We start from the raw sequence: 85686 nt of genomic DNA on the forward strand, positions 1-85686 counted from the left end.
GCACCGCGCGAGGAACGCACCGCGCGAGGAACGCACCGCGCGAGGAACGCACCGCGCGAGGAACGCACCGCGCGAGGAACGCACCGCGCGAGGAACCTGCCGCGCCGGGGGTGAGGGGTCAGGCGGAGGCTCGGTGGACCAGTTGGGTGTCCAGCAGGATGTGCGAGGCGGGTAGCTCCTCGCCACGGATCCGGGCCACCAGCAGGCGGGCCATCTGCCGGCCCATCTCCTCCACCGGTTGGAACACGGTGGTCAGCGGCGGCTCGGCCTGTCGGGCGATGGTCGCGTCGTCGAAGCCGATCACCGCGACGTCCTCGGGCACACGCCGGCCGGCCTCCCGCAGGGTACGCAGCGCGCCGAACGCCATGAGGTCGGAGGCGACGAAGACCGCGTCCAGGTCCGGGCAGACCTCGAGCAGCCGGCGCATGCCGGCCGCGCCGCTGCCCTCGCTGAAGTCGCCGTACGCGATCAGGTCGGGGTTGACGCTGGCACCGGTGGCCTTGACCGCATCGGTGTAGCCGGCCAGGCGGGCCAGCCCGGCGCCCATGTCCTGGGGGCCGGCGATGGTGGCGACGCGCCGCCGGCCCTGCCCCGTCAGGTACTCCACCGCCTGCCGGGCTCCGCCAACGTTGTCCACGTCGACAAACCAGGCCGGTTGGGCGCCGGGTTGCAGCATGCGGGCGGGCCGACCGCCGAGCACTGCGGGTAGGCCGCGCTCCTCCAGCAGGGTCGGCAGCGGGTCGGAGTCGTGCAACGACAGCAGCAGTACGCCGTCGACGTGCTGGTTGGTGAGGTGGTGCTCGACCCGTTCCCGCTCCACCGGAGACTGGGCCATCGCCAGCCAGAGCTGCATCGGCGTCTCCAGCAGCCCGGAGCTGATGCCTCGTACGATCGCGGCGAAGAACGGCTCGGTGAAGACCCGCTCACCGGATTCGGACACCACGAGCGCCACCGAGTCGGTGCGTTGGGTGACGAGCGCACGGGCGGCCCGGTTCGGCACGTACCCCAGCTCGGCGATGGCCTGTTGGACCGCGGCCCGGGCCTCCGGGCTGACCTGGGGCGAGCCGTTGACCACGCGGGAGACCGTGCCCCGACCGACGCCGGCGCGCGCCGCGACCGCATCGAGGGTCGGGCGCCCGAGCGACCGGGTGCGCTGCGTTGTCATCGTGTGCTCCTCCGACGGCGGGCGGACCCGGCGCCACCTGCGAGAGGTGGACGCCGGGGCCGTCCTGATGGCTGGCCCGAGCCTATTGTGCGGCCAGACCGTTGCGCCGGATCACCGAGGCGTACCACTTGGCGCTGGACTTGGGGGTGCGAACCTGGCTGTCGTAGTCGACGTGGATCATGCCGAACCGCTTGGTGTAACCCCAGGCCCATTCGAAATTATCCATCAACGACCAGGCAAAGTATCCCCGCAGGGGCACTCCCGCGTCGATCGCCTCGTGAGCGGCGCGCAGATGGGCGTCGAAGTAGGCCAGCCGGTCGACGTCGTCGACCTCCCCGTCGACCATCGAGTCGACGAACGCGGAACCGTTCTCGGTGACGTACAGGGGCAGGTCGGTGTACTCGTGCACCCGGCGCAACGTCTCGGTCAGACCGGGGGCGTCGATCTCCCAGCCCATGTCGGTGACCGGGACGCCACGGGTGACGAACCGGACGTCCTCGCTGCCCGGCCAGCACGACGGGGCCGGGTCGGCCTCGACGCCCTCGACCGGCGCGGCGACCACGTGCCGGCTGTAGTAGTTGACCCCGACCAAGTCCAGCGGCGTGGAGATGGTCGCCAGGTCGCCGTCGCGCACGTGCGCGAAGTCGGTCACCGTGCCGAGGTCGGCCACCAGGTCTTCCGGGTACGACCCGCGCAGCAGCGGGTCCAGGAAGAACCGGTTGGCGATGCCGTCGATCCGCCGGGCGGCGTCCCGGTCGGCTGGGGTGTTGCTGGCCGGGTCGACCGGGTAGAGGTTGACGGTGACGCCCACCTCGGCGGTCGGCCGGGAGGCCCGCAGGGCCTGCACGGCCAGGCCGTGACCGAGCATCAGGTGGTGTCCGGCGCGCACCGAGTCCGCTCCGTTGGTGCGGCCGGGGGCGTGCACACCGGAGCCGTAGCCGAGGAACGCGGAGCACCACGGCTCGTTGAGCGTGGTCCAGTAGCGCACCCGGTCGCCGAGCGCGTCGGCCATCAGCGTCGTGTAGTCGGCGAAGCGGGCCGCGGTGTCCCGGGCCGGCCAGCCGCCGGCGTCTTCCAACGGCTGCGGAAGGTCCCAGTGGTAGAGGGTGAGCCACGGCTCGATGCCGTTGGCCAGCAACTCGTCCACCAGTCGCCGGTAGAAGTCCAGGCCCTGCGGGTTCGCCCCGCCGGTGCCGGTGGGCTGCACCCGCGACCAGGAGACCGAGAAACGGTACGACTTCAGGCCCAGCTCGGCCATCAGCGCGACATCGTCGCCGAGACGGTGGTAGTGGTCACAGGCCACGTCCCCGGTGTGCCCGGCGACGACCCGCCCCTCGGTGTGGCTGAAGGTGTCCCAGATCGACGGGGCGCGGCCGTCCTCGGCTGCCGCCCCCTCGATCTGGTACGCCGCCGTCGCGGCCCCCCAGAGGAATCCGGGTGGAAAGGTCAGCCCGGGGCGCTCGTCGAGGACGTCGACGGAGGGTGGGCTGGCGGGGTTGCTCACGACTTGACGGCACCTTCCATGATCCCGCCGATGATCTGGCGGCCGAACACGAGGAAAACGATCACCAGGGGGATGGTGCCGATCGCCGTGGCGGCGAACACCTGGGAGTAGTCGGTGTAGTAGGCGTACGAGAGGAAGGAGAGCGAGACCTGCAGGGTCGGGTTCTCCGGGGTGAGGATGGCGTACGGCCAGATGAACGAGTTCCAGGTCTCCATGAAGGTCAGCAGACCGAGGACACCGGCGGCGGGACGCAGTGCGGGCAGCACGATGCTCCAGTAGATCCGGAACGTGCTCGCCCCGTCGACGCGGCCGGCCTCGATCAGCTCGTCGGAGATGGCCTGGCTGGCGTACTGCCGCATCATGAACACGCCGAAGGCGCTGACCAGGAACGGCACGGTGACCGCGTAGAGGGTGTCGTACCACCCCAGGTCCTGCATCATTCCCCAGAGCGGGATGAGACCCATCTGGGTCGGGATCATCATGGTGACGATGATCGCCAGCAGGAGGGCGTTGCTGCCCCGGAACTTCAGCTTGGCGAAGGCGAACCCGGCCAGCGAACCGGTGAGCACCACCGACAGGGTGACCACCGAGGAGACGATGATCGAGTTCATCATGCCGGTGAGGAAGTTGGCGGCGTCGTTGTCGAGCACCCGCCCGAAGTTGTCACCGAACGCTCCGCCGGGGGTCAACGGCGGCGGAACGTCGTTGATGGAGTCCAGGCTGCGACTGCCGATCACCAGCATGTAGTAGAACGGGTAGATCGACAGCAGCGCCGCCAGGACGAGCGCCACGTAGGTCAACGGACTGGTGCGCCACAGGCGCTGGGAAGCCGAGATCATCGATCTCTCCTCACTTCGCCGAGCGGCGGACGAGTAGGAAGTTGAGCAGCGACACCACGACGATGATCATGAAGATCGCCCAGGCGACAGCGGCTCCGTAGCCGGCGGTGTTCAGGTTCGCGATGCCCATCTCGTACATGTACATGGCAAGCGTCTGGAACTCCCGCTGACTGCCGCCGAGGATGTTGCCGTTGGCGAAGAGCAGGGGCTCGGTGAAGAGCTGCATGCCGCCGATCGTGGACAGGATGACCACGAAGGTGAAGGTGGGCTTGAGCATCGGCAGGGTGATCTGCCAGAACTGCCGCCACGGGCCGGCGCCGTCGATCTCCGCGGCCTCGTAGAGGTCCTTCGGGATCGCCTGCATGCCGGCGAGAAGGATCAGGGTGTTGTAACCGGTCCATCGCCAGTTGACCATCGAGGAGATGGCGAACCAGGAACTCCACCGCTGCCCGTCCCAGTCGACCGGGTCGACACCGACGAGGCCGAGCAGCCAGTTGAACAGGCCGAACTCCCGTTGGAACAGCATTCCGAAGACGATCGCGACAGCGGCCACCGACACCACGTTCGGCATGAAGATGGCCATCCGGAAGAACGTCTTGGCGCGCAGGAAGGTGCGGTTGAGCAGGTTCGCCAGGAAGAGGGCGAGCAACAGCTGCGGGATCGTCGACATGGCGAAGATGCCGAACGTGTTGACCAGCGCGTTCCAGAAGTACTCGTCGGAGAACAGCCGGGTGTAGTTGTCGAAGCCGATGAACGAGTGCTCGCCGATCATGTCCCAGTCGTGCAGCGACATCCAGGCGGTACGCACCATCGGGTACAGCCCGAACGCACCGAAGATCAGGAAGAACGGGGCGATGTAGAGGTACGGCGAGTACTTGACATCGAGGCGGTTGAGTAGCCGTCCCCGGCGCTGCCGGGAAGGGAGATCGGGAGAAGGCGGTGCTGCTGGCGACGGCGGTGCCGTCGTGGCCGACAGGCTCATGCGAATTTCCTTTTCCGGCGGAGGCCCGGGGGCCCTCGCGCAGGGCGCTACGCGGAGGGGACCGGCCGGTGGCGTCCGGGAGGTCCCGAACGCCACCGGCAGAGAATCACTTAGAAGGCGCCCTGAGTCTTGGCATCCTTCGTGAACTGCTCCCAGGCCTTCGCCTTGTCGGCCTGCCCGCTCTCGAACGCCCGCAGCGCCGGCTCCAGCGCGTTCTCCTTGACCGCCTGGTGCTTCGGGCCAAGGTACGTCGGCTGGATCTTGGCGACGCTCTCCCCGAAGATCTTTCCGGTCGGCGCGTTGCTGAAGTACTCGTTGGTGTAGCTGGTGAACGCCTCGTTCTTCAGCGCCTCCAGGTTGGTGGGCAGCGGGCCCTTGGCCTTGAAGGCCTCCACCTGGCTCTTCGCGTTGGTCAGGTACTCGGCGAGCTTCGCCGCCTCCTTCGGGTACTTGCTCTGCGCCGGCACCGCGAGCCACGAGCCGCCCCAGTTACCGCCGCCGCCCGGCACGGACGCGACGTCCCACTTGCCCTTGTTGGCCGCACCGGAGTTCTCCGAGACGATGCCGAGCATCCAGGACGGGCAGAAGGTGGCCGCGAAGGTGCCCTGCTTGAAGCCACCCGACCACTCCGGCGACCAGGTCTGCGCCTTGGCGGAGATGTCCGCCATCGAGGTCGCGGTGTCCCAGGCGTTCTTCACCGCGGGGCTGGTGTCCGCGATGATGTTGTCTTCCTTGTCGTAGAACAGGTCACCGTTGCCCTGGAACATCACGCCGTTGGAGACGGCGGTGATCGAGTCGATGAACGCCTTGCCGCCGCTGCCCTGCTTGTACTTCAGACCGGCGTCGTGGAAGCCCTTCCAGTCCGGCCAGAGCGCCGACACCTGGTCGCGCTCGGTGGGCAGACCGGCAGCCTGGAACAGGTCCTTGCGGTAGCAGACGGCGAGGCTGCCGACGTCGGTCGGGAGGCCGATCAGCCGGCCGTCCTGCGCCTTGCCCAGCTCCCACTTCCAGGGCAGGAACTCCTTGGAGTGGTCGGCCACCAGCGGGGTGAGGTCGGCCCAGTTGCGCGCGTTGGGCTTGAACTCGTTGAGGATGCCCTCTTCCAACGCGGTGACGTCGGCCGCGCCCTTGCCGGTGGCCAGATAGCGGACCAGCTTCGGCCGGTACTCGGCGAGCTGCGCGGTCTTGCGCAGCTCGACCTTGATGCCGGTGTCCTTCTCGTACTGCTTGACGAGATCTTCGTAGCCGAACTCGCCGAACGTGTCGACGACCAGCTTGGCGGGCTTCTCGCCGGCCGCCGGCTTGTCGTCGTCGTTGCCACAGGCTGCGAGACCACTGACTGCGGTGATCGCGGCCAGGGCAGCGGCCGCCAGGCGGGTACGCCGCGTGGTGACACTCATTCGCTGACCCCTCTTTCCGGTGGTGAGGCTGATGGGTGTGGTGGGGGGTGTGCTCATCGCGCCAGCCGGGGTGAGCGAGTGACCCATGCCACCTCCGGGAGCGCTCCCATGAGATTGCCGACAGGTAACGGGAGTGTCAATAGGGCGTTGGGAGCGTTCCCAGATCGTTACCGCTGATCACTCCCGTATCGCCTACCTCACCCACACCCCCGCCGCACCTCGGTGATCAGAAGGTTTCGGGCAGGAATCGTGGCCCAGGTGACGCGAACCTCTTGATCGACAACGCCCTGCCCCGCAGGGGTGGGTGGGTCAGCAGAAGCGGCGGAGGAGGGTGGTCGCGCGCTCGGTGTCGAAGGTCGCCGGGTCGAAGGTGGAGCCCGCCCAGTCGCGCAGCACCGCCTGCCGGGGGCCGACCAGGTCGGTCGGGGTTGACTCGTCGTCCAGGTCCTCCAGGAGCGCCTGGTAGCCCGACGGCCCGCCGATGCCCTCCGGCGGGCAGGCCCGCTCACCGGCCAGGCACAGCGGGTACCGCTCGTCGGGGTCGGCCGTCAGCGCGTCCTCCACGACCAGGTCGTGCTCCCACCAGTCGCCGAAGTCGTACGTGTAGGAGAACCGGCTGCCCTTGCCGAGCACCGCGTCGAGCCGCGCGTCCAGCTCGTCGTGCAGCGCCAACTCCCCGTCCGGGTCGGGTTCGCCGTACTGCATCGCGTCGATCTCGAACGAGTGCAGGTGGCAGTCCCGCCAACCCATCGCGTGCTGCACCACCCGGTGCAGCCGGTCGAGCGTGTAGCCGGCCGGCACGAGGACCCGGCGCCACACCGGCGGCCGGGTCCCGGCGAGGGACATCTTCAGCTGGAAGATCTGACGCGACATGCTGTCCTGTCCTCCCGCGGCTTAGGCTGCGAGCATGATCTGCCGAGCGTGCCGGGCCCGGCGACACGACGACTGCCCGGGCCGGAACTGGTGCGACTGTCAGCACCGTACCGCCGAACCCACCCCTCCGGTCACCGGTCGGGCCGGCGAATGAGCGTCGGAATTCCGATCCGACGGCTCTGGCCCGAGCCGTCGACGCAGCCGCTCGACGACGCGACACTCACCGTCCTCTACGACCGCGCCGACGAGCCCCGGCTGCGGGTGAACTTCGTGGCCAGCCTCGACGGGGCGGTGACAGTGGACGGCTACTCCGCGGGGCTCTCCGGCGAGCCGGACAAGCGGGTGTTCGGCGTGCTGCGGATGGTCTGCGACGCCCTAGTGGTGGCCGCCGGCACGCTCCGGCACGAGGGTTACCGGGCGGTCCGCCTCGACGAGCGCCGCCGCGCCTGGCGCCGGGCCAACGGGCTGGCCGAGTACCCGACGCTCGTTGTCGTCTCCGGTTCGCTCGACCTGGACCCGGCGCAGGCCGCCTTCGCCGACGCACCGACCCGCCCGGTGGTGCTCACCCACGTCGGCGCCGACCCGCCGGCCGGGCTGACCGACGTCGCCGACGTGCTGCGCTTCGGCACCGACCGGGTCGACCTGGCCGCCGGCCTCGCCGAGCTGCACCGACGCGGGCTCACCCAACTGCTCTGCGAGGGCGGCCCGCACCTGCTCGGCGCCCTCACCGCCGCCGACCTGGTGGATGAGTTGTGCCTGACCGTCTCGCCGCTGCTGGCGGGGCCCGGCCCCGGCCGGATCACCGCCGGCGACGCCGCGCCACCCCGGCACCTCGCCCTGCGGCACGTGCTCGCCGCCGAGGACGGTGTCCTCCTGCTCCGCCACGCCCGCCCGTAACCCGCCGTCGCCCGGTCACACACCCACCGTCGTGGGTGTGACGGCGCATGGTGTCGTCCGCCGCGTCGCGTGGCGACCTGTCGTACTCCTCGGGCAGGATGCAGTGCATGCGCGCCGACCGTGATGCCCGACCGACCCGAGTCGCCCGATGACCGACGCCGACGCCGACAGCCCTGGCGAGGCCGTCGGGCGGGTGCTGGGCACCGCCGACGCCACCCCGTTGCAGTTCTGGACGGCCGTGGCGCCCGGCAGCTACCTCCAGCTCGACGACGTGGTGGTCACCCGACGGGAGCTGCCGAACCGGGAGCCGGTGACGATCGCCGGGGTGGTCACCCAGGTCCGCGCCCGGCACGAGGGCGCCCAGTTCGACTCCGACGTGTTCGCCATCGCCGACGGCACACTGCCGGCGCAGGTGCAGGAGGCGGCCGAGGTCACCACCACCCGGGTCGATCCGGAGCTGTACGTGCCGCCGACCCCGGGCGCTGTGGTGCACCGGGCCGAGGGCGACGCCCGGGCGCGCGCGCTGCACTTCGACCGGATGGAGCGGCGCATTCCGATGGGAATGGGTCGGGACGGTGTCCCGGTCTATCTCAACGCCGACTTCCTCGACGGCAGCCGGGGCGCGCACGTCTCCATCTCCGGCATCTCCGGCGTGGCCACCAAGACCAGCTTCGCCACCTTCCTGCTCTACTCGGTGTTCCGTTCCGGGGTGCTGGGTGGCGACGCTGTCAACGCCAAGGCGCTGATCTTCAACGTCAAGGGTGAGGATCTGCTCTTCCTGGACCACCCCAACACCCGCCTCGACGAGCCCACCCGCGCGGCGTACGCGAAGCTCGGGCTGAGCGCCGGCGCCTTCCCCGACGTGCGGGTGTACGCCCCGCCCCGGGCCGGCGACGCGGCCGGCACACCGGATGTGAGCAGCCGGCTGACCGGGGTGGATTCGTTCTACTGGACGCTCAGCGAGTTCTGCACCGACCGGCTGCTGCCGTACGTCTTCGCCGACGCCGACGACGAGCGCCAGCAGTACACGATGGTGGTCCACTCGGTGGCCGCGCACCTGGCCCGCTACGCCCAGCCCGCCGACGGCGGGGTGAGCATCGACGGGGTGCGGCTGGGTTCCTACGGCGATCTGGTCGACCACATCGTCGACCAGCTCAACGACGACGAGACCCGCTCCGACTGGGCGGGCAGCGCGGTGGGGCTGGGCACCGTCAACGCGTTCGCCCGGCGGTTGATCGGCAGCAAGAAGGACCTGGCCCGACTGATCCGCGGTGACCTCGCCACCCGTCGCCCCCACTCGATCAACACGAGCGAGTCGGCCCAGGTCACTGTGGTCGACCTGCACAACCTTCCGGACCGCGCACAACGGTTCGTGGTGGGTGTGACGCTCAAGAGCGAGTTCGAGCGCAAGGAGAAGTCCGGCACCGCCAAGCCCCTGCTCTTCGTCGTCCTGGACGAGCTCAACAAGTACGCCCCCCGGGAGGGCTCCTCGCCGATCAAGGAGGTCCTGCTGGACATCGCCGAGCGGGGCCGCTCGCTCGGGGTGATCCTGATCGGCGCGCAGCAGACGGCGAGCGAGGTGGAGCGGCGGATCGTCACCAACTCGGCGATCCGGGTGGTCGGCCGGCTCGACCCGGCCGAGGCGTCCCGCCCGGAGTACGGCTTCCTGCCGCCCGCGCAGCGCCAGCGGGCGTTGTTGGCCAAGCCGGGCACCATGTTCGTCAACCAGCCGGACATTCCGGTGCCGCTCTGCCTGGAGTTCCCGTTCCCGGCCTGGGCCACCCGGGTTTCCGAGGCGGGCCGGGCCCCGTCCGAGACGCTGCGCTCGATCACCCAGTCCGCCGACCCGTTCGCCGTGGTGGGTTCCGGCGGCGGCACCGACGACGACATCCCGTTCTAGGTAGGGGCCATGAAGATCCTGCACACCTCCGACTGGCACGTCGGGAAGGTGCTCAAGGGGCAGTCCCGGGCCGACGAGCACAAGGCGGTGCTGGCCGGGGTGATCGAGATCGCTCGTGCCGAGCAGCCGGATCTGGTGATCGTCGCCGGTGACCTCTACGACACCGCCGCGCCCAGTTCGGAGGCGACCCGCCTGGTCACCCGGGCGTTGACGGCGCTGCGGCGTACCGGTGCGGACGTGGTGGCGATCGGCGGCAACCACGACAACGGTCCGGCGTTGGACGCGTTGCGCCCGTGGGCCGATGCCGCCGGCATCACGTTGCGCGGTGGGGTGCGGGAAAACCCGGACGAGCATGTCATCGACGGCACCACCGCCGGTGGCGAGCGGTGGCGGCTGGCCGCGTTGCCGTTCCTGTCCCAGCGGTACGCGGTGCGCGCGTTGGAGATGTACGAGCTGACCGCCGCGGAGACCAACCAGACGTACGCCGACCACCTGGGCCGGGTGTTGGGGCGACTGACCGAGGGTTTCTCCGAGCCGGACCGGGTGCACCTGGTCACCGCGCACCTGACGGTGACGGGCGCGTCCACCGGTGGCGGCGAGCGGGAAGCGCACACCGTGTTGGGGTACGCCGTTCCGGCCACTGTCTTCCCTGCCACCGCGCACTACGTGGCGCTCGGTCACCTGCACCGGGCGCAGCGGGTCGAGGGCCCCTGTCCGGTGCGGTACAGCGGCAGTCCGCTCGCTGTGGACTTCGGCGAGCAGGAGAACATCCCCTCGGTGACGATCGTCGAGGTGACGGCGAGCACCGCCGCCCGGGTGCGGGAGGTGCCGGTGACCGCGGCGAGCGCGTTGCGGACGGTGCGGGGCACCCTGGCTCAGCTCGCCGAGATCGAGGCACCGGACGCGTGGTTGCGGGTGTTCGTGCGGGAGCAACCCCGCGCCGGCCTGCGCGAGGAGGTCCAGGAGCTGCTCCCCCGGGCCCTGGAGATCCGGATCGACCCGGAGCTGTTGGCAGCGCCGGGCAGTGGCGCGCGTATCGCGCAGCGGTCGGGGCGTTCGCCCCGGGAGTTGTTCGCCGACTACCTGGGCAGTCGGGGCCACGCCGACGAGGGTGTGCGGGAGCTCTTCGACGAGCTGTTCGAGGAGGTCGATCACTGATGCGTCCGATGCGGTTGGACATGGCCGGGTTCACCGTCTTCCGGGACGAGACCACTGTCGACTTCACCGACGCCGACTTCTTCGCGCTGATCGGCCCGACCGGTTCGGGTAAGTCCACTGTGCTGGATGCCATCTGCTTCGCCCTCTACGGCACTGTGCCCCGCTGGGGTGGCACCCGGGGGTTGGCGAACGCGCTCGCGCCGTCGGCGACGGAGGCGCGGGTGCGGCTGGTCTTCGAGTCGGGCGGTGCCCGGTACGTGGCGACCCGGGTGGTGCGCCGGGACGGCCGGGGCAACGTGAAGACGGCGAACGCCGGGTTGCAGCTGATGCCGGCCGGCTTCGACGTGACCAAACTGGACACCGGGCTGAGCCCGGACGACCTCGGCGAGGTGGTGGCCGGCACCCCCGCCGAGATGGAGCAGGCGGTGCTGGAGGCGGTGGGGCTGCCGTACGAGCAGTTCACCAGCTGTGTGGTGCTGCCGCAGGGGCAGTTCGCCGATTTCCTGCACGCGAAGCCGGCGACGCGGCAGCAGATCCTGGTCAACCTGCTGGGCCTCGGCGTGTACGAGGAGGTGCAGAAGAAGGCGACGGCACGCGCCACGCAGGCGGAGGCCCGGCTGGAGGCGGTCGACCAGGTGCTCGCCGGGTTGACCGGCGTCGACGACGAGGCGTTGGCCGAGGCCGACGCCCGGGTCGACCGGATGGTCGAGTTGGCGGGGGCGGTGGCGGACGCGGTGCCGGAGTTGGCAACGGCCCGGGTCGCCGCACGCGAGGCGGCGGCGGCGCTGACCGCCCTGGACGGTGAGTTGACGGTGCTGACCGGGGTGCGGGCGCCGGGTGGGGTGACCGATGTCGCGCGGGCGGTCGCCGCGGCGCGGGCCGAGGCCGAGGCGGCCGCGACGGGGGTGTCGTTGGCTGAGGAGCGGGAGGAGAAGCTGCGCGGCGAGTTGGCCGCCGCCGGTGACGAGAGCGCGCTGCGACTGCAACTGCGGGCGTACGACGACCGGGATCGGTTGTCCGGTGAGGCCGACACGGTCCGCGCGGTGGTGCGCCTGGCGCACGAGGAGCACGCTACGGCGGTCGCGGCCCTGGCTGATGCGCGCGCGGTCGCCGAGCGGGCCGAGGTCGAGTTGGAGGCGGCCTTCCGGGCACACGAGGACGCGAAGGCCACCGACTTGGCGGTGAGCCTGCGGGTGCACCTGCGGGCCGGCGTGTCGTGCCCGGTGTGCGAGCAGCCGGTGGCCGAGGTGCCGGCGGTGCCGGCCGATTCGGCGGTGGCTGCCGCGACGGCGGCGGGCAAGGCCGCGCGGGCCGCCACCAAGGCCGCGCAGGCGACAGTGCAGCAGCGGGACACGGCCGCGCGGGAGCGGGAGCGGCAGTTGGTGCAGGCACGGGCCCGGCAGGAGCAGGTGGAGGCCCGGCTGGCCGAGCTGGACGGGCAGCTCGCCGGCGCGGCCGAGCCGGCTGCGCTGCGGCGGGAGTTGGCCGAGCATGCCCGGTTGCGGCGCGCGTTGGAAGAGGCGGCGACAGCGGTTCGGGCCGGCCGCGAGACCGCTCGGCAGGGCCGGGCGGCTGTGGACGCCGCCGAGGAGCGGCTGCGGGCGGCGTGGCGGGCCTTCGACACCGCACGGGACGGGTTGGCCCGTTTCGGCCCTCCGGCGGCCGATCGGGACGACGTGGCCGCCGCGTGGGCGGCGTTGGCCGACTGGGCGACGAGCGAGGCGGAGCGCCGCCGCGCCGACCGGGCTGTTCGGGCTGCCGCGGTGGCGGAGGCCGAGTCGGTGGCCGACGGGGTGCAGCGGGCCATCGCCGGCATCTTCGCCGCCGCCGACGTGCCGGTCGGGGACGACCCGGTGCACGCGGCGACGGTGGCGGTGGAGCGGGCGGACGCCGAGCGGCGGCGGCTGCACGAGCGTCGCGAGCAGGCCGGGACGTTGCGCGAGCAGCGGGCCGGGCACGAGCGGGAGGCGCAGGTGGCGCGCGCGCTGGCCGGGCACCTGCGGGCGAACAACTTCGAGCGGTGGTTGCTGGCCGAGGCGTTGGACCTGCTTGTCGACGGTGCGTCGGGGATCCTGCGGGAGTTGTCCTCCGGGCAGTACGAGCTGGTGCACGACAAGGGCGAGTTCGTCGTGGTCGACCACCACGACGCGGGATTGCGTCGGGGCGTGCGCACCCTCTCCGGCGGTGAGACCTTCCAGGCGTCGTTGGCGTTGGCGTTGGCGCTCTCCGAGCAGTTGGCCGGGATGTCCACCACGGCGGCGAGCCTGGAGTCGATCGTCCTGGACGAGGGTTTCGGCACGCTCGACGCCGCCACCCTGGACACGGTGGCGGCGACACTGGAGAACCTGGCGGCCCGGGGCGACCGGATGGTCGGGGTGGTCACCCACGTGTCGGCGTTGGCCGAGCGGATCCCGGTCCGCTTCGAGGTGCGCAAGGATGCCCGGACGGCGCGCGTGGAGCGGACGGGCCGGTGAGCGCGGCGCAGCGGAGTGACGCCGCGTTCTTCGTGGATTCGTGGGACCCGGCGTACGGCGCGTCGTTCGAGGCGTCCGCCGCCGGGCCGGCCGCGCCGAGCAGCGCCCAGGTCGACGCGGACGTGGAGGTGCCCGCCGTGGACTGGCGGGCGATCGGGGTACGCCCGGGGATGCGGGCGCCGGATGTGGTGTTGCTCGTCGACGGGGTTCGCCGCATCGACGCGAGCATCTGGACGGCCGAGAGCGACGGTGGGTCGTTTCCCGGGTTGGCCGCCTCGTACGCGGCCGGTGTGGTCCGGTGCGACCTGGGCCGGGGTGCGGCGCAGTTGGCGGGTACCCGGGTTGCTCGGGGGTTGTTCACGGCGAGCCCGTCGGCGCAGGATGTGGTGGCGGGTGCGATCCGTTACCCGGTGCACCGGGTCGGTGGCACCGGTGAGCTGGCGAAGCTGCCGGCCGCTGTGCAGGGTCCGCTGACCGCGTTGGAGGTGGCGGTGTCCGACGCCGCCCGGGTCGACGGTGACCTGTTGGTGGTGGACGGCCCGTTGCGTAGTCGTCGGCAGTTGCCGCGCACCCTGGGCTACATCAAGACGCAGCACAGTCAGTATCTGGATGCCCGGTTGACAGCGGTGGTGACCGGTATGGCGTCGGGTGAGCGGTCCCCGGTGTTCCGGCTCGGCACTGCCTGGGGTGGTTGGTCGTGGTATTTGCGGCTGCCGGTGGCGGTCGGCGCGCCGTGGGCGGGCGTCGTGCGGGTGGAGTGTTCCGCCGACCTGTCCGTCGAGGCGGCGATCGAGCTGGCCGACCTGTCGTTGGTGACCCTGCCGCGCTTCGCCTCGACCCCGTACAAGGATCCGCGGGCCCCGCAGAATCTGATTCCGATCGCCGGCCTGGAGCGCCGGTTGCGGGCCCTGCTCGGTGATTCCCGGCTGTTGCACCGCGCGTTGACCGCTGCGGCCCGCGCCGCCCGGTGAACGCGGATACTGGTTCCGGTGGGGCGTAAACGGGCGGGTGACCGGGTGGTCGAGCAGGTGGACACCGGGTTGGCGGAGCTGGTGCCGGATCCGGACCGGGCCGGTTCGTGGACGCTGCTGCTGGACGGCGCGCCGCAGTCGCACGTCGACCTGACCGACCCCACGCACCTGGAGTTCGAGTACGTACGCCGGCTGGCCGCCGCCGTGGATCTGATCGCGCCGCCCGGGGAGCCGCTGCGGGTGTTGCATCTGGGTGGCGGTGCGTTGACTCTGCCCCGGTACGTCTCCGCGACCCGGCCCGGGTCCACCCAGCGGGTGTCCGAGGTGGATGGAGCGCTCGTGGAGCTGGTCCGTCGGGCGTTGCCGTGGCCGTCCGACGCCCGGTTGCGGGTGCGGGTGGAGGACGCCCGGGCGGTGCTGGCGTCGACCCGGGAGGCCAGCTACGACGTGGTGGTCGCCGACGTGTTCGCCGGTGCGCGTACCCCGGCTCATCTGACGTCGGTGGAGTACGCGGCGGAGGTGGCCCGGGTGCTCCGCCCCGCCGGGTGGTATCTGGCGAACCTGGCCGACGGGCCGCCCCTGCGGCACGCGCGTGGGCAGGTCGCCACGGTCCGTTCGGTGCTGCCGCAGGCGTGTCTGGTCGGGGACGCGGCGGTGTTGCGGGGGCGCCGGTACGGCAATCTGGTGCTGGTCGCCGGGCGGTCCACGCCGCCGGTGCCGGAGTTGACCCGACGCGCCGCCGGTGACTGGTTCCCCGGTCGGGTGCTGGCCGGTGACGAGTTGGATCGTTTCGCCGGTGGTGCGCCTGTCGTGCGGGATGCCGACGCGACGGGGTCCGATCCGCCGCCGCCGGGGCTGTTCTCGGTACGCCGCTGAGCGGCTGATCAACGTCGGCGCGGAACTTTCTTGGCCGTTTGTTGATCCGTTGGGGCCGGCGCTGCGTACCACCGGGCGGCCCACCCCGTGGGCCGGTGTTGGTCACGGACATCCCGGAGGTCTGCATGCACGCGGTGGCGGCCGGTTGGCATGGCGACGCGGTACGCGTTGACTGGTTGTCGGCGCGACCCTCGTCACGGTCGACCTCGTCTGCCCGGGGGGTCGACGCACGGGCGACGTCTCGCCAGAATGGTCCGGTGACGCCGCGACCGGCGCCCGGGCGCCATCAGGCGACGACAACCGAGGCGAGCCACTCCGACCAGTTGATCCGTCAGCTCTACGCCGAGCACGCCGGCCCGTTGCTGATGTTCGTCATGCGCCTCACCGGGGGGGACCGGCAGCGCGCGGAGGACATCGTCCAGGAGACGCTGCTGCGGGCCTGGCGTAACGCGCACCGCCTGGGCACGCAGGGGCAGGGTTCGTTGCGGCCGTGGTTGGTGACTGTGGCTCGCCGCATCGCCATCGACGAGCATCGGAGCCAGGAGGCCCGGCCGCCGGAGACGTACGACCGGGACCTCACGGCGTTCGCCGAGGCGGACAGCACCGATCGGGTGCTTCGCACCATGACGGTGGCGGACGCCCTGCGTACGCTCAGTCAGTCGCACCGGGAGATTTTGATCTCGACGTACTTCCGGGGGCGGACGGTGCCGGAGGCCGCCGAGGAGTTGGGTCTGCCCCTCGGCACCGCCAAGTCGAGGGTCTACTACGCGCTGCGCGCGCTGCGCACGGCTCTGCAGGAGCGGGGGGTGACAGAATGAGCCGGCCTGACCACATGGATGTCGCGGCGTACGCGCTCGGTGTGCTCGACGAGCAGGACACTGAGCGGTTCGAGGAGCATCTCGCGACCTGTTGGGCGTGCGCTGCCGAGTTGGAGACGATGGTGCCGGTGGTGGGGCTGCTCTCCGACATCGACGGCGAGACGATGATGGCGTTGGAGCAGACGGCGACGGATCCGGCCCTGTTGGATCGGACGATCGGCGCGGTTCGGGCTCATCGGCGTCGTAGCCGGTTTCGTCAGTTGCTCGCGACGGCCGCCGCGGTGGTGGTCTTCGGCGGTCTGACCGGGTACGGCTTCGTCAGTGTGGTCGGCAACGACCAGCCGCCGGGGGTGCTGGCCGAGTCGACGCCGAGCGCGCCGAACGATCCGCCGACGAGCGGGCCGACGGCTGCGCCGAGCGGCCCGGGTGTGGGCGGCACCGAGGAGGAGGGTGACCAGGTCGAGGCGACCGACCCGACCACTGGTGTGCAGACCACGATGTTCCTGGTGACCAAGGACTACGGCACCCGGATCAATTTCAGTCTGCGGAAGTTGCCCGGCCCGCGCGTTTGTCGACTGGTGGTGGTCCGCAAGAACGGCGGCACCGAGGTCGTCTCCTCCTGGTCCGTTCCGGAGAGTGGCTACGGCACGAACACGCGACCGCAGGGTCTGGAGCTGAGTGCGTCGACGTCGGCTCTGCCGGCCGACATCAAGCAGCTCCAGGTGCAGTCGGTGGATGCCAACGGCGTGGCGAGTCCGCTGGTCACCGTACCCATGTAGGCGCGTCTGCCGCATCGGCGCCGGTCATTGTCACAATGACCGGCGCCGATCTGTCGTTGTGGTGGACCTGCCCTCGCGGGGGCGTACGCATGGCGACCGGAAAGGGTTCAATCGGTTCGCGTGAAATTGACCACTGTTACTCCTTCAACCTTGACAGCCCGTTCGCCGTACCTATGGGTGAACTGTCAAGAATGAGGAGGGCACGTGGCACAGATGAAGCGGACCGTCATCGTCGCGAGCGCGATGGTCGCACTAACGGCCTGCGCTCCCGCAGGTTACGACGGGGCGAACTCGAGCGCGGCCGAGCCGGTCGCCGTCGCCGCGGCCGAGCCCACCGCGACGGTTGAGCCTGAGGCCTCGGCATCCGCCGAGGCGCCCGCCGCCGACGCCCCGCCCACTGACGTCGACCTGACGGAGAAGTTGGTCGGTAAGAGTGTCGCCCGGATGGGCAAGGTGGTCACCGACCAGGACGGCTGGATCCTGTACCGCTTCGACAAGGACACCGCCGACCCGCCGTCGTCGAACTGCGTCGACAAGTGCGCCGAGGTGTGGCCTCCGGCGCTCACCGACGGCAACCCGGACCTGACCGGCCTCTCCGACGACAAGGTCGGCAGCGTGACCCGGCAGGACGGCACCCGTCAGCTCACCATCGCCGGCTGGCCGGTCTACCGCTACATCGGCGACAAGAAGCCCGGCCAGTGGAAGGGCCAGGCGGTCGGTGGCACCTGGTTCGTGGTCCAGCCGGACGGCAAGAAGAACCTGAGCTGCCTGCCCAAGGGCACGCCGAAGGCTGTCGCGCCGCCGGCGGACAGCGGTTCGAGCGACGCCGAGGGCTCGGGCTACTCGTACTGAGTCGGATCGCCCAGGAGGGCACGGTGGTCGGTCGTCGTCGGGGAGGGCGCGGCCGACCACCGTCGTGTCCGGGGTGGGTTCCCCGAACAGAGCGGTACGGCGGTCGCCAGCCCCCACGCTGACCTGGCAGAGTGGCGGGGTGACCGAGACCCGACCCGCCGCGACCAGGGTGCTGCACCCACCGGTCGGCTACCGGCTGGCCGCCTCGGTCCGCGCCCTCACCTTCAGCCCGTACGACCCGTGCGCCCGGGTGGCGGCCGGCACCTTCTGGTGGGCCACCCGTACCCCGGACGGGCCGGCGACGCTCGCGCTGCGACCGGCCGGCGGCGAGTTGCTCGCGGAGGGGTACGGGCCGGGCGCCGAGCACGTCCTCGACCGCGCCGACGGGATCGCCGGGCTGCGCGACGACCTCACCGGCTTCACCGAGTTGGCCGCGGCGCACCCGCTCGTCGCCCGGCTGGCCCGGGAGCACCACGGGCTCCGGATGCCCGCCACCGGGCAGGTCTTCCCCCGGCTGCTGCGCGCGGTCTTCGAGCAGAAGGTCACCGGCAAGGAGGCCTACCGGGCGTACGCGGCCATGGTGCGGCACTTCCGGGATCCGGCTCCCGGCCCGCTACAGCCGCTGCTCCTGCCACCCGAGGCCGCCGCGGTGGCCGCCACCCCGTACTGGGTGTTCCACCCGTTCGGGGTGGAACAGCGCCGGGCCGACACGCTGCGTCGCGCCGCCGCGCTGGCCGACCGCCTGGACCGCAGCACCGACTCCACCGACGCCACCCGCCGGCTGACCGCCATCCCCGGCATCGGGCCGTGGACGGCCGCCGAGGTGGTTCGGATCGCGTACGGCGACCCGGACGCGGTGAGCGTGGGCGACTACCACATCCCGAACACGGTGGCCTGGGCGCTCGCCGGCGAACCGAGGGGCGACGACGCCCGGATGGTGGCCCTGCTGGAGCCGTTCCGCGGTCACCGGGGCCGGGTCTGTCTGCTGCTGGAGGCGGCCGGCATCCGGGCACCGAAGTACGGCCCGCGTGCCCCGATCCGCTCGTTCGCCCGGTTCTGAGACGTCCCGGACCCGGCGTTCAGCGGCCGGCGCAGAGCCGACGAAGGGTGCGCCCGAGCCACCAGGCGTACACGTGCTGCACGGCCCGGACCGCCGGCCCTCCGGCCTTGGTGAACCAGCGGTCCGGCAGGCTGAACGCGCGGACCTCGAACCAGACCGCGCCGGTGTCGTCGCGGCCCACCTCGAACGCCTCCTCGCCACGCTCCGGGTGCCCCGGCAGCGTGCCGTAGCCGAACCCGGCGAGCGTTGGCGAGTCCACGCTCCAGACCACCTGGCACGGCCCCCAGAGGCGGGCCGGGCCGACGCCGAGGCCGGCGGTCACCAGCACGCCGGTGGTGGCCCGCGGCGCGTCGGTGCGGATCCGGACACCGGCGGCGCGGTGCAGCCGCCAGCTCAACACCGCGTCGGCGGCCGTCTCGAAGCAGCCGTCGGGCAACGGATACCGGTGGCGCAGGTGGTGGTACCCGCCGGGCAGCGGCCCGTGCCGGGTCGACCCCACCTCCGGGTACGTCAGTTCGGCCACCGTTTCCCCCTCGACCTCCACCGGACACGGCCAGGGTACGGCCGGGGCGGCCGGGCCGCCCATCGATGGCGACGGCACCTGTGATGTGCTGCCCCGATGAGCGTCGAGGCGACCATCGTCCCGGCCGGCGTGGTGGACGCCGGCGAGATCCTCACCGTGCAGCGCGCCGCCTACCTGAGCGAGGCGCAGCACTACTCCGATCCGTTCCTGCCGCCGCTCACCGAGACGTTGGACGAGGTAGCGGCGGTGCTGGCCGGCCCGAGCGTCGTCCTCGTCGCCCGGGTGGGGCACCGGCTGGTCGGCTCGGTGCGGGCCCGGCTGGACGGGGACACCGCGCACGTCGGGCGCCTCGCGGTCGCGCCGGACCACCAGGGGCGGGGCGTCGGGGCACGACTGCTCACCGCCATCGAGCACGCCTGCGCCGACCGGGCGGCCCGATTCACTCTCTTCACCGGCGCGGACAGCGCTGGCAACCTGCGGCTGTACCAGCGGCACGGCTACCGGATCGTGGCGCACCGCCCGGACCCGAACGGCATCTCGTTGGCGGTGTTGGAGAAGCCGGCCGTCAGCCCCGTTCGCAGCGACGCCTGAGCCCGTCGGCCTCCATCCGCACGTAGCGGCGGAACAGCCCGCCGTACAGCCGGCCGATCAGACCGGCCAGCGGACCGGACTGGTCGATGACCAGCTCGACACGGGTACGCCCGTCGGGCAGCGGCAGCAGCCGGTGCTCCCCGGTGGTCCGCACCCCCGGCGCGTCGGAGGCCCAGACGAACTCCCGCCGCTCGGTCAACGCGGTGACCCGCCACACCGCCGGTCGCAGCTTCGGCTGGGTCAGTCGCGCTGTCGCGCCGACGGCGAGCGGCCCCGGCTCCCCCCGCTCGGCCCGGGTCACCGAGTCCGTCCACTCGGGCCAGCGGGGCACGTCGACGAGCACCGCCCAGACCTGTTCGGCGTCCGCGGCGATCTCGGTGTCGGCTTCGAACCGCATGTCGTCCCCTCCCCGGCGGCGTCACTCGGCACCGCCACGGGTGCGGACGAGGCCGTCGGGAGCATTGTGACAGGGGTGCCCGATCCCGTCCGACCCTCCTGAGTGGAGGCCCGCCGATCAGGCGGCCTCGCGCAGGTCGGCCAGAGTCAGCGGGGTACGCCGCCGCAGCAGCTCCTCCAACTCGGGCACCGAGCCGACCTCGCCGAGCACGTTCCGGCCGCCGCCGAACCGCTCCGGGTAGCGGCGGGTCAGCCGGTAGCGGTAGCGGCCCCGGATCAGCTCGACGCTCACCCGCCACCGCCCGCAGCAGTCACAGACCCACTCGGACACCTCGCGAAAGTAGCTCCGAGCTGGGGTTATTCGATTCGCCCGGTGGGGACGGCAGGCGCGTGGGCGGACACGCCACCCCGCCGTCCAGGGTGATCTGCCTCACGACTGTCAGTGCCGTCTGATTGACTGGTCGGCGTGGACCTGCCGATCAACCCACCGGTCGAGCCGATGCTGGCCAAGAGCGTTCCCAAGCTGCCCACCACACCGGGGGTGACCTACGAGCCCAAGTGGGACGGGTTCCGGTGCATCGTGTTCCGCGACGGCGACGAGGTCGAGTTGGCCAGCCGGGGCGGCAAGTCGATGACCCGCTACTTTCCCGAGGTCGTCGAGCAGGCCCGCCGGCAGCTACCGCAGCGCTGCGCTGTCGACGGGGAGTTGATCGTGATTCGGCGCGACGGGCCGAGCGGCCAGCCCCGGCTGGATTTCGAGCTGCTGGCCCAGCGCGTCCACCCGGCCGCGTCCCGGGTGAAGATGCTGGCCGAGACCACCCCGGCCGACTTCGTCGCGTTCGACCTGCTGGCGATCGGCGACGAGACGCTGCTCGACGAGCCCTACCCGCGCCGTCGTGAGCGGCTGGTCGAGGCCCTGGCCGGGGTGCGCCCGCCGGTGCACGTCACCCCTGTCACCACCGATCCGGACACCGCGCGTCGCTGGTTCGACGTCTTCGAGGGCGCCGGGCTGGACGGTCTGATCGTCAAGCCCGCCGACCTGCCGTACGAGCCGGGCAAGCGACTCATGTTCAAGGTCAAGCACGCCCGCACCGCGGACGCGGTGGTGGCTGGCTTCCGCTGGCACAAGTCCGGCCCGGTGGTGGGCTCGATGCTGCTCGGCCTGTACGACGACGCCGGGGTCCTGCACCACGTGGGCGTGAGCGCGTCGTTCAGCATGGCCCGCCGTGCCGAGCTGCTCGACGAGTTGGCGCCCTATCGGGACGTTGCCGGCGAGCACCCGTGGGTGCACGGCGACCACGAGCGTGGCCAACGCATCCCGGGTGGGGTCAGCAGGTGGACCGGCACCAAGAACCTGGAGTGGGAGCCGGTGCGCCCGGAGCTGGTCATCGAGGTGGGCTACGACGCGATGGAGGGCGAACGGTTCCGGCACACCGCCCAGTTCGTTCGGTGGCGCCCGGACCGTGACCCCCGATCGTGCACCTACGACCAGCTTGAGAGGCCGATCCGCTTCGACGTGGACCAGGTGCTGCGCGGCGACCCGGCGGCCACCGTGGACAGAGGCGCGACCGACTCGGCGTAGCCTGGCCGTCGACCTGATTCCGGAGGACCACGTGACCCGCACCGCCGACCAGCCTCGGATGACGACCAGCCGCCGGGTCCGTCGCACTCTGGCCGCCTTCGGCGTCGCCGCGCTGCTCACCGCCGGCTGCACGCTGCCGGCGTTCGCACCGCGTACCGAGGTGGAGGGCGCGGCCGCGCCGACCGGCAGCGCGCCGACCTGGCGGCCCTGCCCGGAGGTTGCGGACCAGTTGGTCGGGCGGAGCGCACCGAACATGCGCTACGAGTGCACCCGGATCGCGGTTCCCCGTGACTGGGGCACCGGCAGCGGGGCGAGCACCGGTCCGGGCGTCGGGCAGACCTTCGAGATCGCCCTGCTGCGCGCCCGGTCGACGAAACAACGCGACCGGGTGGGCTCGTTGGTCATCAACCCGGGCGGGCCGGGCGGTTCCGGCGTCGACACCGCCGTCTACCTGTCCTTCGGCCCTCAGTTCGGTGGGCTGCCCGCCACGATCACCGAACGCTTCGACATCGTCGGCTTCGACCCGCGCGGGGTCTCCCGGTCCAGCCCGGTCAAGTGCATCTCGGACGCCGACCTGGACGCCAGCTTCGGCTTCGACCCGGACCCGTCGAGCCAGGCGGCGTTCGATGGCTTCGTCGGCCTGAGCCAGCGGATCGGGCGCGGCTGCGGCGACCGTTACGGCGACCAGTTGCCGTTGTACGGCACCGAGCAGGCCGCCCGCGACATGGACGCGGTACGCGCCGCCGTGGGCGACGACAAGCTCACCTACCTGGGCTACTCGTACGGCACCCTGCTCGGCGCGACCTACGCCCAGCTCTACCCGCAGCGGGTGCGGGCGTTGGTGCTCGACGGCGCTGTCGACCCGCAGCAGCGGCTGGTGGAGGGCTCGGAGAGCCAGGCCCGCGGCTTCGAACGGGCCTTCACCAACTTCACCCGCTGGTGTACGGCGAACGCCGGCCGCTGCCCGATCGCCCCGGACGCCCGGGCCGCTGTCACCTCCGCCATCGACAAGGCGAAGGTCTCCCCGGTACGCGACCCCGACGGTCGGGAGGCCACCGCCGGCTGGGTGTTCTACGCGGTCATCTCCTCCCTCTACACCGAGTCCGGCTGGCAGGAGCTGGCCCAGGCGATCGACAAGCTGGCCGAGGGCGACCCGAAGGACGTGTTCCGGCTCGCCGACGCGTACGCCGGCCGGGAGGACGACGGGCACTACTCGAACCTGTTCGACGCCAACCTGGCCGTCAACTGCGCCGACGAGACGGAGAAGCCGAGCCGAGCGCAGATCCGGCAGTTGCAGTCCGAGTGGCGCGGGAAATACCCGCTGTTCGGGCCGGCGTTGGCGGTTGGCATGCTGAGCTGCGTCGAGTGGCCGGGCGGGCGTGACCCGTACCCGACCGGCAAGGCGAACGGCGCGCCGCCGATCGTGGTGGTCGGCACCACCGGCGACCCCGCGACGCCATATGAGCAGACCCCACGGCTCGCGTCGATGCTGGGCGTCGGTCGGGTGCTCACCTGGGAGGGTGAGGGGCACACCGCCTACCCGCAGACGTCCTGCATCACGAACGCCGTCGACGCGTACCTGATCGACCTGACCGTGCCGCCGGAGGGGAAGCGCTGCCCGCCCCGCTGACCGGCCGGGTCGGCGGCAGTGGGGGCAGATCGATCCCCTGCCGGGTGGCCAACTCCTCCAGCAGCGCCCGCATCCGGCGCACGTCGGCCTTGAGCTGCTCCTGCTCCTCATGCTCGAAGGCGTCGTCGTCGACGATGAGCCGGCTCGCGAAGTGCGCGGTGATCAGCGGAATGACCAGCAGCACCATTGTCGAGATGAGCAACGCGGCCAGTGTGCGGCCCGCCCAGGTGGTCGGCGAGATGTCGCCGTATCCGACGGTGGAGGCGGTCACCACCGCCCACCAGACGGCGTCCGCCGGGCTGCGCTGCTCGACCTCCCCGTAGATGACCCCGGCCACCACGATCATCAACAGGTACGAGGTGATGAGCGTGCGGGGCGAGTTCGCGAACCACACCAACGCCCGGTACACCCAGCGGAACGGCAGTAGCACTAGCTCCATGTCGCCCCATGCTGCCCGTTGCCCGCAACCGGCACAGACCCATTCGCCGGCTTCGCTGTGCCAGGCTGACCGACATGACCGACGTGATCTACCGGGAGGCGGTCCGCGCTGACCTGCCCGCCGTCATCGCCCTGCTCGCCGACGACGTCCTGGGCAAGGCCCGCGACTTCACCGAGGTCGACGAGGCGTACGAGAGGGCGTTCGCTGCCATCGACACGGACCCGCGCAACCAGCTGATCGTGGCCGAGCAGGCCGGCGAGCTGGTCGGCTGCCTCCAGATCACGTACATCCCGGGTCTGGGTCGGCACGGCAGCGAGCGGTCGCTGATCGAGTCGGTCCGGGTCCGCTCCGACCAGCGCGGCCAGGGGCTGGGCCGGGACCTGATGACCTGGGCGGTCGACCAGGCCCGGCAGCGGGGCTGCGCGCTGGTGCAGCTCACCACCGACAAGACCCGCGACGATGCACACCGCTTCTATCTGGGCCTGGGCTTCGTGGCCAGCCACGAGGGCATGAAGCTCGCCCTCTGACCCGGGTCGGCGCCACCCTCCGCTGCTGCCGCCGCCGCCACGGGCACGGCGCGGGCACGGCGCGGGCGCGGGCACGGGCACGGCCCGGGCGCGGACACGGCCCGGGCGCGGACACGGCCCGGGCGCGGGCGGCAACGATCGACGATGGGCGGCCGCGCGCGACGCCGGCCGGCAGCCCTTCGCGCACCGGCCGCCCCTGCGCCCACGACACGGCCCGCGCGCGCATCCGACGGCCCTCGCGGCCGGCCGCCCCTCGCCACCACTCCACCGGCGCTATCGAGCTGATGTCGCGGATGAATCACCCACCGATTCGTTCACGACATCAGCTCCATAGGGAGCGCAACCACCGCCTCGCCCCAGCCGCACCGTGGCGGCGGACCCGAGGGCCCCGACCCGCCCGACCCGCACGACCCGCCTGCACGACCCGCCCGCACGACCCGCCCGCACGCACGCACGCCCGCACGCACGCCCGCCTGCACGCCCGCACGCACGCACGCACGCACGCACGCACGCACGCCGAGGCACGTTAGGCGTGCAGCACACCCCCGCGCAGCCCGTCAGGTGGCGGCGTCAGCCATGCCAGCCAGGTCCGTCGCGACGACCCCAGGTAGAGGCCACCGTGGCACTGTCGAGCGGTACCCGCTCAGCCGTCGACCAGGCGGCCGTCGCGCAGGACGAGCACCCGGTCGGCGAGGTCGATCAGGGCCGGGTCGTGTGTGGCCACCAGCGCCGTCATGCCCCGGGCGTGCACCACCGCGCGCAGCAGGTCCATGATGGACCGCCCGGTCTCCGAGTCGAGCTGACCGGTGGGCTCGTCGGCGATGAGCAGGTCCGGTTCGTTGGCCAACGCACGGGCCACCGCGACCCGCTGCTGCTGGCCGCCGGACAGCTCGTACGGGCGCTGGGCGGCGTGCCCGCCAAGGCCGACCAGCTCCAACAGCACCGCGACGCGTTCCTCCCGCTCCGCGGCGGGCACCTGCGCCAGCCGCAACGGCACGCCCACGTTCTCGGCGGCGGAGAGGATCGGCACCAGCCCGAAGGTCTGGAACACGAACCCGACGGTGCCCCGGCGCAGCCGCAGCAACTCCGCCTCCCCGGCCGAGGTCACGTCGTGCCCGGCCACCACCACCTGGCCGTGGTCCGGCCGGTCCAGCCCGCCGATCAGGTTCAGCAGCGTGGTCTTGCCGGCCCCGGACCGACCTCGGACGGCGACCAGCTCACCCCGGTTGGCGGTGAACGACACGTCCCGCACCGCGTGCACGGCGTGCTCACCCCGACCGAAGGTCCGGCTGACCCCACTGACCCGGACCACCTCGTCGGGGCCCACCGAGGGCGCTCCGCCGGAACCGGCAGCGCCGCTCACCACCACGTCCTGCCGGCTCATGCCCGTGCCCCCCGCTCGTCCGAGGCCCGCTCGCCGGGCCGTACCTGCACATGGTCCGGCTCCAGGTCGAGCCGGACCCGCTCCTTCAGCGAGAGCGCGTCGACGAACGCGGCGGGCAGCTGCATCCGACCGTTGCGGTCCAGCACCGCGTACTCCTCGCTCACCAACTCGGTGTTGCCGTCCGCGTCGATCCGGGCGGTCCGGCGTACCTCGGAGGCGGTTCGGCCGTCGCGGATCGCGACGGTCCGGCGGACCTGGGTGGCCACGGCGTGGTCGTGGGTCACGACCACGATCGTCACGCCCAGCTCGGCGTTGATGGTGCGTAGCGCCCCGAAGACCTCAGCGCCGGTGGCCTCGTCCAGTTCACCTGTCGGCTCGTCGGCGAAGAGCACCTCCGGGTCGTTGGCCACCGCCACCGCCACGGCCACCCGCTGCTGTTCGCCACCGCTGAGCTGCCCCGGCCGCCGGTCGGCGCAGTAGCCCACACCGACCAGGTCGAGCAGTTCCCGGGCCCGCTCCCGGCGGGCCTTACCGCCGCGCTTGCCGGCCAACTGCATCGGCAGCTCGACGTTCTCCAGCGCGTTGAGGTACGGCAGCAGGTTGCGGCCGGTCTGCTGCCAGACGAACCCGACCAACTGCCGCCGGTAGCTCAACCGTCGCTTGGCGGACAGCGAGAGCAGGTCGTAGTCGGCCACCCGCGCGATACCGGCGGTCGGGGTGTCCAGGCCGGAGAGGATGTTGAGCAGTGTCGACTTGCCCGAACCGGAGGCACCGACGATCGCCACCAGCTCGCCCCGGTCGATGACCAGGTCGAGCCCCTGCAGGGCGACCACCTCCACCCCCTCGGTCTTGAAGATGCGCACCAGGCCGTCGCAGACGATGTGCCCGCGGAGGCGGTCCTGCCCGCCGGCCCGCTCGGCGGCGCGTTGTGCGGCCCGCTGTTGCAGGGCGGCCAGGTCCGGCACCAGTGGAGTCTGGGCGGTAGCGGTCATCTCAGCTCTCCTCTCCGAGCCGAAGCACCTCTCCGAGGCGCAACCGGCGGTTGTTCAGGGCCTCGACGGCGACCGCGAAGCCGAGGGCGATCGCCCCGAGCGCGAGCACCGCGGCGACCAGGCTGGGCTCGAAGGCCACCCGGACCGGCACACCACTGGTGAACGCGGACAGGCCGAGCACCGGGTTGAGCAGCAGGGGCAGCACCGTGCCGACAAGCGCACCGGTCAGCACCGACACGGCGACCAGCGGGGTCAACTCGACAAGCAGCAGCCCCCGCCACTGCCGGCGGGACAGGCCGAGGGTGCGCAGTCGGGACAGCACCTGGCCCCGGGCGCGCGCGCCGGCCAGCACTGTGAACGCGATGGCCAACAGCCCGAGCAGCGTGCCGCCGACGGCCCCGGCCACGAAACCGAACGCCAGCACCCCGTTCGCCCCGCCCTCGCCGAGATCGCGGCGGACGTCCGCGCGGGTGTCGACGGTGACCCCGATCGGCCGTTCCCGACCGGTGACGGTGCCGTCCCGCTGGTAGCGCTCCTGCCCCTGGTCGCCGGCGACGCGCAGCGCCTCGGCGTCCAGGGAGTCCCCGGCGATCAGCAGGCTGGTCGGCACCGGGGCGGTGGTCCGCGTCGGCAGTGCCTGCCAGGGCAGGATCACGAACCGGCGGGCGTTCGCCGCCAGCAACGGGAACCCGTCCTGGGTGGCGGCCACCCGGAACTCGTACCGCTGGCCCTGCACCGAGATGAAGGCGGAGTCGTCGAGCCCGGCCTTCGCCAGGTCGGCGGCGATCGCCGGTGACACGATCGCCGGCAGCGGACCCGGGCCGGGCCCGGCGGTGCGCAGCGCGGCCGGAACCGGGAGGTCCACACCGGATTCGCGGGCGATGGTGTCCAACCCCGAACCGTCGACGAGCAGCACGTCCGTCTGCTCGATGAAGGCGTCGGTGCCGGCCTCGTCGGACGCGAACCGTTCGTCGTCCTCGAACAGCACCCGGGTGACGGCCCGGACCCCCGGCAGGCGACCCAGCTCGTCGATGGTGTCGGGTGCGAAGCGCTCCCCGTGGATCACCGCGTCGGCGGGGACGATCTGCGCGGCGGCCCGTTCCCGACTCGCGTCGACGCCGGCGGCCACTACCGCGCAGAACGCCGCGGTGCCGATCGCCAGCACCACCACGACGAGCGGGGCGGCGACCGCCGCGCGGCCGGCGCGGGCCGTGCCGAGGAAGGCCACGCTGCCCCGGGTCCGCGCGGCCAGCCGGCTGACCAGCAACAACGGCCAGGGGTACGCCCGCAGCGCCAGCACCGCCGCCGCGACAGCGAGGAGCACCGGCACTGACACCAGCAGTGGGTCCACCTCGCCGAGGGTCAGGCCACGTCGACGCAGCAGTACGGCGGCGAGCCCGGCCAGGAGCAGCAGGGAGACCTCCACGGTGAGTCGGCGGGCCGATGGGCGTACGCGGATCAGATCCCGACGTGCCGCCCCGCCGGCCGGCACCGCCAGCGTCGCCACCGGCAGCGCCAGCGTGACGAGCACCGTCACCACGATGACGTACGGCGTGGTCGGGTCCGGGGCACCGGGGAACAGCGTGCCCAACCACCAGCCCAGCGCGGCGGCGACCGGCACCACCAGCACCGACTCGGCGAGGCTGCGCCGGGCGCCGGCGGTGGCTCCGCCGCCACGGGCCCGTAGCAGCGCGAACTCCGAGCGACGCCGTCTGATGGCGAGGCTGGCCGCGAGCACGATGAGCCCCGCCAGCGTGGCCAGTACGCCGGCCGCGATCACCGCGAGCAGGGTCCGGACGGCGTCGATCTGGGCGGCGAACGCCCGCAACGGCACGTCGACGCCCTGGGTCAGGGTGATCCCTTCCGGCTGTTTGCGCTGCATCACCTGAAGGCCGTCGATCATCTGGTCCAGCTCGCGTGCGTCGATCCGGTCGACACCCAGTCGGTACCGCCAGGTGGACTGGATCGGCCAGCCCTCCGCGGCCCGCTTGTTCAGCGGCGACTGCGCGACGACGCCGACGATGACGAACGGCTGGCCGTCACCCTGCGGTTCGATGATCCGCAGCAACTGTGGGAGCCCGTCCCAGATGCCGTTGCCGCTGTCGACGGGGCGGAACAGCCCGGTCACCGCCAGCGGGACACCGTCGACGAGTCGGCCCTTGTCATCGGCTGTGCCGATGCGCAGTTGGCTGCCGGCGCGCAGGTTGAGCTTGTGGGCCACGTCGACGTCGAGCGCCACCTCTATCGGCCGGTCGGGAACGTACGTCTCACTCGGCCACGCCCCGGCGACGAGGGTGCTCGCCCCCTGGATGTCGGGCATGGCCCGCAGACCCATGTCGACGAGCAGGTTGCGGGCCTTCAGGTCCGGCCCGACCACCCGGGCCGCCGTGGTCTCGACGCTGTACCACCGGTCGGTCACGGCCGAGCGCACCTGCGGCGGCATCTCCGCGGCGAGGGTGTCGAACCGCTCGGCGGCGCTGCCCATCGCCGTCCGCTGCGACGTCATCGCCGCCGGGCTGGTGGTGTACGAGATGTCCCGGCGGGCAGCCGGCTCGCTGGTGAGCTGTGTTCGCAGCCCCTGTTCGGCGAGCCTGTTGACCAGCCGAGGCACTCCACTGATCAGCAGCGTGACCACCAGTGTCAGCACCGCCAGCAGCAGGAACTGCCCCCCGTACGCCCGGACCCGCCGGACGGCCGCTCCGACGTTCATCGCTCTCCCCCGATTCGCAGCTGCACCGCCGCCACCCGCTGACGGATGCCGGTGGCGATGAACGCGCTGAAGGCGAGCGCCGCCAGCAGCAGACCGACAGCGGTCAGGCCGATCGGCACCCACGGCAGCACGAACGCCGCCGGGGGCGTCGGCCGACCGGCGGCCGGGGTGAGGATGACAAGTGGGGCCATCGTCGCGCCGACCGCGGTGCCGAGTAGCAACCCGACGCCCACGCCGATGCCGGCGAGGAACGTCTGTTCGGCAAGCAACGCCCGGGCCATCAGCCGGGGCGTGGCACCCAGGGTGTGCAGGACCGCGAACTCGCCGAGCCGACGCCGGGCGGTGGCCCACACGTCCACCACCAGGCCGACGAGGGCGAGCAGCACCGCGCCGAGAGCGGCGGCGAGCATTCCGGTACGCGAGCCGCGCCAGTACGGGTCGTCGGCGGCCGCCTCGATGGCCGCCTCCCGGTTGAGCACCGTGACGCCGGGGAGCGCGCTGGCCCCGTGGGCGGCGGCGTTAGCGTCACCGGCCCCGACCCACCATTCCGGCACCTGTCGCACTGCGCCGCTGCTGCGGATCATCGAGTCGACAGCGGCCGGAAGGTCCAGCAGGACGCCTTCCCCGGTGGTGGTCGGCACGGCGGCCAACTCGCCGACCAGGTGCACCGGCAGTGTCGCCCCGGAGAGGGTCAGGTCGACTGTGTCGCCGACGCGCAGGCTGAGGGCGTTGACGACCCCTGGGGTCATCAACACCGGTACGGCCTTGTTGGCTCCGCCCGGCACGACAGCGAACCGGGTGGGTGGCTGGTACGCGAACTGCCCGCCGGGGATCACCTCGACCGCGCGGGCAGCGGCGAACCCGGCGCCGGTGGTCCGTACCGGTGCGGGCTCCTGCCCGAGGGCGGTCATGGCCCAGTCGCCGCTCAGTTCGGTCGGTTGTTTCGTGCCGTCGGCCGTGACCACCGTCAGCCCGTCCACCTGGAGCTCGTAGAAGTTGCCGGCGGCCAACCCACCGTCGGCCTCGAAGCCGGCCAGCCGCAGCCGCGCTCCGCCGAGGTCGGGCAGTCGCGCGGTGAACGGGGCGGCCCGGCCGTCGCCGTCGGCGTTGGCGGCCGGCAGCCGCAGGGCGAGCCCGTCGGGGGTGGTGACCAGCAGCGTCACAGCGACCTTCAGCGACCGGGCGGCGTTGCTCACCGGGGTACGGATCGTGCCGGTGATCGCACGCGCCCCGGCGGGCAGCTCGACGCCGGCAGGCTCTCCCCGCGCGCCGACCATCCTCCGGTACTGCTCCGACGCCGACCCGTCGCCGAGGCGGTCGGCGAGCCGGACGACGCCCGGCGCGCTGGCCGGGTCGACACCGATCACTGTCGCCGGAAGGTTTTCCCGCCCGACCCGGATCTCGTCCCGCCAGGCCGGCAGCACCCGGTGCACGCTGGGCAGCGCGGCGAGTTCACCGGCCCGGGTCGGTGGGGCGCCCCCAGCGCGTTCGGTGACCCGGAGGTCTGCGCCGACCGTGTGGCCGGCCTGTTCGACCTGGGACCGCTCCCCGGTGCTGATCAGGGACCAGGCCAGGGTGCTGCCGCCGACGGCGAGGGCGAGCAGCAGGACCGGGCCGGCGTGCGGCCGCCGCCCCGCCTGCCACATGCCGAACATGGTGGCGGTCCAGGGGCGTCGGTCGACGAACCGCTCCGCGAACCGGGTGAGCGGCGGGAGCACCCGCAGCGCCAGCACGGCACCGGCCAGCACGCCGAGCGTCGGGGCGGCCACCAGCAGCGGGTCGAGCCCGAGCTGGCCGCCGGACCCGGCCAGCGGGGAGGCGTACCGGCGGAGCTGCACCCAGGCGAGCACGGCGAGCGCCACGAGCACCAGGTCGACGCTCGCGCGCTGGACGCTCGCGGCCCGGTTCGGTCGGGACCGGGCGGCCATGTCGGCGACGTACGTCCCGGCGCCGCGCAGCGTCGGAAGGACCATGGCGACGAGGCAGCCGGCCGCGGTGGCCGCTGCCGCCGCCCAGACCAGTGTGGTGTTGCCGCCGGCGGTGGAGAGGTCACCCGAGCCGCCGGGTCGGATGTAGCGAAGCGCCTCCCCGGCGATCAGTGGACCCAGCACGGCGGCCGGGGCGACCACCAGTGTCGCCTCACGGGCGGCCAGGCCGGCCAACTGCCGACGGGCGGCACCACGGGCACGCAGCAGCGCGGTCTGTGGGCGGCGGTCCTCGTGCAGCAACGCGGCGACGAGCACCAGCGCGTACCCGGCGAGCACCAGGATGAGCAGCAGCGGGGTGGCCAGCGACGAGCGACCCACCAGGTCGGCTCGGGCGATCCGGTCCAGCAACTGCGGCATCTTCGTCACGGTCTGCCCGGAGCTGCCCAGCTGGGCGGCCTCGGGCACTGCCGAGACGGCCTCGGTGAGGGCTTTCCGCACGGCGGGCAGTGCGGCGGTGTCGACGCCGCCGAGGTCGGGCTGGGCCAGCCAGGATGCCGACACCGAGCCGGGGAAGGTGGCCGCGAAGTCGGCCGGGTCGAGCGTGAACGGCCCGTACGAGGTGCCGGAGCCGGCACTGCCGGCGCCCACGCCGGGGGCCAGCAGCCAGTACGCGTCGGTCGGGTCGCGGGGCCGCCAGGTGCCGGCGAGCACCAACTCGCTCCGTCGCTCGGTGGCCCGGTCACGCACCGGGACGCGTTCACCGACGGTCAGGCCGAGGGCGCCGGCGACCCGCTCGGGCAGGCTCACCTGGACGGGGTTCGCTCCGGGTCGGGGCCAGGCTCCGCTGGTCAGCTCCGCGTGGCTGGCGAGGTCGGCGAGCGTGGCCAGGTTCGCGAAGACCGGCTCGTCGCCCGTACGCGGAATCTGCCCGAGGTCGCCGGTCAGCTCCCGTCCGGTCCCGTAGCGGGCGGAGGTGACACTGACCGGGACGCCGCCGAGCCCGGTGGCGAAGTCGGTGCGGACCGCCGTGTCCCGGCTGGCGAACTCCTTCGCGTCTCGGCCACCAGAGCCACTGACCAGAAGGCCGCGCTCCTCGGCGGGCGAGGCGGCGACCAGAGCTCGCTGCCCGGCGTCCACCGCCCGACGGTTGTAGTCGGACAGCCCGGTGACCAACGCGACGGCAACGAGGGCAGCGATCACCGCCGCGACCAGCAACCCTCGCGCCTCGCGGGCCCGCCTCCACACCAGCTTCATCCGACGCCTCCCCTGGCCCTGGCGGGCCGACGACCATCAAGACAGGCCACCTACCGGGAAAGGTTCGCGCCCGTTACATGATCGTTATTACGGAGAGGCCGGCTCAGGCCGGTCAGCAGGCCTGGGCGGCCACGAGGACGGCGGCGACGGTCACTGCGTACCTCATGGGGTTTCCTCCTCGACCCACTCCAGCAGGTCTCCGGGCTGGCAGTCGAGGACGCGGCACATCGCTTCGAGGGTGCTGAACCGGACCGCCTTGGCCCGGCCGTTCTTCAGCACCGCCACGTTGGCGGGGGTGAGCCCGACGCGCTCGGCGAACTCACCGACGCTCATCTTGCGCTTGGCCAACTCCACGTCGATGCGGACGACGATGGGCATCAGATCACCGCTTCCATGTCGGTCCGCAGGGTGGTGGCCTGCCGCAACAGCGCCCGCATGACCACCATGAGGAGCCCCAGCACTGTGACGCCCACCGTCAGCAGGAACAGCAGCAGCGGCACCCCGGGGTCGTCCGCGTTGAACCCGACCCAGAGGAAGACCGCCACCAGCACCACCCAGGCGGCGGCGATGGCCCAGACGATGGCGTCCACCCACTTGAGGGACGCCTCGGTGAAGATGCGGTCGTTCTTGACCAGGCTGAGTAGCTGCCACGTCGCGACGATGACCACCTGGACGCAGAGCACCCAGAAGACCGTCACGGCGGTCGCCGGCCACCTGAGGTGGGCGTCCTGCGGCGACTGCTCGGCCATGTACGCGAACTGCCCGGGCAGCGAGAGGGTCTGGAACACCACCAGGACCCCGAACAGCACCACGAGGAAGACTCGGAGAGCGGCAACCGCTCGATGCTCAGTAACCATGCATCGAGTTTCGCTCGTTACCTATCGAAAGTCAATCGGTTTTCTCAAGGCCTGCGCCGACCGACGGCGTCGTCGGCCCGGCGGCCGGTCTGGCCTTCTGGGGGTAGAAGGTCTCGTGCCGGGCCAGCATCGCGACGAACTCAACGATCTTGCGTTCGCGGGTCTCGATGCGCTTGACGGCGTTGAGCCGATAAATGAGAGCGAACCGGTTGGCCTTGGTGAGGACATCGAGCATCGCCTGGGCGGCGGGCTCGGCGGCGATGGCAGCGAGCAGGTCGGCTGGCACCTCGGCCTCGGACGGCGGGGCGTACGCCGCCGCCCACCGCCCGTCCGCCTTCGCGGCGTCCACCGCCGCGCGGCCGGACGGTTGCATCCGCCCCTGCTCCTCCAGCCGGGCCACGTTCGCCACGTTGCGTTGGGACCAGGAACTACGCGCCCGGCGCGGGGTGAACCGGATCCAGGAGGACTCCTCGTCGCGTTTCCTGGCCTGCCCGTCGATCCAGCCGAAGCACAGACCCTCGTCGACCGTCTGCTGCCAGGTCAGTGTCGTGACCGTGCCGCCCTTCCTGGACAGGGCGAGCCAGACGCCGGGCGACGTGGCGTGGTTGGCCGCCAGCCATGCGCGGAGGGCCTCGGCGTCCGCGACGATCAACTCATCCAGCTCTGCGCTCGCCATGACGGCAGGCTAACCGCTGGGTCAGACGTTCGATCTCCGGCTCGGATCGTTGATCTGACGCCGGAAGACGAGGTACGCGCTCAGGTTCGCGAACAGCATCACCAGCCCGATCACCGAGGCCAGCAACCCCACGTCAAGGCTCGGCAGCGCCACGAAGGTCAGCGCGGCGAGCACGATGGCGAAGATGTTGAGGAAGGTGAAGGCCAGCACCAACTCGTTGAGCAGGCGGGAACGGCGGTCCTGAAGGCGACCGACCAACTGCTGGTGCAACGTCCGGACGAAGTCGAGCCGCTCGTCCAGCGTCGTGAGGACGAGCTGGAACTTCCACTGCTGCTCCAACGCGTTCCAGACCGTGCCTCCGGCCGCGTCGAGGTGCGCCTCCACCGAGGAGTACCCGAGCCGGAACAGGCGGATGCGGTGGTAACCGGTGAGGATGCGTTCGGCCTGCTCCTCGAGGGCGCTCATCGAGATGTTGGCGCGCCCCGGGTCGATCCGGGACAGCTCCGCCGACAGCACCGCGTCGTATCGCAGGGCCGCGGCCCAGCAGACGTGGTGCACCCCGGTCAGTCGCGACAACAGCTGGGCCGGGCGGGCTTCGAAGTCACTGACCACCGCAGTGGTGTGCGAGCCGACCCGCAACACGCCGTCCCTGGCTCCGTCGGGCGTGCAGTCCACCCCGTCCGGGGTCAACTCCTCGGCGATGGCGCGCCGCCGCGCCGCATCGCAGTCCCTCTCGACGCGGACGGCGAAGGTGGCGTTGGCCCAGAGCACGAACACCTCGTCCGCACCGTCCGGCGCCGGCAGGGTGGCGCGGAGAATCCGGGTCACCGCGGGCACCATCAGCTGGACCGCCGGGGCGACCTCGGCGACCACGTCACCGCTGGCGACGATGCCGTCCGGGAGCTGGTAGGTGATGCACAGCAGACCGCAGTCGACGTTCCACACGCTGACCCGGGCGGAGACGACCTGCCAGGCCCCGGCATCAGTGGTCGGCAACAGCGCCGCCTCGACCTCGTCCCCGGCGGCCCGCAGGATCTCCGGGCCACCGCTGATCTCCATGGTCGGCCGTGGCATGCTGCCCAGCAGTTCGTCGAGCAGCCGTTGCCCGTACGGCTGCAACGCAAGATCGGTGAGCCCGTCGGTGACTCTCCACTGTGGTGGCACGACACATCGGGGGCCGGTCTCAGCCGAGAGCTGACACGGGAAATAGGCAACCACTCGTATCGACGTGACGTCCTTCACCACCGCGACCTTTCCCCGATCAACCTGTGCAGGGTATCGACAGAGTCAACTGCCGACGCCGCGCCGGATGCCTGCCCGCCGACCGTCGGACGGGCCACCGTGGACACCGTGGTCGCCATAGGATCACCGGCACGGCGGCCCGGAGCAGGAGAGGCGCATACCGCCGTGACGCAGTCACGCGCGGCGTTCTTCGACGCTGCGCCAACGGGGGAGGTACGAGTGAGGCACGCAGTGAAGATGCTGACCGCTACGGCGGTGCTCGCGGCAACGGTGGCGGTCCCGGCGACGCCCGCCGCAGCGGCCGGCACCGGCTGGTGGTCCATGTCCGGCTACCTGGTCAGCAACAGCGCGTTCAATCCCAACGAGACCGCAGTGACGGCCGCGACCGTCGCGAACCTGAAGCTCAAGCACACCAGCAGCCCGACCCGGACCGGCCAGCGGGCACCTGTCGTCGCCGACGGACTGGTCTACACACTCGACGACAGTGGCGTCACCGCCACCGACGAAGTGACCGGCGCACAGAAGTGGCGCTTCGAGCTGGACCCCGAGAAGTCCCTGACGCCCACGGAGCTCGTCCACACGAACGGCCAGCTTGTCCTGGCGGCGATCGGCAGCGACCAGGGTGGCGGCGGTTCGGGGCGGATCTTCGTGCTCGACGCCCCGACCGGCACGCTGGTCCGGGACTTCTACGACGACGGCCCGCCCTGGCAGATCCTCGTCGAGAGGGGTGTCATCGTGGCCTCCGGCGAAAGCCGCTATTCCTACGACACACGCGCCTACCGCGTCGCCGACGGGCAGCTGCTGTGGAAGCAGGACGTGACAATGGATCAGCCGGTCTCGGCGAATGGTCGGGTCCTCCTTTCCGGATACGCCGGGTATGGCCGTCCCTTGACCAGCGACGTCGTCGACATCACCACCGGCAACCCCATCAACTCCACAGCGGGCCGCGACTACCGGCCGCTCGCGGCGGACGAGACGGGCACCAGGCTCTACGTCGGATGGGGGCACAGCCTCCAGGTGCTCGACGCGACGACCGGCACCCTGACCTGGCTCGCCTCGAACCTGAGCCCGAAGTTCGTGGTGGTCACTCCGACCCGCCTCTACGTCACCTCCTCCGGAGGCACGATCTACGCGTTGAACCGCAGCACCGGCGCCATCATCTGGAGCAGGAGCATTCCGGGAAGCGAGCACCAGCGGGCGATCATCGCCGGTGGCGTCCTGTACGTCACCGCGAAGAGCAACCGGGTGTACGCCCTCAACCCGGTCGACGGCGCACCACTGAACGCACCGGCCTTCACCGGCACTACCGACCAACTCGTCGTCACCTACGGCCGGGCCTACGTCACCGACGGCACGAAACTGACCGTCTACGGCCTCTGACCCGACGGCGTCCCCACGGCGGTTGACCGGAGGCCCCGGTCAACCGCCGTCGCCGTTGCCGCGGTGGGTGGCTCCGCGGTAGCCGAAGCACCTCAACCAGCGCCCGACGCAGTCCGCCGGCACGTGGCCCGACCGGCGCGGATCCGCGCGCCGAGGTCGCTGACCGGGCCGAGGTGGCACAGCTTGTCGGGGGTCGTGTGCCACGAGTTGAGTGACCAGAGCGGCCTGTGACGCCGGGGCGGGCCCGGCTCGACGGACACCAGTTCGACGGGCACCGAGGGGCCCGCCAGGTGGCCGAAGGGTGACGATGCGACGTCCCGGTCGGCCTACGCCCTCCGGTGGTAGTGGTTGCGGCGCGGGAGTTGATCGGGGTCGAGCCAGGCCGGCGGGATGAACTCCGGATGCCCGCCGTCGCCCAACCGGACGACCCACTCGGTGTGGTGGACGTGTCGGTGGTGGTGGCCGCAGAGGAGGACGGCGTTGTCGAGGTTGGTCGGGCCACCGTCGGCCCAGTGCCGGATGTGGTGGGCGGCGCACCAGCGCGGTGGGCGGTCGCAGCCGGGGAAGGCGCAGCCGCCGTCGCGCAGCACGAGGGCCCGCCGTAGCGGGCCGGTGACCAGGCGGCGTTGTCTGCCGACGTCGAGGACCTGCCCCGCGCCGCCGAGGACGGCCGGCAGCACGGCGGCGTCGCACGCGATCCGCCGTACCGTGTGGGGAGCGAGGTGCAGGCCGGTGTCGAGCACGCCAGCGCCCAACTGGCGGGTCAGACCGTCGTAAGCGGTGGTGACGACGACCTGCGCTGGCTCACCGCCCTGTTCGGGTAGGTCGCCGGTGCGCAGAGCGAGCCGGCACACGTCGGCGAGGGCGTCGTGGCGGCGCTGCCCGGCGCAGCGGGTGTCATCTGGCCCGGCGGGGGCGCTGAGCGGGTCGATGACGGCACGCAACAGTGCTGCGGCCTCGGCGTCGAGGGTGCCGCTGAGCCGAAGCTGACCACCGGCCCGTTCGGAGATGGTGACGTGCCGGTCGCGGGCCGCCCGGACGGCGTCGGCGGACAGGGCCGCGGCTGCGGCGGCGTCGGCGAGGTCGGGGGCCACGTGGTCGAGGATCCGGGTGCCCAACCGACGCAGCAGGGTGGGATCGAACTGCCCGGCCCACTCGACGAGCACGCCGACGGCCTTGTCGGCCACCTCCGCGCCCGCCGACGCCGACACCGTGGCGGCCGCGTCGGCGATGACCCGGGCCTGCTCCACGCTCACCGCCGCGCTCGCCAACGCCTCGCGCACCCCGGGCGGGGCGACGTCGACCGCTGCCGCGAGGCCGACCAGCCGGCGCGCGGCCGAGACGTCCAGTCGCAGGCGGTGCCGCAGCCACACTGTCGTCGAGGACGCGCCCTGCGCGAGCGCGGTGCCCCGCCCGTCCAGCTCGCGGACCGCCGCCAACTGCACCGCCGCCAGCCGCTGCTGCAACCGGTGCGTGGCATCGAGCACCGCGATCAGATCGTGCTCGGAGAGGGCCCAGGCCGGGGCGTCGGCGCAGGCCGCCACCGCACCCTCCGCCCGCGCCAACTCATCGATCACGAGCAAACCCTAGAACAGGTGTACGACAGAAATCGGCCCCGCGACGCGCCCCAGATCGGCCGTTCCGGGCCCGGTCAGCCCTCGGCCAACTCCGGCCGGTGCTCCCGAATCCAGGCCACCACGTCCGACCTCCGCCAGACCTTGCCTTGGACCAGGTCGGCCACGGGTTCCGGGAAGTTCCGATGGCTGGTGATCACGTAAACGCGCTGCTTGCTGATGCCACCGAGCATCGCGCGAATCTCCGCAGAGCCCACCAGATCCATAGGGCGGACGTTAAACAGATGACCCGGCTCCTTGACCCGGGGCAACTTACCGGTCACCGTAAAGGGCATGGCCAAGTCGAATGAAGATGCCCCTGACCGCGAGCCGCTGAGCGGCCTGCACCCGGTGCACCAGCACCTGCCGCGTCGGCCGCTCTGGCTCTGCCGGGTGTGCGCGGTGCCCTGGCCGTGCGCCCTGGCCCGGATGTTGCTCCGGGCGGAGTACGGCCCCGACCGCGTGGCGTTGTCGATCTACATGGCGAGTCAACTGTTCGACGCGACGGCCGACCTGTTCACGCTGAACCCCGAGCCGGCACCCGACCCGGCGGAACTGTTCGGCAGGTTCCTGGCGTGGACGGCCCCGCCGCGGCTATGACAGCAGCTTGCCGCTAGCTCTCGTCGGGGGTGCGCTTGGCGCGGCTGGGCTGCACGCGCTTGGGTTCGCCGGGCATCTTCGGGTGGTCCGGGGGGTACGGCAGGTCGCCCTGGCCGGCGGCGGCGTCCCGCTCGGCCCACTCGAGCAGCGGGGTGATGTCCCACGGTGCGTCGTCGATGCCGGCGTGCGGGTCATCGCGCTCGGCGAGCCGGGCCGGCACCGTCCGCAGGTCGAAGTCGTCCGGGTCGACGTCGGGCAGCTCGTCCCAGGTCACCGGGGTCGAGACGGTGGCCCGCGCGTTGGCCCGCAGCGAGTACGCGCAGGCGATCGTCCGGTCCCGAGCCATCTGGTTGAAGTCGACGAAGACCCGGGTGCCGCGCTCCTCCTTCCACCAGGCGGTGGTGACCAGGTCGGGGTGGCGGCGCTCCACCTCCCGGGCCAGCGCGATGGTGGCCCGGCGCACCTCGGTGAACGTCCAGCGGGGTTGGATGCGCAGGTAGACGTGCACGCCCCGACCGCCGGAGGTCTTCGGCCAGCCGGTCGCGCCCAGCTCGTCGAGGAGCGCACGGACCTCACCGGCGGCCCGGGCCGCGTCGGCGAAGTCGGTGCCGGGCTGCGGGTCCAGGTCGATGCGCAGCTCGTCGGGGCGGTCGGCGTCGGCGGCCCGCACGGGCCAGGGGTGGAAGACGATGGTGCCCATCTGCGCCGCCCAGGCCACGTGCGCCAGATCGGCCGGACAGAGCTCCGCCGCGTTCCGCCCGCTCGGGAAGGTGATCTGCGCGGTCGTCAGCCACGGCGGCACCCCACGGGTGGGCACCCGCTTCTGGAAGAACGCCTCACCCTCGACGCCGTCGGGGAAGCGTTGCAGGGTGGTCGGCCGGTCCCGCAGGGCGCGCATGATGCCGTCGCCGACCGCCAGGTAGTAGTGAAAGACGTCCGACTTGGTGAACCCCCGCTGCGGGAAGATCACTCGATCCGGACTGCTCAGCCGGACGATGCGCCCGGCCACCTCGACCTCGGCGGCCGCAGCCTTGGTGCCACCCATCCCGCGACCTTATGCCAAGCCCCCGACGTTCGACGTACCGTTGAGGGGTGAGTCTTGACGACAACGAACTGCCCCGAACCGACGAAGAGTGGCGGGTCCGGCTGACCCCCGAGGAGTTCCACGTCCTGCGGGAGGCCGGCACCGAACGCCCGTGGACTGGCGAGTACGTGGACACGAAGACCCAGGGGGTCTACCACTGTCGCGCCTGCGGGCTGGAGCTGTTCTCCAGCGACACCAAGTTCGACTCGCACTGCGGCTGGCCGAGCTTCGACGACGCCATCCCCGGTCGGGTCAAGGAGATCGAGGACCGCGCCCTCGGCATGGCCCGAACGGAGATCCGCTGCGCCCGCTGCGACAGCCACCTCGGGCACGTCTTCCACGGTGAGGGCTTCACCCCGAAGGACACCCGGCACTGCGTCAACTCGGTCTCCATCACGTTGGAACCCCGCTGACCCGAACATCCAGGGCGGGACCGCGCTCAGGGCGTACCACTGAGTAGTTGGACCTCGGCGGTCCGGGACTGCTCGATGCGCCGGGCCAGGTCGCGGACCTGGTCGTTGCGGCCGACGCCGACCTGGGCTCGGGCCAGGTCGGCGGCCGACCGCTGGTGGTCGGCGAGCACCTCGCGCAGCACGCGGTCGACGTCCGCGTCCGGCGCGGTCCGCAGCCGGTCGAGCGCGGCGTCGTCGCCGTGCCCGTCGTGGTGGTGGGCGGCCGCGCTGGCGGCGGGCCCGGCGGTGGGCAACCAGCCACGCATGGCGGTCAACTCGTCGGCCTCGGTCGCCTCGATGGCGGCGCTCAGGGTGCGCAGCGTCTCGTCGCGCACCCGGTCCCGGGCCAGCCGGACGATCTGCAGGGTGCGTTCGCTGTGCCCGACCATGATGCTCAGGAACACCACGTCGATCCCGCTCATGGTGTCCGCCCCGACCGAGGAACCGACGCCCCCGGACCCGACGCCCGCGCCCCCGGCCGCCGCCGAGCCGGCCGGGGACGCGGGAACCGGCGACGGCAGGGCCGGCGGGCTCGACGTGGGCGATCCGGCGCAGGCTCCGGTGAGCAGCACTGTGGCAACGAGGAACGCCAGCGGGGTACGGCGGGGCATGCCGGTTGCTCCGTTCACGCGGGGGGCGGCGACACGGGTGCGGCCAGTGACCGCACCCGTGCGGTCAGACCTGAAGCCAGAGCGCCGGTACGTTCGGCGGTTCCCAGCCCGGGATCGCGGTGTGCGGCTGCCGGCAGCGGTACGTGGCTCCGCCGTAGGTGACCTGGTCACCGACCTGGTACGCCCGGCCCGCCGCCCACGTGCCGCCCTGCGTGGGCGGAGTGGTGGGCGTCGGGGTGGGGGTGGGCCGCGGGGTGGCTGTCGGGGTCGGCGTGGGGGTGGGAGTGGGGGTCGGGTTCGACCCTCCGCCGCCGATCTGCACGTCGATGCAGGAGTAGAAGGCGTTCGCCGTGTCGGAGATGTTCCACACCGCGAGGATCCTCTGCCGGCCGGAGAAGCCGCCGAGGTTGACGTTGTGCGACACGGTGGCGCCCGGCTGCTGGCCGTTGCCGTTGACCACGCCGACCCGGGTGTTGCCGATCCAGTACTCCCAGTTGCTGGTGGAGTGCCGGGCGGTGTTGACCCAGGTGAAGGTCAGCGAGCTGCCCACCGACGTGGCCGGCCAGCCTCGGCTGTCGTCGTTGAGGACGGCGAACTGGGCGATTCCGGCATTGCAGCTACGCAGACCCTTGGGCCCTTCGACGCTCTGCGGCTCGTACTTGATCTGCCCGCAGTCGGGCACCCGGCCCTGCGCGCAGAGCGCCTGCCGGCTCGGTGGGGCGGAGACGTAGCCGTGCGCCTGCGCGGGGGCGGCGACGGTGAGGGTGGCGGCGACGGCGCCCGCCGCCACCAGCGGGACGGTCATTCTTCGACGCATGGGGGCAGCTCCTTGTCCAGGTGCGGTGAGGTGCCCCTCAAAGTAAGTTAAACTTTGTTAACAGTAAAGACTCCCATCGATAAATCCATCGATGGTGGCAGTTTTCATCCCCGCAGAGCCGGAGCAGGCCGCCCCGGTCGTTGACCCGGTCGGCCGACTCGCGTCCACACAGCGGGCGACACGCCGAGCCGACACGCCGTACGCCGGGTCGGGCACCGCCGTTCCGCCCCACGCCGCAGCCCCTTGGGGGATTCTGTAGGCACTTGTCCATATAACGGAGGTTCTCGGTGGCAACCTGCGAGGTCTGCGGCAACGACTACTGGATGGCGTTCGAGGTGCACACCGTCAGCGGTGATGTGCACACCTTCGACTCGTTCGAGTGCGCGATCCACCGCATGGCACCGATCTGCGAGCACTGCCAGGTCAAGATCGTCGGACACGGCGTCGAGGTCAACGGCCGTTTCTTCTGCTGCGCACACTGCGCCCGCGCCGTCGAGGGCGAGGTGGGTGCCGAGATCCGCGACGCCGTCGGCGCCCGCCCGGCCTGAGCGCGCCCGCCCGGCGGACCGCGCCCGCCCGGCCGTGGGCCGACCGGACCCGGCAGTCTGGGGTACGGTCGTCGCCATGCGGCCGTTCCTGGGCGTCCTGCCCCCGCCGCGCTCCTGAGCGGAGCGCCGCGCCACTCGCCGACCGGGTGACCTGACCCCGCTCGGCCACCCTGTCGTACGCGCTCCGTCGACGTCGTCCCCGTCAACGGCTCACCCTTCGGAGCGCCCCCGTGTCCACGACCCGCACCGTGCTGCCGGCCGCCTCGGCCGCCCGCCACGCCGCCCGCGGCGGCCTGATCCAGATCACCGTCACCGGAGTGCTGTGGGGCACCACAGGCGTGGCGGTGCAACTCCTGCGCGACAGCACCGGGCTGAGCCCGGTGAGCATCGGCTTCCACCGCCTCGCCATCGCCGCGCTCGTACTGCTGGCGTGCACCGCCGGCAGGCTCCGCACGATCGTGGCCACCCTGCGCGCCGCACCCGTACCGCTGCTGCTCACCGGCGTCGGCCTCGGCCTCTACCAGGCGCTCTACTTCGCCGCAGTGGCCTGGGCCGGCGTCAGCGTGGCCACCATCGTCAGCCTGGGCCTGGCCCCGGTCCTCGCCGCGGCCTGGGAGTCGACCCGCGCCCGCCGGCTCCCCGGCCCGCTGCGACTCGGCACTCTGGTCGCGGCCGTGGCCGGCCTCGTTCTGATCACCACCGCCACCGGGAACGCCGGCACTGCCGCGCCGGCCCCACTGATCGGCCTGCTCGCGGCGGCCGGCTCCGGCCTCGGGTACGCGGTCACCACCCTGATCAGCCGCCAGGTGTCGCAGCGCACCGCGCCGATGACGCTCACCACCATCTCCACAGTGGTCGGCGCGCTGACCCTGGCGCCGTTCGCAGTGGTCGCCGGGGTCACCGTGCCGGTACGCCCCGACACCGTGGCGCTGCTGCTGCACCTCGGCGTGATCACCACGGCTGTCGCGTACGCGTTGTTCTACGCGGGGCTGCGCACCACACCGGGCAGCGTCGCGGCGGTGCTCACCCTGCTCGAACCGCTCACCGCCGCGGCCCTGGCGGTGGCACTGCTGCACGAACCGCTCCCCCTGCCGGTGATCGTCGGCGGTGTCCTGCTGCTCACCGCGGTGGCCGCCACCTACCTCGCGCCCGACCGGGCGGACACCAGGTGAACCCACCCGACCTACCATCGGTGGATGCCCCAGCAGACCACCGAGATCCGGACGGCCTCCTTCGCCGACCTGAACGCCCGCACCCTCCACGACCTGCTCAAGCTGCGCGTCGACGTGTTCGTGGTGGAGCAGAACTGCCCGTACCCGGAACTCGACGGGCGCGACGTCGAGCCGGGCACCCGTCACCTCTGGGTCACCGACGGCGACGCGCCGCTGGCGTACCTGCGGATTCTGGCCGACCCGAACGGCGACGCCCGGATCGGCCGGGTGGTGGTGGCCCCGACGGCGCGCGGCGGTGGGCACGCCGGCCGGCTGATGACAGCGGCGCTGGAGGTGGTGGGCAACCGGACGTGCGTGCTGGAAGCCCAGTCGCACCTGGTCGCGTTCTACGCCCGGCACGGCTTCGCGGTGAGCGGCCCCGAGTACGTCGAGGACGGCATCCCGCACACCCCGATGCGGCGCGATGCCATTGACGACTGACTATCGAGCTGGCATGGTGCCGGGTAGAGCCGTCGCGGGAGCCAGCGACAGGCACGGGAGTGGGCAACTCCCGGCGATCCGGGTGTCGACGTCCCACCTCATCCCCCCGGGGGCTCCATGTCCACACTCACCCGATCACCACGCGTGCTCTGGCTGTTCGCCATCGTGGCGGCCACCGCGCTCCTGTTGACGACCGCACTGACCACCATCCTGGCCCAGCCCGCCTCTGCGCACGGTTCGGTGGTCGACCCGGCGTCGCGCAACTACAGCTGTTGGCAACGTTGGGGCGGCGACTTCCAGAACCCCCGGATGGCCACCGAGGACCCGATGTGCTGGCAGGCCTGGCAGTCCGACCCGGCCGCCATGTGGAACTGGAACGGCCTGTTCCGCGAGGGCGTGGGCGGTAACCACCAGGCCGCCGTCCCCGACGGCCAACTGTGCAGCGGCGGACGCACCCAGAGCCCCCGCTACAACGCGCTGGACACCGTCGGCGCCTGGAAGACCACAGCGGTGTCGAACAACTTCCGGCTTCGCTTCTTCGACCAGGCCAGTCACGGCGCCGACTACATCCGGGTGTACGTGACCAAGCAGGGCTTCAACTCCGCCACCCAACCACTCGGCTGGGGCAACCTGGAGTTGGCGGGCCAGATCGGCAACACCCCGGCCTCGCAGTGGAACCAGGACACCGGCGGTGTCTCCATCCAGATCCCGGTCAGCGCACCGGGCCGCACCGGACGGCACATCGTCTACACCGTCTGGCAGGCCAGCCACCTGGACCAGTCGTACTATCTGTGCAGCGACGTCGACTTCGGCGGCGGGTCGACCACCCCACCGCCCACCACGCCCCCGCCGACGACCCCACCCCCGACGACGCCCCCGCCGACCACGCCCCCGCCCAGCACCCCGCCGCCGGCGGGTGCCTGCACGGCGACGTACCAGGTGACCGGCCAGTGGTCCGGTGGCTTCCAGGCCGACGTGAAGGTGACCGCCGGCGGTTCACCGACCCGGGGTTGGTCGGTGAGCTGGAACTACAACAACGGCCAGCAGGTCACCTCGTCGTGGAACGCGACGGTCAGCACCAACGGCACGCTCGTCACCGCACGTAACGTCAACCACAACGGCAACCTCGCCGCCGGCGCGAGCACCACGTTCGGATTCCTCGGCTCGTGGAACGGCAGCAACCCGGTTCCGCTGGTCTCCTGTACGACGACCAGTTGATCCCCGTCCGGCACCGCTCCCGGGCGGGGGTCCGGCGCCGGACGGTGGAAATGCGGTGGTGCCCGGCGATCCGTCCGGGCACCATCGCCGCATGATCGACATCCGGGTGCTCACCCCCGACGACTGGCCCACCTGGCGCGAGCTGCGATTGGCCGCCCTCGCCGAGGCACCGGAAGCGTTCGGCTCCCGGCTCGCCGACTGGCAGCGACCGCCTGGTGAACGAGGTGGCCCGCTGGGCCCAGGAGCGCGGCGCCGAGCGGCTACGACTATCCGTCAGGACGGACAACACGCACGCGAAGGCCCTCTACCAGCGCGCCGGCTTCCGCCTGACCGACGAGCCAGGTGACCTCATGCCCGACGGCGTACGCCGAGAACAGATCATGCTCCGCCCCCTCCCACCACCAGCACACCCCACCCCGTCACGCTGAGCAAACCGCCCCCGCCACCTCCGTGCCGCCTCGTCGCCCCCGCGCCCCTCGTCGATCAAGGAGTTGTGGTGGGCAACAAAACGCCTAGAAAGTGTCAGACCGGGCACCACAACTCCATGATCGACACGTCCAGGCAGCCAGCGCGCCGATCTTGCACTTTCGGTTGCCGCTTAGCGGCTTATGCCCCTTTCGTCGCAGCAGAAAGTGCAAGATCGCGGGGGCGCGAGCGCGGGCCGGGGCGGGGGGACTTAGGCAACGGCGGGCGGAAGGCTGGGGGTGGGGCCCGTCAGACCAGGCAGTTGACGATTTCGGCTATTGAGCGGCGGCGGCCGGTGTAGAACGGGACCTCTTCGCGGACGTGTCGGCGGGCGCTGGAGGCGCGGAGGTCGCGCATCAGGTCGACGATCCGGTGCAGTTCGTCGCCCTCGAAGGCGAGCATCCACTCGTAGTCGCCGAGAGCGAACGAGGCGACGGTGTTGGCCCGTACGTCCGGGTAGCCGCGGGCCATCTTGCCGTGCTCGGCGAGCATCTCGCGCCGCTCGGCGTCGGGCAGGAGGTACCACTCGTAGGAGCGGACGAACGGGTACACGCAGATGTAGGGCCGGGCCTCCTCGCCGGCCAGGAACGCCGGGATGTGGCTCTTGTTGAACTCGGCCGGCCGGTGCAGTGCCATCTGGGACCACACCGGGGTCAGCGCCCGGCCCAACGTGGTGCGGCGGAAGCGCAGGTACGCGTCCTGGAGGGCGTCGGGGGACGCGGAGTGCCACCAGATCATCACGTCCGCGTCGGCGCGCAGCCCGGAGACGTCGTAGACGCCTCGGACGACGACGTCCTTGCCGGCCAGTTCGTCGAAGAGGGACTCCACCTCGCCGGTGACGTTGTCCCGCAGCGACGGCAGCGGGGAGCTGGCCCGGAACACCGACCACATGGTGTAGCGGATGCTGTCGTTCAGCTCCCGCAACCGGGCCGCGTTGGTCTGCTCGGTCATCTCGCCGATCCTCCCAGTGCTGTGATGATCTCTTCGGCCGCCGTCTCGCCGGAGCGGACGCAGACCGGGATGCCGACGCCGTCGTAACCGGCGCCGGCGAGGACCAGTGTGGGGTGCGCGGCCCGCAGTGCCGTCCTGGCGGCGGCGAGCCGGTCGGCGTGCCCCGGCGTGTACTGCGGTAGCGCACCTCCCCACCGCTGCACGTGCCCGTCGACCGGGGCGGGCAGCGGGGTGCCGAGGACCGCCGACAGCTCGCGGTGCACGGTGGCCGCCAGGTCCGCGTCGGGTTGCTGCAGGTGTGCCTCTTCGCCGTACCGGCCCACCGAGGCGCGCACCACTGCCAACCCGTCCGGCCGGCGCAGGTGCCCCCACTTGGTGGTGAAGAAGGTCGCCGCCTTGATCAGCAGGCCCTCGGTGCTCGGCACCAGGAAGCCGGACAGCTCGGGCAGTGGCGGCTGCGGCAACGCCATGGTGACCAGGGCGACGCTCGCGTAGTCCAGTTCACCGACGCCCGCCGCCACCTCCGGGGCGGGGCCGGCGAGCAGTCGCGCCGCCGGTCGCGCCGGCACCGCCAGCACCACGGCGTCCACGTCGACCAGCTCCGCATCGCGGGTACTGCCGACGGTGAGCCGCCAACCGGTCGTGGTCGCTGTCAACTCGCGCACGGCGGCGTCCCGCCGCACCGTCGCGCCGCTGGCCGTCACCGCCGCCTCGACAAGCGTGCCCAGCCCACCGGCGAGGGTGCCGAAGACCGGGGCGCCGGGCGCGCGCGGCGCGGCGGCCTGCGCGGCCCGGACCGCGCCGACCAGGGTGTGTTCCACCCGGGCCGTGCGGGCCAGCGCCGGCATCGTGGTTACCAGACTGAGGTCGTCGGCGCGGCCCGCGTACACGCCGCCGAGCATCGGGTCGACCAGCCGCTCGACCACCTCGTCGCCGAAGCGGGACCGGACCAGCGCACCCACCGAGACGTCCGCGTCGGGCCCGACCAGCGGCCGACCGCCGTCGGCGTCGGCGTCCGCGGCCGGCCGCGCGACGGTGGCCACCCGGTCCAGATCCCCGGGTACGCCCACCAGGGTGCCGCCCGGGATGGCGCGCAGCCCTCCGTCGATGACCAGCGCGGCCTGCCCCACTGTGGGGTGCACGATCCTGTCGGCCAGCCCGAGCCGGCGGGCCAACGCCACCGCCGCACTCTCGGCGCCGGTCGGGTCGCGCATCAGGAACGACTCCGCGCCGAACTCCACCTGCTGGCCGGCAAGCTGCCCGGTGCGCAGCTTGCCGCCCAGCGCGCCGGACTGCTCGTACACGGTGATCTCGGTGCCGGCCGGCGCGCGGTCGCGGAGGCGGACCGCGGCGGCCAGCCCGGCGATTCCGCCGCCCACCACCGCCACCCGCCATCGCTGCCGCGTCACCGGTCAGCCCTGGTCGGCCCGGCGGCTGGACAGTTCGTGCACCAGCGCGACCACCCGGGTCAGTACCTCCGGGTCGATCTCCGGCAGCACCCCGTGACCGAGGTTGAACACGTGCCCGGGGGCGGCCCGGCCCTGCTCCAGGATGCGGCGCACCTCGGCCTCGACGGCCGGCCACGGCGCGAGCAGCACAGTCGGGTCCAGGTTGCCCTGCACCGCCTTGTCCGCGCCGATCCGGCCGGTGGCCACGTCCAGCGGGGTACGCCAGTCGACGCCGACCACGTCCGCGCCGGCCTCGCCCATCGCACCGAGCAGCTCGGCGGTGCCCACCCCGAAGTGGATGCGCGGCACCCCGGCGGTGCTCAGCCCGCTCAGCACGGCGGTCGAGTGCGGCAGTACGAAGCGGCGGTAGTCGGCCTCGGAGAGCGCGCCGGCCCACGAGTCGAAGAGCTGCACGGCGGAGACGCCCGCGTCGATCTGCACCCGGAGGAAGGCCAACGTGATCTCGGCCAGCCGGCCGCAGAGCGCGTGCCACAACTCGGGGTCGCCGTACATCAGGGCCTTGGTCTTCGCGTGGGTACGCGACGGCCCGCCCTCGACCAGGTAGCTGGCGAGCGTGAACGGCGCACCGGCGAAGCCGATCAGCGGGGTGTCTCCCAGCTCGACGACAAGCTGTCGGACTGCCTCGTCCACGTACGAGACGTCGTCGCGGGTGATCAGGCGGATCCGTTCCACGTCGGCGGCGGTGCGGATCGGCTCGGCGACCACCGGACCGGTGCCCGGCACGATGTCCAGGTCGACCCCGGCGGCGGCGACGGGCACCACGATGTCGCTGAACAGGATCGCCGCGTCCACGCCGTGTCGGCGCACCGGCTGGAGGGTGATCTCGGTGACCAGGTCCGGTCGACGGCAGGACTCCAGCATCGGCACGCTCGCCCGGATCTGCCGGTATTCCGGCAGCGAGCGGCCGGCCTGGCGCATGAACCAGACCGGGGTGTGCGGAACGGGCCGACGTCGGCAGGCCCTGATGAAGGGCGAGTCGGCCGGTCCGCCGGGGCGGGAATCTCCGTCTCGGGCGACAGTGCCCGTGGTGTCCGTGGTCATCGCCGCAATCGTGCCACGCCCACCACCCCCGATCGGGTGGGGGTGAGAGGAAGGGCACCGTTCCTTACGTCCGGCGCCCTTCACGAGCGTCGGCGCGCCGTCGAAGCGGGCGACGGACTGCGGCATAGGCTGCCCGCATGGCCCCCCCGATCGCGCTCCCGGAGACGTTCGCCCGCGCGGTGACCGGGCTGCGGTCGGCCGCCCCCCGACCGGAGATCACCCTGGAGGAGGTCGGCGCCCCCCAGCGGTTGGCCCCGTACACGTTCGCGCTCGCCGCGACGGTGCTGCGCGACGACGACGAGGTGGCCACCGGCCGGCTGATCCTGCTGCACAACCCGGTCGGACACGAGGCGTGGCAGGGCACCCTGCGGCTGGTGACCTACGTGACCGCCGAGTTGGAGGTCGACCTGGCCGCCGACCCGCTGCTGCCGGGCGTGGGCTGGACGTGGCTGACCGACGCGCTGGACGCCCAGGACGCCGGCTACCGGGCCATCGGCGGGACGGTGACGCAGACCATGTCGACCCGGTTCGGCGACCTCGCCGGGCCGCCGACGATCGGTGACATCGAGATCCGCGCGTCCTGGACGCCCGTCGACGACGATCTGACCCCCCACCTGCTCGGCTGGTGCGCGCTGCTCGCCTCCACCGCCGGCCTCCCCCCGCCGGGCGTGACAGCCCTCTCCGACCGCCGTCCGGCCGGCGCAGCCTGACGGTCGGCATCCGCACTGACACTTCGCGGACACCTCTTTGACACACGCCGGACCGGCTGCACCCGTCGGATCTCCGCGCGCACTAGGGTTGGCAGGTGACCGACGAACCACCCCTGCGCCGTCGGCCCACCGAAGACCTTCCGGGAAACGCACCCCAGCACCCGCCGTCGGCCCAGCCGCAGCCGGCGGGCGAGGGGGCCGACCCGGCCGACGGTGGGCCAGTTCCGCTGATCGCCCCGCGTGACGGCACCCCCGATCCGGTGGCCGCCCCGGCCGAGCTGGCCGAGGTGGTGGCCCGCTTCGCGGCGGGCACCGGCCCGGTCGCCCTGGACGCCGAGCGGGCTTCCGGCTACCGCTACAGCCAGCGCGCGTACCTGGTGCAGTTGCGCCGGGCCGGTGCGGGCACGGCGCTCATCGACCCGCTGCCCCTGCCCGACCTCAGCGCGCTGGACGCGGTGATCGGCGAGGCCGAGTGGGTCCTCCACGCGGCCAGCCAGGATCTGCCCTGTCTGGCCGAGGTGGGGTTGCGTCCGCGCCGACTGTTCGACACCGAGCTGGCGGCTCGGCTGGCCGGCTTCGAACGCGTCGGGCTGGCCGCGCTCACCGAACAGTTGCTCGGGTTCACCCTGGAGAAGCACCACTCGGCGGCCGACTGGTCGAGCCGACCGCTGCCCGAGTCGTGGTTGACGTACGCCGCTCTGGACGTGGAGCTGCTCACCGACCTGCGGGACGCGCTGGACGCCGAGTTGACCAGGCAGGGCAAGTCGGCCTGGGCCGCTGAGGAGTTCGCCGCGCTGGTCCGCACCGGGGCACGTCCGCCCCGGGTCCGCGCGGAGCCGTGGCGGCGCACCTCGGGCATCCACCGGCTGCGGGGGGCGCGGGCTCAGGCCCGGGTCCGGTCGATGTGGTACGCCCGGGACCAGATCGCGTCCCGGCGGGACGCCGCTCCCGGTCGGGTGCTTCCCGACTCGGCGATCATCGCCGCGGCGGAGCTGGACCCGAAGGACGAGAAGACCCTGCTGACCCTGCCCGGTTTCGGCGGCCGGTCGGTCCGTCGGCTGGCCCGCACCTGGTTGGCCGCGCTCGACGACGCCCGGCAACTGCCGGAGGATTCCCTGCCGGTCTCGCCGGCGGTGGAGGGTCCGCCCCCGCCACACCGGTGGGCCGAACGGGACCCGGTGGCGGCCGGTCGGCTGGCCCGCTGCCGGGAGGTGGTGGTCCGCATCGCCGGTGAGCACAACCTTCCGCCGGAAAACCTGATCACTCCGGATTCGGTCCGCCGGCTGGCCTGGACCCCACCGGAGGAGATCACCGAGGCGTCGGTGGCGGAGACCCTGCGCGGCCTCAACGCCCGCGAGTGGCAGATCGGCCTTCTCAACCCCGACCTGACCGAAGCCCTGGCCCCTTCCCCCACTCCCACCCCGCCCCTCCCCTGACCCACGGGGTGTGGGGTGGGCCACAGCCGGGGGTCGGGACGGGGTTGGTTACTGGCAAGTAGCATCCGAGGGGACGTGCCCCTCGGCTAGGAGGCTCAAGTGCCCCGTGAAGTTCGCGACGTCGTCTTCGTCGACGGCGTCCGTACCCCGTTCGGCAAGGCGGGTGGCATGTACGCCAACACCCGCGCCGACGACCTGGTGATCCGCTGCATCCGGGAACTGCTGCGTCGCAACCCGCAGCTGCCCCCCGAGCGGGTCGAGGAGGTCGCCATCGCGGCCACCACCCAGATCGGTGACCAGGGCCTCACCATCGGCCGCACCGCCGCCCTGCTGGCCGGGCTACCCAAGACCGTTCCCGGCTTCGCCATCGACCGGATGTGCGCGGGGGCGATGACCGCCGTCACCACGGTGGCCAGCGGCATCGCCATGGGCGCCTACGACATCGCCATCGCCGGTGGCGTCGAGCACATGGGCCGCCACCCGATGGGTGAGGGCGTCGACCCCAACCCGCGCATCATCGCGGAGAAGCTGGTCGACCCGTCCGCGCTGGTGATGGGCTCCACGGCGGAGAACCTGCACGACCTGGTCCCGCACATCACCAAGGCACGCACCGACGCGTTCGCGCTCGCCTCGCAGCAGAAGACCGCCAAGGCGTACGCCAACGGCAAGCTCCAGGACGACCTCGTGCCGATGTCGATCCGCGACGCCGAGGGCGGCTGGGGTCTGGCCACTGTGGACGAGGCCCCCCGGGACACCTCGATCGAGAAGCTGGCCACCCTGAAGACCCCGTTCCGCCCGCACGGCAAGGTCACCGCCGGCAACGCGGCGGGCCTGAACGACGGCGCCACAGCGAGTCTGCTGGCCGACGAGGCCACCGCCCGCGAGCTGGGTCTGCCGGTCGCCATGCGCCTGGTGTCGTTCGGCTTCGTCGGTGTCGAGCCGGAGGTGATGGGCGTCGGCCCGATCCCGTCGACGGAGAAGGCGCTGCGCCTCGCCGGGCTCAGCATCGACGACATCGGCCTGTTCGAGCTGAACGAGGCGTTCGCCGTGCAGGTGCTCGCCTTCCTCGACCACTTCGGCATCGCCGACGACGACGCCCGGGTCAACCAGTGGGGCGGCGCGATCGCCATCGGCCACCCCCTCGCCTCCTCCGGCGTGCGGCTGATGACGCAACTGGCCCGCCAGTTCGCCGAGCACCCCGAGGTCCGCTACGGCGTCACCGCGATGTGCATCGGCATCGGCATGGGCGGCACTGTCATCTGGGAGAACCCGCACTGGGAGGGTGGCAACAAGTGAAGGCACCGAACGAGGTCGTCACCCGGGCGCTGCTGCGCCAGGTGAACGTGCCGGGCCTGGACCGGCCCGCCGCCCTGATCACACTCGACAACGGCTTCGACCACACCAAGCCGAACACCTTCGGCCCGGGTGGGCTGGCCAGCCTGGACGAGGCCATCACCGCCGCGCTCGCCGCCGACCCGGCGTTCATCGCGGTCACCGGCAAGCCGTACATCTTCTGCGTGGGCGCGGACATCGTCGGCCTGCCGCAGCTCGCCGACCGCGCGCAGGCGCTGGAGATCGGCCGGCTGGGCCACCGGGTCTTCGCCCGGCTCAAGGACAGCACCGTCCCCACCTTCGCCTTCGTCAACGGCGCGGCGATGGGCGGTGGCCTGGAGCTGGCGCTGCACTGCCACTACCGGACGCTGTCCGGCGGCGCGGCGGCTCTGGCGTTGCCCGAGGTCTCCCTCGGTCTGGTGCCCGGATGGGGCGGCACCCAACTGCTGCCGAACCTGATCGGCATCCCCGCCGCGACGCAGGTGATCATTCAGAACCCGCTGATGCAGAACAAGATGCTCAAGCCGAAGCAGGCCGCCGAGCTGGGCATCGCGGACGTCCTGCTGGAGCCGGCGGACTTCCTGGAGCGGTCCCTGGAGTGGGCGGCCGGTGTCGTCCGGGGTCAGGTCACTGTGACCCGACCCGAGGTCGACAAGGACATGTGGGCGGGCGTGCTCTACTTCGCCCGGGAGACGCTCAACCAGCGGCTGCACGGCGCGGTCCCGGCCGCGTACAAGGCTCTGGACCTGCTGGAGTCGGCGAAGGACACTGATTTCGCCGCCGGCACCGCGGCCGAGGACGAGGCCCTCGCGGATCTGGTCTTCTCCGAGGAGCTGCGCAGCGGCCTGTACGCGTTCGACCTGGTGCAACGGCGGGCCAAGCGCCCGGCCGGCGCACCGGACAAGGGCCTGGCGAGGACGATCACCAAGGTCGGCATCGTCGGCGCGGGTCTGATGGCCAGCCAGTTGGCGCTGCTGTTCGCCCGCCGCCTCCAGGTGCCGGTGGTGCTGACCGACCTCGACCAGTCCCGGGTCGACAAGGGCGTCGGCTACGTGCACACCCAGATCGAGAAGGCCGTCACCAAGGGCCGGATGGACAAGGGCACCGCCGCCAAGCTGTACGGCCTGGTCAGCGGCACGACGAAGGCAGAGGCCTTCACCGCGTCGACGCCGGGCCAGCTCACTTCGTTCGCTGACTGTGACTTCGTCATCGAGGCGGTCTTCGAGGACCTGGGCGTCAAGAAGCAGGTCTGGGCCGAGCTGGAGAAGATCGTCTCCCCGGAGGCGGTGCTCGCCACCAACACCAGCTCGTTGTCGATCACCGAGATGGCCGCCGAGTTGGCGCACCCGGAGCGGGTCGTCGGCTTCCACTTCTTCAACCCGGTGGCGGTGCTGCCGCTGTTGGAGATCGTCCGGGGCGAGCGCACCGACGACGTCACCCTGGCGACCGCGTTCGCGGTGGGCAAGCAGCTCAAGAAGTCGAGCGTGCTGGTCAAGGACGCCCCGGCATTCGTGGTGAACCGGCTGCTCACCCGCTTCCTGGGCACCGTCTTCGCCGCCGTCGACGCCGGCACCCCGCTGGACGTGGCGAACAGCGCACTGGACCCGCTGGGCCTGCCGATGCGTCCGCTCGCCCTGCTCCAGTTGGTCGGGCCGGCAGTCGCGTACCACGTGGGCGGGACCCTGCACGCCTCGTACCCGGACCGGTTCGGGGTCAGCGAGAACCTCAAGCGGATCGCCGACTCCGGTCGGCCGATCGTTGTCGACGACCAGGTCAACGAGGAGGTCGCCAAGCTGCTCGTGGTCGGTGACCAGCCGCTGACCGCCGAGCAGGTACGCCAGAACGCGCTCGACGCGCTCGCGCAGGAGATCCGGCTGATGCTGGACGAGGGTGTGGTCGCCGAGGCGCAGGACATCGACCTGTGCATGATCCTGGGTGCCGGTTGGCCGTTCCACCTGGGTGGCGTGACGCCGTACCTGGACCGGACCGGCACGTCCGAGCGGGTCACCGGCCAGCGGTTCCTGCCGCGCGGTGCGGCGAGCCTGCCGGCCTGACGAGTTCGCAGCGCCACCGTCGCGGTGGTCGGACCGTCCTTCGAGGACGGACCGGCCACCGCGACCGTTTGTGATCAGGTGACCGTCGGATGCGGCTCTACGCAGGGGCAACGGCGGTTCACGTACCGGGTTAGGATCACGCGTTCTGCACCCCCATCTTGGAGCTGACTGATGTCCCAGCCGCCGGCCAATCCCTACGGCCCGCCGCACGATTCCCCCGACCCGTCGCAGCAGCCGGGCCAGCAGCCTGGCGGTTGGCCGCCGCCGCAGCAGCAGCAGGGACAACCGCAGCAGCCGGGCGGTTACCCGCCCGCACAGCCGGGTCAGCCGTACGCGCAGCAGGGTTTCCCGCCCGCGCAGCCCGGTTTCCCGCCGGCCCAGCCCGGTCAGCCGTACGGTGACCCGAACTTCGCCGGCGGCCCGCCTCCGGCGAAGAAGTCGAAGGTCGGCAAGATCGTTCTGATCGTGTTGGCAGTGGTGCTGGTGCTCTGCGTCGGCGGCGCGGCGATCATCTGGGCCGTCGCCAAGGGCCCGGTGAATGAGGCGCTCGACGCCACGAAGACCCGGGTGGTCGCACCGGCCACCCTCGCCGGCCGGCCGAAGCTCACCAACCCGGAGCTGCAGACCGCCGCCGACGAGCTGGTGCGCGGGATGAAGTCGGCGGCGAAGAACCAGACGAGCACCGTCGGTGCCTTCTACGGCGACCCGACCAAGCAGGACCTCGTCATGATCGCCGGCGTGTCCGCGCTGCTGACGGACCCGAAGAAGGAGCTCGACGCCTACGTCGACGGGCTGCGCAAGCAGTTGACAGTGAGCGAGATGACCGCCGTCGACGCCGGCCCGCTCGGCGGTGAGGCGCGCTGCGGCGACGGCAAGGCCGAGACCGTGCCGCTGGGCATCTGCGTCTGGGCCGACCGGGGCAGCCTGGGCATGGTGGTCATGTACTTCAAGTCCGCCGACCAGGCGAAGGCCGAGTTCACCGCGATCCGGGGCCAGGTCGAGCAGCAGTCCTGATCGGTACGAGACCGGGCCCCGACCACCTGCTGGTGGCCGGGGCCCGGTGCCGTACGTCGACGGTCAGGCCGGTTCGGCAACCTCCGACGTGGCAGGCGCCGCTGCCGCGGCCCGCGCTGCCGCCGCGGCCTCCCGCTCGGCGGCGTTGCCGAGTACGCAGAACTCGTTGCCCTCCGGGTCGGCTAGCACCACCCACCCTCCGCCGGTCGGGCTGACGCGGTCGGCGACGAGCGTCGCGCCGACGCCGAGCAGTCGCTCGACCTCCTCGGCCCGGGTCCGGTCAGCGGGTTGCAGGTCCAGGTGCAGCCGGTTCTTCACCGACTTGCCCTCGGGCACCGCGATGAAGAGCACCTCCGGGCCACCCGGCGGCAGGAGCATCGCCTCCGGGTCGCCGGGAAAGTCGTCGGGCTGCCGGGGGCAGTCGAAGACCTGCGACCAGAAGCCCGCCAGGGCGTACGTGTCGGCACAGTCGATGCTGATGTTGTGGATCGTCGAACTCACAGTAAACCTCCAGAGTGGTGACGTGGTGCTGCCCTGGTCCGGGCGAACCCCGTTCAGCCAGCGGGCACCACGGTGCCGGGCACCGCCGGCGCGTCCGCCGACGGCAGGGTGACGGTCACCTCCAGGCCACCGCCGGGCTGTGCGACCACCCGAACGGTGCCGCCGTGCGCGGTGCACACCGCCCGGACGATGGACAACCCCAGACCGGAGCCACGGGCGCCGGTACGCTCCCGGCCACCACGGCGGAACGGCTCGAACAGGCCCGGCACGTCGGCCTGGTCCACCTCGAAACCGGTGTTCCCCACCACCAGCCAGGACCGGTCGCCGTCGGTGCCGGTACGCACCCAGAGCCGCCCGTGCAGATGGTTGTAGCGGACCGCGTTCTCGATGAGGTTCCCGGCCAACCGGTCGAGCAGACCCGGGTCGCCGACGACCGGCGCGGACTCCAGCGACGTCTGCACCCGCAGGCCGATCCGTTCCACCTCGCGACGCATCGCCGACAGCGCGTTCACAGTCCCCGCGGCCAGATCACACTCGGTCCGCCGGCCCAACTGCCGCCCGGCCTGCGCCTCACTGCGGGCCAGCACCAACAACGCGTCCACCAGGCCGTTGGCCCGCTCGGAGGCGTCGCGGACCACTGTCGCCATCCGGCGGTACTCGGCGGCGTCCGCGTCGCCGTCGCTGAGCGTCACGTCGATCTCGGTCCGCATCACGGCGAGCGGCGTCCGCAACTCGTGCGAGGCGTTCGCCACGAAACGCTTCTGCGCCTCGAACGCGGACGCGATCCGGTCCAGCATGGCGTCGAACGTCTTGGCCAGCTCGGCCACCTCGTCGTCGGCGCCCGCGTAACCGATCCGCTGGTCCAGGGTCGCCTCACCGAGGCGCTGTGCGGTCGCGGTGACCTGGTGCAGGGGGCGCAGCGCCCGACCGGCCACCGCGTACGCGCCGGCCACCCCGACGACGCTGATCGCCAACAGCGCGACCAGCCCCTTGGCCAGCAGCTCCCCGGAGGCGGCATCGACCAACTGCTGCTGCCACTCGGCGGCGTCCATCTTGCGGCCGTCGGAGAGCGACACGATCGTCCCGGGCACCAGCTCGTCGGTGGGTCGCAGCGCGTCGCGGACCAGCAGCCAGGCCAGCACCACGAGGATCGCTCCGGCCCCGACCAGCAGCACACCGTTGAGCAGCGTCAACCGCAACCGCAGGGTCGGCCGCAGCCGGCGACTCATGCCCCCACCTCGGCCGTGCGGTACCCCGCGCCCACCACCGTCTCGATCAGTGGCGGGTCACCGAGCTTCTTTCGCAGCGTCATGACGGTGACCCGGACGATGGTGGTGAACGGGTCGGTGTTCGCGTCCCAGACCCGTTCCAGCAGTTCCTCACTGGAGACCACCGCGCCCCGCGCCTTGAGCAGTTCGCTGAGCACCCCGAACTCCTTGTTGGTGAGGTCCATCGGCACACCGGCGCGGGTGGCCACCCGGCGGGCCGGGTCGAGCACCAGGTCGGCCAGTTCGAGCACCGGTGGCGCGGCCGGTGTCGCCCGACGGCCCAGCGCCTGCACCCGGGCGACCAACTCGTCGAACGCGAACGGTTTGGGCAGATAGTCGTCAGCTCCGAGCTGCAACCCCTCCACCCGGTCGGCCACCGTTCCGCTGGCGGTCAGCATCAGCACCCGGGTCAACGCCCCGGAGGCCGCCAGGTCGGCGCAGATCTGGTCACCGTGTACGCCGGGCAGGTCGCGGTCGAGCACCACGACGTCGTACCGGGTGACGAATGCCGCCTCGTGGCCGGCGTCGCCGTCGTACGCCACGTCGACCGCCATCCCCCGCTTACGTAACCCGCGCGCGATCGCGTCGGCGAGGTTGCGCTCGTCCTCGACCACCAGTACCCGCATCCCGGCCTCCTCGCTGCTGACCACCGACAACCTAGTGCCGGCCGGCAACAATCGTCCCTCGCCGTCCGCGCCGGGCGGCGTTGCGGGCCAGCGCGGCGTACGCGATGCTGGCCGGCGGCACCGAGCGACGGACGGACCTGGCATGACCACCACCGCACCACCCACCCGGCGGGACATCGCCTACCGGGGTTTCCACCTGCCGGCCGACACGACGGCCGGGAGCGGCGACGGCGTGCGCGCCGGTGGCCGAGGGCTCGCCCTCGACGACGTCGCCGCGCGGGGCACCTGGACCTCGCCGCCGGTGCCGGTCGGCTTCGCCGTCGCCGAGGTGGTGCCGTCCTGGACGGCGGACACCCCGGACGGCTGCTGGATCGAGGTGGACCTGCGTGGCTGGCACGACGACGCGCCGCGCACCGACTGGTACCGGCTGGCTCGTTGGGCGGGCGACGACCACGCGGTACGACGCACCTCGGTGCCCGGGCAGCGCGACAGCGCCGCCCGGGTCGACACCGACACCCTGATCGTGACCGGGGCGACGGTCACCGGTTGGCAGGCCCGGGTGACCCTGTACCGGCCCGCCGGCAGCCCCACCGGCCCGGTGCTGCGCAGCATCGGCGCGGTCGCCACCGGACCCACGACCCCCGACCAGTGGTACGCGCCGGAGCCAACCCCGTCCCCCGCCTGGGGGCGGGCGCTGGACGTGCCCCGCTACTCGCAGCGGCTGCACGCCGGCCAGTACCCGCAGTGGGGTGGCGGCGGCGACTCCTGGTGCAGCCCGACCTGCACCTCGATGGTGCTCGCCTACTGGGGTGCCGGGCCGACGCCGGACCGTTTCGCCTGGGTGGAGCCGTCCGGCCCCCGGCCGGTGGTGGTGCACGCCGCCCGGCACTGCTACGACCACGCGTACGCCGGGGCCGGCAACTGGCCGTTCAACACCGCGTACGCCGGTCTGCACGGGGTGGACGCGTTCGTCACCCGACTCCGGTCGCTCGTCGAGGCGGAGGCGTTCGTCGCCGCCGGCATCCCCCTGATCGTCTCGGCCGCGTTCCGGGCCGACGAGGTGCCGGGGCTCGGGTACGACACCGGAGGACACCTGATGGTGCTCGTCGGCTTCACCGCCGACGGTGACCCGGTGCTCAACGACCCGTACGCCCCGGACGACGACGCGGTCCGTCGTACCGTGCCGCGTCGGGGTTTCGAGGCGGTCTGGCAGCGCGGCAGCGGCGGGGTGGCGTACGTGCTGCGACAGTCGTCGGTGCCGCTGCCCCCGCCGCCCGCCCAGGCCAACTGGTGATCAGTCGGCCAGTTTCCAGAGCTGGTAGAAGCCGGTCGCGGGGGCACTGCACACCAGGTAACCGGTGATCGCCTGACACTCACCGGTGGCGTCGGGCAGCACGTCGACGATGCGCACCGTCCCGGCGGCGATGTCCAACTCGCTGACGAGTTCCCCGCCGTCGGGATGCCGACGAATGCCGACGAGCCGGCCGCCGTCACTGAGTTGGTACAGCTCCCACTTGCCCAGGTCGGCCACCTGCCTGCCGGTCAGCGCGTCGACCACGACGTACTGTTCCATCGGGCCGAAGCCACTGATGTTGGCCATCAGCCGGTTCTCGTACGGCCAGCCCCACAACCAGCGGTCACTGCGCCAGCGCACGTCGCCGGTCGCGGGGTCGAGCGCCAGCAACTCGTTGCCACCGGTACGGAGACACACGACGGGTCCGCAGTCCAGCGCGAACTCGACCGGGCCGCTGTCGCGGGTCCAGCGCCTGTCCAACCGGTCCAACCCGTACGCGTTGATCGTGCCCGAGCCCTTGTCGGTGGCCAGCAGCAGGTCGTCGATCAGATCGATGCCCAGCCGTGCACCACCGGGCGGGCGCATCTCGGCGCTGGCCATCGCCGCACCGCTCGTGGCGTCGCGTACCTCGACCGGCCCGTTCGCCTGGTTGAGCACGAGCCGGTCCACCCCGTGCCCGTTGTCCCGGATGCTGACCTCGGCGGTGGTGGGGGGTAGCTGCCAGCGCAGCGTCCCGCAGCACGGGTCGACGGCGCGCAGACTGGTCGGTTCGGTCTCGCCGCCGCTCCGCAGTAGCAGGTTGCCGTCGATCAGCTCCTGGGCGATGCCCGGCTGCTGCCACCGGTACGCCCCGGTCGCCCGGTCGAGCGCGAGGGTGAGTGTGTCCCGACCCTCCGGGCCGATCTCGTACCCGGTGGCCAGCAGCATCCCGGCAAGCGGTCGCACGCCCCAGTACCGGGCCGCCGCCGACAGCGGCGCCTGCCAGACCGGCTCGCCGTCGGGCAGCCGGTACGCGGCCAGCCGCGCCTGCCGTGTCGAGGCGTTGACCGGCTCCATGACCAGGATGAGGTCACCGTCGACCATGACGTCGGACCCGGGCTGGGCCGGCAGCGTCACCGGTGCCCGCCGGGGTGGCGGCACCGCGGCGGCGGCGAGCGTGCCGAGCGCGAGCAGCAGGACCAGCGCGCAGCGCAGCGGGCGACCATGGGCCCGTGGTGGGCGCGGCAACGGGTCAGGGTCCGGGCCGTGCCGCAGCTCGCCGAGGTCGATCACCGAGTCGGTCACCGCGTCAACCTCCACAGCGCTGTGGTGCCGTCGAGACGCTGGCAGAGCAGGACCGGCAGGGACGCCTGGCAGCTGCCGGCGATGCCCGGCAACACGTCGACGATCCGCGTCCGGCCAGCCACCAGGTCGAGTTCGGCGACGACCAACCGACCGCCGTCGCTCCGCCGCGCACCGACGAGCGAATCGTCCGGTCGGAGCACCGGCAGCAGGCTCCACGCACCCAACTCGACCTGGACCTGTCCGGTCGCGGCGTCCCGCACCGTGTACCCCCGGCCGGGCCTGGCCATCAGCAACCGGCCGTAGCGGACATCGGCCAGGTTGTCCTGGCCCGCGTCCGACCAGCGCACCGCGCCGGTGGCGGGATCGAGCACCTGGAGGCCGCCGGTCTGCGGTACCGCGCAGAGCAGGTCACCGCAGGCCAGCACATAGGACACCAGGGTCACGTCGGAGGTCCACAGTGGTTCCAACTCGGCCAGCCCGAAGGCCACCAGTCGGGTGCTGCCGGGCGGGACGAGCAGCAGCAGGTCGTCGACGACCTGCACCCGCTGGTACGCCGACCGGTCACCGGGCAGCGTGTCGACGCTGCGCAGCAACTGCCCGGTGCCGGCGTCGTACACCTGCACCTCGCCCGACGGTTGCAGGAGCACGAACCTGTCGACCTGCCCTCCGGCAGTGAGGTGGTAGGTGGGGCTGGCGGCCGGCGGGACCGGCACCGACCAGAGCACCCGCCCCGTGTCGGGCTCGACCCCGGTCATCGCACCCGACCCGTCCTCCCGGTCGTCGGCCACCAGCAGGCCACCGCCGCTTGTCAGCTGGGGGGCACCGGGCTGCTGCCATCGTTGCCGGCCGGTCGCGCCGTCGAAGGCGGTGGTCTGGAACTGCCGGTTCGGGGCGTTGACCGCCATCGCCAGCACCAACCCCTGCTCGACACGGACTTCCAGGTAGTCGCCGGTGCGGGCCAGCGGCGCCTGCCACCGCCGCCGCACCGCGCCGCCCGTCGGGGCCGGCCGGGCGTACGAGGTCAGGTAACGGGCCCCGTCGGGTGTCGGCGGGTCGACCACGAAGACGCCGTCCCCGGCCAGGTACGCGGTGGCCGTCTGCAACGCCGGGACCACGCTCACCGTCCGCTGCGGTGGCGGTGTGGCGCCGGCCAGCACCACCAGGCTGAACACCAGTACCGCCGCACTGCGCAGCGGCCGACCGGCGGCGCGCGGGCGGCGGACCGGAGGCGCCGACGCGGGCTCGTCCCGGATCTCGCCCAGCTCGATGATCGACATCGACCGTCCTTCCGTCAGCATCAAGGCTGGCCGACGGATCGCCGTGCGGCAAACCGACCGGCAGCGCACCGGGCCGGCAAAAGCGACGGAACCCCGCCTGTACGATGGCGCGTCGTGGCTGTGCCGGTGGTAGACCCTTCGCTGAATTCCCTGACCGACGCCGATCCGGCCGAGGCCGAGTCCACACGGCGGCCTCGACGCCGTCCGGCTCGAGCCGACCTGCTGGCCCTCGGAGCCTATGTGCTGCTGGGCGTCTTCGTCTGCCTCAACTACTGGGGTGACGTCACCAACCGGGTCTCCTCACACCTGCCCACCGATCACAGCTGGTTCGAATGGCTGTTCGCGCACGGCGCGTACTCGGTGCGGCACCTGGAGAACCCGCTGTTCACGGCCCGGCAGAACGCCCCGGACGGGGTGAACATGATGGCCAACACCTCGCTGCTCGGGGTGACCCTGCCGCTGGCCCCGCTGACCATGCTGCTCGGCCCCCAGGTGATGTACGCGCTCTACCTGGGCGCGGCGCTGGCGGCCACCGCCGGCACCGGGTACTGGATGCTCTCCCGCCACCTGGTGCGCTCCCGGGCGGCGGCGTTCGTCGGCGGCGCGTTCCTCGGCTTCGCGCCGGGAATCATCCACCACGCCAACGGCCAACCGAACTTCGTGTCCAACTTCCTGCTCCCGCTGATCGTGGTGCGGGTGCTGACCCTGGGTGAGCCGGGTCGCTGGCGACGCAACGGGCTCGTACTCGGCGCGCTGGTGGCGTACCAGATCTTCATCAACGAGGAGATGCTGCTGCTCACCGCGCTGGCCTGCCTGGTCATCGTGCTGGCGTACGCCGTGCAGCGACCCCGGGCCACCCGGGCCGCCGCCGGCACGTTCCTCGCCGGGCTCGGCGTGGCCGGCGGGTTGGCCCTGGTGCTCACCGCGTACCCGATCTGGTTCCAGTTCAACGGCCCGCAGTCCTACCGAGGGCTCCAGGGTGGCGTGTTCCACAACTGGGGCGAGGACCTGGTCGCCTTCGTCACCTTCGCCCGGGACACCTGGGCCGGTGACCCGGCGGTGGAGAAGACGATCGGTCTGACCGAGCAGAACACCTGGTTCGGTTGGCCGCTGGTGCTGCTCTCGGTGGTGGCTCTGGTGCTCCTCGTCCGCCGCTCGCTTGCCACCCGGATCGTGGCGGTGCTCATCGTGGTGTTCAGCGTGGCCGCGATCGGGCCGTGGGTGCGCTTCGACGGTGTGGAGACCGGCATCCGCGGCCCGTGGTCGTACGTGTCCGACGACCTGCCGCTCGTCGAGATGATGATGCCGACCCGGCTGACGCTCGTGGTCGCCGCAGCGGTGGGCGTCCTGCTGGCGTTGACCTGGGACGCCGCGCACCGGCAGGGGCGTCCGGTGGCCGACCCGCCGCGGGTGCCGGCCCAGCGCGCCGCCGAGGCGGCCCCGGTCGCGGCCCGCCGTCGGTGGCTGCGTCCGGTGGGGTACGCGGCGGTCGTCCTCGCCGTGCTGCCACTCTTCCCGCGGCCGCTGCCCGCCCAGCAGATCGACCCGCCACCGCACTTCATCACCGCGGGCGGCTGGCGGCCGTACGTTCCGGCGGGTCGGACGCTGGTGCCGGTGCCGATCCCGAGCAACGTGCACGGCCTGCCGACGCTGCGCTGGAGTGCGTTGACCGGGCAGGAGTTCCCCGTGCCGGGCGGCTACTTCATCGGGCCGAACGAGCTGGGCGAAGGGGTCTTCGGTGCGCCGAACCGACCGACCAGCTCGCTCATCTACTCCACCATGGACAGCGGTGTGGTCCCGGCGCTCACCGACGAGAACCGCCGCCAGGCCGTCGAGGACCTGCGGTTCTGGCGGGCGTCGGTGGTGGTGCTCGGGGCGCACCCCCGCGAGGCGGTGCTCCGTGAGCTGGTCACCGCCCTGATCGGGCCACCGCAGCGGGTCGACGACGTCTGGGTCTGGGACGTCCGCGCCCTGGTGGGTTAGTCGAGGACCGGCTCAGCCGACGCGGTCCCGGACGTCCCACACCCAACCGCCGTCGACCGCTCGGCCCGGGCCGAGCAGGTCGTCGACAGTGCGGCGGACCGGGTCACCGTGCTCCAACTGCCCGGCGACGACCACGGCGGCCCGCCAGTGCCGCAGGTCCTCCACCGCCTGACGACGGTCGGCGTCGGTGAGCACCGGCACCACTCCGGTCTCGGCCACCTGCCGGAGCAGCACCGACGTGGGCCGGTCCGGCGCGCCCCACCGGGCCGCCGGGTCGTCCGGTCCACTGGGTCCGATGAAGTAACCGCCCGGCGCGGCGAACCCCAGCCCGGTACGCGCCGACCACAGCATCACCGGGCTCCGCCCGGCACCGGTGACCGGGGGCACCGCGACAACCGTCCGGCCGGGCGGCACCAGCGGACGCCAACCGCCGTCGACGACGAACGCCGGCACCGGCGCGACCGGCACCACGCGGATCGGCGTCGGCGTCAGGGGCAGCAACGCGGCGGCCACCGCACCGGCCCACAGCAGCCGCACCGGCAGGCCGCCCGCCACGTTCGTCCCGCGCGCGGCCCGGACCCGGTCCACTGACAGCGCCACCAGCACACCCAGCACCGGTACGCACACCAGCGCGAACCGGGCCGGAACCGCGAGATCGAGCAGCGGCAACGCGCCGACCACCCGGTACGGGCCCGGAATGCCGGTCGCCGCACCGTCCACCCGCAACTCGTCGCCGAGCGACATCAGGGCGAAGACCACGCCGCAGCCGGCCAGCGCCCGGACCAGTGGTCGTCGCCACTGCCAGATCACGATCACCACGGCGAGCACCAGCAGACCCGGGCCGAAGAACGAGTTCTCCTCGGTCGGGTTCGGCGAGAGCAGCCCCGGCAGCCAGTCGTCGCCCAGCACCGTCTGCCGGGCCGACGCGGTGAACGAGGCGACGTCCAACTGGAAGCCCTGCGTGGCGAACGCCATCCCGGCGTAGTGCTGCGGGCCGTGGAACTGGAACCACAGCGGATACGCCAGCGGCACCGCCGCCACGCCGGCCGCCACCGCGAGCCGGCCGAACAGGGCCGGCGCGAGCCGCCGCGCGGCCTGCCGGTCGGCGAGCGCGTAACCCACCGCGAAGACCCCGGCCGCGAGCGCCAGGAAGACGAGCACCTCCTCGCCGATGAAGACCTGCCAGACGAGCAGCAGTCCCAGGCCGACGCCGGGCCGCCACACGTCGGACCGCCTCGTGTCCGACGCCTGCCGGAACACCAGGGCGAGGATCGCGGGCACCAGGAACTGGGCGGCGATGTGCAGATGCGCGCCCGCCTGGGCGATCATGCCCGGGGCGAAGCCACAGATCAGCCCACCCACCACGGCCGCCGCCCGGGTGCCGACCAGCCGGCGACGCAGCAGCACGTACCAGGCGACGGCGGTCCCGGCGAGGCAGCAGACGACCGCCACGCAGAACGCCACCTGTGAGCCGAAGAGCACTGTGACGGGTGTCAACGGAACACCCAGGCCGAGCACCGAGGTGTTCGCCATCAGGTTGACCCCGTCGGGAGCGTTCAACAGGGTGCTGAAGAGCGGGTTCTCCCCCTCCACCACGGCATGCGCCGCGTGGGCCAACATCCACTCGAAGAGGATCTGGTCACCCGCCTGGTGGAAGAGCCGCCAGGGGCGGCCCCACTGCCCGCTGGTCACCAGGACGGCGAGGCCCAGATAGCCGGCCACCACCAGCGCGTCCCGCAGCCAGGACGGCCGGGAGGTGTCGAGAGTCGCCGGGGACGAGGTGTCCGGGGACATCGTCCCGATGGTCATCAGACCGAACGGTCGGTCAGCGCTCGCACGTCCCAGACCCAGACGTCCAACTCCTGGCGGCCCGGGCCGACCAACTCCTCGACGGTACGTCGCAGCGGCTCCGCGTTCTGCTGCCGCACCGGCAGCACCAGGATCGCCGCGTGCCAGTGCCGGAACTCGTCGGTGAAGCGCCGACGCTGCCGGTCGTCCAACTTGGGCGTACGGCCGGTCGTCGCCACCTCCTCCAGCATCTGGCCCACCCCGCTGGGACGACCGCCGAAGCGGCCCGCGTCACCGGTGTTGCCGTTGCGGGGCGCGAGGAAGTAACCGCCGGGGATCTTGAAGTCGAGGTTGGTGGCCGCCGCCCACCGCATGCCGTGCGTGTTGCCCATGCTGGGCACCGGGATCGGCACCAGCGTCTGGTCCGGCCCGACGTACGCCCGCCACCGGTCCGCCGTGATGAAGTCCGGCACCGGCGGCCGGGAGACCATCCGCAGCGGCATCGGTGCGACAGGCAGCAGCGCGAAGGCCAGGCCCGCGGCGGTGAGCACGCGCACGGTACGACGGTCGGCCGGGCGCAGCGCCCAGGCCCGCTCGACGGCCAGCGCCAACAGCAGACCGACCACCACGCTGGTGATCAGTCCGAACCGGGTCGGCACCACCGCGTCCAACAGCGGCAGGTGGACCAACCACTGCCACGGCCCGGTGATCAGCTCGCGGTCCCACCAGGACACCCGCTCGCCCAGGGAGAGCACGGCGAAGAACACACCCGTCACCGCGAGCGCCCGAACGATCAACTCCCGGCGCAGCCAGACGACGATGCCGATGGCGATCATCGACAGACTCCAACCGAAGAAGGCGTTCTCCTCGGAGTAGTTCGGCGCCAGGTTGATGTTGGCGCGCTGGTTGCCGCCGAGGGTGGGCGAGCCCGGGGCGAAGAACGCGGCGATGTCGTTGCCGTAGTCCTGCACCGCGTCACTGAGCCCGTGGTAGGCCATCGGCCCGGCGAACTGCACGTAGAGCGGGTACGCCAGCAGCGCCCCGGCCAGCAGCGCGCAGGTCGCCACGCCGACGCCCAGGGGCCGCCACGCCGCCCGCCACCGGGCCGGCTCCTGCGCCAGGACCGCCAGCAGGAACACCCCGCAGGCCAGCGCCGTGAAGAGCAGGATCTCCTCGTTGATGAACGCCTGCGCGGAAACCAGCAGGGCGAGCAGGGCCCCGTCCCGAACCGGTCTCGTCGAACGGGTCAGCACCAGCGCCCGCCACACGATGAACGGCAGCAGGAACTGGCTGATGATGTTCGGATGCCAACTGGCGTGCGAGAGCATCGCCGGGGAGAACCCGCAGAACCAGCCGCCGACCGCCGCCGCCAGCGGGGTACGCACCAGGTGGCGGGAGAGCATCAGGTACCAGGCCATGGCGGTGCCGGCGAGGCCGAGCGTGACAAGCACCACGAAGGAGACCGCCGGCCCGAACAACAGCGTCACCGGGACCATCGGGATGCCCAGCGCCAGCACGGCCGTGTTGGCCATCAGGTTGACGCCGTCCGGGTAGTTGAACTGCTCGGTGTAGAACGGGAACTCGCCGTGCAGCACCACGCGTACCGAGTGGGCGAGGAAGAACTGCACCTGAGCCGGGTCGCCGGTGTAGAGCGAGGCCACCCGGCCGGACGGGTCCAGCCAGATCCGGCTGGTCACCCAGAGCGCGGCGAGCAGGAACAGCCCGCCCACCGCCAGATGCTGCCGACGACGGGTCCACCGACGCCACCGGGCCGGCGTCGCGCCGTCCGTCGACGCCGCAGGCTCGGCCGGCGCTGCGGGCTCAGACGGCGCTGCGGTCTCGGCTGGCGCTGCGGGCTCAGACGGTGCCCCAGGCCCGGCCGGCGCTTCGGGCTCGGCTGGGGCTTCGGGCTCGGCCGGCGCTTCGGGCTCGGCCGGTGTCGTGGTGGGGACGGTCAGCGCGGGTGGGCCGGCGAACATACCGACCGGTGTGCGGTAGCTCACCAGCTCGGCGGAGTCGGGTGCCGCCTCCGTGTGCGGCGCGGGCAGGGCGCGGGACTCGGCAGGCGTCACAGTCGGCGGAGTCTACCGGAGCAACCAAAACGCCCTAAACCCCCGGTACGGTCCACTGTGGTCGGTCAAGGGCCGGCCAACTGAGGCGGCGCACCGGACATCTCGTACTATGGCGCTTTCCGACAGCGACGGCGAGGCGATCGGGGGCGGGCCAGGTGACTCCAGGCCGTCGGTACGGCAGGGCGCTTCCCGTCCTGCTCAGTGCGCTGCTGGCCAGCACAGCCTGCGGTCCGGTAGCCGAGCGGAAACCGCAGGACCTCCGGGTCGGGTACGACAGCCTGGACGGCACGCTGGCGGTGTGGCCGCCCCGCGGCGACCTCTCCGGGGACGCCACGGCGACGTCGGCGGTCACCACGGCGGTCCGCGACTGGCGGTCCCCGGCCGACGACCGCGCGCACCTGCCCTCGTCCGGCATCCTCTTCTCCGGCCGGGTCGACGGCGCCCCGGTGGCGCTGGTGGCCGCCGACGTGCCCGGCGAGAGCGCGTCCTGGCTGCTGCAACTGACCCGCGAGGGCGACCGGTACGCGGTGACCCGCGCCACCGAGTACACCGACCCGGGTTACCTCGTCTACTCCGACGTGCTGCCGGTACAGACGGCCGGCGGCCGGCGCTACCTGGTCTCGGCCCGGGTGCAGACCCTCCTCGGGCCACAGGACCGGACACTGGCCGTCGCGGACGGCCTCAGCGCACCAGTGAACGTGCCCTCCTGCACTGCCGTCGCGGTGACCGCGACCCTGCGAACCACCGAGTCGCTGCCCCGTGGGCGGGCCGCCGACCGGCTCCTCGACCTGGGCACCGGCACCACCGACCCCCGCTACCCGCTGGTTCGCGACGAGTCCGGCACGGGCCGGCGGGCGCTCACCGGCCTGGACACCTGCGTGCTGGCCGGCGACCGGGGCCCGTTCGGCAGCATCCCGCGCCGGATCGGGGACCGGGACGCCCCCCGCTCGGTGCCCACCTCCTGGCCGATGGCGAAACTCACCGTGCGCAGCCTCGGCGAGGTAGCCCTCGGCGGCGGCGAGCCGGCCGAGTTGCAGCAGCTCAGCTGGGACACCGACGCCGGCGCGATGACCGCGGTGATCTATCGACCGGCCGACGGGAGCGCGCCGGTGGTCTCACCCGCCGACCGGGCCACCCCGTTGCAGGCGTACCAACTGCCGGTGCCCGGTCAGCCGCTCGTGGTGCTCAGCTGGCGGGCCACCCGGGACAGCTCCCTGTCCGTGCCACCGGGAACTCCCCTGCTCGTCGAACGGCCAGGCCTGGCGGTCGTCCCCACCCCGTCCCGTTCCCAGACCTACAGCCTCGCCAACACCGACAAGACCCACTACCGCTCAATCTCCCCCCACTAGCCCCCGCGCCCCCCGCCCCACCCTGCGCCCCACTCGTCGATCTTGCACTTTCTGTGGTGACAAATCGGGCTCAAGCGGCGTTACGTCGACCGAAAGTGCAAGATCGGCGGGCCGGGCGGCGGGGTGACGTGCACCAGCCCCTTCCGCCCGGTCGATCAAGGACTTGTGGTGCCCCACAAAAGGGGCTAATCATCAACATCTGCCCACCATTAGTCCTTGATCGACGCGGGCTGGGGCGGTGCGGCGGGGCGCGGCGGGCGGGACGGCCTGACGGGGGCCGGGATGACGCGGGACGGCGGGCACCCCTTCCAGGGGTGCCCGCCGTCTCGTGTTGCCTGTGGTCAGTTCTGTGCGGCCGCGTCGCTGGGGGTGAGGCGGTCCGGGGTGGCGTCCAGGCCGGAGATCCACCCGGTGACGTTGCGGGCCACGTCCTGGGCGGTCAGCCCCAGGTCGGCGAGGATCTGCGCGCGGGTGCCGTGCGGGTGCCAGTCGGCCGGTACGCCCAGGTCCTTGAGCGGCACCCGGACGTCGGCGTCGCGCATCGCCTGGGCGAGCGCGTCGCCCACCCCGCCGACCCGGACGCCGTCCTCGACGCTGACCACGAGCCGGTGGCGGGCGGCCAGGTCGACCAGTTCCGCGGGGACCGGACGCACCCAGCGGGGGTCGACGACGGTGACCCCGTAGCCCTGCTCGGCGACCCGGGCGGCCACCTCCATGCCCAACTGGCCGAAGGAGCCGATGGCGACGAGCAGCACGTCGGTACGGGCGGACTCGGCCAGTACGTCGACGGTGCCGACCCGGCGCAGCGCCGGCAGGTCCGCGGCGACGGCGCCGGTGGGGAAGCGCACCACTGTCGGGCCGTTGTCGACTGCCAACGCCTCGCGCAGTTCCTCGCGCAGCGTGGCGGCGTCGCGGGGGGCGGCGATCCGCAGCCCGGGCACCACCCCGAAGACCGACATGTCCCAGATGCCGTAGTGGCTCGGCCCGTCCGGGCCGGTGATGCCCGCCCGGTCCAGCACGAATGTCACTGGCAGCTTGTGCATCGCCACGTCCAGCAGGACCTGGTCGAAGGCGCGGTTGAGGAAGGTGGCGTAGACCGCTACCACCGGGTGCAGGCCGCCGAGCGCCAGCCCGGCCGCCGAGGTGGCGGCGTGCTGCTCGGCGATGCCCACGTCGTACACCCGCTCGGGGTATTTGCGGGCCAGCTTGGCGATGCCGGTCGGCTCGGCCATCGCGGCGGTGATGCCCACCACGTCCGGGCGCTCGTCGGCGATGGCCAGCAACTCGTCGGCGAAGACGTGCGTCCACTTCACCGACGGGGCGGCCAGCAGCGCGCCGGTCTCCACGTCGAAGGCGCTGCCGGGGCCGTGCAGGCAGTCCGCCTCGTCCTCCTCGGCGGGACGGTAGCCGTAGCCCTTGCGGGTGACGGCGTGCACGATGACCGGGCCGCCGAAGTTCTTCGCCGCGCGCAGTGCCGCCTCGACCGCCGTCACGTCGTGCCCGTCCACCGGGCCCACGTACTTGATGCCGAGGTCCTCGAACATGGCCTGCGGGGCGACAGCGTCCTTGATGCCCTTCTTGACCGCGTGCAGCACCTCGTACATCGGCTTGCCGACCAGGGGCGTGGAGCCGAGGGCGTCCTTGACGGTGTCGAGGACCTTCTCGTAGCCGGGGTTGAGCCGCAGCGAGGAGAGGTGGTCGGCGAGGCCGCCGATGGTCGGCGAGTAGGACCGGCCATTGTCGTTCACCACGATCACGAGGGAGTTGCCGGCGGTGGCGATGTTGTTCAGCGCCTCCCAGCACATGCCGCCGGTCAGCGCGCCGTCACCGACGACGGCCACGACGCTGCGCGCCTCGCCCCGCAGGGCGTACGCCTTGGCGAGGCCGTCGGCGTAGGACAGCGCGGTGGAGGCGTGCGAGTTCTCGATGAGGTCGTGCTCGCTCTCCGCCTGGCTGGGGTAGCCGGAGAGGCCACCACGCTGGCGGAGCTTGTCGAAACCGGCCTGACGCCCGGTGATGATCTTGTGTACGTACGCCTGGTGACCGGTGTCGAACAGGAGCCGGTCCCGGGGGGAGTCGAAGACGCGATGCATGGCGAGCGTCAGCTCGACCACACCGAGGTTGGGTCCGACGTGCCCGCCGGTACGGGAGACCTTGGCGATCAGGAAGTCCCGGATCTCGGCGGCGAGGACGTCCAGTTCCTCGCCGGACATCCGCTTGACGTCCTGCGGACCGCGAACCGTCCCCAGCAGCCGCCCGTGGTTGGCCGTGTCCTCTTCAACGCTCATGACCGGAGAGTCTATCGGCCGCCCGGTACTCCGCAGCTCGGCCCGAGCCCGGCGCACCCCGCCGGGCGGGGATTCGACGGCTGAGCAACCGCTCAGGCGTTGACGAAGGGTTCCGAGCTACCGCTCGTCCGGCGGGAGCAGCAGCCCGACCTGCTCGACGTGCTGCGTCATCGGGAAGAGGTCGAAGCCCCGCAACGCCGCCAGCCGCCAGCCGAGGTCGGTGAAGGTCCGCACGTCGCGGGCGAAGGCGGCCGGGTCGCAGGCCACGTACGCGACCGCCCGCGGGCCGGCGGCGGCCAGCGCGCGCACCACCGGTGCGCCGGCCCCGGAGCGCGGCGGGTCGAGCACCACCACGTCGACCGGGCCGGTGATCCGTCGGCGGGCCAGCGCGGTCTCCACCCGGGCCGACACCACCTCGACGCCGGGCAGGTCGGCGAGGTTCTCCCGGGCGGCGGCGACACCCTGCGCCGCCGCTTCGACGACTGTCACCCGTCCGGTCGCGCCGACCCGTGCGGCCAGCCCGGCGGCGAACAGCCCAGCGCCGCCGTAGAGGTCCCAGGCGATCTCACCCGGCTGCGGGTCCAGCACCTCCAGCACCGCCCTGGAGAGGGTGTCCGCGGCGACCGGGTGCACCTGCCAGAACGCGGACGCAGGCAGTGCCCAGTCCCGTCCGGCGGCGACCTCGCGGACCTCGGTCGGGCCACTGACCGGGGTGGGTACCCCGTCGCGGATCTCGGTGACTGTCACGTCCCCGCCGGTGCTGGCGACCGTCTCCACCGCCTCGGCGGCCGGCCAGCGCGCACCGGTGGTGGTGAGCACCGGCAACTGCTGGATGGCCGGGTGGGCGATCCGGCAGCGGTCGATCGGCACGACCTCGTGCGAGCGGTGCTTGAGCAGGCCGGCCCGGTCCGCGGCGTCGACCGCGTAACGGACCCGGGAACGCCAGCCGAGCAGCCCACCGGGCAGCGCCTCGACACCGACGCCGAGCCGGTCCAGCTCGACGTCGGTCAGCCCGCCGAGGCGGACCAACTGCTCGCGGATCACTGCGGTCTTCCAGGCCAACTGCGCGTCCGGGGCGACGTGTTGGAGGTCGCAGCCCCCACAGGCACCCGGCTTCGCGTACGGGCAGGGCGGCTCGACCCGGTCCGGTGAGGGTTCCAGCACTGTCACCGCGTCGGCCCGGACGAACCCCCGGTGCACCTCGGTGACCTCGACGACGACCCGTTCGCCGGGCAGTGCGTGCCGGACGAAGACCACCTGCCCGTCCACCCGGGCCACGCAGTGCCCGCCGGGGGCGACCGCGTCGACAGTCAGCTCGACCCGGTCCGTCTCGGCCAGGCCCCGCTCGAAGGCCGGCGGGGTACGGGGTGTCGCGGTCTGCTGACCGCCCGATTCATTCACGGCTGTTCCCCGTCGTCGTGGTGGTCTCGGACCCACCCTCGCCGGGCGGCTCGGAGTCCGCCGGCGGGGTGGTGACAAGCGGTGACCCGGTGTTCCGCGGCCCCCGGGCCGGGGTGCGGGACAGGGTGGCGTCCAGCCGGTCCAGGTTCTTGCTGGCCGTCGAGGCGAGCTGCCACGGCACGCTGACCACCATCACCCCCGGTTCGAACAGCAGCCGCCCCTTGAGACGGAGGGCGCTCTGGTTGTGCAGCAGGTTCTCCCACCAACGGCCGACCACGTACTCCGGAATGAACACGGTGACCACGTCCCGGGGCGACTTACGGCGGGTGGAGGCGACGAAGTCCAGGATCGGACGGGTGATCTCCCGGTACGGCGAGTCGATGACGGTGAGCGGGATGGCCATCTCCCGACGCTCCCAGTCGGCCTGGAGGTCCCGGGTGTCCTTCTCGTCCACGTTGACGGTCACCGCGGTGAGCGTGTCCGGCCGGGTGGCGCGGGCGTAGGCGATGGCCCGCAGCGTCGGCTGGTGCAGCTTGCTGACCAGCACGATCGCGTGGTTGCGGGCGGGCAGCACCGCCCGGCCCTCGTCCGGCGGGGTCAACTCGACGGCGATCCGGTCGTAGTGTCGGCGGATGGCCAGCATCAGCACGTAGATGACCGCCATCGCGGCGATGGCGATCCAGGCGCCGAGCAGGAACTTGGTGATCAGGACGATCACCAGCACCGCGCCGGTCAGGCCCGCACCGAACGTGTTGATGGCCCGCGACCGGTACATCCGGCGGCGCGCCTCCGGGTCCCGCTCGGTGCGCAGGTGCCGGTTCCAGTGCCGGATCATGCCGGCCTGGGAGACGGTGAACGAGACGAAGACCCCGACGATGTAGAGCTGGATGAGTCGGGTCACCTCGGCCTGGAAGCCGACGATCAGCACGATCGCGAAGAGGGCCAGGAAGACGATGCCGTTGGAGAACGCCAACCGGTCGCCGCGGGTGTGGAACTGACGGGGCAGATAGCGGTCCTGGGCGAGGATCGAGCCGAGCACCGGGAAGCCGTTGAACGCGGTGTTGGCGGCAAGGAAGAGGATCAGGGCGGTCATCCCGGCCACCACGTAGAGCAGGATCGACCCGGCACCGAAGACCGTCTCGCCGAGCTGGGTGGTGACCGTCTTCTGCACGTACCCGTCGGGGCCGGAGACGATCTGGAGGGCCGGGTTCTCGACGAACTGGAGGTGGGTCAGTCGGGACAGCCAGATGATCCCGACGAGCATGCTCACCGAGATGCTGCCGAGAAGCAGCAGGGTGGTGGCGGCGTTGCGGCTCTTCGGCGCCTTGAACGCCGGCACCCCGTTGGAGATCGCCTCCACGCCGGTGAGCGCGGCGGCGCCCGAGCTGAACGTCCGTAGCAGCAGGAAGATGAGCGCGAAACCGGTCACGCTGTGCTCGGCCTGGATCACCAGGTCGGCGCTCGGCGCGCGCAGCTCGTCACCCAGCACGAACACCCGGAACAGCCCGGTGAGCAGCATCCCGGCCATCACGATCACGAAGCCGTAGGTGGGGATGGCGAACGCCGTGCCCGACTCGCGCAGCCCGCGCAGGTTCACCGCGCTCAGCAGGACCACCGCGCTGACCGCGATCAGGACCTTGTGGGTGGCCACGAACGGCACCACGGAGCCCAGGTTGGCCACGCCGGAGGAGACCGACACCGCCACCGTGAGCACGTAGTCGACGAGCAACGCGCTCGCCACCCCGACGCCGAACTTCGGCCCCAGGTTGACGGTGGCCACCTCGTAGTCACCGCCACCGGACGGGTAGGCGTGCACGTTCTGCCGGTAGCTCGCCACCACGGTGAGCATGACCACTACCACCGCCAGTGCGATCCACGGCGAGAAGACGTACGCCGAGGCGCCGGCGATGGAGAGGGTCAGCAGGATCTCGTCAGGCGCGTACGCGACGCTCGACAGCGCGTCGGAGGCGAACACGGGTAGCGCGATGCGCTTCGGCAGGAGGGTGTGCTGGAGCCGGTCGGACCGGAACGGTCGACCGAGCAGGAGCCGCTTCAGCAGCGAGGTGGGACTGGCCACGAACGCCAAGAGTACGACCACCTTCGCGGGGGCACGGGGGTGGGCGATCGTCGCTGCTCAACACGACGGGGTACGGTCGGTCCCCGCTCGCGACCGGGACGTGGCAGGCTCGCACTCGAAGGCCACCGGCAGCGGGAGTGGTACGCACCTTGGGAGGGACAGCGTGCACGTCGTGATCATGGGATGTGGTCGGGTCGGATCGACCCTCGCCCACAGCCTGGAGTCCCGAGGACACTCGGTGGCGGTGATCGACCAGGACGCCGACGCCTTCCGCCGGCTCGGCCCCGACTTCGCCGGGATAACGGTGACCGGGGCCGGTTTCGACGGCGAGGTGCTCCGGCAGGCGGGCATCGAGCGCGCGGACGCCTTCGCGGCCGTGTCGAGCGGCGACAACTCCAACATCATCTCGGCCCGGCTGGCTCGCGAGACGTTCGGCGTGTCCCGGGTCGCCGCCCGCATCTACGACCAGCGCCGGGCACAGGTCTACGAGCGGCTGGGCATCCCCACCGTGGCGACAGTGCGGTGGACGGCCGACCGGATGCTGCGACACCTGGTGCCGGAGGGCAACGTGGAGATCTTCCGCGATCCCACGAGCACTGTGTCGATCGTCGAGGTTCCCGTCCACAAGGACTGGATCGGCCGACCGGCGCGGGCGCTCGAGGTGGCCTCTGGGGCGCGGGTGGCCTACCTGATCCGGTTCGGCATCGGCACGCTGCCCACCGGCTCCACCGTCCTGCAGGAGGGCGACCAGGTGTTCATGCTGGTCAGCGATGACATCGTGGCGACCGTCACGTCGGTGGCGGCGACGCCGCCGGAAGGAGGGCACTGAGCCATGCGGGTCGCCATCGCGGGCGCGGGCAACGTGGGCCGCTCGATCGCCCAGGAGTTGATCGACAACGGCCACCAGGTGATGTTGATCGAGCGCCAACCCAAGATGCTCCGCCCGGACCGGGTGCCGTCCGCCGAGTGGGTACTTGCCGACGCGTGCGAGGTGAGCAGCCTCGAGGAGGCCGACGTCGCCGGCTGCGACGTGGTGGTCGCGGCGACCGGCGACGACAAGACCAACCTGGTGCTGTCGCTGCTGGCCAAGACCGAGTTCGCGGTGCCCCGGGTGGTCGCCCGCGTCAACCGGGCCGAGAACGAGTGGTTGTTCACCGAGCAGTGGGGCGTGGACGTCGCCGTGAGCAAGCCCCGGGTGATGGCCGCGCTCGTCGAGGAGGCTGTCACCGTCGGCGACCTGGTCCGGCTGATGACCTTCCGGCAGGGCGAGGCGAACCTGGTCGAGATCACCCTGCCGCCGACCGCCCCCTACGTCGGTCAGCCGATCCACGCCGTGCCGCTGCCCCGCGACTCCGCCCTGGTGGCGATCCTGCGCGGCAAGCGGGTCCTGGTGCCCAGCCCGGACGACCCGATCGAGGCCGGCGACGAACTGATCTTCGTCTGCACCGCCGAGGTGGAGGACGAGGTCCGCGCGGTGATCCTCGGACCGGACAGCGTCGAACGGACCCGCGGCTCACGCTGACCCCGGCGGGCGCGCTGAGCGGGCCGGGTGACCGGCCTCGCTCAGGCGCTGGGCAGCGGGGTCGGCGACGACTCCCGGGTGACCCGGCGCACCGTCCAGACCGTGATCAGCAACAGCAGCGCGTACGGCGGGTAACCCAGTGCCAGCCGGGCCACGCCCAGCGCGGTGTCCTGGTGGGTCAGGTAGAGCGCGGCCTGCACGCCCACCTTGGCCAGCCAGACCACACCCCAGAGCACAGTCAGTTGGGTGAAGGTGCGCACCAGCTTCGGGTCGGCCCGCCACTCCGAACGGCCCTTCGCCACCAACACCGACCAGATCCAGCCGACGAGGGGCTGCCGGATCGCGGCAGAGATCAGCAGGGCGATGCCGTACCCGATGCCGTAGAGGATGCCGGGGAGGTAGAAGTCACGCTCGTCGCCGGTGCGCCACGCGATGGCCGCGCCGACGCCGACGCCGAAGAGCCCGTTGACGGCGTGCCGGATCGGCCGCCGCTGGGCCAGCCGCACCCCGGCGATCAGCACCGCCACGGCGACCGAGGCGATCACCGCCGGCCGCAGCTCGCCGATGATGTTGGCGACGACGAAGACCACGACCGGGATGCTCGACTCGACCAGCCCGCGCCAGCCGCCGAGCTGGTCGGCCATCTGCTCGGCGATCGTCGGCAGCGGCTCCTCGCCCTGGGGGTCGGTCTCCGGCTGTGCCGCCCGGTCCTGTCCCGTCGTCATCGCCGGCCTTCCGTCCGCAGTGCCGTCACTTGGGCGCGTCCAGCTCGTAGTAGGGGTTGTAGATGACCTTGCGGTCGTCCCGCACCGCCACCCGACCACGGGCGGTCAGGTGCCGGCCCGGCTCGATCCCGGCGATGTGCCGTCGACCCAACCAGACCAGGGTCACCACGTCGCTGCCGTCGTACAGGTCGGCCTCGAGGGTGGGCAGGTTGGTGCGCGGCGTGTAGACCACGGTGCGCAGCCGCCCGGCGACCGAGACCAGCTGACCCCTGGCGCACTGCTGGGCGGGGATCCCGCCGCACTGGGCGCTCTCCCGACGCAGCTCCTGCGCGTCGATCTCGGCCTCGCTGGCGGTGAACCTCTGCAGGATGCGCCGCAGCGACACCCTGCTCTCGTCGGTCGTCATGACCTCCGCGTCACCCTCTCCACGCTCGCCGTCCCCGGCCGGCCCCGGCGGCGCCGGAACCGTGCCGCCAGCGTACGCCGACGGGCCTGGTTCCGGCGGGCCGGTGCGCGCGGGTCAGACCTGGCGCGGCGCGGCGGCGGCGTCGCCCGCCTCGGCCTCGGCCTGTTCGGCGACCTCCCGGGGCAGCCGCAGCGGCAGCGGCTCGCGGACCGGCTTCGCCTCCTGCCCACGGTCGACCACCAGGCCGTCCAGGCACTCGACGAGCGGCCCGGCCATGGCCGGGTCGGTGGCCACCGGGCCCTGGAACACGCCACGCACCATCCAGCGCGGGCCGTCGATCCCGACGAACCGCAGGCTCGTCGCACCGTCCGGGGTGTTCACCTGGGCGTGCAGCTCCGGGCCATACTCGCCGGCGACCTCCCGCGCGTTCGCACCGTCCCGGAGCAGCGACTCCCGGATCTCCTCGCGCACCTCGTCCCAGATCCCCTCGGACCGGGGGGCGGCGAAGACGCCCAACTGCAGCGCGTTGTCGCCATGCACGAGCACCACCTGCTGGATCACACCCTGCGGGTCGGCCTGCACCCGCACCTCGACGTCGGCGATCGCCGGGATGTGCAGGCTGCCCAGGTCGAGCCGCTGCACGTCGTCGTAGCTCTCGGAGATGTCGTACGGGCCACGCTCCAGCGACGGCGCCGCATCGCCCTGGTCCAAGGCCTGGGTGGCCCGCTCGTCACGGGTCTGCCGCTCGGCATCGGCCCGCTTTCGGGAGAAGATCACTGCGCCTGCCCTCCGCTGTTCACACTCACCCTGCCACCTCTTCCGCCTGCCCGCGGCCCGGCTCGCTCGACCGCCGCTCGACCCGGTCCTGGCCCGTCGGCGACGGCACCAGCCCGGCGTGCCCACCGGTGGACCCGTGCCCACCGGTCCCGCGCCGGGACGCGGGCAGCTCGACCACCGGCTCGAACCGCGCCCGTGCCACCTGCTGAACCACGAGCTGCGCGATCCGGTCGCCGCGGGAGATCTTCGCCGGCACATCCCGATCATGGTTGATCAGGTTGACCAGGATCTCACCCCGGTAGCCGGCGTCGACCGTACCGGGCGCGTTGAGCACCGTCACGCCGAGCCTCGCCGCCAGACCGGAGCGGGGATGGACCAGGCCCACGTACCCCTCCGGCAACGCGATGGCCACGCCGGTGGGCACCAGGGCACGACCGCCGGGCGGCAGCTCCACGTCCGCGGCGGCCACCAGGTCGGCACCGGCGTCGCCGGGATGGGCGTACGTGGGCAGCGGCAGCTCCGGGTCGAGCAGCCGCACGGGCACGGGTACGACGTCGGTCACGGGTCCCCTCTTCCGTCCGGTTCGCGGGGTGACCCTGCCATCCTGCCGGTTCGTCGAGCCGCCGTGCGCCGTACCCTCGCAGGAGTGAGCATGTCGCCCTCCCCGTCCGCCGATCAACCGCCGGTCGCCGCCCGTGCGGCGTACACCGAGCGGTTGGATCTGCCCTGGTGGCTGTGGCTGGCCGGGCTGGTGTCCGCCGCGTTGCTGGCCGTCGAGATCTGGATGGGCGCCTCCGGCGTCCGCGCCTGGCTGCCGTTCGCCGTGCTGGTGCCGCTCACCGCGGCCGGCCTGTGGTGGCTGGGCCGGATCCGGGTCGGGGTGGCCGACGGCGAGCTGCGGGTGGACGACGCCCGCCTGCCGGTTTGTTTCGTCGCCGACGTGGTGCCGCTGGACGTGACCGGCCGACGTGAGGTGCTCGGCGTCGGCGCCGACCCGCTCGCCTTCGTGGTGCAACGACCGTGGATCGGCGGCGCCGTGCAGGTGATCCTCGACGACCCCGCGGATCCGACCCCGTTCTGGGTGGTGAGCACCCGCCACCCGGTCGAGCTGGCCGAGGCGGTGCTGACCGCCCGGGACGCCCTGGCGGCCGCCCACCCGACGGCGGGCGACCCGGTCTGACCCGACGGCCCAGGCCCTCTCAGGTGCCGGTTGGCGGGCCTGGGAGGGCAGCCGGTGGCGCGGGCCGGGCGATGCCCCGCCGACGCAGGTCGACCTGGAGCTGCTCGGCCATCTGCTGGGTGGCTCGCCGGTTGAGGAAGCTGGCCACCGCCGCGCCGGTGAGGAACGGCCCGAGCGTGGTGAGGTTGCGACCGAAACGCCGCAGCAGCATGTCCCGCAGTTCCTTGCGGGCGGCGGTGCCGAGCACCGCTCCCACTCCTACGCCCGGCACCATCGGGTTGACGCCACGCTGGGTGGCCCAGGAGTGCACCAGCGCCACCGCCCGTTGGCTACCGCCGGCCGGTAGTGCCACACCGTGGATCTCGTGCAGCTCGCCGACCAGCTTCAGCTCCACCGCCACCACGGCGACGGTCTCCGCGGCCAACAGCACCGGGGCGGTGAGCAGGGTCGGAGCCACCGTCCACTCGACGGCGGCGACGCCTCCACCGGCAGCGCCGATCGCGGCAGTGGTCCTCGACGCGTTGCGGATGAGCCGGTCGGCCAGGGCGGCGTCGTCGAGACCGGGAAAGTGCCTGCGCAGCGTGTCCAGATCCCGCACCGGCACGTGCGGGGCGATCTCGGTGACGGTGTCGGCCATCCAGCGCACGGCGGCGCGGGGCTTGAACAGGTCGGAAATGCCCCGTGCGCGGGCCTGCCCGACCATCCGGGTCAGCAGTTGGCGGCGTCGGGCCGGCGCGATGTCGTCAGCGGTCAACGCCGCGACAGTGGCGCCAAGGTCATCGGTCCGTCCGGGTGCACCAAGGTCGTCCGGGCCACGGGCGGCGTCGACGTCGTCCGCGCCACGGGCGCCGTCAGGGTCGCCCACGGCACGGGCGGCACCGAGGCCGTCCGTGCCGCCATCGGTGATGCCGCCTCGATCGCTCATCGGACCTCCCGGTGCTGTGGCTACCCGTTACGAGTCAAGCAGGTACCCACAGCTGCCGCATGCCTACACCGGCAGCGGCGACCCCGTTCAGGAGGCCGCCGCCGGTGTCGTGGCTGTCAGACGCACTCGCGGCAGATCAGCTCGCCATTACGCTCGACCGCCAGCTGGCTACGGTGGTGGACCAGGAAGCAGCGGGCGCACCGGAACTCGTCCTGCTGCATCGGAAGTACCTTGACCGTGAGCTCCTCGTCGGCCAGATCGGCACCGGGCAGCTCGAAGCTCTCGGCCACCTCGGCCTCGTCGACGTCCACCGCGCCCGACTGAGAGTCGACGCGCCGTGCCTTGAGCTCTTCCAGGCTGTCCTCGCCGAGGTCGACCTCGTCGCGACGCGGGGCGTCGTAGTCGGTGGCCATCGGTTTCACTCTCCCATATCGATGTTGTCGCTTCCGGTTGTAACGCCGGACGACGCTGTTTCGGTTCCGCTGGCCGGCCACCACTTGTGTCGGGCACCCGACCCGAGGACCGAACGGGTCGAGCTCGCCGGGGCAACCCCCTGCGAGCGCGGAACCTTACCCCCCCTTGGGCGAGGCATGTATACCGCCCTTGCGGCTGAGATGTACGCCCCCGCACGCGAAGTTGTTCCCAATGTGATTCAGGCGACACGAAGATAGGGGTAGTAGTACCCGGTTCGCGGTCGCCGCGCCGGCATGTCGGGCTGTTTCCACGCGACGGCCGGACAACCGTTAACCTCAGCGGCGTATTCGACGGCCGGCGGCCTGAGCGATCGTTTCCGGCCGTCACCACCCACCTGAGGTCCGGGGAGTGCCCTGATGAGTTTTGCGCGCGTGCGAGCACTCGTCGTCGTCGGCCTGCTGGCGGTCATCGCCCTGGTCTTCGTCGTCGTGGCCGTGGTCCGCGACAGCCAGGGCAACGCGGGCACCGCTGCGGGTTGCCCCGAGGGCTGGCCGCTGGCGGATCTGACCCTCCGCGAGCGCAAGGACGTCAAGATCAACGTCTTCAACGCCACGGATCAGCCCGGCCTCGCGCACACCGTCGCCGACGAGTTCAAGAATCGACAGTTCCAGGTCAAGAAGACCGGGAACGAGAAGAAGGTCGACAGCGTGGCGGTGCTGCGGTACGGCCCGAAGGGCGTCGGCTCCGCGCACCTGCTCCAGGCGTACTTCCTGAACAACGCCGTGCCGCGCTACGACGAGAAGCGCACCGACGACACCGTGGACGTGGTGCTGGGCAACAATTTCCAGCAGCTTGCCACCACCACCGAGGTCAACCAGTCGCTCGGCGACTCGGGCCCGCCGGAGGCGCCGCCGAACTCCTGCCCGTCCCCACCGGCCAAGTGACCGCGTAACCGGACCACGCAGCGAACCGCCGGCCCGGATCCGCCGGCCCGGATCCGCCGGGTCGGGCCAGCCGGCCCGGATCCGCCGGGTCGGGCCAGCCGCTCAGGGCCCACCGGAGGCGTCCAGCGCGGCCAGCCGATCGTGCAGCGGCGCGAAGAGCGCGGGCGGGGCCGCGATCACCAGGTCCGGCCCCGGCGGCCGACCGGCCAGGCCGGCGACCCGGACCCCCGCCTCGGCGGCCACCAGCCCGCCCGCCGCCAGGTCCCAGGCCGCAAGACCCTTCTCGAAGTACGCGTCGAGCCGCCCCTCGGCGACCAGGCAGAGGTCCAGCGCGGCGGCACCGAGCCGGCGGATGTCCCGGACGTGTGCGATCAAGCCGGCCACCACCTGCGCCTGGTGCGACCGGCGGGCGGCGTCGTAGCCGAAGCCGGTGCCGACCAGCGCCTGCCCCAGGTCGACCTCGACGGAGCAGCGCAACCGCACACCGTCGCGCCAGGCCCCGCCGCCGGCCGTTGCGGTCCACTCGTCGCCGGTGCTGACGTTCCGCACGACGCCTGCAACCACCACCCCGTCCACCTCGGCGGCCAGCGAGACCGCTGAGTGCGGCAGCCCGTACAGGTAGTTCACGGTGCCGTCGATCGGGTCGACGATCCAGCGCACCCCGCTGCGTCCCGCGCCGGAGGCCCCCTCGCCGTACTCCTCGCCGAGCACCGAGTCGTCCGGGCGCAGCGCGGCAAGCGCGTCGAGGATCTGCCGCTCGACCGCCCGGTCGGCGGCGGTGACCACGTCGGTGACGGTGCTCTTGGTGGCGGCGACCTCGACCCCCTCGGCACGCATCCGGTACGCGGTGTCCGCCGCGTCCCGAGCCACCTGCACCGCGACGCTCAGCAACTCCGATGCCGCCATCGCCGAGTTGGTCATGATTCGCCTCTTTCCGCACTCCGAGCGCCATGTGGATGGATGAAACCAGCGGCCCGACTCAGAAAGATCATCGTTCCGGACGTCGCGCGTCGGCGCCAGACCAGGATCTTCGGTGCTCGGGATCCGCCGCGCGGGGTACCCCCGAACCGCCACGCGGCGCAAGCAGCCAGGCTCCGGCAATATGCACCTATAGGTCCGGTATTGTGGCTTAAGTGCCCACCGCCCTGTCAGTGCTCGGCCCGCAACCGTTGCCCAACCGCGACCTGCCGAGGATGCCGCGGGTCGAGCTGTCGGCCGGGCGGCGAATCGGGCGTCGGCGGGCAGACGGCGCCGTCCGCCGACGCCTCGGTGATCCACACGCGCATCCCCGCAACCGTCCCACTGACCCGGTAATGCCTGCTCAGAGGGCATTACCGACACGATCTGCGCGCCGCCAGGCTCGACGACGGAAGCCGTACGCGGGCCGCGCGGCTATCATTACCGCGAAGCCCATATCTCCGCCCCACCGACGGTCCCCACCGGCGGTACGCGGTGCGGAGCAGGATGATCGCCGCAGACGGCGTTACAATTCACCCCTGCCCACGCGGCACGGACCGCCGACCACCGGCCGGACCGTGCCACGAGGGTCCCTCAACCACATCGCCCGGCACGGCAACCCTCGCTGCGCTGGACGAACCCGCCGTGCCCGCTCTTCGCCTCCGGAAGGTCATTCGTGACAGAACCCCGCCAGCCCGGCGCCGACGTTCGCTCGCTCACCGACACCCTGATCGCCCACGCGCAGAGCGCCGGTGGCCAGCTCACGTCGGCGCAGCTCGCGCGCACCGTCGAGTCCGCCGAGGTGACTCCGGCCCAGGCCAAGAAGATCCTGCGGGCGCTCTCCGAGGCGGGAGTGACAGTGGTGGTGGACGGCTCGGCGAGCACCCGTCGCCGCGTCGCCGCGGCCCGCTCGACCACACCGGCATCCCGGGCCACCACCGCCAAGACCACCAAGAAGGCCGCCGCGCCGGCCCCGAAGCAGGCACCCGCCGCCGACGACGCCCCGGCGACCCCGGGCCCACGCAAGGTCGCCGCCCGCAAGGCGACCGGCACCGCCGCCGAGGCTGCCGTGGCAGCGCCGGCGAAGGCGACCCGGTCGACCCGCGCCACCAAGGCGACGGTGGCCGCGGCTACCGGGGCCAAGGCTGCCGGTAAGGCCAAGGGCGAGGGCGCCGACGGCGAGATCGACCCGGAGGAGCTTGCCGCCGTCATCGAGGACGTGGTGGTCGAGGAGCCGGCCGAGCTGGCCCAGGCCGCCGAGACCGACGCGGCCGCCTCGGCGACAGACAACGACTTCGAGTGGGACGACGAGGAGTCCGAGGCCCTCAAGCAGGCGCGACGCGACGCCGAGCTGACCGCCTCCGCCGACTCCGTCCGGGCGTACCTGAAGCAGATCGGCAAGGTTCCGCTGCTCAACGCCGAGCAGGAGGTGGAGCTGGCCAAGCGGATCGAGGCCGGCCTCTACGCCGCCGAGCGACTGCGGGCCGCCGACGAGGGCGAGGAGAAGCTCGTCCGGGACATGGTCCGTGACCTGGGCTGGATCTCCCGCGACGGTGAGCGGGCCAAGAACCACCTTCTGGAGGCGAACCTCCGACTGGTGGTGTCGCTGGCCAAGCGTTACACCGGCCGTGGCATGGCCTTCCTCGACCTGATCCAGGAGGGTAACCTCGGTCTGATCCGGGCCGTGGAGAAGTTCGACTACACCAAGGGCTACAAGTTCTCCACGTACGCCACCTGGTGGATCCGTCAGGCCATCACCCGCGCCATGGCCGACCAGGCCCGCACCATCCGCATCCCGGTGCACATGGTGGAGGTCATCAACAAGCTCGGCCGCATACAGCGTGAGCTGCTCCAGGACCTGGGCCGTGAGCCCACCCCCGAGGAGCTGGCCAAGGAGATGGACATCACACCCGAGAAGGTGCTGGAGATCCAGCAGTACGCTCGGGAGCCCATCTCACTGGACCAGACCATCGGTGACGAGGGTGACAGCCAGCTCGGCGACTTCATCGAAGACTCCGAGGCCGTGGTCGCGGTCGACGCGGTCTCGTTCTCGCTCCTACAGGACCAGCTCCAGCAGGTGCTGCAGACGCTCTCCGAGCGTGAGGCGGGTGTGGTACGCCTGCGCTTCGGCCTGACCGACGGTCAACCGCGGACGCTCGACGAGATCGGCCAGGTCTACGGGGTGACCCGGGAGCGGATCCGGCAGATCGAGTCCAAGACGATGTCCAAACTGCGTCACCCGTCCCGGTCGCAGGTCCTTCGGGACTACCTGGACTGAGCGGGTTTCGTCAACCGAACGTGTCGTTTTGACCACCTGGTGTGCAACACCAGGTGGAGATCGTCCGGATGCACGAATGTGATCGTTGACGTGGCACCCTGGGTGCACGGCACACTGTCCCTTCCAGGTGTGACCTCGGTCCCCCGCGGGCACACAGGGAAGGCAGTGCCTAGTAACGGTGTTGCACGATAGGTGAGCAACGACCGAAGAGATTGTTCATCGGTGACGACCAGAGGAGGAAGGCGATGACCCCGACCCTCACGCCGCCGCCCGAGACGGTGGCGCCCCCAGCCGCCGATGAACGGTGCGACCGCTGCAATGCTGCCGGGAAGCTCCGAATCACTCTGGCGGGCGGGAGCGAGCTGGTGTTCTGCGGGCACCACGCGAACAAGTACGCGGAGGATCTCGTGAAGATCACCGAGCGGTTCGCAACGGAGCCCGATTTCAGCTGGCGTGGCGCCGATCTGATGGCGAACTAAATCCGCAAACCGACATAGCCGGCCGGAGGCACCCCCAGGGTGCCTCCGGCCGACTTTTACCTGTCCGCCCCGCGCCCCGCGCCCCGCGCCCCGCGCCCCGCGCCCCGCGCCCCGCGCCCCGAGATCGGAAGAGCGTCGGGGAGGA

General features: G+C 72.0%; 80 protein-coding genes. 36 read left to right on the forward strand and 44 right to left on the reverse strand.

Annotated features, from left to right (window positions below; translation table 11 throughout):
• Positions 1–118 precede the first annotated feature (118 nt).
• The 6 genes from ABZ406_RS20070 to ABZ406_RS20095 all read right to left on the reverse strand — a co-directional run bounded on the left by ABZ406_RS20070 (position 119) and on the right by ABZ406_RS20095 (position 6763).
• On the reverse strand, positions 119–1165 hold the full coding sequence (locus ABZ406_RS20070; protein WP_357763619.1) for a LacI family DNA-binding transcriptional regulator: 1047 nt from the start codon (positions 1163–1165) through the stop codon (positions 119–121).
• A gap of 82 nt (positions 1166–1247) precedes the next feature.
• Positions 1248–2669, reverse strand: coding sequence for a GH1 family beta-glucosidase (locus ABZ406_RS20075; RefSeq protein WP_357763622.1), 1422 nt, complete (start codon positions 2667–2669; stop codon positions 1248–1250).
• Positions 2666–3508, reverse strand: coding sequence for a carbohydrate ABC transporter permease (locus tag ABZ406_RS20080; protein WP_357763625.1), 843 nt, complete (start codon positions 3506–3508; stop codon positions 2666–2668). Before ABZ406_RS20080 ends, ABZ406_RS20075 begins: the two co-directional genes overlap by 4 nt.
• Before the next feature lie 10 nt (positions 3509–3518).
• A complete protein-coding gene (locus ABZ406_RS20085) occupies positions 3519–4490 on the reverse strand; it encodes a sugar ABC transporter permease (RefSeq protein ID WP_357763628.1) in 972 nt (323 codons plus the stop codon).
• 110 nt (positions 4491–4600) lie between these two features.
• Positions 4601–5890, reverse strand: a complete 1290-nt coding sequence (locus tag ABZ406_RS20090) for an extracellular solute-binding protein (protein ID WP_357763631.1) — start codon at positions 5888–5890, stop codon at positions 4601–4603.
• Between the two features lie 309 nt (positions 5891–6199).
• Positions 6200–6763, reverse strand: a complete 564-nt coding sequence (locus ABZ406_RS20095) for a plasmid pRiA4b ORF-3 family protein (protein ID WP_357763634.1) — start codon at positions 6761–6763, stop codon at positions 6200–6202.
• Between the two features lie 150 nt (positions 6764–6913).
• Here ABZ406_RS20095 and ABZ406_RS20100 point away from each other — a divergent pair, with 150 nt between their 5' ends.
• The 10 genes from ABZ406_RS20100 to ABZ406_RS20145 all read left to right on the forward strand — a co-directional run bounded on the left by ABZ406_RS20100 (position 6914) and on the right by ABZ406_RS20145 (position 18548).
• Positions 6914–7660, forward strand: a complete 747-nt coding sequence (locus ABZ406_RS20100) for a pyrimidine reductase family protein (RefSeq protein WP_357763637.1) — start codon at positions 6914–6916, stop codon at positions 7658–7660.
• 148 nt (positions 7661–7808) lie between these two features.
• On the forward strand, positions 7809–9560 hold the full coding sequence (locus ABZ406_RS20105) for an ATP-binding protein (protein ID WP_357763640.1): 1752 nt from the start codon (positions 7809–7811) through the stop codon (positions 9558–9560).
• Positions 9561–9569: 9 nt separating this feature from the next.
• Positions 9570–10718, forward strand: a complete 1149-nt coding sequence (locus ABZ406_RS20110; RefSeq protein ID WP_357763644.1) for an exonuclease SbcCD subunit D — start codon at positions 9570–9572, stop codon at positions 10716–10718.
• A complete protein-coding gene (locus ABZ406_RS20115; protein ID WP_357763647.1) occupies positions 10718–13192 on the forward strand; it encodes an SMC family ATPase in 2475 nt (824 codons plus the stop codon). Before ABZ406_RS20110 ends, ABZ406_RS20115 begins: the two co-directional genes overlap by 1 nt.
• A complete protein-coding gene (locus ABZ406_RS20120) occupies positions 13189–14163 on the forward strand; it encodes a hypothetical protein (protein WP_357763650.1) in 975 nt (324 codons plus the stop codon). The genes ABZ406_RS20115 and ABZ406_RS20120 overlap by 4 nt, the downstream gene beginning before the upstream one ends.
• A gap of 18 nt (positions 14164–14181) precedes the next feature.
• On the forward strand, positions 14182–15039 hold the full coding sequence (locus tag ABZ406_RS20125) for a fused MFS/spermidine synthase (protein WP_357763653.1): 858 nt from the start codon (positions 14182–14184) through the stop codon (positions 15037–15039).
• A gap of 125 nt (positions 15040–15164) precedes the next feature.
• Positions 15165–15857, forward strand: a complete 693-nt coding sequence (locus ABZ406_RS20130) for a sigma-70 family RNA polymerase sigma factor (RefSeq protein WP_357763834.1) — start codon at positions 15165–15167, stop codon at positions 15855–15857.
• On the forward strand, positions 15854–16636 hold the full coding sequence (locus tag ABZ406_RS20135) for a zf-HC2 domain-containing protein (RefSeq protein WP_357763656.1): 783 nt from the start codon (positions 15854–15856) through the stop codon (positions 16634–16636). The genes ABZ406_RS20130 and ABZ406_RS20135 overlap by 4 nt, the downstream gene beginning before the upstream one ends.
• 213 nt (positions 16637–16849) lie before the next feature.
• Positions 16850–17488 (forward strand): hypothetical protein, encoded by a 639-nt coding sequence (locus tag ABZ406_RS20140; protein ID WP_357763837.1) that lies wholly within the window; start codon positions 16850–16852, stop codon positions 17486–17488.
• Positions 17489–17627: 139 nt separating this feature from the next.
• Positions 17628–18548, forward strand: a complete 921-nt coding sequence (locus ABZ406_RS20145; RefSeq protein WP_357763659.1) for a DNA-3-methyladenine glycosylase 2 family protein — start codon at positions 17628–17630, stop codon at positions 18546–18548.
• Positions 18549–18567: 19 nt separating this feature from the next.
• Here ABZ406_RS20145 and ABZ406_RS20150 read toward each other — a convergent pair whose 3' ends face one another.
• Complete coding sequence (locus ABZ406_RS20150) at positions 18568–19071, reverse strand: DUF1990 domain-containing protein (protein WP_357763662.1); 504 nt, start codon at positions 19069–19071, stop codon at positions 18568–18570.
• A 96-nt stretch (positions 19072–19167) separates the two neighbouring features.
• Here ABZ406_RS20150 and ABZ406_RS20155 point away from each other — a divergent pair, with 96 nt between their 5' ends.
• Entirely contained in the window at positions 19168–19662 is a 495-nt protein-coding gene (locus ABZ406_RS20155; RefSeq protein WP_357763665.1) for a GNAT family N-acetyltransferase, read from the forward strand.
• On the opposite strand, the gene ABZ406_RS20160 is transcribed toward ABZ406_RS20155, so the two are convergent.
• Both ABZ406_RS20160 and ABZ406_RS20165 read right to left on the reverse strand, forming a co-directional pair.
• Positions 19637–20059, reverse strand: a complete 423-nt coding sequence (locus tag ABZ406_RS20160; protein WP_357763668.1) for an SRPBCC family protein — start codon at positions 20057–20059, stop codon at positions 19637–19639. The two genes, ABZ406_RS20155 and ABZ406_RS20160, sit on opposite strands and share 26 nt — an antisense overlap.
• 117 nt (positions 20060–20176) lie before the next feature.
• Positions 20177–20389, reverse strand: coding sequence for a hypothetical protein (locus ABZ406_RS20165; protein WP_347663661.1), 213 nt, complete (start codon positions 20387–20389; stop codon positions 20177–20179).
• Positions 20390–20524: 135 nt separating this feature from the next.
• Here ABZ406_RS20165 and ABZ406_RS20170 point away from each other — a divergent pair, with 135 nt between their 5' ends.
• Positions 20525–21640 carry an ATP-dependent DNA ligase gene (locus ABZ406_RS20170; RefSeq protein WP_357763672.1) on the forward strand — a complete coding sequence of 372 codons (1116 nt, stop codon included), beginning with the start codon at positions 20525–20527 and terminating at the stop codon, positions 21638–21640.
• A 58-nt stretch (positions 21641–21698) separates the two neighbouring features.
• Complete coding sequence (locus ABZ406_RS20175; protein WP_357763840.1) at positions 21699–23270, forward strand: alpha/beta hydrolase; 1572 nt, start codon at positions 21699–21701, stop codon at positions 23268–23270.
• On the opposite strand, the gene ABZ406_RS20180 is transcribed toward ABZ406_RS20175, so the two are convergent.
• Positions 23197–23709, reverse strand: a complete 513-nt coding sequence (locus ABZ406_RS20180; RefSeq protein WP_357763676.1) for an ion channel — start codon at positions 23707–23709, stop codon at positions 23197–23199. The genes ABZ406_RS20175 and ABZ406_RS20180 overlap by 74 nt on opposite strands.
• A 74-nt stretch (positions 23710–23783) precedes the next feature.
• On the opposite strand from ABZ406_RS20180, the gene ABZ406_RS20185 reads away from it, so the two are divergent.
• The gene (locus ABZ406_RS20185) at positions 23784–24236 is read left to right on the forward strand and encodes a GNAT family N-acetyltransferase (protein WP_357763679.1); all 453 of its coding nucleotides are present in this window, start codon (positions 23784–23786) and stop codon (positions 24234–24236) included.
• A gap of 643 nt (positions 24237–24879) precedes the next feature.
• Here the strand turns inward: ABZ406_RS20185 and ABZ406_RS20190 are convergent.
• The 8 genes from ABZ406_RS20190 to ABZ406_RS20225 form a co-directional block, all read right to left on the reverse strand.
• Complete coding sequence (locus tag ABZ406_RS20190) at positions 24880–25620, reverse strand: ABC transporter ATP-binding protein (RefSeq protein WP_357763681.1); 741 nt, start codon at positions 25618–25620, stop codon at positions 24880–24882.
• Complete coding sequence (locus ABZ406_RS20195; protein ID WP_357763684.1) at positions 25617–26612, reverse strand: ABC transporter ATP-binding protein; 996 nt, start codon at positions 26610–26612, stop codon at positions 25617–25619. Before ABZ406_RS20195 ends, ABZ406_RS20190 begins: the two co-directional genes overlap by 4 nt.
• Before the next feature lies 1 nt (position 26613).
• On the reverse strand, positions 26614–29322 hold the full coding sequence (locus ABZ406_RS20200) for an FtsX-like permease family protein (RefSeq protein ID WP_357763688.1): 2709 nt from the start codon (positions 29320–29322) through the stop codon (positions 26614–26616).
• Positions 29319–32504: an ABC transporter permease gene (locus ABZ406_RS20205; RefSeq protein WP_357763690.1), complete on the reverse strand. Its 3186-nt coding sequence runs from the start codon at positions 32502–32504 to the stop codon at positions 29319–29321. The genes ABZ406_RS20200 and ABZ406_RS20205 overlap by 4 nt, the downstream gene beginning before the upstream one ends.
• 162 nt (positions 32505–32666) lie before the next feature.
• Positions 32667–32882: a helix-turn-helix transcriptional regulator gene (locus ABZ406_RS20210; protein ID WP_030336216.1), complete on the reverse strand. Its 216-nt coding sequence runs from the start codon at positions 32880–32882 to the stop codon at positions 32667–32669.
• Complete coding sequence (locus tag ABZ406_RS20215; RefSeq protein WP_357763693.1) at positions 32882–33361, reverse strand: DUF2975 domain-containing protein; 480 nt, start codon at positions 33359–33361, stop codon at positions 32882–32884. The genes ABZ406_RS20210 and ABZ406_RS20215 overlap by 1 nt, the downstream gene beginning before the upstream one ends.
• 31 nt (positions 33362–33392) lie before the next feature.
• Positions 33393–34037 (reverse strand): YdeI/OmpD-associated family protein, encoded by a 645-nt coding sequence (locus tag ABZ406_RS20220; protein ID WP_357763695.1) that lies wholly within the window; start codon positions 34035–34037, stop codon positions 33393–33395.
• Positions 34038–34058: 21 nt separating this feature from the next.
• Positions 34059–35201: a hypothetical protein gene (locus ABZ406_RS20225; RefSeq protein ID WP_357763698.1), complete on the reverse strand. Its 1143-nt coding sequence runs from the start codon at positions 35199–35201 to the stop codon at positions 34059–34061.
• Positions 35202–35498: 297 nt separating this feature from the next.
• On the opposite strand from ABZ406_RS20225, the gene ABZ406_RS20230 reads away from it, so the two are divergent.
• Complete coding sequence (locus tag ABZ406_RS20230) at positions 35499–36659, forward strand: PQQ-binding-like beta-propeller repeat protein (RefSeq protein WP_357763701.1); 1161 nt, start codon at positions 35499–35501, stop codon at positions 36657–36659.
• 326 nt (positions 36660–36985) lie between these two features.
• Here the strand turns inward: ABZ406_RS20230 and ABZ406_RS20235 are convergent, their stop codons facing one another.
• Positions 36986–38236, reverse strand: a complete 1251-nt coding sequence (locus ABZ406_RS20235) for a DUF222 domain-containing protein (RefSeq protein ID WP_357763704.1) — start codon at positions 38234–38236, stop codon at positions 36986–36988.
• A 74-nt stretch (positions 38237–38310) separates the two neighbouring features.
• Positions 38311–38499: a hypothetical protein gene (locus ABZ406_RS20240; RefSeq protein ID WP_357763707.1), complete on the reverse strand. Its 189-nt coding sequence runs from the start codon at positions 38497–38499 to the stop codon at positions 38311–38313.
• A 67-nt stretch (positions 38500–38566) separates the two neighbouring features.
• On the opposite strand from ABZ406_RS20240, the gene ABZ406_RS20245 reads away from it, so the two are divergent.
• Positions 38567–38872 carry a hypothetical protein gene (locus tag ABZ406_RS20245; protein ID WP_357763709.1) on the forward strand — a complete coding sequence of 102 codons (306 nt, stop codon included), beginning with the start codon at positions 38567–38569 and terminating at the stop codon, positions 38870–38872.
• Positions 38873–38885: 13 nt separating this feature from the next.
• Here the strand turns inward: ABZ406_RS20245 and ligD are convergent, their stop codons facing one another.
• Entirely contained in the window at positions 38886–39917 is a 1032-nt protein-coding gene (ligD, locus tag ABZ406_RS20250) for a non-homologous end-joining DNA ligase (RefSeq protein WP_357763712.1), read from the reverse strand.
• Between the two features lie 47 nt (positions 39918–39964).
• On the opposite strand from ligD, the gene msrB reads away from it, so the two are divergent.
• Complete coding sequence (gene msrB, locus ABZ406_RS20255; RefSeq protein WP_357763715.1) at positions 39965–40369, forward strand: peptide-methionine (R)-S-oxide reductase MsrB; 405 nt, start codon at positions 39965–39967, stop codon at positions 40367–40369.
• Between the two features lie 26 nt (positions 40370–40395).
• Here the strand turns inward: msrB and ABZ406_RS20260 are convergent, their stop codons facing one another.
• Positions 40396–41019, reverse strand: coding sequence for a DUF305 domain-containing protein (locus ABZ406_RS20260; RefSeq protein WP_357763718.1), 624 nt, complete (start codon positions 41017–41019; stop codon positions 40396–40398).
• 64 nt (positions 41020–41083) lie between these two features.
• Complete coding sequence (locus ABZ406_RS20265) at positions 41084–41836, reverse strand: lytic polysaccharide monooxygenase (RefSeq protein ID WP_357763721.1); 753 nt, start codon at positions 41834–41836, stop codon at positions 41084–41086.
• A gap of 287 nt (positions 41837–42123) precedes the next feature.
• Here ABZ406_RS20265 and ABZ406_RS20270 point away from each other — a divergent pair, with 287 nt between their 5' ends.
• The 5 genes from ABZ406_RS20270 to ABZ406_RS20290 all read left to right on the forward strand — a co-directional run bounded on the left by ABZ406_RS20270 (position 42124) and on the right by ABZ406_RS20290 (position 45682).
• Positions 42124–42384: a Prokaryotic metallothionein gene (locus ABZ406_RS20270; RefSeq protein ID WP_357763724.1), complete on the forward strand. Its 261-nt coding sequence runs from the start codon at positions 42124–42126 to the stop codon at positions 42382–42384.
• Between the two features lie 230 nt (positions 42385–42614).
• A complete protein-coding gene (locus tag ABZ406_RS20275) occupies positions 42615–43556 on the forward strand; it encodes a DMT family transporter (protein ID WP_357763726.1) in 942 nt (313 codons plus the stop codon).
• 24 nt (positions 43557–43580) lie between these two features.
• Positions 43581–44036 carry a GNAT family N-acetyltransferase gene (locus tag ABZ406_RS20280; protein ID WP_357763729.1) on the forward strand — a complete coding sequence of 152 codons (456 nt, stop codon included), beginning with the start codon at positions 43581–43583 and terminating at the stop codon, positions 44034–44036.
• A 117-nt stretch (positions 44037–44153) separates the two neighbouring features.
• Positions 44154–45254 (forward strand): lytic polysaccharide monooxygenase, encoded by a 1101-nt coding sequence (locus tag ABZ406_RS20285; protein ID WP_357763732.1) that lies wholly within the window; start codon positions 44154–44156, stop codon positions 45252–45254.
• 215 nt (positions 45255–45469) lie between these two features.
• On the forward strand, positions 45470–45682 hold the full coding sequence (locus tag ABZ406_RS20290) for a GNAT family N-acetyltransferase (RefSeq protein ID WP_357763735.1): 213 nt from the start codon (positions 45470–45472) through the stop codon (positions 45680–45682).
• 286 nt (positions 45683–45968) lie between these two features.
• Here the strand turns inward: ABZ406_RS20290 and hemQ are convergent, their stop codons facing one another.
• The 3 genes from hemQ to hemE are packed head-to-tail and all read right to left on the reverse strand — an operon-like array spanning position 45969 to position 49180.
• The gene (gene hemQ, locus ABZ406_RS20295) at positions 45969–46670 is read right to left on the reverse strand and encodes a hydrogen peroxide-dependent heme synthase (RefSeq protein ID WP_357763738.1); all 702 of its coding nucleotides are present in this window, start codon (positions 46668–46670) and stop codon (positions 45969–45971) included.
• Complete coding sequence (gene hemG, locus ABZ406_RS20300; protein ID WP_357763740.1) at positions 46667–48079, reverse strand: protoporphyrinogen oxidase; 1413 nt, start codon at positions 48077–48079, stop codon at positions 46667–46669. The genes hemQ and hemG overlap by 4 nt, the downstream gene beginning before the upstream one ends.
• Positions 48080–48082: 3 nt before the next feature.
• Positions 48083–49180, reverse strand: coding sequence for a uroporphyrinogen decarboxylase (gene hemE / locus ABZ406_RS20305; RefSeq protein ID WP_357763741.1), 1098 nt, complete (start codon positions 49178–49180; stop codon positions 48083–48085).
• Positions 49181–49317: 137 nt separating this feature from the next.
• Here hemE and ABZ406_RS20310 point away from each other — a divergent pair, with 137 nt between their 5' ends.
• From ABZ406_RS20310 to ABZ406_RS20330, 5 genes are all read left to right on the forward strand, one after another.
• The gene (locus ABZ406_RS20310; protein ID WP_357763744.1) at positions 49318–49890 is read left to right on the forward strand and encodes a DUF3000 domain-containing protein; all 573 of its coding nucleotides are present in this window, start codon (positions 49318–49320) and stop codon (positions 49888–49890) included.
• A 95-nt stretch (positions 49891–49985) separates the two neighbouring features.
• Positions 49986–51326, forward strand: a complete 1341-nt coding sequence (locus ABZ406_RS20315) for a ribonuclease D (protein WP_357763747.1) — start codon at positions 49986–49988, stop codon at positions 51324–51326.
• Between the two features lie 99 nt (positions 51327–51425).
• Positions 51426–52622 carry an acetyl-CoA C-acyltransferase gene (locus ABZ406_RS20320; RefSeq protein ID WP_357763750.1) on the forward strand — a complete coding sequence of 399 codons (1197 nt, stop codon included), beginning with the start codon at positions 51426–51428 and terminating at the stop codon, positions 52620–52622.
• Positions 52619–54712: a 3-hydroxyacyl-CoA dehydrogenase NAD-binding domain-containing protein gene (locus tag ABZ406_RS20325; RefSeq protein WP_357763752.1), complete on the forward strand. Its 2094-nt coding sequence runs from the start codon at positions 52619–52621 to the stop codon at positions 54710–54712. The genes ABZ406_RS20320 and ABZ406_RS20325 overlap by 4 nt, the downstream gene beginning before the upstream one ends.
• Before the next feature lie 171 nt (positions 54713–54883).
• Positions 54884–55726 (forward strand): hypothetical protein, encoded by an 843-nt coding sequence (locus ABZ406_RS20330; RefSeq protein ID WP_357763755.1) that lies wholly within the window; start codon positions 54884–54886, stop codon positions 55724–55726.
• Positions 55727–55789: 63 nt separating this feature from the next.
• Here the strand turns inward: ABZ406_RS20330 and ABZ406_RS20335 are convergent, their stop codons facing one another.
• Genes ABZ406_RS20335 through ABZ406_RS20345 form a run of 3 tightly spaced genes read right to left on the reverse strand, consistent with a single transcriptional unit; the run spans position 55790 to position 58121 of the window.
• Positions 55790–56227: a VOC family protein gene (locus ABZ406_RS20335; protein WP_357763758.1), complete on the reverse strand. Its 438-nt coding sequence runs from the start codon at positions 56225–56227 to the stop codon at positions 55790–55792.
• Positions 56228–56280: 53 nt separating this feature from the next.
• Positions 56281–57456 (reverse strand): HAMP domain-containing sensor histidine kinase, encoded by a 1176-nt coding sequence (locus ABZ406_RS20340; RefSeq protein WP_357763761.1) that lies wholly within the window; start codon positions 57454–57456, stop codon positions 56281–56283.
• Positions 57453–58121, reverse strand: a complete 669-nt coding sequence (locus tag ABZ406_RS20345) for a response regulator transcription factor (protein ID WP_357763763.1) — start codon at positions 58119–58121, stop codon at positions 57453–57455. The genes ABZ406_RS20340 and ABZ406_RS20345 overlap by 4 nt, the downstream gene beginning before the upstream one ends.
• A gap of 142 nt (positions 58122–58263) precedes the next feature.
• On the opposite strand from ABZ406_RS20345, the gene ABZ406_RS20350 reads away from it, so the two are divergent.
• Positions 58264–59415 carry a peptidase C39 family protein gene (locus tag ABZ406_RS20350; protein ID WP_357763766.1) on the forward strand — a complete coding sequence of 384 codons (1152 nt, stop codon included), beginning with the start codon at positions 58264–58266 and terminating at the stop codon, positions 59413–59415.
• Here ABZ406_RS20350 and ABZ406_RS20355 read toward each other — a convergent pair whose 3' ends face one another.
• Complete coding sequence (locus ABZ406_RS20355; RefSeq protein ID WP_357763769.1) at positions 59416–60699, reverse strand: PQQ-binding-like beta-propeller repeat protein; 1284 nt, start codon at positions 60697–60699, stop codon at positions 59416–59418.
• A complete protein-coding gene (locus tag ABZ406_RS20360) occupies positions 60696–61976 on the reverse strand; it encodes a PQQ-binding-like beta-propeller repeat protein (RefSeq protein ID WP_357763772.1) in 1281 nt (426 codons plus the stop codon). The genes ABZ406_RS20355 and ABZ406_RS20360 overlap by 4 nt, the downstream gene beginning before the upstream one ends.
• A 126-nt stretch (positions 61977–62102) precedes the next feature.
• Here ABZ406_RS20360 and ABZ406_RS20365 point away from each other — a divergent pair, with 126 nt between their 5' ends.
• Positions 62103–63959 carry a hypothetical protein gene (locus ABZ406_RS20365; protein ID WP_357763844.1) on the forward strand — a complete coding sequence of 619 codons (1857 nt, stop codon included), beginning with the start codon at positions 62103–62105 and terminating at the stop codon, positions 63957–63959.
• A gap of 12 nt (positions 63960–63971) precedes the next feature.
• Here ABZ406_RS20365 and ABZ406_RS20370 read toward each other — a convergent pair whose 3' ends face one another.
• Together ABZ406_RS20370 and ABZ406_RS20375 are read right to left on the reverse strand one after the other, a co-directional pair.
• Complete coding sequence (locus tag ABZ406_RS20370) at positions 63972–65768, reverse strand: hypothetical protein (RefSeq protein WP_357763775.1); 1797 nt, start codon at positions 65766–65768, stop codon at positions 63972–63974.
• Entirely contained in the window at positions 65768–67819 is a 2052-nt protein-coding gene (locus tag ABZ406_RS20375) for a hypothetical protein (protein ID WP_357763778.1), read from the reverse strand. Before ABZ406_RS20375 ends, ABZ406_RS20370 begins: the two co-directional genes overlap by 1 nt.
• 194 nt (positions 67820–68013) lie before the next feature.
• Here ABZ406_RS20375 and ABZ406_RS20380 point away from each other — a divergent pair, with 194 nt between their 5' ends.
• The gene (locus ABZ406_RS20380; RefSeq protein WP_357763846.1) at positions 68014–69168 is read left to right on the forward strand and encodes a hypothetical protein; all 1155 of its coding nucleotides are present in this window, start codon (positions 68014–68016) and stop codon (positions 69166–69168) included.
• Positions 69169–69509: 341 nt separating this feature from the next.
• Here ABZ406_RS20380 and dxs read toward each other — a convergent pair whose 3' ends face one another.
• The 3 genes from dxs to ABZ406_RS20395 all read right to left on the reverse strand — a co-directional run bounded on the left by dxs (position 69510) and on the right by ABZ406_RS20395 (position 74934).
• Positions 69510–71456, reverse strand: coding sequence for a 1-deoxy-D-xylulose-5-phosphate synthase (gene dxs / locus ABZ406_RS20385; RefSeq protein WP_357763781.1), 1947 nt, complete (start codon positions 71454–71456; stop codon positions 69510–69512).
• Positions 71457–71573: 117 nt separating this feature from the next.
• Positions 71574–72857 (reverse strand): TRAM domain-containing protein, encoded by a 1284-nt coding sequence (locus tag ABZ406_RS20390; RefSeq protein WP_357763783.1) that lies wholly within the window; start codon positions 72855–72857, stop codon positions 71574–71576.
• Positions 72850–74934: an APC family permease gene (locus ABZ406_RS20395; protein ID WP_357763786.1), complete on the reverse strand. Its 2085-nt coding sequence runs from the start codon at positions 74932–74934 to the stop codon at positions 72850–72852. The genes ABZ406_RS20390 and ABZ406_RS20395 overlap by 8 nt, the downstream gene beginning before the upstream one ends.
• A gap of 163 nt (positions 74935–75097) precedes the next feature.
• On the opposite strand from ABZ406_RS20395, the gene ABZ406_RS20400 reads away from it, so the two are divergent.
• The gene (locus tag ABZ406_RS20400; RefSeq protein ID WP_357763789.1) at positions 75098–75763 is read left to right on the forward strand and encodes a TrkA family potassium uptake protein; all 666 of its coding nucleotides are present in this window, start codon (positions 75098–75100) and stop codon (positions 75761–75763) included.
• Positions 75764–75766: 3 nt separating this feature from the next.
• A complete protein-coding gene (locus ABZ406_RS20405; RefSeq protein ID WP_357763792.1) occupies positions 75767–76456 on the forward strand; it encodes a TrkA family potassium uptake protein in 690 nt (229 codons plus the stop codon).
• 41 nt (positions 76457–76497) lie between these two features.
• Here ABZ406_RS20405 and ABZ406_RS20410 read toward each other — a convergent pair whose 3' ends face one another.
• The 4 genes from ABZ406_RS20410 to dut all read right to left on the reverse strand — a co-directional run bounded on the left by ABZ406_RS20410 (position 76498) and on the right by dut (position 78926).
• Positions 76498–77181, reverse strand: coding sequence for a DUF3159 domain-containing protein (locus ABZ406_RS20410; RefSeq protein WP_357763794.1), 684 nt, complete (start codon positions 77179–77181; stop codon positions 76498–76500).
• 25 nt (positions 77182–77206) lie between these two features.
• Positions 77207–77587: an OB-fold nucleic acid binding domain-containing protein gene (locus ABZ406_RS20415; protein WP_357763796.1), complete on the reverse strand. Its 381-nt coding sequence runs from the start codon at positions 77585–77587 to the stop codon at positions 77207–77209.
• 114 nt (positions 77588–77701) lie between these two features.
• Positions 77702–78364: a DUF3710 domain-containing protein gene (locus tag ABZ406_RS20420; protein ID WP_357763799.1), complete on the reverse strand. Its 663-nt coding sequence runs from the start codon at positions 78362–78364 to the stop codon at positions 77702–77704.
• 25 nt (positions 78365–78389) lie between these two features.
• Complete coding sequence (gene dut / locus ABZ406_RS20425; RefSeq protein ID WP_357763802.1) at positions 78390–78926, reverse strand: dUTP diphosphatase; 537 nt, start codon at positions 78924–78926, stop codon at positions 78390–78392.
• 90 nt (positions 78927–79016) lie between these two features.
• Here dut and ABZ406_RS20430 point away from each other — a divergent pair, with 90 nt between their 5' ends.
• Positions 79017–79544: a DUF3093 domain-containing protein gene (locus tag ABZ406_RS20430; RefSeq protein WP_357763849.1), complete on the forward strand. Its 528-nt coding sequence runs from the start codon at positions 79017–79019 to the stop codon at positions 79542–79544.
• A gap of 19 nt (positions 79545–79563) precedes the next feature.
• Here ABZ406_RS20430 and ABZ406_RS20435 read toward each other — a convergent pair whose 3' ends face one another.
• Together ABZ406_RS20435 and ABZ406_RS20440 are read right to left on the reverse strand one after the other, a co-directional pair.
• Positions 79564–80469 (reverse strand): hypothetical protein, encoded by a 906-nt coding sequence (locus tag ABZ406_RS20435; protein ID WP_357763805.1) that lies wholly within the window; start codon positions 80467–80469, stop codon positions 79564–79566.
• A gap of 116 nt (positions 80470–80585) precedes the next feature.
• Complete coding sequence (locus ABZ406_RS20440) at positions 80586–80882, reverse strand: DUF4193 domain-containing protein (protein ID WP_007075406.1); 297 nt, start codon at positions 80880–80882, stop codon at positions 80586–80588.
• A 432-nt stretch (positions 80883–81314) separates the two neighbouring features.
• Here ABZ406_RS20440 and ABZ406_RS20445 point away from each other — a divergent pair, with 432 nt between their 5' ends.
• Positions 81315–81827, forward strand: a complete 513-nt coding sequence (locus ABZ406_RS20445; RefSeq protein ID WP_357763852.1) for a LytR C-terminal domain-containing protein — start codon at positions 81315–81317, stop codon at positions 81825–81827.
• Positions 81828–81929: 102 nt separating this feature from the next.
• Here the strand turns inward: ABZ406_RS20445 and ABZ406_RS20450 are convergent, their stop codons facing one another.
• Both ABZ406_RS20450 and ABZ406_RS20455 read right to left on the reverse strand, forming a co-directional pair.
• Complete coding sequence (locus ABZ406_RS20450) at positions 81930–82748, reverse strand: inositol monophosphatase family protein (protein ID WP_357763808.1); 819 nt, start codon at positions 82746–82748, stop codon at positions 81930–81932.
• A 227-nt stretch (positions 82749–82975) separates the two neighbouring features.
• Positions 82976–83113, reverse strand: coding sequence for a hypothetical protein (locus tag ABZ406_RS20455; protein ID WP_357763811.1), 138 nt, complete (start codon positions 83111–83113; stop codon positions 82976–82978).
• 347 nt (positions 83114–83460) lie between these two features.
• Here ABZ406_RS20455 and ABZ406_RS20460 point away from each other — a divergent pair, with 347 nt between their 5' ends.
• Together ABZ406_RS20460 and ABZ406_RS20465 are read left to right on the forward strand one after the other, a co-directional pair.
• Complete coding sequence (locus ABZ406_RS20460) at positions 83461–85062, forward strand: RNA polymerase sigma factor (RefSeq protein ID WP_357763814.1); 1602 nt, start codon at positions 83461–83463, stop codon at positions 85060–85062.
• A gap of 245 nt (positions 85063–85307) precedes the next feature.
• Positions 85308–85541 (forward strand): hypothetical protein, encoded by a 234-nt coding sequence (locus tag ABZ406_RS20465; RefSeq protein ID WP_030337431.1) that lies wholly within the window; start codon positions 85308–85310, stop codon positions 85539–85541.
• Positions 85542–85686 lie beyond the last annotated feature (145 nt).

The organism is Micromonospora sp. NPDC005710 (assembly GCF_040630995.1).
In the GTDB taxonomy this organism is placed as follows: domain Bacteria; phylum Actinomycetota; class Actinomycetes; order Mycobacteriales; family Micromonosporaceae; genus Micromonospora.

Bases quoted from the DNA above. Each gene is read 5' to 3' on its own strand.
- ABZ406_RS20070 (WP_357763619.1), bottom strand. From the start codon at position 1,165: ATGACAACGCAGCGCACCCGGTCGCTCGGGCGCCCGACCCTCGATGCG.
- ABZ406_RS20220 (WP_357763695.1), bottom strand. From the start codon at position 34,037: ATGGCGAGCGCAGAGCTGGATGAGTTGATCGTCGCGGACGCCGAGGCC.
- ABZ406_RS20310 (WP_357763744.1), top strand. From the start codon at position 49,318: ATGGCCCCCCCGATCGCGCTCCCGGAGACGTTCGCCCGCGCGGTGACC.
- ABZ406_RS20185 (WP_357763679.1), top strand. From the start codon at position 23,784: ATGACCGACGTGATCTACCGGGAGGCGGTCCGCGCTGACCTGCCCGCC.
- ABZ406_RS20405 (WP_357763792.1), top strand. From the start codon at position 75,767: ATGCGGGTCGCCATCGCGGGCGCGGGCAACGTGGGCCGCTCGATCGCC.
- ABZ406_RS20115 (WP_357763647.1), top strand. From the start codon at position 10,718: ATGCGTCCGATGCGGTTGGACATGGCCGGGTTCACCGTCTTCCGGGAC.
- ABZ406_RS20350 (WP_357763766.1), top strand. From the start codon at position 58,264: ATGACCACCACCGCACCACCCACCCGGCGGGACATCGCCTACCGGGGT.
- ABZ406_RS20105 (WP_357763640.1), top strand. From the start codon at position 7,809: ATGACCGACGCCGACGCCGACAGCCCTGGCGAGGCCGTCGGGCGGGTG.
- ABZ406_RS20090 (WP_357763631.1), bottom strand. From the start codon at position 5,890: ATGAGTGTCACCACGCGGCGTACCCGCCTGGCGGCCGCTGCCCTGGCC.
- ABZ406_RS20160 (WP_357763668.1), bottom strand. From the start codon at position 20,059: ATGCGGTTCGAAGCCGACACCGAGATCGCCGCGGACGCCGAACAGGTC.
- ABZ406_RS20450 (WP_357763808.1), bottom strand. From the start codon at position 82,748: ATGACCAACTCGGCGATGGCGGCATCGGAGTTGCTGAGCGTCGCGGTG.
- ABZ406_RS20080 (WP_357763625.1), bottom strand. From the start codon at position 3,508: ATGATCTCGGCTTCCCAGCGCCTGTGGCGCACCAGTCCGTTGACCTAC.
- ABZ406_RS20345 (WP_357763763.1), bottom strand. From the start codon at position 58,121: ATGCGGGTACTGGTGGTCGAGGACGAGCGCAACCTCGCCGACGCGATC.
- ABZ406_RS20370 (WP_357763775.1), bottom strand. From the start codon at position 65,768: ATGACCATCGGGACGATGTCCCCGGACACCTCGTCCCCGGCGACTCTC.
- ABZ406_RS20245 (WP_357763709.1), top strand. From the start codon at position 38,567: ATGGCCAAGTCGAATGAAGATGCCCCTGACCGCGAGCCGCTGAGCGGC.
- ABZ406_RS20205 (WP_357763690.1), bottom strand. From the start codon at position 32,504: ATGAAGCTGGTGTGGAGGCGGGCCCGCGAGGCGCGAGGGTTGCTGGTC.
- dxs (WP_357763781.1), bottom strand. From the start codon at position 71,456: ATGAGCGTTGAAGAGGACACGGCCAACCACGGGCGGCTGCTGGGGACG.
- ABZ406_RS20130 (WP_357763834.1), top strand. From the start codon at position 15,165: ATGCACGCGGTGGCGGCCGGTTGGCATGGCGACGCGGTACGCGTTGAC.
- ABZ406_RS20110 (WP_357763644.1), top strand. From the start codon at position 9,570: ATGAAGATCCTGCACACCTCCGACTGGCACGTCGGGAAGGTGCTCAAG.
- ABZ406_RS20440 (WP_007075406.1), bottom strand. From the start codon at position 80,882: ATGGCCACCGACTACGACGCCCCGCGTCGCGACGAGGTCGACCTCGGC.
- ABZ406_RS20265 (WP_357763721.1), bottom strand. From the start codon at position 41,836: ATGCGTCGAAGAATGACCGTCCCGCTGGTGGCGGCGGGCGCCGTCGCC.
- hemE (WP_357763741.1), bottom strand. From the start codon at position 49,180: ATGACCACGGACACCACGGGCACTGTCGCCCGAGACGGAGATTCCCGC.
- ABZ406_RS20195 (WP_357763684.1), bottom strand. From the start codon at position 26,612: ATGACCGCTACCGCCCAGACTCCACTGGTGCCGGACCTGGCCGCCCTG.
- ABZ406_RS20210 (WP_030336216.1), bottom strand. From the start codon at position 32,882: ATGCCCATCGTCGTCCGCATCGACGTGGAGTTGGCCAAGCGCAAGATG.
- ABZ406_RS20410 (WP_357763794.1), bottom strand. From the start codon at position 77,181: ATGACGACGGGACAGGACCGGGCGGCACAGCCGGAGACCGACCCCCAG.
- ABZ406_RS20085 (WP_357763628.1), bottom strand. From the start codon at position 4,490: ATGAGCCTGTCGGCCACGACGGCACCGCCGTCGCCAGCAGCACCGCCT.
- ABZ406_RS20435 (WP_357763805.1), bottom strand. From the start codon at position 80,469: ATGAGCGATCGAGGCGGCATCACCGATGGCGGCACGGACGGCCTCGGT.
- ABZ406_RS20155 (WP_357763665.1), top strand. From the start codon at position 19,168: ATGAGCGTCGAGGCGACCATCGTCCCGGCCGGCGTGGTGGACGCCGGC.
- ABZ406_RS20280 (WP_357763729.1), top strand. From the start codon at position 43,581: ATGCCCCAGCAGACCACCGAGATCCGGACGGCCTCCTTCGCCGACCTG.
- ligD (WP_357763712.1), bottom strand. From the start codon at position 39,917: ATGGGTGGCACCAAGGCTGCGGCCGCCGAGGTCGAGGTGGCCGGGCGC.
- ABZ406_RS20285 (WP_357763732.1), top strand. From the start codon at position 44,154: ATGTCCACACTCACCCGATCACCACGCGTGCTCTGGCTGTTCGCCATC.
- ABZ406_RS20360 (WP_357763772.1), bottom strand. From the start codon at position 61,976: ATGTCGATCATCGAGCTGGGCGAGATCCGGGACGAGCCCGCGTCGGCG.
- ABZ406_RS20100 (WP_357763637.1), top strand. From the start codon at position 6,914: ATGAGCGTCGGAATTCCGATCCGACGGCTCTGGCCCGAGCCGTCGACG.
- ABZ406_RS20175 (WP_357763840.1), top strand. From the start codon at position 21,699: ATGACGACCAGCCGCCGGGTCCGTCGCACTCTGGCCGCCTTCGGCGTC.
- ABZ406_RS20340 (WP_357763761.1), bottom strand. From the start codon at position 57,456: ATGAGTCGCCGGCTGCGGCCGACCCTGCGGTTGCGGTTGACGCTGCTC.
- ABZ406_RS20215 (WP_357763693.1), bottom strand. From the start codon at position 33,361: ATGGTTACTGAGCATCGAGCGGTTGCCGCTCTCCGAGTCTTCCTCGTG.
- hemQ (WP_357763738.1), bottom strand. From the start codon at position 46,670: ATGACCGAGCAGACCAACGCGGCCCGGTTGCGGGAGCTGAACGACAGC.
- ABZ406_RS20415 (WP_357763796.1), bottom strand. From the start codon at position 77,587: ATGACGACCGACGAGAGCAGGGTGTCGCTGCGGCGCATCCTGCAGAGG.
- ABZ406_RS20200 (WP_357763688.1), bottom strand. From the start codon at position 29,322: ATGAACGTCGGAGCGGCCGTCCGGCGGGTCCGGGCGTACGGGGGGCAG.
- ABZ406_RS20260 (WP_357763718.1), bottom strand. From the start codon at position 41,019: ATGCCCCGCCGTACCCCGCTGGCGTTCCTCGTTGCCACAGTGCTGCTC.
- ABZ406_RS20095 (WP_357763634.1), bottom strand. From the start codon at position 6,763: ATGTCGCGTCAGATCTTCCAGCTGAAGATGTCCCTCGCCGGGACCCGG.
- ABZ406_RS20190 (WP_357763681.1), bottom strand. From the start codon at position 25,620: ATGAGCCGGCAGGACGTGGTGGTGAGCGGCGCTGCCGGTTCCGGCGGA.
- ABZ406_RS20180 (WP_357763676.1), bottom strand. From the start codon at position 23,709: ATGGAGCTAGTGCTACTGCCGTTCCGCTGGGTGTACCGGGCGTTGGTG.
- ABZ406_RS20330 (WP_357763755.1), top strand. From the start codon at position 54,884: ATGTCCCAGCCGCCGGCCAATCCCTACGGCCCGCCGCACGATTCCCCC.
- ABZ406_RS20455 (WP_357763811.1), bottom strand. From the start codon at position 83,113: ATGCGCGTGTGGATCACCGAGGCGTCGGCGGACGGCGCCGTCTGCCCG.
- ABZ406_RS20465 (WP_030337431.1), top strand. From the start codon at position 85,308: ATGACCCCGACCCTCACGCCGCCGCCCGAGACGGTGGCGCCCCCAGCC.
- ABZ406_RS20430 (WP_357763849.1), top strand. From the start codon at position 79,017: ATGTCGCCCTCCCCGTCCGCCGATCAACCGCCGGTCGCCGCCCGTGCG.
- ABZ406_RS20135 (WP_357763656.1), top strand. From the start codon at position 15,854: ATGAGCCGGCCTGACCACATGGATGTCGCGGCGTACGCGCTCGGTGTG.
- ABZ406_RS20240 (WP_357763707.1), bottom strand. From the start codon at position 38,499: ATGGATCTGGTGGGCTCTGCGGAGATTCGCGCGATGCTCGGTGGCATC.
- ABZ406_RS20140 (WP_357763837.1), top strand. From the start codon at position 16,850: ATGAAGCGGACCGTCATCGTCGCGAGCGCGATGGTCGCACTAACGGCC.